This is a genomic window from Ferrovibrio sp. GW821-FHT12E11 (genome assembly GCF_058806975.1).
In genome coordinates this window covers 3,507,837-3,622,384 of record NZ_JBXAQG010000001.1, presented here as the reverse complement: position 1 = coordinate 3,622,384, position 114,548 = coordinate 3,507,837, and the positions used below count along the sequence as shown (strand labels likewise).

99 protein-coding genes, 1 other RNA gene and 1 riboswitch (2 of these 101 cut by a window edge) are annotated in these 114,548 nt (G+C 64.5%); of the genes, 38 read left to right on the top strand and 62 right to left on the bottom strand.

The annotated features are described in order from the left end of the window. The 3 genes from AC1ROT_RS17930 to AC1ROT_RS17920 form a co-directional block, all read right to left on the bottom strand. Window positions 1–839: the 5' portion of an alpha-ketoacid dehydrogenase subunit beta gene (locus AC1ROT_RS17930; protein WP_493000624.1), read on the bottom strand. 121 nt of this gene lie to the left of the window's left edge; only the first 839 of its 960 coding nucleotides appear in the window; the start codon lies at window positions 837–839; its stop codon lies beyond the left edge, outside the window. Further along, on the bottom strand, window positions 830–1,852 hold the full coding sequence (locus AC1ROT_RS17925) for a thiamine pyrophosphate-dependent dehydrogenase E1 component subunit alpha (RefSeq protein WP_493000623.1): 1,023 nt from the start codon (window positions 1,850–1,852) through the stop codon (window positions 830–832). Before AC1ROT_RS17925 ends, AC1ROT_RS17930 begins: the two co-directional genes overlap by 10 nt. 91 nt (window positions 1,853–1,943) lie before the next feature. Next, the gene (locus AC1ROT_RS17920) at window positions 1,944–2,615 is read right to left on the bottom strand and encodes a DUF1194 domain-containing protein (RefSeq protein WP_493000621.1); all 672 of its coding nucleotides are present in this window, start codon (window positions 2,613–2,615) and stop codon (window positions 1,944–1,946) included. A gap of 227 nt (window positions 2,616–2,842) precedes the next feature. Between AC1ROT_RS17920 and AC1ROT_RS17915 the strand changes: the two genes are divergently transcribed. The 4 genes from AC1ROT_RS17915 (at window position 2,843) to AC1ROT_RS17900 (ending at window position 6,379) form a co-directional block, all read left to right on the top strand. After that, window positions 2,843–3,142 carry a hypothetical protein gene (locus AC1ROT_RS17915; protein WP_492971190.1) on the top strand — a complete coding sequence of 100 codons (300 nt, stop codon included), beginning with the start codon at window positions 2,843–2,845 and terminating at the stop codon, window positions 3,140–3,142. 85 nt (window positions 3,143–3,227) lie between these two features. After that, window positions 3,228–4,172: a glycosyltransferase family 2 protein gene (locus AC1ROT_RS17910; protein ID WP_493000620.1), complete on the top strand. Its 945-nt coding sequence runs from the start codon at window positions 3,228–3,230 to the stop codon at window positions 4,170–4,172. Further along, window positions 4,169–5,452: an O-antigen ligase family protein gene (locus AC1ROT_RS17905; RefSeq protein WP_493000618.1), complete on the top strand. Its 1,284-nt coding sequence runs from the start codon at window positions 4,169–4,171 to the stop codon at window positions 5,450–5,452. Before AC1ROT_RS17910 ends, AC1ROT_RS17905 begins: the two co-directional genes overlap by 4 nt. Before the next feature lie 6 nt (window positions 5,453–5,458). Further along, window positions 5,459–6,379, top strand: a complete 921-nt coding sequence (locus AC1ROT_RS17900; RefSeq protein ID WP_493000616.1) for a glycosyltransferase family 9 protein — start codon at window positions 5,459–5,461, stop codon at window positions 6,377–6,379. A 12-nt stretch (window positions 6,380–6,391) separates the two neighbouring features. On the opposite strand, the gene AC1ROT_RS17895 is transcribed toward AC1ROT_RS17900, so the two are convergent. The 4 genes from AC1ROT_RS17895 to AC1ROT_RS17880 all read right to left on the bottom strand — a co-directional run bounded on the left by AC1ROT_RS17895 (window position 6,392) and on the right by AC1ROT_RS17880 (window position 10,239). Then, window positions 6,392–6,856 carry an HPP family protein gene (locus AC1ROT_RS17895; RefSeq protein WP_492971194.1) on the bottom strand — a complete coding sequence of 155 codons (465 nt, stop codon included), beginning with the start codon at window positions 6,854–6,856 and terminating at the stop codon, window positions 6,392–6,394. Beyond that, on the bottom strand, window positions 6,849–7,886 hold the full coding sequence (locus AC1ROT_RS17890) for an alpha/beta hydrolase (RefSeq protein ID WP_493000614.1): 1,038 nt from the start codon (window positions 7,884–7,886) through the stop codon (window positions 6,849–6,851). Before AC1ROT_RS17890 ends, AC1ROT_RS17895 begins: the two co-directional genes overlap by 8 nt. After that, the gene (locus AC1ROT_RS17885; RefSeq protein WP_492971196.1) at window positions 7,886–9,328 is read right to left on the bottom strand and encodes a sensor histidine kinase; all 1,443 of its coding nucleotides are present in this window, start codon (window positions 9,326–9,328) and stop codon (window positions 7,886–7,888) included. The genes AC1ROT_RS17890 and AC1ROT_RS17885 overlap by 1 nt, the downstream gene beginning before the upstream one ends. A 137-nt stretch (window positions 9,329–9,465) precedes the next feature. After that, a complete protein-coding gene (locus AC1ROT_RS17880; protein WP_493000613.1) occupies window positions 9,466–10,239 on the bottom strand; it encodes an SDR family oxidoreductase in 774 nt (257 codons plus the stop codon). A gap of 72 nt (window positions 10,240–10,311) precedes the next feature. On the opposite strand from AC1ROT_RS17880, the gene AC1ROT_RS17875 reads away from it, so the two are divergent. The 4 genes from AC1ROT_RS17875 to AC1ROT_RS17860 all read left to right on the top strand — a co-directional run bounded on the left by AC1ROT_RS17875 (window position 10,312) and on the right by AC1ROT_RS17860 (window position 15,451). After that, the gene (locus tag AC1ROT_RS17875) at window positions 10,312–11,190 is read left to right on the top strand and encodes an SDR family oxidoreductase (RefSeq protein WP_493000611.1); all 879 of its coding nucleotides are present in this window, start codon (window positions 10,312–10,314) and stop codon (window positions 11,188–11,190) included. Window positions 11,191–11,338: 148 nt separating this feature from the next. Continuing rightward, window positions 11,339–12,775 (top strand): aspartate ammonia-lyase, encoded by a 1,437-nt coding sequence (locus tag AC1ROT_RS17870; RefSeq protein WP_492971199.1) that lies wholly within the window; start codon window positions 11,339–11,341, stop codon window positions 12,773–12,775. Between the two features lie 63 nt (window positions 12,776–12,838). Continuing rightward, window positions 12,839–13,642, top strand: a complete 804-nt coding sequence (locus AC1ROT_RS17865; protein ID WP_493000609.1) for a hypothetical protein — start codon at window positions 12,839–12,841, stop codon at window positions 13,640–13,642. Window positions 13,643–13,771: 129 nt separating this feature from the next. Further along, complete coding sequence (locus AC1ROT_RS17860; RefSeq protein ID WP_493000607.1) at window positions 13,772–15,451, top strand: tannase/feruloyl esterase family alpha/beta hydrolase; 1,680 nt, start codon at window positions 13,772–13,774, stop codon at window positions 15,449–15,451. Here AC1ROT_RS17860 and AC1ROT_RS17855 read toward each other — a convergent pair. Next, complete coding sequence (locus AC1ROT_RS17855) at window positions 15,448–16,308, bottom strand: HTD2 family dehydratase (protein WP_493000605.1); 861 nt, start codon at window positions 16,306–16,308, stop codon at window positions 15,448–15,450. The two genes, AC1ROT_RS17860 and AC1ROT_RS17855, sit on opposite strands and share 4 nt — an antisense overlap. Before the next feature lie 15 nt (window positions 16,309–16,323). Beyond that, a complete protein-coding gene (locus tag AC1ROT_RS17850; protein WP_493000603.1) occupies window positions 16,324–19,794 on the bottom strand; it encodes a coiled-coil domain-containing protein in 3,471 nt (1,156 codons plus the stop codon). Between the two features lie 565 nt (window positions 19,795–20,359). Between AC1ROT_RS17850 and AC1ROT_RS17845 the strand changes: the two genes are divergently transcribed. After that, a complete protein-coding gene (locus AC1ROT_RS17845) occupies window positions 20,360–22,285 on the top strand; it encodes a ribonucleoside-diphosphate reductase subunit alpha (RefSeq protein ID WP_492971203.1) in 1,926 nt (641 codons plus the stop codon). A gap of 86 nt (window positions 22,286–22,371) precedes the next feature. Here AC1ROT_RS17845 and AC1ROT_RS17840 read toward each other — a convergent pair whose 3' ends face one another. The 3 genes from AC1ROT_RS17840 to AC1ROT_RS17830 all read right to left on the bottom strand — a co-directional run bounded on the left by AC1ROT_RS17840 (window position 22,372) and on the right by AC1ROT_RS17830 (window position 24,507). Beyond that, a complete protein-coding gene (locus tag AC1ROT_RS17840) occupies window positions 22,372–22,737 on the bottom strand; it encodes an SPW repeat protein (RefSeq protein ID WP_493000602.1) in 366 nt (121 codons plus the stop codon). A 166-nt stretch (window positions 22,738–22,903) separates the two neighbouring features. After that, complete coding sequence (locus AC1ROT_RS17835; RefSeq protein ID WP_492971208.1) at window positions 22,904–23,875, bottom strand: acetamidase/formamidase family protein; 972 nt, start codon at window positions 23,873–23,875, stop codon at window positions 22,904–22,906. Between the two features lie 74 nt (window positions 23,876–23,949). Then, window positions 23,950–24,507, bottom strand: a complete 558-nt coding sequence (locus tag AC1ROT_RS17830) for a PAS domain-containing protein (protein WP_493000600.1) — start codon at window positions 24,505–24,507, stop codon at window positions 23,950–23,952. A 162-nt stretch (window positions 24,508–24,669) separates the two neighbouring features. Here AC1ROT_RS17830 and AC1ROT_RS17825 point away from each other — a divergent pair, with 162 nt between their 5' ends. The 4 genes from AC1ROT_RS17825 to AC1ROT_RS17810 all read left to right on the top strand — a co-directional run bounded on the left by AC1ROT_RS17825 (window position 24,670) and on the right by AC1ROT_RS17810 (window position 29,181). Then, entirely contained in the window at window positions 24,670–25,218 is a 549-nt protein-coding gene (locus tag AC1ROT_RS17825) for a thioesterase family protein (protein ID WP_493000598.1), read from the top strand. A gap of 69 nt (window positions 25,219–25,287) precedes the next feature. Then, on the top strand, window positions 25,288–26,526 hold the full coding sequence (locus AC1ROT_RS17820) for an MFS transporter (RefSeq protein WP_492971211.1): 1,239 nt from the start codon (window positions 25,288–25,290) through the stop codon (window positions 26,524–26,526). Window positions 26,527–26,703: 177 nt separating this feature from the next. Next, complete coding sequence (locus AC1ROT_RS17815; RefSeq protein WP_492971212.1) at window positions 26,704–27,678, top strand: Bug family tripartite tricarboxylate transporter substrate binding protein; 975 nt, start codon at window positions 26,704–26,706, stop codon at window positions 27,676–27,678. Between the two features lie 54 nt (window positions 27,679–27,732). Beyond that, window positions 27,733–29,181: a CoA transferase gene (locus AC1ROT_RS17810; protein ID WP_493000597.1), complete on the top strand. Its 1,449-nt coding sequence runs from the start codon at window positions 27,733–27,735 to the stop codon at window positions 29,179–29,181. Here AC1ROT_RS17810 and AC1ROT_RS17805 read toward each other — a convergent pair. Beyond that, window positions 29,178–29,426, bottom strand: a complete 249-nt coding sequence (locus tag AC1ROT_RS17805; RefSeq protein ID WP_492971214.1) for a DUF6356 family protein — start codon at window positions 29,424–29,426, stop codon at window positions 29,178–29,180. The two genes, AC1ROT_RS17810 and AC1ROT_RS17805, sit on opposite strands and share 4 nt — an antisense overlap. 109 nt (window positions 29,427–29,535) lie before the next feature. Between AC1ROT_RS17805 and AC1ROT_RS17800 the strand changes: the two genes are divergently transcribed. From AC1ROT_RS17800 to AC1ROT_RS17780, 5 genes are all read left to right on the top strand, one after another. Continuing rightward, a complete protein-coding gene (locus AC1ROT_RS17800) occupies window positions 29,536–30,018 on the top strand; it encodes an Lrp/AsnC family transcriptional regulator (protein WP_492971215.1) in 483 nt (160 codons plus the stop codon). 119 nt (window positions 30,019–30,137) lie between these two features. Next, window positions 30,138–30,560: an Ohr family peroxiredoxin gene (locus AC1ROT_RS17795; RefSeq protein ID WP_492971216.1), complete on the top strand. Its 423-nt coding sequence runs from the start codon at window positions 30,138–30,140 to the stop codon at window positions 30,558–30,560. Window positions 30,561–30,618: 58 nt separating this feature from the next. Continuing rightward, window positions 30,619–31,062: a MarR family winged helix-turn-helix transcriptional regulator gene (locus AC1ROT_RS17790; RefSeq protein ID WP_492971217.1), complete on the top strand. Its 444-nt coding sequence runs from the start codon at window positions 30,619–30,621 to the stop codon at window positions 31,060–31,062. A gap of 147 nt (window positions 31,063–31,209) precedes the next feature. Then, entirely contained in the window at window positions 31,210–32,169 is a 960-nt protein-coding gene (locus AC1ROT_RS17785; protein WP_493000595.1) for a ribonucleotide-diphosphate reductase subunit beta, read from the top strand. A gap of 67 nt (window positions 32,170–32,236) precedes the next feature. Further along, entirely contained in the window at window positions 32,237–32,758 is a 522-nt protein-coding gene (locus AC1ROT_RS17780) for a GNAT family N-acetyltransferase (protein ID WP_493000593.1), read from the top strand. Here AC1ROT_RS17780 and AC1ROT_RS17775 read toward each other — a convergent pair. The 3 genes from AC1ROT_RS17775 to AC1ROT_RS17765 form a co-directional block, all read right to left on the bottom strand. Then, window positions 32,755–33,933, bottom strand: coding sequence for a DUF1501 domain-containing protein (locus tag AC1ROT_RS17775; RefSeq protein ID WP_493000591.1), 1,179 nt, complete (start codon window positions 33,931–33,933; stop codon window positions 32,755–32,757). The two genes, AC1ROT_RS17780 and AC1ROT_RS17775, sit on opposite strands and share 4 nt — an antisense overlap. A gap of 2 nt (window positions 33,934–33,935) precedes the next feature. Then, window positions 33,936–35,288: a DUF1800 domain-containing protein gene (locus tag AC1ROT_RS17770; RefSeq protein ID WP_493000590.1), complete on the bottom strand. Its 1,353-nt coding sequence runs from the start codon at window positions 35,286–35,288 to the stop codon at window positions 33,936–33,938. An 84-nt stretch (window positions 35,289–35,372) separates the two neighbouring features. Continuing rightward, window positions 35,373–35,606 carry a hypothetical protein gene (locus AC1ROT_RS17765; protein WP_493000588.1) on the bottom strand — a complete coding sequence of 78 codons (234 nt, stop codon included), beginning with the start codon at window positions 35,604–35,606 and terminating at the stop codon, window positions 35,373–35,375. 146 nt (window positions 35,607–35,752) lie between these two features. Between AC1ROT_RS17765 and AC1ROT_RS17760 the strand changes: the two genes are divergently transcribed. Both AC1ROT_RS17760 and AC1ROT_RS17755 read left to right on the top strand, forming a co-directional pair. Then, window positions 35,753–36,709 carry a M14 family metallopeptidase gene (locus tag AC1ROT_RS17760; protein WP_493000586.1) on the top strand — a complete coding sequence of 319 codons (957 nt, stop codon included), beginning with the start codon at window positions 35,753–35,755 and terminating at the stop codon, window positions 36,707–36,709. Then, window positions 36,710–37,771 (top strand): AbrB family transcriptional regulator, encoded by a 1,062-nt coding sequence (locus AC1ROT_RS17755; RefSeq protein WP_493000584.1) that lies wholly within the window; start codon window positions 36,710–36,712, stop codon window positions 37,769–37,771. Between the two features lie 675 nt (window positions 37,772–38,446). Here the strand turns inward: AC1ROT_RS17755 and AC1ROT_RS17750 are convergent. Beyond that, window positions 38,447–40,195 (bottom strand): IlvD/Edd family dehydratase, encoded by a 1,749-nt coding sequence (locus AC1ROT_RS17750; RefSeq protein ID WP_493000582.1) that lies wholly within the window; start codon window positions 40,193–40,195, stop codon window positions 38,447–38,449. 221 nt (window positions 40,196–40,416) lie between these two features. On the opposite strand from AC1ROT_RS17750, the gene AC1ROT_RS17745 reads away from it, so the two are divergent. Then, the gene (locus AC1ROT_RS17745; protein ID WP_493000580.1) at window positions 40,417–41,106 is read left to right on the top strand and encodes an FkbM family methyltransferase; all 690 of its coding nucleotides are present in this window, start codon (window positions 40,417–40,419) and stop codon (window positions 41,104–41,106) included. 10 nt (window positions 41,107–41,116) lie between these two features. Here AC1ROT_RS17745 and tam read toward each other — a convergent pair whose 3' ends face one another. Further along, window positions 41,117–41,887 carry a trans-aconitate 2-methyltransferase gene (tam, locus tag AC1ROT_RS17740; RefSeq protein WP_493000579.1) on the bottom strand — a complete coding sequence of 257 codons (771 nt, stop codon included), beginning with the start codon at window positions 41,885–41,887 and terminating at the stop codon, window positions 41,117–41,119. A 47-nt stretch (window positions 41,888–41,934) separates the two neighbouring features. On the opposite strand from tam, the gene AC1ROT_RS17735 reads away from it, so the two are divergent. After that, a complete protein-coding gene (locus AC1ROT_RS17735; RefSeq protein ID WP_493000578.1) occupies window positions 41,935–42,456 on the top strand; it encodes a thioesterase family protein in 522 nt (173 codons plus the stop codon). Between the two features lie 64 nt (window positions 42,457–42,520). Here AC1ROT_RS17735 and AC1ROT_RS17730 read toward each other — a convergent pair whose 3' ends face one another. From AC1ROT_RS17730 to AC1ROT_RS17710, 5 genes are all read right to left on the bottom strand, one after another. Next, entirely contained in the window at window positions 42,521–42,817 is a 297-nt protein-coding gene (locus AC1ROT_RS17730) for a cupin domain-containing protein (protein ID WP_493000577.1), read from the bottom strand. A 144-nt stretch (window positions 42,818–42,961) separates the two neighbouring features. Continuing rightward, window positions 42,962–43,774, bottom strand: coding sequence for an RNA methyltransferase (locus AC1ROT_RS17725; RefSeq protein ID WP_492971230.1), 813 nt, complete (start codon window positions 43,772–43,774; stop codon window positions 42,962–42,964). Continuing rightward, window positions 43,774–45,381, bottom strand: coding sequence for a citramalate synthase (cimA, locus tag AC1ROT_RS17720; RefSeq protein WP_493000575.1), 1,608 nt, complete (start codon window positions 45,379–45,381; stop codon window positions 43,774–43,776). The genes AC1ROT_RS17725 and cimA overlap by 1 nt, the downstream gene beginning before the upstream one ends. A 1-nt stretch (window position 45,382) precedes the next feature. Beyond that, window positions 45,383–46,708, bottom strand: a complete 1,326-nt coding sequence (gene gltX, locus AC1ROT_RS17715; protein ID WP_493000574.1) for a glutamate--tRNA ligase — start codon at window positions 46,706–46,708, stop codon at window positions 45,383–45,385. Next, the gene (locus AC1ROT_RS17710; RefSeq protein ID WP_493000573.1) at window positions 46,705–48,381 is read right to left on the bottom strand and encodes an NAD+ synthase; all 1,677 of its coding nucleotides are present in this window, start codon (window positions 48,379–48,381) and stop codon (window positions 46,705–46,707) included. Before AC1ROT_RS17710 ends, gltX begins: the two co-directional genes overlap by 4 nt. 120 nt (window positions 48,382–48,501) lie before the next feature. Between AC1ROT_RS17710 and curA the strand changes: the two genes are divergently transcribed. From curA to AC1ROT_RS17690, 4 genes are all read left to right on the top strand, one after another. Further along, a complete protein-coding gene (gene curA, locus AC1ROT_RS17705; RefSeq protein ID WP_493000571.1) occupies window positions 48,502–49,512 on the top strand; it encodes an NADPH-dependent curcumin/dihydrocurcumin reductase in 1,011 nt (336 codons plus the stop codon). Window positions 49,513–49,561: 49 nt separating this feature from the next. Beyond that, window positions 49,562–50,548 (top strand): Bug family tripartite tricarboxylate transporter substrate binding protein, encoded by a 987-nt coding sequence (locus AC1ROT_RS17700; protein WP_493000569.1) that lies wholly within the window; start codon window positions 49,562–49,564, stop codon window positions 50,546–50,548. Window positions 50,549–50,666: 118 nt separating this feature from the next. Next, complete coding sequence (locus tag AC1ROT_RS17695) at window positions 50,667–51,740, top strand: NAD(P)H-dependent flavin oxidoreductase (protein ID WP_493000568.1); 1,074 nt, start codon at window positions 50,667–50,669, stop codon at window positions 51,738–51,740. Window positions 51,741–51,823: 83 nt separating this feature from the next. Further along, window positions 51,824–54,220: an SIR2 family protein gene (locus AC1ROT_RS17690; protein WP_493000567.1), complete on the top strand. Its 2,397-nt coding sequence runs from the start codon at window positions 51,824–51,826 to the stop codon at window positions 54,218–54,220. Window positions 54,221–54,262: 42 nt separating this feature from the next. Here the strand turns inward: AC1ROT_RS17690 and AC1ROT_RS17685 are convergent, their stop codons facing one another. From AC1ROT_RS17685 to AC1ROT_RS17660, 6 genes are all read right to left on the bottom strand, one after another. Next, window positions 54,263–55,441: a nicotinate phosphoribosyltransferase gene (locus tag AC1ROT_RS17685; protein WP_492971238.1), complete on the bottom strand. Its 1,179-nt coding sequence runs from the start codon at window positions 55,439–55,441 to the stop codon at window positions 54,263–54,265. After that, window positions 55,425–56,813, bottom strand: a complete 1,389-nt coding sequence (locus tag AC1ROT_RS17680; RefSeq protein ID WP_492971239.1) for a class II 3-deoxy-7-phosphoheptulonate synthase — start codon at window positions 56,811–56,813, stop codon at window positions 55,425–55,427. The genes AC1ROT_RS17685 and AC1ROT_RS17680 overlap by 17 nt, the downstream gene beginning before the upstream one ends. 184 nt (window positions 56,814–56,997) lie before the next feature. Beyond that, window positions 56,998–57,675 (bottom strand): acetyltransferase, encoded by a 678-nt coding sequence (locus AC1ROT_RS17675; RefSeq protein WP_492971240.1) that lies wholly within the window; start codon window positions 57,673–57,675, stop codon window positions 56,998–57,000. Next, a complete protein-coding gene (locus AC1ROT_RS17670) occupies window positions 57,672–59,186 on the bottom strand; it encodes a glycosyltransferase (RefSeq protein WP_493000565.1) in 1,515 nt (504 codons plus the stop codon). Before AC1ROT_RS17670 ends, AC1ROT_RS17675 begins: the two co-directional genes overlap by 4 nt. Before the next feature lie 66 nt (window positions 59,187–59,252). Beyond that, window positions 59,253–60,017 (bottom strand): hypothetical protein, encoded by a 765-nt coding sequence (locus tag AC1ROT_RS17665; protein ID WP_493000563.1) that lies wholly within the window; start codon window positions 60,015–60,017, stop codon window positions 59,253–59,255. Window positions 60,018–60,029: 12 nt separating this feature from the next. Further along, window positions 60,030–61,439: an FAD-binding oxidoreductase gene (locus AC1ROT_RS17660; protein ID WP_492971243.1), complete on the bottom strand. Its 1,410-nt coding sequence runs from the start codon at window positions 61,437–61,439 to the stop codon at window positions 60,030–60,032. 156 nt (window positions 61,440–61,595) lie between these two features. Between AC1ROT_RS17660 and AC1ROT_RS17655 the strand changes: the two genes are divergently transcribed. Together AC1ROT_RS17655 and AC1ROT_RS17650 are read left to right on the top strand one after the other, a co-directional pair. Beyond that, window positions 61,596–63,941, top strand: coding sequence for an ATP-dependent helicase (locus AC1ROT_RS17655; protein WP_493000561.1), 2,346 nt, complete (start codon window positions 61,596–61,598; stop codon window positions 63,939–63,941). Window positions 63,942–63,949: 8 nt separating this feature from the next. After that, window positions 63,950–64,846: a 50S ribosomal protein L11 methyltransferase gene (locus tag AC1ROT_RS17650; RefSeq protein ID WP_493000559.1), complete on the top strand. Its 897-nt coding sequence runs from the start codon at window positions 63,950–63,952 to the stop codon at window positions 64,844–64,846. A 58-nt stretch (window positions 64,847–64,904) separates the two neighbouring features. Here AC1ROT_RS17650 and AC1ROT_RS17645 read toward each other — a convergent pair whose 3' ends face one another. Both AC1ROT_RS17645 and AC1ROT_RS17640 read right to left on the bottom strand, forming a co-directional pair. After that, window positions 64,905–65,405: a DUF1127 domain-containing protein gene (locus tag AC1ROT_RS17645; protein ID WP_493000557.1), complete on the bottom strand. Its 501-nt coding sequence runs from the start codon at window positions 65,403–65,405 to the stop codon at window positions 64,905–64,907. Window positions 65,406–65,786: 381 nt separating this feature from the next. After that, window positions 65,787–66,140 carry a DUF1127 domain-containing protein gene (locus AC1ROT_RS17640; RefSeq protein ID WP_492971247.1) on the bottom strand — a complete coding sequence of 118 codons (354 nt, stop codon included), beginning with the start codon at window positions 66,138–66,140 and terminating at the stop codon, window positions 65,787–65,789. 197 nt (window positions 66,141–66,337) lie between these two features. On the opposite strand from AC1ROT_RS17640, the gene AC1ROT_RS17635 reads away from it, so the two are divergent. Further along, window positions 66,338–68,341 carry a M24 family metallopeptidase gene (locus tag AC1ROT_RS17635; RefSeq protein ID WP_493000555.1) on the top strand — a complete coding sequence of 668 codons (2,004 nt, stop codon included), beginning with the start codon at window positions 66,338–66,340 and terminating at the stop codon, window positions 68,339–68,341. Window positions 68,342–68,378: 37 nt separating this feature from the next. Next, entirely contained in the window at window positions 68,379–69,080 is a 702-nt protein-coding gene (locus AC1ROT_RS17630; protein ID WP_493000553.1) for a ribonuclease activity regulator RraA, read from the top strand. Here AC1ROT_RS17630 and AC1ROT_RS17625 read toward each other — a convergent pair. From AC1ROT_RS17625 to AC1ROT_RS17610, 4 genes are read right to left on the bottom strand one after another with little or no spacing between them, the layout of a single operon-like run. Further along, window positions 69,077–69,763 (bottom strand): 3'-5' exonuclease, encoded by a 687-nt coding sequence (locus tag AC1ROT_RS17625; RefSeq protein WP_492971250.1) that lies wholly within the window; start codon window positions 69,761–69,763, stop codon window positions 69,077–69,079. The genes AC1ROT_RS17630 and AC1ROT_RS17625 overlap by 4 nt on opposite strands. A 4-nt stretch (window positions 69,764–69,767) precedes the next feature. Further along, window positions 69,768–71,873, bottom strand: coding sequence for an NAD-dependent DNA ligase LigA (gene ligA, locus AC1ROT_RS17620; protein ID WP_493000551.1), 2,106 nt, complete (start codon window positions 71,871–71,873; stop codon window positions 69,768–69,770). Between the two features lie 2 nt (window positions 71,874–71,875). Next, entirely contained in the window at window positions 71,876–73,558 is a 1,683-nt protein-coding gene (gene recN / locus AC1ROT_RS17615) for a DNA repair protein RecN (protein WP_493000549.1), read from the bottom strand. Window positions 73,559–73,577: 19 nt separating this feature from the next. Then, window positions 73,578–74,405 carry an outer membrane protein assembly factor BamD gene (locus AC1ROT_RS17610; protein ID WP_492972205.1) on the bottom strand — a complete coding sequence of 276 codons (828 nt, stop codon included), beginning with the start codon at window positions 74,403–74,405 and terminating at the stop codon, window positions 73,578–73,580. Between the two features lie 456 nt (window positions 74,406–74,861). Here AC1ROT_RS17610 and AC1ROT_RS17605 point away from each other — a divergent pair, with 456 nt between their 5' ends. Next, window positions 74,862–75,257 carry a helix-turn-helix domain-containing protein gene (locus AC1ROT_RS17605; RefSeq protein WP_492971253.1) on the top strand — a complete coding sequence of 132 codons (396 nt, stop codon included), beginning with the start codon at window positions 74,862–74,864 and terminating at the stop codon, window positions 75,255–75,257. A gap of 77 nt (window positions 75,258–75,334) precedes the next feature. Here the strand turns inward: AC1ROT_RS17605 and lpxC are convergent, their stop codons facing one another. The 17 genes from lpxC to AC1ROT_RS17520 all read right to left on the bottom strand — a co-directional run bounded on the left by lpxC (window position 75,335) and on the right by AC1ROT_RS17520 (window position 95,378). Then, window positions 75,335–76,297: a UDP-3-O-acyl-N-acetylglucosamine deacetylase gene (gene lpxC / locus AC1ROT_RS17600; protein ID WP_492971254.1), complete on the bottom strand. Its 963-nt coding sequence runs from the start codon at window positions 76,295–76,297 to the stop codon at window positions 75,335–75,337. 165 nt (window positions 76,298–76,462) lie between these two features. Continuing rightward, window positions 76,463–78,253 (bottom strand): cell division protein FtsZ, encoded by a 1,791-nt coding sequence (gene ftsZ / locus AC1ROT_RS17595; RefSeq protein WP_493000547.1) that lies wholly within the window; start codon window positions 78,251–78,253, stop codon window positions 76,463–76,465. A 121-nt stretch (window positions 78,254–78,374) separates the two neighbouring features. Further along, entirely contained in the window at window positions 78,375–79,616 is a 1,242-nt protein-coding gene (gene ftsA / locus AC1ROT_RS17590; protein WP_492971256.1) for a cell division protein FtsA, read from the bottom strand. 33 nt (window positions 79,617–79,649) lie between these two features. Next, window positions 79,650–80,450 carry a cell division protein FtsQ/DivIB gene (locus tag AC1ROT_RS17585; protein ID WP_493000545.1) on the bottom strand — a complete coding sequence of 267 codons (801 nt, stop codon included), beginning with the start codon at window positions 80,448–80,450 and terminating at the stop codon, window positions 79,650–79,652. Window positions 80,451–80,560: 110 nt separating this feature from the next. Continuing rightward, window positions 80,561–81,475, bottom strand: coding sequence for a D-alanine--D-alanine ligase (locus AC1ROT_RS17580; RefSeq protein WP_493000543.1), 915 nt, complete (start codon window positions 81,473–81,475; stop codon window positions 80,561–80,563). Further along, window positions 81,472–82,398: a UDP-N-acetylmuramate dehydrogenase gene (gene murB, locus AC1ROT_RS17575; RefSeq protein ID WP_493001168.1), complete on the bottom strand. Its 927-nt coding sequence runs from the start codon at window positions 82,396–82,398 to the stop codon at window positions 81,472–81,474. The genes AC1ROT_RS17580 and murB overlap by 4 nt, the downstream gene beginning before the upstream one ends. Continuing rightward, on the bottom strand, window positions 82,398–83,834 hold the full coding sequence (murC, locus tag AC1ROT_RS17570) for a UDP-N-acetylmuramate--L-alanine ligase (protein ID WP_493000541.1): 1,437 nt from the start codon (window positions 83,832–83,834) through the stop codon (window positions 82,398–82,400). The genes murB and murC overlap by 1 nt, the downstream gene beginning before the upstream one ends. Then, complete coding sequence (murG, locus tag AC1ROT_RS17565) at window positions 83,831–84,988, bottom strand: undecaprenyldiphospho-muramoylpentapeptide beta-N-acetylglucosaminyltransferase (protein WP_493000540.1); 1,158 nt, start codon at window positions 84,986–84,988, stop codon at window positions 83,831–83,833. Before murG ends, murC begins: the two co-directional genes overlap by 4 nt. Continuing rightward, window positions 84,985–86,109: a putative lipid II flippase FtsW gene (ftsW, locus tag AC1ROT_RS17560; protein WP_493000538.1), complete on the bottom strand. Its 1,125-nt coding sequence runs from the start codon at window positions 86,107–86,109 to the stop codon at window positions 84,985–84,987. The genes murG and ftsW overlap by 4 nt, the downstream gene beginning before the upstream one ends. Then, window positions 86,106–87,494 (bottom strand): UDP-N-acetylmuramoyl-L-alanine--D-glutamate ligase, encoded by a 1,389-nt coding sequence (gene murD / locus AC1ROT_RS17555; RefSeq protein ID WP_493000537.1) that lies wholly within the window; start codon window positions 87,492–87,494, stop codon window positions 86,106–86,108. Before murD ends, ftsW begins: the two co-directional genes overlap by 4 nt. A gap of 7 nt (window positions 87,495–87,501) precedes the next feature. Beyond that, entirely contained in the window at window positions 87,502–88,587 is a 1,086-nt protein-coding gene (mraY, locus tag AC1ROT_RS17550; RefSeq protein ID WP_493000535.1) for a phospho-N-acetylmuramoyl-pentapeptide-transferase, read from the bottom strand. A gap of 15 nt (window positions 88,588–88,602) precedes the next feature. After that, complete coding sequence (locus AC1ROT_RS17545) at window positions 88,603–90,033, bottom strand: UDP-N-acetylmuramoylalanyl-D-glutamyl-2,6-diaminopimelate--D-alanyl-D-alanine ligase (protein ID WP_493000533.1); 1,431 nt, start codon at window positions 90,031–90,033, stop codon at window positions 88,603–88,605. After that, the gene (locus AC1ROT_RS17540; RefSeq protein ID WP_493000531.1) at window positions 90,033–91,523 is read right to left on the bottom strand and encodes a UDP-N-acetylmuramoyl-L-alanyl-D-glutamate--2,6-diaminopimelate ligase; all 1,491 of its coding nucleotides are present in this window, start codon (window positions 91,521–91,523) and stop codon (window positions 90,033–90,035) included. The genes AC1ROT_RS17545 and AC1ROT_RS17540 overlap by 1 nt, the downstream gene beginning before the upstream one ends. After that, on the bottom strand, window positions 91,510–93,375 hold the full coding sequence (locus tag AC1ROT_RS17535; protein ID WP_493000529.1) for a peptidoglycan D,D-transpeptidase FtsI family protein: 1,866 nt from the start codon (window positions 93,373–93,375) through the stop codon (window positions 91,510–91,512). The genes AC1ROT_RS17540 and AC1ROT_RS17535 overlap by 14 nt, the downstream gene beginning before the upstream one ends. 1 nt (window position 93,376) lies before the next feature. Then, complete coding sequence (ftsL, locus tag AC1ROT_RS17530) at window positions 93,377–93,904, bottom strand: cell division protein FtsL (protein WP_492971268.1); 528 nt, start codon at window positions 93,902–93,904, stop codon at window positions 93,377–93,379. Continuing rightward, window positions 93,901–94,920: a 16S rRNA (cytosine(1402)-N(4))-methyltransferase RsmH gene (rsmH, locus tag AC1ROT_RS17525; RefSeq protein ID WP_493000527.1), complete on the bottom strand. Its 1,020-nt coding sequence runs from the start codon at window positions 94,918–94,920 to the stop codon at window positions 93,901–93,903. Before rsmH ends, ftsL begins: the two co-directional genes overlap by 4 nt. Then, window positions 94,917–95,378, bottom strand: coding sequence for a division/cell wall cluster transcriptional repressor MraZ (locus AC1ROT_RS17520; RefSeq protein WP_493000526.1), 462 nt, complete (start codon window positions 95,376–95,378; stop codon window positions 94,917–94,919). Before AC1ROT_RS17520 ends, rsmH begins: the two co-directional genes overlap by 4 nt. A gap of 306 nt (window positions 95,379–95,684) precedes the next feature. Between AC1ROT_RS17520 and AC1ROT_RS17515 the strand changes: the two genes are divergently transcribed. After that, the gene (locus AC1ROT_RS17515; RefSeq protein ID WP_493000524.1) at window positions 95,685–96,233 is read left to right on the top strand and encodes a hypothetical protein; all 549 of its coding nucleotides are present in this window, start codon (window positions 95,685–95,687) and stop codon (window positions 96,231–96,233) included. Window positions 96,234–96,248: 15 nt separating this feature from the next. On the opposite strand, the gene AC1ROT_RS17510 is transcribed toward AC1ROT_RS17515, so the two are convergent. The 5 genes from AC1ROT_RS17510 to AC1ROT_RS17490 all read right to left on the bottom strand — a co-directional run bounded on the left by AC1ROT_RS17510 (window position 96,249) and on the right by AC1ROT_RS17490 (window position 102,301). Further along, the gene (locus AC1ROT_RS17510) at window positions 96,249–97,679 is read right to left on the bottom strand and encodes a PepSY domain-containing protein (protein ID WP_493000522.1); all 1,431 of its coding nucleotides are present in this window, start codon (window positions 97,677–97,679) and stop codon (window positions 96,249–96,251) included. A 4-nt stretch (window positions 97,680–97,683) separates the two neighbouring features. Then, complete coding sequence (locus tag AC1ROT_RS17505; protein WP_493000520.1) at window positions 97,684–99,807, bottom strand: TonB-dependent receptor; 2,124 nt, start codon at window positions 99,805–99,807, stop codon at window positions 97,684–97,686. Window positions 99,808–99,930: 123 nt separating this feature from the next. Continuing rightward, window positions 99,931–100,116, bottom strand: a riboswitch (cobalamin riboswitch). A gap of 31 nt (window positions 100,117–100,147) precedes the next feature. Further along, window positions 100,148–100,546: RNase P RNA component class A (gene rnpB / locus AC1ROT_RS17500), an RNA gene on the bottom strand. A 70-nt stretch (window positions 100,547–100,616) separates the two neighbouring features. Then, entirely contained in the window at window positions 100,617–101,390 is a 774-nt protein-coding gene (locus AC1ROT_RS17495) for a peptidoglycan recognition protein family protein (protein WP_493000519.1), read from the bottom strand. Next, the gene (locus AC1ROT_RS17490) at window positions 101,387–102,301 is read right to left on the bottom strand and encodes a DMT family transporter (RefSeq protein WP_492971275.1); all 915 of its coding nucleotides are present in this window, start codon (window positions 102,299–102,301) and stop codon (window positions 101,387–101,389) included. The genes AC1ROT_RS17495 and AC1ROT_RS17490 overlap by 4 nt, the downstream gene beginning before the upstream one ends. Window positions 102,302–102,445: 144 nt before the next feature. Here AC1ROT_RS17490 and AC1ROT_RS17485 point away from each other — a divergent pair, with 144 nt between their 5' ends. Both AC1ROT_RS17485 and AC1ROT_RS17480 read left to right on the top strand, forming a co-directional pair. Next, window positions 102,446–103,003 carry a winged helix DNA-binding protein gene (locus AC1ROT_RS17485; RefSeq protein WP_492971277.1) on the top strand — a complete coding sequence of 186 codons (558 nt, stop codon included), beginning with the start codon at window positions 102,446–102,448 and terminating at the stop codon, window positions 103,001–103,003. A gap of 76 nt (window positions 103,004–103,079) precedes the next feature. Continuing rightward, window positions 103,080–106,748 (top strand): hydantoinase B/oxoprolinase family protein, encoded by a 3,669-nt coding sequence (locus AC1ROT_RS17480; protein WP_493000517.1) that lies wholly within the window; start codon window positions 103,080–103,082, stop codon window positions 106,746–106,748. Window positions 106,749–106,761: 13 nt separating this feature from the next. On the opposite strand, the gene AC1ROT_RS17475 is transcribed toward AC1ROT_RS17480, so the two are convergent. Next, window positions 106,762–107,301, bottom strand: coding sequence for an AAA family ATPase (locus AC1ROT_RS17475; RefSeq protein ID WP_493000515.1), 540 nt, complete (start codon window positions 107,299–107,301; stop codon window positions 106,762–106,764). A 175-nt stretch (window positions 107,302–107,476) separates the two neighbouring features. On the opposite strand from AC1ROT_RS17475, the gene AC1ROT_RS17470 reads away from it, so the two are divergent. Continuing rightward, window positions 107,477–108,556, top strand: a complete 1,080-nt coding sequence (locus AC1ROT_RS17470) for a hypothetical protein (protein WP_493000514.1) — start codon at window positions 107,477–107,479, stop codon at window positions 108,554–108,556. A gap of 75 nt (window positions 108,557–108,631) precedes the next feature. Further along, window positions 108,632–110,293 carry an isovaleryl-CoA dehydrogenase gene (locus tag AC1ROT_RS17465; RefSeq protein WP_493000512.1) on the top strand — a complete coding sequence of 554 codons (1,662 nt, stop codon included), beginning with the start codon at window positions 108,632–108,634 and terminating at the stop codon, window positions 110,291–110,293. Here AC1ROT_RS17465 and AC1ROT_RS17460 read toward each other — a convergent pair. The 4 genes from AC1ROT_RS17460 to AC1ROT_RS17445 all read right to left on the bottom strand — a co-directional run bounded on the left by AC1ROT_RS17460 (window position 110,290) and on the right by AC1ROT_RS17445 (window position 113,350). Continuing rightward, complete coding sequence (locus tag AC1ROT_RS17460; protein ID WP_492971282.1) at window positions 110,290–111,201, bottom strand: diacylglycerol/lipid kinase family protein; 912 nt, start codon at window positions 111,199–111,201, stop codon at window positions 110,290–110,292. The genes AC1ROT_RS17465 and AC1ROT_RS17460 overlap by 4 nt on opposite strands. Before the next feature lie 192 nt (window positions 111,202–111,393). Further along, window positions 111,394–112,191 carry a TerC family protein gene (locus tag AC1ROT_RS17455; protein ID WP_492971283.1) on the bottom strand — a complete coding sequence of 266 codons (798 nt, stop codon included), beginning with the start codon at window positions 112,189–112,191 and terminating at the stop codon, window positions 111,394–111,396. A 130-nt stretch (window positions 112,192–112,321) separates the two neighbouring features. Then, window positions 112,322–113,020: a cation efflux transmembrane domain-containing protein gene (locus AC1ROT_RS17450; RefSeq protein WP_493000510.1), complete on the bottom strand. Its 699-nt coding sequence runs from the start codon at window positions 113,018–113,020 to the stop codon at window positions 112,322–112,324. Between the two features lie 3 nt (window positions 113,021–113,023). Then, entirely contained in the window at window positions 113,024–113,350 is a 327-nt protein-coding gene (locus tag AC1ROT_RS17445; protein WP_492971285.1) for an ArsR/SmtB family transcription factor, read from the bottom strand. A 207-nt stretch (window positions 113,351–113,557) separates the two neighbouring features. Between AC1ROT_RS17445 and AC1ROT_RS17440 the strand changes: the two genes are divergently transcribed. After that, window positions 113,558–114,517 (top strand): hypothetical protein, encoded by a 960-nt coding sequence (locus AC1ROT_RS17440; RefSeq protein WP_493000508.1) that lies wholly within the window; start codon window positions 113,558–113,560, stop codon window positions 114,515–114,517. Window positions 114,518–114,530: 13 nt separating this feature from the next. Further along, window positions 114,531–114,548: the beginning of an SDR family oxidoreductase gene (locus tag AC1ROT_RS17435; protein WP_493000507.1), read on the top strand. The gene runs 663 nt beyond the window's last position; the window shows 18 of its 681 coding nt (coding positions 1–18); its start codon is at window positions 114,531–114,533; its stop codon lies beyond the right edge, outside the window.

Sequence of the window (114,548 nt, the reverse complement as noted above, 5' to 3'; positions counted from 1 at the left end):
GCCACCCCTTCTTCGGCCAGCGATGCCACAATTTCCGCGCCAAAGCCCGCCACCTGCACGGCTTCGTGCACAACAAGCACGCGGCCCGTTTTTGCGGCAGAGGCGAAAACCGCCTCGCGATCCCAGGGCCAGAGCGTCCGCAGGTCGATCACCTCGGTCTCGACGCCCTCCCCCGCCAGCGCCGTTGCGGCCTCCAGCGACCAATGCACAGCCTTGCTCCAGCTCACGATGGTCAGGTCGCGTCCCGGGCGTGCGATCCGCGCCTTGCCAAGTTCAGCTCTGGCAGCGGGATCAACCCCGCCTTCGCTGGCCCACAGCTCCTTGTGCTCGAAATAGGCAACCGGGTCACCACAGCCGATGGCAGCCTGCAGCAGGGCGTAATTGTCCTGCGGCGTCGCTGGCGCCAGCACCACAAGGCCGGGAATATGGGTGAACCAGCCTTCCAGCGACTGCGAATGCTGGGCTGCCGACGAACTCCAGATGCCGATGGGCATACGGATCACCGCCGGCACACGGCCCTGCCCACCGAACATGAAGCGGTTCTTCGCAGCCTGGTTGATGATCTCATCCATGGCGCAGAGCGCGAAATCGATCACCCGCATCTCGACCACCGGCTTCAGGCCGGTCAGCGCCATACCAACGGCGGCGCCGACAATCGTGGCTTCCGAGATCGGCGTGTCGATCACGCGCTCGGGACCGAAGGTATCCTGGAGACCGCGATACTGGCCGAAGATGCCGCCGCGCCCGATATCCTCGCCCAGCGCCACCACGGCCGGATCGGCGCGCATGGCCTCGGCGACGGAAGCAGCCGCAGCCGCGGCATAGGTCATTACCGCCATTGGCCCGCTCCCAGGTCCTGCACTTCGGAATAGGCCGCATCGGCTGCGGGCCAGGGCGCGGCATCAGCCGACCGCACAGCCTCGGTCACTTCATCGCGCGCCGCCTGCATGATGGCTTCGACATCACCGGCACTGACGCCGCCATTGCGCAACTGTTGCGCCGTCACCAACAGCGGATCGTCCTTCTGCGCCGCCGCCAGTTCCGCCGGGTCGCGGTAACTGGCCGGATCGACCGAGACATGGCCACTGAAGCGATAGGTGCGGGCATGCAAAAGACACGGTCCCTTGCCGGCGCGGATATCGGCAATCAATTGCTTCGCCGTCTCACTGACGGCACCAACATCGTTGCCATCCACCATGGCGGCCTCGATGCCGAAGCTGCGCGCCCGCGCTGCTGCGCCCGCACCGGCCGACATGGTGCCGGTCTTGGTGGTCGCCGACCACTGGTTGTCCTCGCAAACGAACAGGATCGGCAGTTGGAAGGCGGCGGCCCAGTTCAGGCTTTCGGCAAACGGCCCGCGGTTGATCGCGCCATCGCCAAAGAAGGTGACGGCAATCGCATCGGCCTTGCGGATCTTGATCGACTGCGCCGCCCCCAGCGCAATCGGGATGCCGGCCGCCACCACGCCATTGGCGCCCAGCATGCCGACCGAGAAATCGGCGATATGCATCGAGCCGCCGCGGCCGCCGCAGAAGCCGGTCGCCTTGCCGAACAGCTCGTGCATCATGCGCGCCAGATCGGCACCCTTGGCCAGCGTGTGGCCATGGCCGCGATGCGTGGAGGTGAGATAGTCGCTGGGCTTCAGATGGACGCAAACACCAGCGGCGACGGCTTCCTGACCGGTGGAGAGATGCAGCGGACCGCGCACCTGCGCCTGGCCGGCGGCCTGCTGGCCGAAAGCGGCGACACCGCCCCGGCTGGCCAGCTCGGCGGCATCTTCAAACGCCCGGATGCGACACATCATCCGGTACAGCGGCAACAACGTGCCGACAGGAATATTGGACTGTTTCACGGGCCTGCTTCTCGGGTGTTTCTTGTTATGAAGCCGACCGTAGCAACGTGTTACCGGTAACGCAACTCAGGCGGCCGGACCGCTTGAAGCGCTAGCCGCGCGGCTGGGGCGGGCGCTGATCGGCGATCTCGAGGATCAGCTTGCGGCGCACGGCCGCTTCGAACGAACTGTAGTCGCGCGCCGGCACAATGAAGGCGCCGGGGCCGCCGATGACATGCTGCTCGTAATAGCTGTCGATATCCGGCTCCATATGCAGGATCGGCAGGCCGTTGATGATAATACCGGCTGCCACGGCGGCTGCGCGCGCCTCTGCAGGGGGCGGACCCGTGTTGTTGCGGCCATCGCCGGAAATATCGATCACCCGCCGGGTGGTTTGCACCGGCGCCTTGTCGAGCAGGCGGTGACCGAATTCGATGGCACCGGTGGGCGAGGTGCCGCCGCCGAAAATGGTGCGCTCGGCTTTTTCCATCGCGGTGGCAAATCCTGCGATGTCGGTATCGCTGCGCAAAACCGTCCAGGGCACGACCAGAGTCTGCAGCGAATAACCCGACCACTGAAAATAACTGATCGCGATGGCGCCGTGGATGCCGGACCGGATGGCCTGGATCACCTGACGGTTGCGGAAGGCTTCGGCATAGCCTCGCTGCTGCAGGGCATAATGCTCGGCATGGACGCTGCCCGAGCAATCGGCTGCCAGGACCAGCGCCAGATCGACCGATCGTGACTGGCTGTACAGGGGCCATGGCAGAGCCGCTGCAGCCACTGCGCTGCCCGCACCGAGCAGGAGTTTTCTCCGGTCGGGTTGGTGGTGCGAGGCAAGATGGTTCTGCCGGGGCAGCATGCCGGGAAACGATAGCAAGAAAAGCGGCACTGCGGCGAAACCTGTCGTTTCACCCGGCCACAATCCGCGATTTTCCTGCAAGCAACTGAATAATAACGAGAAAAATCAACATCTTCCCTGTGGATAAACCATTTGGTAACCTTATCGCCATGAGCGTGATCGACGTCATTCCCAAACTGGCAGTCCAGCAGAGCAAGATCTCGCTGGGCGGCGCCGGCAATCTGAAGTCGCTCGCCGAGGTCATCTCGACGGCAACCGGCTCCCTGCCCGGTGCCGAAGCCATGTTTCAGAAGCTGCTGGAAGTTCGCGCCGAGCTGGGCGGCCCGGATCAGGCCAGGGCCGAACGCGACGCGCCGTTGCGCGAGTTTCACTCGCCGCCGATCACCTATAACGGATTCGGGCAGACCTCCCGCAAGCCGCCATCCATGACCGTCTTTATCCTGGCCTGACGCCAGCGGCAGCGCAGGCTTGTACAGCCTGCCGAAAGCCGGTATTCGGCGCATGTCCGTTTCCGCTTCAACCTGCGGCTTTCCGATGCCTTCCCCGTCCGATGCCGGTCCCGAAATCAGTTTCGTCATCCCGGTCTATAACAAAGCCGGCATCTTGCCCCGGGTGATAGAGGCCCTGGCAGCGCAGACCCTGCCCGTGCCGGCAGAGTATGTCTTCGTCGATGACGCCTCGACGGACGGTTCTGCTGTCGTGCTGGAGCAGCATGGCCAGGCGCTGAACGGCCTGACCATTCTGCGCAATGACCGCAACGCCGGCCCCAGCATCCGGCTCAACCAGGGGGCTGCGCGGGCGCAGGGGCGCCTCCTGTGTCTGCTCGATGCCGATGAACTGATCGTGCCCGATGCCGTGACGCTGATGTATCGCGTCATGCAGGACGGGCAGGCCGACATGGTGCATGGCAAGGTGATCCGGTCCGATCTTGATGCGCAGGCGATCAAGCCGGAACCACTGGGCGCCGCACCGCCCAGCGAAACCAGCGACCGGCCGCTGCACACCGTCACCCATGGCCGCGGGTTCGTGCGCATGGCCTGGCTGGTGGAAACAGCCCTGTTCCGCCGGGCCGGCGGCTGCGATGAGCGGCTGTTCATCCAGGATGAATCCCTGCCGCTCCGCCTCGCCCTGCATGCCAGACGCCTGATCGATTTCCGCGGCGGAGTGACCCATGCGCCGCGTGGTGGTTCGCATCTGTCCGCCGACAAGCGGCAACAGCATCACGACCGTTTTTTCGCCTATTACAATCTGCTGCGCGAAACGCCGGCGCTGCCTGCCGAGATTCGAAACCGAATGGCAGCGATCTGTGTTTCGATTGCCTGGAAAGCACAGCAGCGCAGCGGCCTGCCCCTTGCGGCACTTGTCGTCTTCCGGGCATATCTGGCGGCGAAACTCGGTTTCGATATCTCCGACGCCTTCCTCGATCGCAGTGCTGATGCTTTTCGCCGCCTGAGCGGCATCCGGTCGCCCCAACCATGACCCTGTTCTACAAATTCACCGAGCCGTCTTATCTTGCCGCCGACCGCGGCTGGATCGAGACGCTGCGTAAAGCCAATCTCGGCCTGTTCTGCCTGCTGCCACTGCTGCTGCTGTTCTGGCGCGGTGGAGCCGATGCCGCCGCCACGCTGATCGGTATCAGCTTTCTGGCCGTCGTGATTGCACAACGCCAGTGGAGCCTGTGGAAGTGGCCGCCGGTCGCCATCATCCTGATTCTCTGGCTGGTCCTCAACCTGGTCATTTCCCCGCTGGCCCTGCAGCCGGCATTATCTTTCTCGCGCAGCGTGGCCTGGCTGCGTCTGCCGCTGCTGCTGCTGGCCGCCTGCCTGTGGCTGATCCAGTCGCGCCGCGACCTCAAACTGATCCTGCAGGTCTGGAGCGCGACACTGGCCCTCACCGTCATCGACGGCATCGTGCAGTTGTTGTCCGGCGTTTCGCTGAGCGGCCAGCCGATCTGGGACGATCGCCTCACCGGCCCGCTCGATCGCCCCAATATCGGCATGTTCGTTGCCCGTATCGGTTTCCCGCTGCTGCCGCTGGCTGCTCTGCTGCTTTCGGGACGCGAGCATCACCGGCTGGCATGGCCTGCCGTGGTGCTGGCCGGCCTTGTGGGACTGGCGTTCATCTTCCTCACCGGTGAACGCGCTGCCAGCATCCTGAGCCTGCTGTCCATCGCTACCGTGGTCGGGGTGATCATCCTGACGATTCCGCGCTATCGCATCTATGGAATCATCGCCACCCTGGTCAGCATCGCCATTCTGGTCGCCATCGTACTGACCAGCGAACGGATTTTTGCGCGTGTCCTGGCCCTGATCGAGGTGCTTCAGGATATCGGCGCCTCGCATTACGGCGAGATATTCCGCGCGGCCCTGGTGATCTGGCAGGATCATCCGGTCACCGGGATCGGCATGAAGAATTTCCAGAGCGTCTGCGAAGTCGTCACCCAGGCCCAGATGAAGCACCCCTGTCCGCAGCATCCCCATAACACCTATCTCGAATGGCTGGTCGAGACCGGCGTGGTCGGAACAGCGGGATATTGCCTGCTGCTGGCTGTGCTGATCGCCGCACTGTTGCCCATGTTTAACCGGCGCTCGCATCTGCAGATCGTCGGGGCTGCGGCTGCGGGTGTCATGGTCCTGCTGCACTTCCCGCTGACGGCCAGCCAGAGCAACTTCAGCAACTGGCCGGCACTGCTGTTCTGGAGCAGCCTGGCCCTGACCATGGCGGTCATGCGCCTGGGCCAGCGCGACGAGATGCACTGAACTGCCATGGCCATCCTGGTGATCAAGCATTCGGCGCTCGGCGACATGATCCTCGCCCTGCCGTTGTTAAGCGCGATCCGCCGCCACCATCCCGGCGAACATATTGTGCTGCTGACCACGGCGCCCTATGTCGACCTGACCCGGCGCTCGGGTTCGGTCGACGAAATCTGGACCGATCCCCGGCCGAAATTCTGGCAGCCGCTCGCGCTCTGGCGCCTACTGCGCCGCATCCGTAAGGCCGGCTTCAGCCGCATCTACGACCTGCAGGGCAGCCAGCGCACCAAGGGCTATTATCGCCTGCTGGGCAGCCCGCGCGACCTCTGGGTCGGCAATGCGCCCGGCTGCCGCTATCACATCCCCGATCCAACCGCGCCGATCCATATCGCCGAATTGCGCGCCAGCCAGCTGGCCCTCGTCGGCATTCCCGATCCCGGCCTGCCGGATCTGACATTCCTGCAATCGGACATCACGCGCTTCGGCCTGCCCGCGCGGTTCGCCCTGCTGGTGCCGGGCGGCGCACCGCACCGGCCGGCCAAACGCTGGCCGGCACAGCAGTTCGCGGCCCTGGCACAGCATCTGCTGCAACAGGATGTGACGCCGGTGCTGATCGGCCGCAGCGCCGAACGCGCCGAGATCGATTCCATCATCGCGGCCGTGCCAGCCGCGCGCAGCCTGTGCGAACAGACCGCCATCGACGATCTCGCCACCCTGGGGCGGCAGGCCGTACTGGCCGTGGGCAACGACACCGGGCCGATGCATATCATCGCGGCCAGCGGCTGTCCGTCGGTGGTGCTGTATTCCGCCGAGTCCGATCCGCGCAAGGTATCGCCGCGCGGCGACTGGGTGGTGAAACTGCAGCGGCCGAGCCTGCAGGATTTGCCAACTGCCGATGTCATTGCGGTGCTGCCGAAAGTTAGTCCGGCTTAAAACCAGCCCGGCTTAAAACCAACGCAGTGGCCAGCGCGGCCCCGGCCGCAGACGGCTCCACAGGAAGGCTGCCGCCAGCAGGATCAACAGCGCCGGCAGCAGCGGATAGCCCAGGAACAGCCAGCCGCTTTTCAGATTCAGCACGATCAGCGGATTGGCTCCGGCCGGCGGATGCATGATGTTGAGTGCCTTCATCGCCACCGCGATCAAGGCCACGCCCAGTCCCATGGTCCAGAGATTGCTGCCGATCAGCTGCAGAAGCGCGATGCCGATGGCGGCACCGAGTAGGTGCGAAACCAGCACGGCGACCGGCCGTGAGCCTTCATGTGTGGGGAAGCAGAACAGCAGGATGGCGGTGCTGCCCAGCGAGGTCAGCGCCAGGCCATGCTCGGCGTCGATGATCCACAGCACCAGGCCCAGGCTCGGCAGGATGCCGCAGAGAATCCACAGGGCGTCGAGCAGGCCGGTCCTAGTCATCGCGCTCTGTCTTTTCGCTGTCGCTGAACAGGGGCAGTGTGTTGCGTTCGGCGCCTGAGGCCAGCGTCGCGCGCGGGTCGGCGATCCAGCCAGCCACATCGCGCCATACCGTTTCCGCCTGTAAATCCCGCAGCAGCATATGCCAGCCCTGGGCATAGATGGCGATTCGCAGATCGATGCCGGTCGTGGCCTGCATCTGCGCGACATAGGCCTCAACCGGCTTCTTCGGGATGACCTCATCCTTCACGCCATAGAGCAACAGGATTGGCAGGCCGGTCGGCTTCGCCACGGCCGCATCATCCATCAGGTTGACCAGGCCATGAATCGCATCGACGCGGGTCGCCTTGATGAACAGCGGGTCCCGCGACAGGCGGCGCAGCATCTCGATATTGTCCGACGCCTGTATCTTCAGACCACTGCCGGTGAAGGTTTTCCATGGGATCGTGTAGCTGGTCAGCCACAGCGCCACCCGGTAATGCACCGGCATGGTGGCGCGCCCCCAGACCGCCGGCGCCACCAGCACCACGCCCTGCGGCCGCTCTGCCGTTGCGCTGCGCGTCAGGGCATGCAGCACTACGGCGCCGCCCATGCTTTCACCCAGCCAGTAAGAAGGCACACCGGGATGCAGTTGCCGCAGCACGGCGCTCAATTCCCGCACGTCATCGGCCATGCGGTCTTCGCCGGCCCATAACCCCACATAGGGTGCACGGCCGAAGCCGCGCTGATCCGGTGCGTAGGTCGCGACGCCGCGCGCCGCCCACCATTCCGCCGCTTCGGTGAAGGCATTGCTGTAATCGTTGAAGCCGTGGATGGCGAGGATCACGGCCTTTGGCGGCTCCCCGCCCTCGGGCAGCCAGCGCCGCAGCGGCAACACCCGACCGTCATTCGCCTGCCAGTGATATGTCGGGCCTGCTATCGTCGTGGGCGTGACAATCTCGCCACCCGGCGGCTGCAGACGTGGCGCGCAGGCCGCCATCAGCAGAAGGCCGGGCAGCAGCAGGATGCCAAGGCGGTGTCGCAGGCCGCGCATTACATTGCCTCGGCGATGGTGCGGACGCGGGCCGCGGGAAAGATCAGTGTCGCAGTGGTGCCCGCGCTTTTGCGGCTGGACAGGTGAATCGTGCCGTCATGCAGCTCGATCAGCCGCCGCGTGATCGGCAGGCCCAGGCCGCTGCCGCCGGTTTCGCGCGCACGCAGGGAATCGCCACCCTGCGAAAACGGCTCGAACACCTGCTTGAGCTGGTAATCGCTCATGCCTACGCCGGTATCGCGCACCCGGATTGCCAGTTCACCATCCGTCAGCCGCGCCGCAGTGATCTCGACACTGCCGCCTTCGGGGGTGAACTTGATCGCGTTGCTGAGCAGGTTGAGCAGCATCTGGCGCAGGATACGTTCGTCGGCCTGCAGGCGCGGCAGGATTGCCGGCAGACGGCATTCCAGTGCAATGCCCTTGCCGTCGGCGGTGATACCGACCAGCGTGAGTGCCTGATCCACCGCCAGCGCCACATTGATCTCGCTCTCGCTCAGTTCCAGCCGGCCGGCCTCGATGCGCGACATGTCCAGCACATCGTTGATCAGCGACAGCAGATGCTGGCCGCTTTTCTGGATGCCGTCCAGGTAGTCGACATAGCGTGGATTGCCGACCGGCCCGAACAGGCCCTGACGCATGATATCGGCAAAGCCGAGGATGGCATTGAGCGGCGTGCGCAGCTCATGGCTCATGGTGGCGAGGAAATTCGACTTGGTGTGGCTGGCTTCTACCGCCTGCCGACGGGCTTGTTCCAGATCGCCAGTCATCGTCCGCATCTCAGCATGGGCCGTTTCGGTGGCTCGCAGCTGACGCATCAGCGCATAGGCAAAACCCAGAACCAGCAGCCAGGTCATCACCGCAGCCCCGATCAGGATCGTATAGAGCCGAGACAGGCGCTCGCGCGTCTCTTCAATGCGCTTGATACCAATGGCATTGATCCCACTGGCAAACAGATTGAAATCCGCGCTCAGCGCTTGCGCAGCCTTGGCGATGCGGCGGCCGGCCTCGGCATCGCCGGCCTGAAAGGCCGCCACTTCCGGAGCCCAGCCGTGGATCACGGGAGCGATCCGCAGCAGTAGCGGAGCAAGATCGCGATCGGTGCGATACACCGTCGTCTCGTCGGCTTCCAGGAGCCGCAGTCGACCAAACAATGCGTCGTAGCGCCGTTTCATCTCTTCTGTATCGGTGCCCGGGATGCCTGCCAGTCTTTCTAGCACGCTGGCGCGGAAAGCCTGATGCTCGCTGCGTAACTGCACACCGTCCCAGACCACCGTCTGGAAAGAAAAGCGGCTGTACTCGGTCTGCTGAATATACAGATAGCTTGCCAGTGCGACCGACAGCGCCACCAGCGTCGCCACCAGCACCAGCACGAAGCGCCGGCCCGCACCGGCCAGCGCGTTCGGATGAGCCTGCACCGTCTTTGGCAGGAAACGCCGCGGCATCAGCCGTGCTCCCGATATCCGGATCGCGGCCGATACCCGCAGGATGAGAATTCCCCAAGAGCTGTCTGTACACGCCTCATTCATCCGGAGTGACATTGCGGCGCAAAAAAATCAATAGCAGTCGCGCTTTTCCGCCCTTACAGGGTGCGAGTCACGCCGCCATCCACATCGATGATCGCCCCCTGCAGGTAGCCCGCCTGCGGGGAGGCGAGGAAAGCAACGGCCCGGGCAATTTCTGCGGGTTCACCGAATCGCGCCACGCCCATGCTGCGCGGCAGGGTCTGCGCGGCTTCGGCATCGCTGATGCCCTGCTCCTTGGCGAAGCTGCGGATTCGCACCTGCAGGCGTTCGGTGGCAATGGCGCCTGGGTTGATCGCATTCACCCGCACGCCGTCCTGAATCCCGCGATCGGCCAGCACCTTGGTCAGGTTCATGCCAGCGGCATTGACCGACCCGCCGATGGCGAATTCCGCCGTGCCGGTGCGGCCGCCGACGCCGATGATATTGACGATACAGCCATCGCGGCCGCGCAGGTGGGGCCAGGCGGCACGGCTGAGCCGCATGCCGCCGAAGAACTTCAGCGCGAAACCGTCGGCCCAGTCCTCATCGGTCAGCGTGAGGAAATCGCCGCGCTTGGTCGCGCCGGCATTGTTGACCACCAGATCGATGCCGCCAAATTTCTGCACCGCCGCGGCAACCACCTGGGCCGGCACGGCCGGATCGCGCAGATCGACGGCCTGCACGAGGCTCTCGGTCTGCAGGCCGCCGGCAACCGTCTGCAACAGGTCGGCAGACCGTGCGGCCAGTACCAGCTTCATGCCTTCCGCGGCGAGCGTTTCGGCAATGGCCTGCCCGATGCCCTTGCTGGCGCCAGTGACAATGGCAACCTTGCCGGCGAGTTTGAGATCCATGCCGTTTCCTCCTGATGGCGCGCGCAACGCACTCTGGGTTAGTCTGGGACCATAAGAAAACAGGGAGGCAGCATGTTTCGCAACGATCTGTTCCAGGGAAAGCGCATCCTGATCACCGGCGGCGGCACCGGCCTGGGCAAGGCGATGGCGCAGCGCCTGATGGAACTGGGGGCCGAGCTGCATATCTGCGGCCGGCGCGACAGTGTATTACAGGAAACCGCTGCGGAACTCTCCGCCGCCACCGGTGGTCGCATCCTCACCTATCCTTGCGACATCCGCGTGGCGCAGGCGGTGGACGAGATGGTGGAATTGATCTGGCAGACGCATGGCCCGCTGGACGGCCTGGTCAACAATGCTGCCGGCAACTTCATCGCCAAGACCGAAGACCTGAGCCCGCGCGGTTTCGATGCCATCGCCAATATCGTGCTGCATGGCAGCTTCTATATGACACAGGCGGTAGGCAAACGCTGGATCGCCGCCAAACGTGGCGGCAGCATCCTGTCCATCGTCACCACCTGGGTCTGGACCGGTTCGGCCTTCGTGATTCCCTCCGCAATGTCGAAAGCCGGCATCGCCGCGATGACCCAGTCGCTGGCTGTGGAATGGGGACCGAAGGGGATTCGGCTGAATGCGATTGCGCCCGGTCCCTTCCCCACCGAAGGCATGACCAAGCGGCTGGCACCGACGGAAGCGCTGGAAAAGCGCATGATCGGCGCGATCCCGATGCGCCGCGTCGGCAACCTGCCGGAATTGGCCAACCTGGCCGCTTTCCTGCTGGCCGACGATGTGGGCTACCTCACCGGCGAAGTGATCGCCATCGATGGCGGCCAGTGGCTGAATTCGGCCGGCGGCTTCGGCGCACTGACCGATCTCAGCGATGACGAATGGCAGGATATCCGCGCCAGCATCGAAGCCACCAATGCGAAGGACAAGGCGAAACGGACGGTCTAGCGATAAGACCATCTGATCGCACCCGCTGCATTGGTTGCATCGGAAACCATAGGTATTTCAATGAAATAAACCTGCACTGAGGCTTCGCATTGCCGTTGCGTCAGCGCAGAATATGTCTCTGTTTCGAGCAGGCAGAAGAGGCAAGGCCATGAGCAGCGATCCGACCACCCGTCTGGAGCATGACAGCCTGGGCGAGATGGCCATCCCGGCCGCCGCCTATTACGGCATCCAGACCCAGCGTGCGCTCGACAACTTCCACATCTCCGGCATCGGCATCAACCATTACCCGAACCTGATCCGCGCCTTCGGCATGGTGAAGAAGGCCTGCGCCGCCGCCAACAAGAAGCTGGGTTATCTGGAAGCCGATAAATACAAGGGCATTGCCCAGGCCTGCGACGAGCTGATCGCCGGCAAGCTGCATGAGTGGTTCACTATCGACGTATTCCAGGGCGGCGCCGGCACCTCCACCAACATGAATGTCAACGAGGTGGTGGCCAATCGCGGCCTGGAGCTGCTGGGCTTCCACAAGGGCGAATACCAGCATCTGCATCCCAACGACGACGTGAACCTGTCGCAATCGACCAACGACGTCTATCCCACAGCCGTGCGCCTTGGCGTCATGCTCAGTCATGCCGAACTGATGAAGGCGCTGGACGGTCTGGCCTACGAGTTTCGCCAGCGCGGCGTCGAATTCGCCGACATCATCAAGCTGGGCCGCACCCAGCTGCAGGATGCCGTGCCGATGACGCTGGGCCAGGAATTCGAGGCCTTCGCCATCAACATCAAGGAAGATGTGGCACGCGGCGACGAGATCGTGAAGCTGTTCCGCGAGATCAATCTGGGCGGCACGGCAGTCGGTACCGGCATCAATACCGAGCCGGAATATTCCAACCTCGCCATCGAGGAGCTGACGCGGACCTGCGGGTTCGAGATGGTGCGCGCCGCCAACCTGATCGAGGCCAGCTGGGACATGGGCGCCTTCGTGCTCTATTCCGGCATGCTGAAGCGCATCGCCGTGAAGCTGAGCAAGATCGCCAACGACCTGCGGCTGCTGTCGTCGGGCCCGCGTGGCGGCCTCAATGAAATCGCGCTGCCGCCTATGCAGCCGGGCTCATCCATCATGCCGGGCAAGGTCAATCCAGTGATCCCGGAAGTCGTCAACCAGGTCTGCTTCCAGGTGATCGGCAACGATATCACCGTCACCATGGCGGCCGAGGCCGGTCAATTACAGTTGAACGTCATGGAGCCGGTGATCGTCTACAACGTGCTGAATTCGATGCAGCTGCTGTCGCGCGCGGCGCGCACGCTGGCCGAGAAATGCGTCAGTGGCATCCAGGCCAATGTCGAACAGGCGAAGCGTCATGTCGAAGCGAGCGTCGGCATCGTGACCGCGCTCAACCCCTATATCGGCTACGAGAAATCGGCCTGGCTGGCCAAGGAAGCCCTCAAGACCGGCCGCACCGTGCGCGAACTCTGCATCGAGAAGGAATGGCTGACCGAAGCCCAGCTCGATGACATCCTCGATGTCGCCAAGCTGACCGCGCCGCGCCGGCGTGGCCGCAAGATCGTGGCGCCGCCTACATAAGTAGTCAGATTGACTTGCCTCTGTTGTTAGACACACTGCCCCTCCCACAAAAAGGAGGACCAAGTGCTCATCAACCCGCAACCACCAATGGCAGGTCACATTTTCGGCCTTCAGCTATCGAACAACATTTCGACTCCTAATAGCGTGATCGATGTTTCCATCGGCGTTGCAGCTGACAACACGAACACGTATCAAGTTCAATTAGTGTCGACGTTCAGCAAGAGTCTACAATCGACGGGCTCTTGGAGTGCGGGCAGCGGAAATAATGGCCTCGATAGCGGCGCGCGTGCTGCATCCACTTGGTACCATGTCTTTCTTATTCGAGCCGACGCCAATGGCATTGGCGACATCCTTTTCTCGACCAGCTTCTCGAATCCCGCCCTACCATCCGGTTACACGGCAAAACGGCGTATCGGCTCAATACTGACTGATGGTTCTGGAAACATACTTGCTTTCACCCAGACAGGCGACGAGTTCATCTGGTTCAATGCAGCTTATGATGTGCAAGGGATCACCACGCTAGGTAACACCAGTACGCTCTTTGCGTTGTCAGTCCCACCCGATATTAAGGTCCAGGCACGGGTACGAATTTCAATCAGCAATGATGGCGGGACAGCGGCCGGACAGATGCAATGTTCCATTCGTTCACCGGATGAAAACTCCAGCCAGAATACACGGTTTGTAAATGGCAGTGGTCACCAGCTCTGGACCAAGACAACAACCAGCGCCGGCGGCACATCGGCTGCCGAACTATTGGTGCGGACTAACACGGCCAAACAGATTGCAGCCATTACAGACCAAGCCACGGATAATCTGTTTTATGTTCGTACGGTTGGCTGGATGGATGAACGAGGTCGGCTATATTAGTGCATAATACAATTTTGTGCGGTATTCGCATGCTTTTGCGCTGCGGCATGCAATCGTTTTGACTCATAACAGTCAGGCTCCTACCCTCCTGTGCAAGGTTGCGCATAAGCAGCCGCACAGGAGGAAACCATGTCCGCATTGCCGCGCCTGACGGCGTTCTCTGCCTTGTCTGCCACTCTGCTGCTTGCGGCCTGCGCCACGCAGACGCGCGATCCGGCTGCGGCCTGTGCCGCGCTGATCCAGCCGATCGCCGCTAGCGCCATCGGCCTGCCGACCAAAGGCGCCGTCATCGAAGGCGCGGTGCTCACCGCCGCGTCACAGGCTGGCGCGATTCCCAATCCGCCTTTCACGCCGCTGCCGCCGGAGCTGATCGTCGCCGCCCTGCCTGAACATTGCCGTGTCACCGGCGCTATCGCCTCGGTTGATCCGCAGGCGCCGCCGATCAAATTCCAGGTCAACCTGCCGAGCGACTGGAATAGCCGCTCGCTGCAATATGGTGGTGGCGGCTTCAACGGCGTGCTGATCACCGGCATAGGGATGCCGCCCGCCGCACGGCCCGACCGGCCGCATCCACTGGCGCGTGGTTATGTCACCTACGGCACGGATTCCGGCCACCAGAATGCGCCGAATGTGCCGCTGCAGGCCTTTGCGCTCAACGACGAATCCCTGGTGAACTTCTCGCATGCCTCCTACAAGAAGGTGCGCGATGTCGCCGTCGAGCTGATGAAGCGGCGCTACGGCAAGGCGCCGGAGAAGCTCTACTTCTTCGGCAGCTCGGAAGGCGGCCGCGAAGGCCTGACCATGGCGCAGCGCTATCCCAACGACTTCGACGGCATTTTCAGCCGCGTGCCGGTGATCAACTGGACCGGCCTGCAGGCGGCCGGCACTCGCATGGGCATTGCGCTCACGCAGGGCTGGATCAGCCCTGACAAGGTGAAGCTGATTGCCGATGCGGCACTGGCGGCCTGCGACGACCGCGATGGCCTGAAGGACGGCATCATCAGCGACCATGAAGGCTGCAAGCGTGTGTTCGATGTCAGCCGCCTGCGCTGCCCGGCGGCCTCCAATCCGATGTGCCTGACCGACGGCGAAATCCGCGCTGTGCAGACCCTGCATTCGTCCGTGACCTTCAACTTCGATCTCGCCAATGGCGTGCGCAGCTATCCCGGCTTCGGCATCGGCGGCGAAGCGGCCAGCGGCACCGGCCCGGTTGGCGGCTGGGTCAGCTGGCAGACCGGTACCGCGCCACCCACCGTGCCGGCGACCAATGCCAGCAGCCGGGCCTGGCTCTATGGCAGCGGCGCGATCCAGTATTTCCTCGCCCGCGATCCGAACTACGATCCGCGCCAGTATACCGTCGAAAGTTTCCGCGAGCGGGCCCAGGTGATTTCCGGCCTGATGGATTCCACCAATCCCGATCTCTCGGTCTTTGCCGGCCGCGGCGGCAAGCTGGTGGTCGCCGAGCAGATGGCCGATTACGCCCAGAGCCCCTATGCCGGCATCCAGTATTACCAGTCTGTCGTGCAGAAGATGAGCCAGCCGGCCACCGACCGCTTCATGCGGCTCTATGTGACGCCGGGCGCCGATCATGTCGGCGTCGGCGCACCCTCGGCCGTCGACATGCTGGAGGTGGTGAGTGACTGGGTGGAGAAAGGCCGCGCGCCCGGCGATCTGGTGCAGAGCGCCCATCAGGGCACGCCGCCATTTGCCGTCACCGCCTCGCGCCCTATGTGCCGTTATCCGGCCTTCCCGCGTTACAAGTCCGGCGACGTCAGCAGCGCAGCCAGCTTCGAGTGTGCGATGCCTTAAGCGAAGGCGGCCTCCGCCGTCATCGCCAGGGCGTCATCGGCATCGGCGATCCACAGGCTCAAGGAACCGTCATGGGCAGTCTTTGCGCGCAGATGGAACGGCTGGCCGTCGATCACTGGCCGACGGCCGCGGAACTGGAAGCGCTGCAAGGTCTGACCCGGCCGCAGGCTGGTGGCGAAATCCACCAGCAGCGTGGCGAGCAGCGGGCCGTGGACGACCAGACCGCGATAACCTTCGACCTGCCGCGCATAATCGCGGTCGTAATGGATGCGATGGCCGTTATAGGTGAGCGCCGAGTAGCGAAACAGCAAGACCGCATCGGCATTGAAATCCGCGCGCCACTGGTAATCGCCCGAGGCCGTGTCCGGCTCGGGCAGGACGGCATTCGGCAGCTCTTCGCGATAGACGATATCGTGGCGGTCGGTCACCGCGACCGTATCGGCATCGAAGATGTCATGCCGCACGGTAACAAAAACCAGACGGCCGCTGCGGCCGCTTTTCTCTTCCACCGCTTCCACCGTGGAAAGCCGGCGTGTCGGCATACCCAGCATCAGCGGGCGATGGAACTCCAGCCGGCTGCCGGCCCACATGCGCCGCGTCTGGCTGCCCCAGAGCTTGCCGACATCCGGCAGGAAGCCGCCGAGCGCCGGATGACCGTCACGGCCAAGCTGCGCACGCGGCACGGCATTCCAGAAATAGAGCCAGTGCCGCAGCGCCGGCAGCGGCGCACCATCGGCAAGCCCGTCCTCGGGCTGATCGAGCGCGCGCGCCAGGGCCTGGCAGCGTTCGGGTAAAAAAAGATCGGCGGCCTCATCCTGGCCGCCGATCCAATCCTTCAGCGATGTCCTGTCAGCCATGCTGACAGTCTAGCGTCACTGCCGCGACTTGCCCACCGCCTCGCGCAGCAGCAGGTAGACCTTGCCGATATCGGCGGTCACAAAGGCCGAGGTCAGCAGCTCTTCATGCTCCACGCCCTTGGCGCCGGCCAGCACGCGCTCGAATTCGGCGATGTAGCGTTCGGTGAAGTCGCGGAACTCGCCATTCTCCTGATACTTGTCGCGAATCTTGTCGAGGTCGCGCTGGTCGATCAGCTTGCGGGTGAACAGGCCGCGCTCGCCCTTGTAGTAGCGGCGCCACAGATCTTCCGACAGGTCGCGGTTGAGCAGGCGGGTGATGTCGATGGCCATCGAGTTGAGATGGCCAGTGACAAACGCTGCCGTCTTGAGGAACTGCTCGCCGCGCAGCGCCTGGGTGGCCTTGCGCAAGGCTTCCGCCTCGATGCTGGCGGTGCGCGCGGCTTCAGACAGCGCCTTTGAATCGGCCTTGAGGCTGGCTTCGGCCGAAGCCGCCTCGCTGGCAGCACGCGCCGCCGCCGAAGACAACTCCTGCGCCCGCTGGCCCAGAATCTCGGCGGTCTCCACCGCGCGTGCCGAGGCGCGGTCGGTGATGGCGCTGAACTCGTTGCCGGTCCGCGCCATGCGCTCGCCGATCTCGGTGACCTTTTCCGACAGGCGCGAGGAGCGCGTATCCACCTCGTCGGCCTGGCGACGGAAGCCGTCGCTCATCCGGTCGGTTTGCTTCATCGCGTCTTCCACGATATTGGCCAGCTCGCGCGTACGGTTGCGCAGCACTTCGCTGGCATCGTCGATGCGGCCCGAGGCATTGCCGACCGCGAGGTTGATCTCGCGGGCGCGGGCGTCGAAGGTGGCGCCCACCTGCTCGACGCGGTTGACCGCTTCGTCCGACACGCGGGAGACTTCCTGGGCCTGACGGCGGAAGCTGTCGCCGATATTGGCGGTCTTGAGGATCGCCGCATCGGAGGCCTCGGCCAGTTCCTGCACCCGGCCGCGGAAGTTCTCGCGGATGTTTTCGGCCTGACGCGTAAGTTCGCTCGAAAGAGATGTAAGCGCGCCGGCCTGCTCATGGATGGTGCTGCGTAGCTCCAGTGTACGGTCGACCACGCTTTGCGCCGCCTCGCCCAGTTCCACCGAGCGGACGCGTGCGGTATCGCCGGCGGTGTTGATGCTGCCGGTCGCCTTCTCGGCGGCGGCATTCAGCGCCACCACTTCCATCTGCGCCTTGTCGCTCATCGCGACCAGCGCACCGGTCTGGGCCGACGCCTTCTCGGCCAGCGTCGCCATGGCCTCGGCCACGCTGAGCGCCAGATCCTGCAGGTCCTTGGCGCGGGCCTGCGCGGCACTACCGGCCAGCTGCGATTCCATCGCCGCGCGTTCGGCGGCGGCGCTCAGCGCATGGGCCTGCACCTGCGCGGTCTCGCTCACCTGATGCAGGCGCTGCGAGGCGCGTTCAGCGGCAGCCTGCAGCTGAACGGCATCCTGACCGGCGCTTTCGCCGGCCGAGCGCAGGCGCTGGGCCGTGCGGGCGGCAGCCTGGTCGAGGCCGTCGACCTGATCCCGCACCGAAGTGCCGGTTTCGGCAATCCGCTTGGCAACGCCATCGATGGTGACGCCGAACTGTTCGGCATGGCCGCGCAGCAATGTGCCGACGGCGCCCACCTGGTCATCGGTGCGCTGGGTGGCCTGGGCCAGCAGCGCATTCGCCTGCGCCATGGTGTCCTGCACCTGGGCCGCCATGTTGAGCGCCTCACGGCCGGCCGCCGCCAGGCTTTCGATGCGCGCCTTGATGCTGTCGTCGGCGTCGCCGATCTTGCCCAGCGCGCGGCCGGCGGTTTCGTCCAGGGTATCGGCGCGCTGCTTCAGCTCGTCACCGGTGCGCAGCGCCCGGTCGGAGATCTGCTGCAGGGTCGAGGTCATGTTGGCGCCTTCGCGGCGCAGGGCATCGCCGGCCTGGGCCAGACGCTGGTCGGCCTGTTCGGCTGCCGCGGCAAGCTGGTCGGACTGGTGACGCACCAGGTTGCCGGTCAGCTTCAGGCGCTGTTCGGCCTGGGTGGCGGATTCAGCGAAGCTCTCGGCCTGCTGGGTGGCGGCGGCGCCGGCCTGTTCCAGGGCGTTGGTGCGGGTGCGCATGTCGTCGGCCGACAGGCGCAGTTTCTCGGACACGCGGGCGCCCTGTTCGTCGAGCGCACCGACTTCCGAGCGGATCGTCTCGCCGATATCGCGGATGCGGCCGATGGTGGTGCCGGTGGCATGCTCGATCTCGCGCACGCGCTCGCGCAGCACGGTGCCGGCGGCCTCGGCGCTGTCGATCACCTTTTGGCTGGCGCTGCTGAACAGCTGGCTCTCGCGGCCGAAGCTCTCGCTCGCGGCCGTCGCACGCGCCACGGTGACTTCCGCCGCCGTGGTGATGATCTGGGCGGATTCGGCAAAGCCGAGACCGATGCGGCCGGCTTCGCCGCCGGCGCGGGTGACCGCCTGTTCCAGGGTGACGATCTTCTGCTCCAGCTGGGCGGCGATCTGCTGCGCCACTTCGGCGGCGCGGTTCACTGCCTGGTCCATCAGCTCGCCATGGCGGCGCGACAGCTCATCCACGCGCTCGTTCTGGAACTGGATGGCCGAGGTGATGCGCGAAATTTCCGAGGCCTTGTTCTGGAAGATGCCGCGCGCGGTTTCCACTTCGCGCACGATCACATCGGCGGCCTGCAGCAGCACCTGCGCCTGGGTCGAGACGGTCTGGCCGATGCCCGACACCTTGGCGTTCATCTCGGTGCCGACCTTGTCGGCGACATCGACCAGCGCGCGGCTCTGCTCTTCGAAGCGGCCGGCCAGGCCCTTCACGGTATTGTCGAGATCGCGGTTGACCTGATCGGCAGCCGCCAGCAGCGCCTGCGACGACTGGTTCAGCGTGCCGCCGATCTGGCGGGCCTGCAGCGCCACCTGTTCGCCGGCACCGGCAGCGGCGGCCATCAGCGCCTGCTGCTGGCCAGCCATGGTGTCGCCCAGGGTGGCGATCTTGTCGGTGGCGCTTTGCGCCGCCTCTTCCATCTCGCGGGCCTGGCGGCGCAGCGAGCCGGCCAGCGCGGAGACGCGGCGCTCGGCTTCCGGGGTCGGATAGCTCAGGTCGAGCAGGATTTCGTGCAGGGCGGCGGCCTGGCGCTTGATCGCCATGCCGCGCCACATGTTCAGCAGCATCAGCCACAGGAAGGCCAGCGGCGCGGCCACGCCGGCGATGAAGGCGCCCACTTCATGGGGCAGCGCATGCCAGAGATTGGTCCAGCCGATGGAATTGTCGATATAAAGCGTGCAGAGCAGCAGCCAGAGCAGGCTGACACCGGCGCCGATGCTCACCAGGATCAGGCGCTGGCGCTCCAGTCCGGGCTGACCGATCAGTGCGGCGGCGCGGTTGCCCGCCTCTTCCAGCGCGGCTTCATGGGCCGGCTTGTTGGCATTCGCGGCCATATCGGCGCGCGGGTGTTTGATCAGCATCGCAGCCTCCCCCGTCAGGCCCGGAAATGAGTTCCGGCCCGGTCGGATCGCGTCATCTTCCGCATTGAAACACACAAAGGCCGGGGCGAGGCGGAAAACCCGCGCCGGTAGCACACCATATTTAGGGGGCGAATAGTTAACAGCGCCTTGCCCGAAGGCCGGGAAACGGAGTCGAAGAGCACCCTGTGGATAGCGGGGATAACCTTTTTCGCGCCGCCCGAAAAATGCTCGCCGTGCGCGACACGGCATAAAATAAGGGGGTTCACGCTGCGCTGAGTCCGTCAACCGGTTTTTTTACAACTGTGTCACATACACTGTATTGACCCTCTCTTAACTCTGAGTACCATATGTTGTGTTCGTTGGACCTGTTTCGTGACGACGCTGCGCCGCCTTCGAGAGCCCATTCGGGGCTGTTTTTGTGGGGTTTTCGAAGGTGAAAGGGCGGGGTGCGCGGCCGCCGGGACAGAGCAACGGACGGAACCTTGAGATTCACTGATCTACGGCCGGTCCGGCCACTCCCGATTCAGGGGCCGACGGACCGCGATAATTGAGGGGAAGCAAATCCGTGCTGGACACTCTGCAAACCGAACGCGGCATCCGCGTTGACGTCGACCGCAGCCGCGACCGCCTGCTGACCGATTTCGGCAAGGCTACGCTCGACGACCGCTATCTGCTGCCCGGTGAGTCCTACCAGGACCTGTTCGCCCGTGTGGCCGGCCACTATGCCGATGACACCGCCCATGCCCAGCGCATCTACGGCTATATCAGCAAGCTCTGGTTCATGCCGGCCACCCCGGTGCTATCGAATGGCGGCACCAACCGCGGCCTGCCGATCTCCTGCTTCCTGAACGAAGCCAACGACAGCCTCGACGGCATCCTCGGCCTGTGGAACGAGAATGTCTGGCTGGCGGCCCGCGGCGGCGGTATCGGCAGCTACTGGGGCAACCTGCGCTCGATCGGCGAAAAGGTCGGTCAGAACGGCAAGACCTCGGGTATCATCCCCTTCATCCGCGTGATGGACAGCCTGACTCTCGCGATCTCGCAGGGTTCGCTGCGTCGCGGTTCGGCCGCCTGCTACCTGCCGGTCGACCATCCGGAAATCGAGGAATTCATCGAGATCCGCCGCCCGACCGGCGGCGACCCGAACCGCAAGGCGCTCAACCTGCATAACGGCATCCTGATCTCGGACGCCTTCATGCGCGCCGTGGAAGCCGATGAACAGTGGGCGCTGCTGAGCCCGCATGACCAGACCGTGCAGCGCACTGTCTCGGCCCGCGCGCTGTGGATCCGCATCCTCACCGCCCGCATCGAGACCGGCGAGCCCTACCTGGTCTATATCGACCATGTGAACCGCGCCCTGCCGGAACAGCACAAGCTGGCCGGCCTGCGGGTCAAGACCTCGAACCTGTGCAGCGAGATCACGCTGCCGACCGGCATCGACCATCATGGCGTGCAGCGCACGGCCGTGTGCTGCCTGTCGTCGCTCAATCTCGAATATTTCCACGAGTGGAAAGAACATCCGCTGTTCATCGAGGATTGCCTGCGCTTCCTCGACAATGTGCTGAGCGACTTCATCGCCAATGCGCCCGACAGCATGAGCAAGGCGCGCTATGCCGCCGAGCGCGAGCGTTCGGTCGGCTTGGGCGTGATGGGCTTCCACTCCTTCCTGCAGGCCAATGGCGTGCCGTGGGAAAGCGTGATGGCCAAGGTGTGGAACCGCACCATCTTCAAGCATATCAAGGACCAGGCCGATACCGCCTCGCGCAAGCTGGCGGAAGAGCGCGGTCCCTGCATGGACGCGGCCGAGTACAACATCATGGAGCGTTTCTCGCACAAGATCGCGATCGCGCCGACCGCGTCGATCTCGATCATTGCCGGCGGCGCCAGCCCGGGCATCGAGCCGAACGTGGCCAATGCCTTCACCCACAAGACGCTGTCGGGCTCCTTCTCGGTGCGCAACCGCTATCTCGAGAAGACGCTGGAGCAGTATGAGAAGAACGACGACGACACCTGGTCGTCGATCACCACCAACGGCGGTTCGGTGCAGCATCTCGACTTCCTGTCGGATGACGAGAAGGCCGTGTTCCGCACCGCCTTCGAGATCGACCAGCGCTGGCTGATCGATCTGGCTGCCGATCGCACGCCGTTCATCTGCCAGGCCCAGAGCCTGAACATCTTCCTGCCGGCCAACGTGCATAAGCGCGACCTGCACCAGATCCACTTCCAGGCCTGGAAGAAAGGCGTGAAGAGCCTCTACTACTGCCGCTCGCTGTCGATCCAGCGCGCCGAGACGGTGTCGGGCAAGACCGACGCCGCCGCGCCGAACGTGGTTTCGATCCCGCTGGTCGGCAAGGTCAATGAAGGCGAGCGCCCGCAGGGCCCGGGCCATCTCGACATGCCGCAGGTCGAACTGCCGCTGGCCGCCATGGCGGCAGCCGGCGGTGGCCCCCGCGAAGCCGTCGATTACGACGAATGCCTGTCTTGCCAGTAAGATTGGCCTGCCAGTAAGACTGGCGTGAAACCAGAAACGGCCCGGGAGCGATCCCGGGCCGTTTTCATTTGGCCTTGCGGATACCGTCAGACAGCGTCGAGCTTCTCCGACTGCCAGACCTCGTAGGCAGCGATCAGCACGATGGCGAGACCGAGCAGCAGATGGGTCAGCGTCGCCACGTCATAACGGGTGAAGCCGATCAGCCAGGGTGACAGCGCCGCCCAGATGCCGAGCAGGCCGCTGATATAGGCTTCCCAGCGGTCCAGCAGGGTCAAGGCCAGCGCCGAAAGCGCGAAGATCAGCAGGCCGATGATGAGGGCATTGATGGTGGCGCCGTCCAGCCCGGTATAGCCGAGCAGCCAGGGCGAAACCGCCAGCAGCGCACCGAGCGCCATATTGGCCCAGTCCTGCCAGCGACGCGATTGCGGTTCGTGATGCGTGATATGGGCCACGACAACCTCCTGCAGGATGACAGCAAAGGCCGGACATCCGTTGAAAAGGCCGTGCAGCGACAGGTCCCCCCGTGCCTGCGGCACGGCGTCATGATTCAGATAGGGCGCGCCGAGCTGTTTCGCCAGAGGGCATACTGCCCTCCGTCAGTTTCTGGCCGATTTCCGGTCAAAAGCCGGCGATGGCCGCGCGGTCGAGGCGTGGCAGCACATCGAAAGCCAGCATGGCATGCACGCCCTTGTTGCCATCGACCAGCTGGGTGATGTGCAGGTCGCAGGCCAGGCTGCACAGCGCATAGGCGTCGTTCGCCGCCATGCCGGCCGCCGCACCCAGCAGGTCGATCATGTCTTCCAGCGCGCGGGTCGCCGCATCGTCCAGATCGGGATCGAAGGCCATGGTGATGAGATGCGTCGGCGTCACGGCGCGCGGCCGCGGCAGGCTGCGGCCCTTATGCAGCACCAGGGTGAAGTCGCCTTCCAGTGCGGTTTCCAGGGCTGTGAGATTCACCTCGCCATCGCCCTGGCAGGCATGACCATCGCCGGTGGAGAACAGCGCACCCGGCACGAAGACCGGCAGATACAGCACCGTGCCGGCGATCAGTTCGCGATTGTCGATATTGCCGCCATATTCCCGCGGCTCGATGGTGGAGACGCGGCCATAGGACGGCCGCGGCGACACGCCCATCACGCCGAAGAACGGCCGCAGCGGTACAACGGACCCCCAGGGACAGGTGGCGGTCATCGCATTGCGGTTGATCGGGATATGCAGCAGGCGGCCATCGGGAAAGCGATGCGGCAGCGCCCCGCGCAGCGGCCGGTTGACGTTCCAGCCCCAGTCCTGGATCAGCCGCACGTCGTCGATGCGCACCTCCAGCACATCGCCGGGTTCGGCGCCTTCCACCGCCACCGGCCCGGTGAGGATATGGCCCGGCAGCACCGGCTTCAGCGTTTCGACGATGGTGCGATGTTCGGGCAGCACGGCCAGGCTGGCGCTCTGTGGCGGAATCACCTCGGCGCCGCCGGAAACCGTGCGGATGGTGACGCTCTGCCCCGATGCGACGGTGAGCACCGGCTGCAGCGTGGCGTCGAAAAAGCCCCAGTGGACGGTATCGGGAGTAGGATCCAGCCTGTGATCGGTCATCGGCCTGTCTGCTGTCTGGGTTGAATGATCGCAGACTAGCCGATCCATCCGCAGGCCGACTACAGCCGGTGCCGCTAAACGTCCACCGACCGGGACGGATCTCGGGGCGGAAGATCGCTCTCCTGCGACTTGTAGGTGAAGAACGACACGATGTGATCGATGGTCTGCCCGTCATCCGCCAGCGGGCAGTGGGCATATTCGAGGATGGTCATCTTGAAGGTGAAGGGCATGGTCGGCGGCCCCTGCCGCAGATAGGCATGGCCGGTATCGAGGACCGCCTGCCGGCTCTGGATAATGATGGAGGAATTGGGCAGTTCGGCGACGATGTCATCGAGATAGCGGTTCGCGTTGCGGACCGGTGAGGCATCCATCACATCCTGGCCGACGACCTTCATCTTGAACCGCGTCCGGCCGTCTTCGCGATGCACCGTGACCAGGACGATGCCGGACAGCAGCGCGGGAATGCCCAGCGGGTCGAAGTCGCGGCGCGCCGGCAGACGGTCGACGGGATGGATCGTCAGCATGTAACGAATGAACGCGGCCAGCCGCGGCGACTGCACTTTCGGCAAAAAGCTCCGCAACGCTGCGATATTGCGCTGGGACAGGTCGGGCAGCATGGGAACGGCATTCATGAGGCTGGTCTAAAGGATCGATCGACGGTCCGGTAGTTACGTCTTGGTAATCCTGCCCCGGACCAGGCCACCGCCATACTGTTACCGGCCTGCTTCCCTTGCGCAAACTTGCAATCCGGTCGCACTCGCTTCTAATCGCTGCAGCAAGCGGAGGCGACGACGATGAATTTATGGTTCCGGCTGATCTGGATGCTGCTGACCGTGTGGCGGCGCGGACGCGTCAGTCCGCTCGATACCAGCACGATCCGCATGACCGTGCTGCCCAATGATCTCGACTTCAACGGCCATATCAACAACGGCCGCTACCTGACGCTCGCCGATGTGGGGCGCATGGACTATGTGCTGCGCAGCGGCGCGGGCAAAGCGGCCTGGCGGATGCGGGCGCTGCCGATCGTGGGCGATTCCATGGCGAAATTCCGCCGCGACCTGAAGCTGTTCGAGCGCTTCGACCTGACCACCCGGATTCTGGGCTGGGACGAAAAATGGACCTTCATCGAGCACCGCTTCCTGCGTCAGGGCCGGGTGCTGGGCGTGGTCGTCATCCGCGGCCTGTTCAAGGCGCCCGGCGGTCCGGTGAAACCGGGCGACTTTGCCGCCGCCATCGGCATGAGCGCGATCTCGCCGCCCCTGCCGGACTGGCTGCTGGAATGGAACCGCAGCTGCGACAGCCTGAGCCAGACCCTGCGGCAGGAGGAACAGGCGACAGGATGACGGCATCAGGGGCTGTCCGGGTCCCCGGGCACTGGCAGCGGACGGGTCCTCCCCCTAAGGTGTGACGCGATGTTTGTGTCCAGAACCGGCGATCCCGCCGCGCAGGCCTTTGGCCATACCGGCTTCCGTCTCTACTGGTTCGGAACCCTGGCGGTGCGCTTCGCCATACAGATTATTTCCGTTTCCGTCGCCTGGCAGATCTACGACACCACGGGCGAGCCCTTCCTGCTCGGCCTTGTGGGGCTGAGCCTGTTCCTGCCATCGCTGCTGCTGTTCCTGGTGACCGGCCTGATTGCCGACCGCTACAACCGCCGCATCATCATGGGGCTTTGCCTTACCCTGATGCTGGCCTGCGCCATCGGCTTCTTCATCCTGGCGACCGCCCATACCGACAAGGTCTGGATGATCTTTGCCCTGCTGCTGGCTTTCGGCCTGGCGCGTGCCTTCTGGAATCCGGCCTCGCAGTCGCTGCTGCCCAATCTGGTGCCGGCAACCGCACTCGCCAATGCAATAAGCATCAATGCCTCCGGCATCCAGTTCGCCGCGATCCTTGGCCCGGTCATGGGCGGCCTGCTTTATGCGGTCGGCCCGGCCTACACCTTCCTGTCCTCTGCCGCGCTCATCGCGATCGCGCTGGCCTGTATCGCCTGCATCCCGAGGCCGGCGCAGCGCCAGTCCAGCCAGGCCCGCAGCATGGATGACGTTCTGGCCGGCGTGCGCTTCATCTTCGCCAACCGGATCATCCTCGGTGCGATCTCGCTCGATCTTTTCGTCGTCCTGATGGGCGGTGCCGTGGCGCTGCTGCCGGTCTATGCCAAGGATGTCCTGCAGGCCGGGCCGGTCGAACTCGGTCTGCTGCGTTCCGCTCCCGGCGTCGGCGCCATTGCGATGACGCTGGTGCTCGTCGCCTTTCCCATCCGCGACCATGCCGGACGGCTGCTGTTCATCTTCGTCTCGCTGTTCGGACTTTTCACCGTCATCTTCGGCCTCTCCACGTCGATCTGGATTTCGGTGCCGGCACTGGCGCTGGTCGGCGCGGCCGACATGATCAGCGTCACCATCCGCCAGACCATCATGCAGCTCTGGACACCCGATGACGTGCGTGGACGGGTGAATGCGGTGAACTCGGTGTTCATCGGCGCCTCGAACGAAGTCGGCGAATTCCGCGCCGGCACGGTCGCGCATCTGTTCGGCCCGGTGGTGGCGGTGGTGGCCGGCGGCTTCGGCGCCATCGGTGTGGCCATTCTCTGGGCCCGCCTGTTCCCCGACCTGCGCCGGCAGCGCAATCTGGATCGCGCGACCGGCTAGCGATCAATCCGATCTGGATCGGGCTTACAGCTATCTCTCATTCAGATAGCTGGCATCGGATCAAACTATTTCAGCAAGATGCGTGAGCTCTCTAGGCTAACAAACAGCCACAAGCGCGACCTGCATAAATCTTATGCAGATATTCACAAGCGCCTCAGACACCCCAGAGAGGTCTCCATGTTCTCACGTTTCCATTCCGCGCTCTGTGCCGCACTGGCCGTCCTGGCAGTCAGCCCCTCTGCGATGGCGGTCGATTGGCCGCCGGCCGGCACCACCACCATCGTGGTTCCCTACACCGCCGGCAATATTGCCGATATCGCGGCGCGGACGATCGGGCAGAAACTGAACGAACGCACCGGCAAAACCTTCATCATTGAAAACCGGGCCGGCGCCAGCACCCAGATCGGCACCAGCCTGGTCGCCCGCGCGCCGGCCGATGGCCGCACGCTGCTGCTGACCGGCGCCATCTTCGCCACCAACCCGGCCCTCTTCCCCAAGCTGCCCTATGATTCCGAAAAAGATCTCGCGCCTGTGGGCCTGGTGGTCTCCAACCCGCTGGTGCTGACCACGGCCAAGAGCAAGCCCTTCCCCGATTTCGCCAGCATGGCGACCTACGCCAAGGCCAAACCCGGCCAGCTCGCCCTGGCCTCGGGCGGTTCCGGCACGCTCACCCATATCGCGCTGGCGTTGATGGCGATCAACCTCGGCACCGAGATCAACCACGTCCCCTATAAAGGCGGCAGCGCTGCCGCGATGGACACCCTGTCCGGCCAGGTCGATGGATTCTGGGACAATCCCAGCTCGGCCATCCCACAGATCAAGGCCGACCGCATCCGTGCACTGGCGGTCTCAGGTCGCCAGCGCAATCCCGCTTTGCCGAATGTGCCGACCATGGTGGAACTGGGCTACAGCGATTTCGAAGCGATCAACTGGTTTGGCGTCTTCGCCCCGGGCAAGACCGATCCGCAATTGCTCGACGCCATCCACAAGGAAATCCGCACCATCCTGGAACTGCCCGATGTCAGGGAGCGCTTCGCCCAGGAAGGCGTGACGGCCAGCGGGCCGGGCCGCGCCGAATTTGCCGCCTTCGTGGCGAGCGAAATGAAGAAATGGGGCACGCTGATCCGCGAGAAAAACATCCAGGCTGAGTGATCGACGCTCAACCCGTCCGTCGGCCAGAGTAAACAGAAGCCAGAGTCCAAAAAGATGGCATCAGCAGTGCAAGACCCGTCAGGCGCCTTTGCCGAACTGATGGCGATCCGCGCCGGCAGCAGACTCGCGGCCGGCGAAGTCACCATCACCGGTCACGACCCGCTGTTTCGCAGCCCCTTCCGCATCGGTGAAACGCTGGCGATGGCGCTGGCCGCCAGGGGCGTGGCGGCCAACGATCTCTGGGAATTGCGCACCGGCGCGCGGCAGACCCTCAGCGTCGATGCCCGTGCGGCGGCGGCGACATCACATTCCGGCCGCGCGGTGACCCTGATCCGCGACACGGACGGACGCTATCAGCCCATTCCGGTGTCGGCGGCATTGCAGCATATGGTGTCGATGACGCAGCCCTGGGAAACCGCCGATGGGCGATGGGTGCTGCCCCATACCAATCTGCCGCATCTCCAGCGTCGGGTGTTCGATGTGCTCAAATGCGAAGACACTGTGGAATCGATCAGGGCCGCCGTGGCGCGCTGGCCTGCCGACGCACTGGACAGCGCAATCGCTGATGCCAATGCCTGTGCCGCCAGGGTGCTCACGCCGGAGGAATGGCTGGCCCATCCGCAGGGCGCGTATCTGGCATCCCGCCCCGTGGTCGAGATCACCCGGGTTGCCGACAGCGCGCCGGAACCTTTGCCCGCAGGTGGCGATCAACCACTGTCCGGTATCCGTGTCCTCGACCTGACGCGCATTCTCGCCGGCCCGACGGCCGGCCTGGGTCTGGCCGAACATGGCGCCGATGTCCTGATGGTGACGGCGCCCGACCTGCCGCAGGTGCCGTCCTTCGTGCGCGACACCAGCCATGGCAAGCGCAGCTGCTTCCTGGATTTCACCCGCGCCGACGAGGCCGAAAAACTCCGCGCACTGGTGCGCAACGCCGATGTGCTGGTGGAAGGTTATCGCCCCGGCCGGCTGGCGGCGCATGGCTTTGGCGTCGAAGACCTGACGGCGCTGCGGCCGGGGCTGATCTATGTGAGCGTGAACTGCTTCGGCTCCGGCGGGCCGCTCGCCGCTCGCGCCGGCTGGGACCAGATCGCGCAGGCGATCACCGGCATCTGCCATACCCAGGGTGTGGCGACGGCAGCCGGGCAGCCGAAGCTGACGCCTGTCCCGATGTGCGATTTCCTCACGGGCTTCCTCGGCACCTTCGGCGCCATGCTGGCCCTGGCCCGGCGCGCGCGCGACGGCGGCAGCTATCATGTGCAGGTGTCGCTGTGTCAGGCCGCCATGCTGTTCCAGCGCCAGGGACTGATCGACGATTTCAACGATGCGCCGGGCCAGCTCACGCCCGATGAATTCGAAGCGCTGGCGGTCCGCGTCGACAACACCTGCTACGGCGACCTCAAGACGCTCGGCCCGGTGCTGCGGATGTCGCACACGCCCTGCCGCTGGTCCCGCCCCACGCCGGCGCTGGGCAGCGACCGGGCGGAATGGCTGGCGCGCTAGGCTTTCTGGACCTGAACGTCAGACCGTTCTCCGGCGGCCTGCTGGCGATGCCGCTTCTGCACCATCGCCTCATGCAGCATGCGGATCTGGTCGCTGCCGGTCGTGGTGAACAGGAACGGAAAAATGCCGTGCAGAAGGCAGGCGATCCCGCCCCAGACCATGCGCAGGGCGAAGGACGACGCCGACAGCAGATGCTGCGCGTAGGTTTCGCCAACAGAAGCGGGATGTTCGGTAAAGACCTGCACAGGATGCCCCCTCGCATCGAATCACATGCCAGGATGATACCGGGGCCAGGGCAACAGCTTTCCCAAAAACCACTGTTTAATAGCCATAAAATGGGATATTATTCTATTTATGGCGAAAGAAATAAAACTGGATTCCATAGATCGGCGCATCCTCGGCCTGCTGCAGGATGACGCGGCCATGCCCATCCAGCAGATCGCGGACCAGGTCGGACTGTCGGTGAATCCCTGCTGGCGCCGCATCAAGATGCTGGAGGAAGCCGGGGTCATCGAGCGCCGGGTCGCCCTGGTGAATGCCGCGGCGGTGGGCCTGGGCATGACCGCCTTCGTCTCGATCCGGACCAACCAGCATAATAAAACCTGGCTGGAAGCCTTTGCCCGCGGGGTGCAGCGCATTCCCGAAATCGTCGAATGCCACCGCATGAGCGGCGATATCGATTACCTGCTCAAGATCGTCGTCGGCGATATCGCGCATTACGACCGGGTCTACCAGAAACTGATTTCAGAAGTCCCCGGCCTGTCCGACGTCAGCTCCACCTTCTCCATGGAGCGTCTCAAGCACGGGGTGAAGCTGGACCTGCAGTCGCTGTCCTAGGCCCAACGCCACCCCCGTGACGCCTGTCACATTCATTTAACTTGTACACAATCTAATTGCCCGCTATCTTCTGTCCCGTAGCAACGAGCACCCCCGCGCTACCCAACAGGAGACGAACAATGTCCATCACCCCGCTCTACACCACCACTGCCACCGCCACCGGCGGCCGTTCGGGCCAGGTCAAGTCGGCCGACGGCATCATCGACATGACGCTGGCCATGCCCAAGGAACTGGGTGGCCCCGGCAATGCCGCCAACCCGGAAACCTTCTTCGCCAGCGGCTATGCCGCCTGCTTCCAGGGCGCGCTCGGCCTCGTCGCCCGCAACCAGAAGATCACCCTGCCGGCCGGCAACACGGTCACCGTGACCATCGGCATCGGCAAGGACGAGACCAGCTTCGGCCTGAACGCCAAGATCTCGGTCGCCCTGCCCGGCATGGACAAGGCCCAGGCCGAGGCGCTGACCGCCGCCGCCCATCAGGTCTGCCCGTATTCGAAGGCGACCCGTGGCAACATCGAAGCCACGCTCGAGACTGTTGTCTAACATTGTGCCGCGACGCCGGGCTGCAAGGCCCGGCGTCGCCTAACCCCGCGGTTTACGCATGTCCGCCGATACCCAGCTCAAGCTCGACCACCAGCTCTGCTTCGCGCTTTACGCCGCGTCCAATGCGATGACGCGGCTCTATCGCGACCGGCTGGAGCCGCTCGGCCTCACCTATCCGCAGTATCTGGTCATGCTGGTGCTGTGGGAGCAGGACGGGCTGAGCGTCAAAAACCTGGGCGAGCGCCTCTATCTCGATTCCGGCACGCTGACCCCCATGCTCAAGCGCATGGCCGAGGCCGGGCTGCTGACCCGCACCCGCGCCGAGGACGACGAACGCCAGGTGGTGATCCGCCTGACCGACCGGGGCCGGGACCTGAAAGCCGCCGTGGCCGAGATGCATGCCGGCCTGGGCTGCCTGCTGCCGCTCGAACCCCAGGAAATCGGCCGCCTGCGGGCCGAGCTGCGCGGCCTGGCCAGCGGCCTGATCGCGGTGGCGGAATAATCCACAGGCGGTTGCCCGGGCTGTCATAATTCTGACCGTCGAATCCGGCATAATCCACAGGTTCAGCCACTACCCTTGGGGTTTTGGCTTGCCTTGGGCCACCAGATATTGCGATAGTCCCGCACTCAGAATCAGAGTGAGGAACCCATGTCGCTGCTCGACTCCAAGCCCGTCTACAAGCCCTTCAAGTATCCGTGGGCCTACGAAGCCTGGATGACCCAGCAGCGCGTGCACTGGCTGCCCGAGGAAGTGCCGCTCGCCGACGACGTGAAGGATTGGCAGAAGAAGCTGACCCCGGGCGAGAAGAACCTGCTGACCCAGATTTTCCGCTTCTTCGTCCAGGCCGATGTGGAAGTGAACAACTGCTACATGAAGCACTATGCGCGGGTGTTCAAACCCACCGAAGTGCAGATGATGCTGGCCTCCTTCTCCAACATGGAGACGGTGCATATCGCCGCCTACTCGCACCTGCTCGACACCATCGGCATGCCCGAAGAAGAGTATTCGGCCTTCCTCCGCTACAAGGAGATGAAGGACAAGTACGACTACATGCAGCAGTTCGGCGTCGAGACCAAGGCCGATATCGCCAAGACGCTCGCCGTGTTCGGCGCCTTCACCGAAGGCCTGCAGCTCTTCGCCTCCTTTGCGATCCTGCTCAACTTCCCGCGCTTCAACAAGATGAAGGGCATGGGCCAGATCATCTCGTGGTCGGTGCGCGACGAAAGCCTGCACACCAACTCGATCATCAAGCTGTTCCGCACCTTCGTGGATGAGAATCCCGAAGTCTGGAACGAGGACTTCCAGCGCGACCTCTATGTCGCCTGCTCGACCATCGTCGACCATGAAGACGCCTTCATCGATCTCGCCTTCGAGATCGAGGGCGTGCAGGGCCTGACCGCGCAGGAAGTGAAGGACTACATCCGCTGGACCGCCGACCGCCGTCTGCTGCAGCTCGGTCTGCAGCCGATGTACCGGGTGGCCAAGAACCCGCTGCCCTGGCTGGACGCGATCCTCAACGGTGTCGAACACACCAACTTCTTCGAGAACCGCGCGACCGAGTATTCCAAGGCTTCGACCCAGGGCAACTGGGAAGACGCCTTCGCCTGATCGCCTGTCACGCGTTTTGCAGATCATTATGGCCGGGCTTGTCCCGGCCATTTTGTTATGATGGCCGATGACCTATCGCATCCGTCCCGGGCGCCGCGCCGAAGCCGGCCATCTGCGCGACATCGAACGCGCCGCCGCCCAGGCTTTCATCGCCGTCGGCTATCCGGCCATTGCCGGTTATGAACCGACCCATGGCGACGACCTGCGCGAGGCGGTTGAAGACGGCACGCTGTTCGTCGCCGCCGATATTGCCGACCGGCCGGTGGGCTTCCTGCTCTGCAGTGAGCTGGATCACGGCCTCTATGTCCAGGAAATCAACGTCCACCCCGACCATGCCGGCCATCGCCTGGCCGTGCCGCTGCTGACGGCAGCCGAGACGCTGGCGCAGACCCTGGACCTGCGGCTGCTGACCTTGACCACCTTCCGGCATGTGCCGTGGAACGCGCCCTATTATATGAGGCTCGGCTTCGCCGCGATCCCGGACGACATGATCGGGCCGAACCTGCGCATCGTGATTGCGCGCCAGCACAAGGCCGGTCTCGACAGCGCCGACCGCGTGGCCATGCAGCGCGCCGTCCCGGCGCCCTAGCCGCGGATGATATCCGCCGTCGGCACCAGCGCGCTGTCGGGGAACAGCCGCGCCATGGTGGCGGCGCCGTCGAGGCCGAAATGCGCCGCGGCGATACCCTTGTACAGTGCGGTGAGATGCGTGGTCGGCGCGACGTCGCGGCCCTGATAGAGCTGCGGCTGCTTCAGCCCCGGCCAGTCGGCCAGCACGCGACCGCCCTTTACCGCGCCGCCCAACAGGAAACCGGCGCCGCCGGTGCCATGATCGGTGCCGCCGGAGCCATTCGGCATCGCCGTGCGGCCGAATTCGCTGACCGCGAGGATCGCCGTGTCGCGCCAGACCGGACGCAGGCCATCGGAGAGTGCCGCCAGCGCCTGCGACAGCACGGTGAACTGCTGCGCCAACCGATTGGCCTCGGCGCTGTGGGTATCGAAGCCGTTCATCTCGATCACGGCGATGCGTGGACCATCGGGCCGCGCCAGCCGCGCCGCCGCCAGTTGCGCCAGACCGACCACCGCCTGCAGGCTGCCGGGCCTTGTCATCTCGCGCGGCGCGTCGGCTTCCATCTGCGCCGCCGCCATGGCGGGACCGAGCACGGTGTCTTCCGACCACAGCGCCATCATGCGGTCGACAAACACCGCCGGCGCGCCGGGCAGTTTGTCGGGCGCGGCGGAATCGATGCCGACCGGGCCGCGCAATGCAAAGGGCACGGTGGGCCCGACCGCCAGGCCAAGACGTTTGCGGCCCGCGGCCTTTTCATGTTCGGCCAGCAGGCGGTTGAGCCAGCCTGCCGTGCCGGAGGTCGGGCGCTCCAGCCCGGCTTCGAGTTCGTCCTGGGCGGAGAAATGCGAACGGTCGCGATGGCTGCTGGCCACGGCATGGATCGGCAGCAGATCGCCGGCGTCAAAGAAGGATTTCAGCGGCGCCAGATTGGCATGCAGCGCGAAGACATGATCCAGCGGCACCGGCGTCTGCTGGTCGAGGAATTCGCCGCGCAGCCTTGCAAAGCCCGGATCGCCAATCGGCATGATCGCCGCCAGCCCATCCATGCCGCCGCGCAGGATGAAAAACACGAAACGTTTTTCCGTCGCCGCCGACGCAAAGGCGATGCGCGGCATGGCCATGGTGGCCGCGCTGCCGAGCGTGAGCAGGCGGAGGGCATCGCGGCGGGTGGCGGAGGATGCTGTGCGATCCATGCTCACCGCCACTGGAATTCCGGCGCCGCCAGCACGGTGGCGAGCGCGGCGGGGCGGCTTTCGGCCCGCTGCACCGCCTGCCGCGTATCGGGCCGGGCCCGCGCACCGATGGCGAGATCGAGCAGCGCTATCGGCTCGGCGCTGTTGCGCGCGCGCTGGGCCAGTACGAAAGCCAGTTCGATGCGCTGGCGCAGCGCGTCGGGCGCCATCCATTCATTGGCGCGATCGGACCAGCCAGCGGGAGACGGCGGCTGGAACGGTGCCTGGCCGAATTGCCGCAGCAGGCCGATGAAGCGCTGCGGCGGCAGATCGGCATTGCTGAGCCGCACGGCGGCCAGCATGAAGTCGCGCGGATTGCGCAGCTTGCGGTATTGCGGATCCCAGGCTTCGGGCAGGTCGATCAGCGTCAGCGCCAGCTGCCGCAGGTCGCCCTGCGTGTCGCGGAAGGTTTTCGCCAGGGTGGCAACAGCACCCGGCGGCGGATCGTCGGCGATGAAATGACGGGCCAGCTTCAGCGCCAGATGCTGCGCCGTCTCGGGCTGGGCGGCCAGCATCTGCAGGGCGGCGATGCCCTGGTCGGAACTCTGCTGGCTGAAATTGTAGCCCAGCAGCGCCTGCGGGCCGGGCTCGTGGATATTGGGGCGGAAGCAGGCGGCGCCGAGCGTACAGCCCTCCTGCGGATTGCGGCCGACCGACCAGCCGGTGAGGATCTTCGCCAGCGCGATCACATCGGCCTGGGTGTAATGCGCCGCCGGACTGATGGTGTGCAGCTCCAGGATCTCGCGCGCATGATTCTCGTTGAGGCCGACCTGGCGGCGCGCGCCGGCCTTCGACGATGGCCCCAGCGATGAGGCATTGTCGAGATAGAGCAGCATCGCCGGATGGCCGGTGACGGCGAGCAGCATGTCAGAGAAACGGCCGAAGGCATGCGGCCGGATCGCCTCGCGTTCATAGGCGCCGACCAGCGCCATGACGATCTGGTCGCGGCCGGCGACGGTGAAATGATTGGCCCAGAACTGCACCCAGCGTTCGGCAAAGGGCGCGTCGCTCTGCGCCTGCGTCTGGAACAGCGTCGTCACCTCGGTCTGGATATTCTGCTGCAGTACCTGGCGCGCGGCCTTCTCGGCCTCGGCCAGATCCTTCTGCTTCGCCTGGCGATAGGCATAGAAGGCGCTGGCCTGGCTCTGGGCCGAGGGCAGGCTGGCGAGCGCCGCCGGCATGACCGCCGCGCTGCCCTTCGCCGGCACCTGGCCCTTCAGCCAGCCGCGCGGATCGGACTCCAGCGCCGCCGCATCGGCGGGGCGGATGCCGAGGCCGAAGCGGTTGGCGGCGTGGATGGCACTGGCAGACAGCATGGGCACCTGTTCAGGCAAGGATACCGCAGTTCACGCCCCGGCGGCGGCAATCCTGCTCCCGCCCCCTGTGACAAATACCCGGGTTCAGGCCAGCAGGTCGATGAACAGGCCCTGCTGGTCAAGCTGCGCCTTGAGCGCGATGGCCGAGGCGCCCTCCTGGCCCTGCGCGCCCTGCAGCAGGGCGGCGGCCTGGGCCATCACATCGGGACTGAGGCTGCCGCTGCTCACCGCCTTCAGCGCGACAAGCTGCGCCTGTTCGGCCTGGCGCAGGCCCGCCAGGGCAACGGAAATACCGGATGCACCCGTAATCGTCGTCATGCCGCAACCCTAGCGGAGGGTGGAATAATCCTCAACCGGGGACTCAACCCCACCCTGCCGCTGGGCTGGCCCGGACGATGGCGCTACACTGCCTGCTATCGATTCTCATCGCATAATCTCCCCGTAAATCGACATTGAACGGACCGATGACCGCTCTGCCTCCCAATCCCCTGCTGCCCATCCCGATCGCCCAGTACCGCGAGGGCAATACCGGCGTCCCCTATGCGCACCAGTTCGATTCCGGCCTGCCCGGCCCGCATGTGGCGATCACCGCACTGGTGCATGGCAACGAGGTCTGCGGCGCCCATGTGCTGGACCTGCTGCTGCGCGAGAAATTCCGCCCGGCCAAGGGCAAGCTGACGCTGATCTTCTGCAACGTCGCCGCCTATACCCGCTTCGATCCCGACGAGCCGGCCGCCTCGCGTTTCATCGACGAGGACATGAACCGCGTCTGGGGCGCCAATGCGCTGGATGGCGACCGCCGCTCCATCGAGCTGGACCGCGCCCGCGAGATCGAGCCGCTGATTGCCGAGGTCGATCTGCTACTGGACGTGCATTCGATGCAGCAGCCCTCGCCGCCGCTGATGCTGTCGGGTCCGCTGGCCAAGGGCCGCACACTGGCCGCCCAGGTCGGCGTGCCGGCCACCGTGGTGGCCGACCAGGGCCACAAGGCGGGCCTGCGCATGCGCGACTATGGCGGCTTCGGCGATCCGGACAGCGCCAAGAATGCCCTGCTGGTGGAATGCGGCCAGCATTGGGACCAGGCCAGCAAAACCGTCGCCATCGAAACCGTGTTCCGTTTCCTGAAAAGCACCGGCCTGGCCACCGATGCCGACCTGGCGCGCCATGGCGTGACGCCGCGGCCGGCGCAGCCGCAGAAATTCGTCGAAGTGACCGAGGCCGTCACCATCGCCACCGAGAGCTTCGCCTTTGCCGAAGCCTTTACCGGGCTGGAAGCGATTCCCGCCGCTGGTACAGTGATCGCCCATGACGGCACGCAGCCCATCGCCACGCCCTATGACGACTGCGTGCTGATCATGCCGACCAAGCGGCTGAAACCGGGCCAGACCGCCGTGCGGCTCGGCCGCTACATCACCGCGTAAATGTTCAGACAGCTCGGCTTCAGCCTGCCTGCTCTGTGCATCGGCGCAGTGGGCGGCGCGGCCTTTCTGTACCTGCGCATGCCGCTGGCCTGGATGCTGGGCAGCATGTTCCTGGTCGGGCTCTGCGCGCTGGCCGGGCTGGACAAGAAAATCCGCATCACCGTCAACCCGCTGCTGCGCGCCATCATGATCACGGTGATCGGCGTGATGCTGGGCAGCACCTTCAAGCCCGAAATGATCGACCGCGCCCGCGAATGGATCGGGCTGATCGTACTGATGCTGGTCTATATCCCGATCGTCACCGCGATCTGCTACGTGATGTTCCGCCGGCTGGCGCGGCTCGATCCGGTGACCGCCTATTTCTCGGCGGCGCCCGGCGGCCTGCAGGAAATGACCCTGGTGGGCGAGCATTACGGCGGCGACGGCCGCAGCATCATCCTGACCCATGCGCTGCGCGTCTTCATCACCGTGATGACCGTGCCGGTGTATTTCCGCTTCGTGGAAAACCTCAACGTGCCACCGATGGCGCAGGGCCCGCATATGTGGCAGCTGCCATGGCATGAAGGCGCGCTGCTGGTGGCCTGCGGCGTGGTCGGCTGGTATGCGGCGCGCTTCCTGCGCATCCCCGCCGCCCAGTTGGTCGGGCCGATGGTGGTCTCGGCCATCGTGCACCTGTTCGGCTGGTCGCATGCGGCGCCGCCGCCGGAGCTGGTCGCCACCGCCCAGGTGGTGATGGGCGCGGCGCTCGGCTGCCGCTTCGTCGGCACGCCGCTGAAAGAGGTCGGCCGCATTGCCACCTATGCCGTGCTCGCCACCTTTGCCATGCTGGCGGTGGCGGTGGTGATGACGGTGTGGTTCGCCGACTGGGCCGGCATCAAGAGCGAGGCGCTGATGCTGGTGCTGTCGCCCGGCGGCATGGCCGAGATGAGCCTGGTGGCGCTCGGCCTCGGCGTCGAAGTCGCCATCGTGGCGTCGATGCATATTTTCCGCATCGCCGTGGTGGTGATCGCCGTGCCCTTTGCCTTCCGGCTGCTGGGCCTGAAGGCGAAACCGACGGACTGAGGCGGCGGCCATATCCGGGCTTATCTGAGTCTTATTCGACTCTTATTTGCGCTTATTCGATCCTTATTTGCGCTTATTGGAGCCTTATTCCGGCGTATTCGATCCTTATGCCGGCTTATCCGGTCCATATGCCGACGAAACGGACCGCCGCGCGTCCTGCCGCACGGCCATGAGGGTTTTCAGACCTAACCCACTGATCTGTCTGGACCGGCCGACTGCACAGCGCGCCAAACCGAGCCAAACTTTGCCAATCTGAGCCATCCTTGAGCCAAAGTTGGCCAAGCCTGGCCATCTGGAACCATCTGCGGCCTTTACGCGCCAGCCTGAGCCCAGCCTTTTCATACCGGTGTATGGCAATCGCGTGCTGGCGGAGGCTTATCTGAGTCTTATTCCGGCTTATTCGAGTCTTATTCGACTCTATTCGCGCCGCTTCGCTGGCCTTCGTTTGGCTTCGCGCCGCTTCGTTTGCGTTCTCGGGTGTTCGTTTGGCTTCGCTGGCGTTCGTTTGGCTTCCGGCGCGCCATGCCGACCGATCCGCACAGGACCAAGCCATGACGACCCGGTCGCGCGTACCGGGTTATGCGGGAGCAGATTCACGATGGGCAAGAACGGCAGAGTCTGCTGTCAGGTAAGACTCCGCCCTGCGGCGTCAATGAGATTAAAGAGATTTAATCTTCACGGCACCGTCTTCGTGATCGCCGGCAGCGCGAAATCGAAGTCGCAGCCCTGCTCCGCCTGGGTCACCGTATCGAAATAGAGCCGCTCGTAACCGCGGCGGCCTTCGCCTGAGGGCAGCGGCGGCAGCGCGGCGCGGCGCTTTTGCAGCTCGGCCTCGTCCACCAGCAGATCGATGCGGCGGCCTTCGGTATCGAGCCTGATGCGGTCGCCCGTCTTCACCAGCGCCAGCGGACCGCCAGCGGCAGATTCCGGCGCGATATGCAGCACGATGGTGCCGTAAGCCGTGCCGCTCATGCGCGCGTCCGAGATGCGCACCATGTCCTTCACGCCATGCTGCGCCAGCTTTTTCGGGATCGGGATATAGCCGGCCTCCGGCATGCCCGGCGCGCCCTTGGGGCCGGCATTGCGCAGCACCAGGATGTCGTCGGGTTTCACATCGAGATCGGGCGCATCCAGCCGCGCGGCCATGTCGGGCAGGCTGTCGAAGACCACGGCGCGGCCTTCATGCTGCAGCAGGCTTTGCGTGGCGGCGGCCTGCTTGATGATGGCGCCGTCGGGCGCGAGGTTGCCACGCAGCACCGCCATGGCGCCGTTCTTATACACGGGCGCGGCCATCGTCTTGATCACATCCTGTTTCCAGCCCGGCGGCATGGCGTCGATATTCTGGCCCAGCGTCTTGCCGGTGACGGTGAGGCAGTCGCGCTCGATCAATTCGCCCAGCTCGCGCAGGATCGGCGTCAGGCCGCCGGCCTTGTGCAGGTCTTCCATGTAATGCTGGCCGGTCGGTTTCAGATCGACCAGCACCGGGGTCTCGCGGCCCATCCTGTCATAGCCTTCGAGATCGACGGCAATGCCGCTGCGGCCTGCCATGGCCGTGAGGTGAATCAGCGCATTGGTGCTGCCGCCGACGGCAAGCAGCACGCGCAACGCATTGCGATAAGCCGCCGGCGTGAGAATCTTGTCGGGCGTCAGGCCCTCGGCCGCCATCGCAACCGCACGCGTGCCGGTCTGCTCGGCCAGACGCCGACGTTCGGCATGCACCGCCGGCACCGCCGCGCCGCCGGGCAGCATCATGCCGAGCGCTTCCACGGTGAGCGCCATGGTGGATGCCGTGCCCATCACGCCGCAGGTGCCGATGGTGGGCGCGAGTTCGGAATTGACCTCGTTGATCTCCTGGTCGTTGACCTCGCCGGCGCGGTAGCGCGCCCAGAAGCGGCGGCAGTCCGTGCAGGCGCCGAGCTTTTCGCCGCGCCACGATCCGGCCAGCATCGGACCAGTGACCAGCATGATGGCCGGCACATTGGCGCTGGCGGCGCCCATGAGAAGCGCCGGCACGGTCTTGTCGCAGCCGCCCATCAGGATCACGGCGTCCATCGGCTGGGCGCGGATCATCTCTTCCGCATCCATCGCCATCAGGTTGCGCAGATACATGCTGGTCGGGTTGGCGAAGCTTTCCTGGATCGAGATCACCGGAAACGGCACCGGGATGCCGCCGGCCAGCATGACGCCGCGCGAGGCCGCCTCGATCAGGTCGGGCACATTGCGGTGGCAGGCATTGTAGCCGCTGTCGGTATCGACGATGCCGATGATCGGCCGCTCCAGCGCCTCATCCGTATAGCCCAGCGCCTTGATGAAGGCCTTGCGCAGGAAGACGGAGAAGCCGGCATCGCCGTAATTGGCCAGATTGCGCTTCATGCCCCGGGCCTGGGCGGCGGCGGGTTTGGCGGCGGGCTTCTTGTCGGACATAGAGTTCACTCCCAGGGACGAGGCCCTTTTTTAGCGCGTCAGCACGGGGCAGACCAGCATCGCAGCCACCCTCACCCTCCCGTCGCGCACGCGCCGGGTCCCTCCCTCTCCCGCTTGCGGGAGAGGGTTGGGGTGAGGGCCTTCATCGTCAGAGCCGCGGCTGGAGTTGGCGCCCGGCCCTGCCTATACTTGCGCCGCACACAGCGGGGGATACGGGCGTTATGGGAGTTCCGGCGGATGCGTGGCGGGCCAGACCGTCGCTGCGCGAGAAATTACGGCTGCTGCGCAAACGCTGGTGGCGCAAATCCTGGTCGCAGTATGGCGAGGATATCAGCCTGCTGACCCTGTTTGACGGCCGCCGCGACGGCATCTATGTCGATGTCGGCTGTTTCCATCCGCGCCGCTATTCCAATACCCGCGCGCTGTATGAGCGCGGCTGGCACGGCGTCAATATCGACATCTCGCCGCGCAAGATCGCGCTGTTCGATTTCGACCGCCCGCGCGACCGCAATGTCTGCTGCGCCGTGACCAAAGAACCGGGCGAGATCACCGCCTATGTCTTCGGCGACGGCAGCGCGCTCGACACCACCGACAAGGCCGTGGCCGATGAATGGGCCAGGCGGTTCAAGACCAGCTATATCGCCGCCACCGTGCCCTGCCGCCCCTTGAGCGATATCCTGGATGCCGCCGGCATCACCCGCGTCGATTACCTGAACATCGATGTGGAAGGCGCCGAGATGGGCGTGCTGGGCGGGCTGGATTTCGACCGCATCGCGCCGGGCTGCATATCGGTGGAAATCCATGGCGAGATCGCGGCGGCGCTGCAAAGCCCGGTCTATCGCTTCCTCACCGAACGCGGCTACGCGCTGCACTCCTGGGTGCGGCCGACGTTCATTTTCCTGAAGGCGTGAACGCGCCGGCCTAAAGCGGCTTCTGGGCCAGGATGAACAGGCGTCGGAAGGGAAACAGCGTGCGGCCGTCCTCTTCGCGCGGATAGGCCTGGGCAATGCGGGCGCGATAGTCGGCCTCGAAGACGCTGCGCTCGGGCTCCTCCAGACGGTCGAGGAAGGGCTTGAGCGCGCTGCCCTTGGTGAATTCGGCCACCGGATTGGCGCCCGACATCACCTGCAGATATTCGCTCTCCCAGATCTCGAGCGTGGTGCAGTGCTGCTGCAGGATACGCCAGTAGACCGCCGGCTCGGCCACCGGATAACGCCGCAGATGCGGTTCCAGCCGCGAGCGCCAGGGCCCGAGCTCAATCGTGTCGGTGATGCAGGTATGGGATTTGGCGCCGTGGTTGCGCGGCATCTGCACCGCCAGCCAGCCGCCGGGTTTCAGCCCCTGCAGCAGGCCGGGGAACAGCGTCTCGTGATCGCCGAGCCATTGCAGTGCCGCGTTGCTGTAGATCAGGTCGACCGGCGCGTCGGGCTGCCAGGCGGCGATATCGGCCTCAACGAAACGCGCAGTCGGATAATCGGCCTGCGCCTTGGCCAGCATGGTGGCTGAAGCATCGACGCCGGTGAGCTGGGCTTGCGGCCAGCGCTGCCGCAGCAGCGGCGTCAGGTTGCCGGGGCCGCAGCCGAGATCGACGACAGATGCAGGGGAAACCAGCGGCACGCGGGCCAGCAGGTCCACGGCGGGGCGCAGCCGCTCGCCGGCGAATTTCAGGTATTGCGTCGGGTCCCAGGACATGATTACCAAGGCTACCCGAGGAAACGAAACCGGCAAGGCGATTTGTTATGAATTCTTCTCAAGACCGGCGCGATTACGCTCAACAGGCCTTCGACGCGCCGCTGGAGCTGACCGGCATGGCTGTCCAGCCTGAGCACATAGATGCCAACGGCCATATGAATGTCGGCTATTACAACGTGATCTTCGACCAGGCGCTGGACAGGTTCTTCACGCCCTTCGATCTCGACTGGTCCTATGTGCAGCGCACCAATCTCTCCACCTTCGTGCTGGAGACCCATGTCTGTTACCTGCAGGAGGTGCTGGAGGGCGATCGTTTACGCTTCACCTTCCAGCTGCTGGATTTCGACGCCAAGCGCATCCATTACTTCATGCAGATGCATCACGCCGAGAAGGGCTATCTGGCGGCGACGAGCGAGCAGATCCTGGTGCATGTGGATCTGGCGACGCGGCGCTCCAGTCCCTTCCTGCCCGAACACCAGACCCTGTTCGCCAACATGCTGGCCGGCCATGGCAAACTGCCGAAGCCGCGCCAGGCCGGCAAAAGCATCGGCATGACGAAGAAGGGCTGAGAGCCGCGCGCCCGCCACACCTCCACACCCGTCATGCCACGCGAGCGTGGCATGACGATTGGGTTTACAGCTTGATCTCGACTTCCACGAAGGCCATCGCGGCCTTGCCGGCGTTGATGACGTCATGGGCCACGCCCTTGGGGCGCGAATAGCTGCCGCCGGCCTGCATCTCGATCAGGCTTTCGCTGCCATCCTGGGCAATGATCTTCATCATGGCGTCGGTCAGGTAGGTCACCGTGTAGGGATACTGGTGCACATGGAAACCGGTGGCGGCGCCGGGCGCGAAATCCCAGCGCGTGATGCGCACGCGCTCGTCGTCGGCCTGCTGGGTCGGGGTGGCTGATCCGGTCGCCTGGCACATGGGGGCTCTCCTGTTTTCGCTGCGCCGATCCTAGGCCGTGGCGGCAGAACCGGACAAGCGCGGAATTGTCACGCTGCAATCCGCAGCAAACAGAAAAGCCGTCACTCTCGGAATAAACCCAAGGATGACGGTCTATTGTGAGGCCTAGTCCTGCTGTTTCTTGCGCAGGGCCGCGCGCAGCGGCCTTCCCTGCGCGATCGCCTTCAGCATGCCACGGAAGGTATGGACCTCCTGGCTGGCCAGCGGCACGCGCTGCAAGGCCGAGCGCAGGTTGCGCAGGATGGCGCCGCGCTTGGGCTCGACATTGTGGAAGAAGGCGGATTTGTCCAGCTCGTCGGCCAGATGGTCGAACAGGCCCTGCAGCTCCTCCTGGGTGGCGAAGCCACCGCGCACGGTGTCGAGCCGGCTCGGCGCGGTGTCGTCGTTTGCCGTGAACCATTCATAGCCGAGCAGCAGCACGGCCTGGGCGAGGTTCAAGGACGAGAAGCCGGGATTGAGCGGCACGCTGATGCCGACATGAGCCAACGCCACATCCTCGTTATCCAGTCCGGTGCGTTCGCGGCCGAACAGAATCCCGACGCGGAAGCCATCACGCTCCTCGGCGCGCATGCGGGCGGCGGCCTCGCGCGGCGTGACCACCTCTTTCATCATGTCGCGATGGCGCGCCGTGGTGGCATAGATGCGATGAAGATCGGCCACCGCCTCGGCGGTGCTTTTGAACACGCTGACCGCATCCAGCACCGGATCGGCCTTGCTGGCCAGCACATAGGCGGCCGGGTTGGGCCAGCCGTCGCGCGGATTGACCAGGCGCAGTTCGGTGATGCCGCAGTTCAGCATGGCGCGGGCGGCAGCGCCGATATTCTCGCCGAGCTGCGGCTCGACCAGCACCACCACCGGCCCGCGCCGCAGCGGCCCCGGCGGCGCGAATTTCCCGAGCTTGGGACGATTGGTCGGCATTATTTCGAAGGCTGGGCGCCGTCGCGCAGCAGCTTCCACTGGATCGAATCCATCAGCGCCACAAAGGCCGCGTCGATGATGTTGGGCGAGACGCCGACGGTGAACCAGCGGTTGCCCTGGCCATCGGTGCTTTCGATCATCACCCGCGTGGTCGCATCGGTGCCGCCATTGAGGATACGCACCTTGAAATCGGCCAGCCGCAGGTCGTCGATATAGCTCTGGTAGCGGCCAAGGTCCTTGCGCAGCGCCTGGTCGAGCGCATTGACCGGGCCGTTGCCTTCGGCCACCGAGAACAGCGTCTGGCCATCGACATCCAGCTTCACCGTGGCTTCCGAGATGGTCACCAGCTCGGCGCGGGCATTGAAGCGGCGCTCGACCTGGACGCGGAAGCTGCGAATCTTGAAAAAGTCGGGCATCTGTCCGAGCGTGCGGCGCGCCAGGATTTCGAAGCTCGCCTCGGCGCCATCGTAGGAATAGCCCTGGGCCTCGCGCTGCTTCACATCCTCCAGCAGCGCATTCAGCCGGCTGTCATTCGGATCGTAGGCGATGCCGGCCTCGGTCAGTCGCACCAGCAGATTCGAGCGGCCGGCCTGGTCGGAGATCAGGATCTGGCGCTTGTTGCCGACGCTTTCCGGCGGCACATGCTCGTAGGTGCGCGGGTCTTTCATCACCGCCGAGACATGCAGGCCGCCCTTATGCGCGAAGGCCGAGGCGCCCACGTAAGCCGCATGGCGGTTCGGCGCGCGGTTGAGCAACTCGTCCAGCGTGCGCGAGGTGGCGGTCAGATGGGTCAGGTCCTGTTCGCTCAGGCCGATATCGACATGGTCGGCGAACCAGGGCTTGAGCATCAGCGAGGGAATCAGCGCGATGAGGTTGGCATTGCCGCAGCGCTCGCCCAGGCCGTTCAGTGTGCCCTGCACCTGGCGCACGCCGGCTTTCACGGCGGCCAGCGTGTTGGCCACGGCATTTTCGGTGTCGTTATGGGTATGCACGCCAAGGCGCGAGCCGTCGCCGAGTTTCTGCACGACTTCACTGACGATGCGTTCGACTTCCCAGGGCATGGCGCCGCCATTGGTGTCGCAGAGCACGGCCCAGCGTGCGCCGGCATCCAGCGCCGCCTTCAGGCAGTCGAAGGCGAATTTGGGATTGGCCTTGTAGCCATCGAAGAAATGCTCGGCATCGAACATCGCCTCGCCGAATTTCTTATGCGCCGCGGCGATGCTGTCGGAGATCAGCTCGATATTCTCGGAAAGCGGAATGCCGAGCGCCACATCGACCTGGAAATCCCAGCTCTTGCCCACCAGGCAGGCGGAATCGGCGCTGGCATTGAGGATCGCAGCGAGGCCGGGATCGTTGTCGGTCGAGCGGCCCGGCCGCCGGGTCATGCCGAAGGCGACGAATTTGGCGCGCTTCAGCTCGGGCTTGGTGGCGAAGAATTCGGAATCGGTGGGATTGGCGCCGGGCCAGCCGCCCTCGATATAGGCGACGCCGAGCCGGTCCAGCGCCCTGGCGATGACGCGTTTGTCCTCGACCGAGAAGTCGACGCCCTGCGTCTGCGCCCCATCGCGCAGCGTCGTGTCGAAGAGATAAACCCGGTCCTTGCTCACGTCAGACTCCCGTCAGCCGCTTGACGACGCGACCCCATCCGATCAGCGGCAGCAGCGGCGCCATTTCAGGCCCCTTGTCGCGCCCGGTCAAGGCCAGGCGCAGCGGATGGAACAGACCCTTACCCTTGGCGCCGGTCTTGGCAGAAATTGCAGCCGTCCAGGCCTTCCAGGTGGTGGCGTCCCAGGGCTCGGCCGGCAGGGTCTCGACGGCGGCGGCGATCACGGCGGCATCCTCGATCACCGGACTGATCTCGCCAGCGACGACGGGCCACCAGTCGGCGGCCTCGGCCAGCCGGCCGATATTGCCGCGGATGGCGAGCCAGAAGCTTTCCGTGGCGCCAGGCGGCAGGCGGTCGCGCAGGGTGGCGAAATCCGTCGCATGCAGGATTTTCGTGTTCAGCAGGTCGAGTTCATGGGGATCGAGCCGGGCCGGCGCGCGGCTGAAGCGCGTCAGGTCGAAGCCCGCGACCAAGGCCTGGTTGTCGTGCTGCGGCTCCACCGGATCGGCCGAGCCCAGACGGGCCAGCAGGGAATTCAGCGCCATCGGTTCGTAGCCCTGCTCGCGCAGGTCGGCCAGCGACAGCGAACCGATGCGTTTGGACAGGCCGCCGCCTTCGGCATCGAGCAGCAGCGAGAAATGCCCGAAGACCGGCACGGCATAGCCCAGCGCCTCGAACAGCTGGATCTGCGACGCCGAGTTGGTGACATGATCCTCGCCGCGGATGATATGGGTGATGCCAAGGTCGCCGTCATCGACCACCGAGGAGAGCGTGTAGAGCGGATAGCCGTCCGAGCGCACCAGCACCGGATCGCTCAAGCTCGCCGTATCGATCTCGACGCGGCCATGGATCAGGTCGTCCCAGCCGGTGACGCGATGCTCCAGCTTGAAGCGCCAGTGCGGCTTGCGGCCCTCGGCTTCCAGCTTCGCGCGGTCGTCGTCGGTGAGTTTCAATGCGGCGCGGTTATAGACCGGCGGCTTCTTCTGGCTGAGCTGCACCTTGCGGCGCAGGTCGAGTTCTTCGGCCGTCTCATAGCAGGGATAGAGCCGGCCGCTGGCTTTCAGTTTTTCCGTCGCCGCCGTGTAGAGGGCGAAGCGGTCGGACTGTTTGGCGTAACGGTCCCAGTCGAGACCGAGCCAGCGCAGATCGTCCTCGATGCCCCTGGCGAAGTCCTCAGTCGAGCGCGCGGTGTCGGTATCGTCCAGCCGCAGCAGGAAGCTGCCGCCGTGCTTACGCGCGAACAGCCAGTTCAGCAGCGCGCCGCGCGCGTTGCCGACATGCAGCCGGCCCGTGGGGCTCGGCGCGAAACGAACCGCGACGGGACTCATTTTTTCTGGTCCCGGAAGGCGTTGGTAATCGGATAGCGGCGGCCGCGGCCGAAATTGCGCGCGGTCAGGTTGACGCCGGGCGGTGCCTGCCGGCGCTTGTATTCGGCGATATACAGCAGATGCTGGATGCGGCGCACGACGTCTTCGGGCTGGCCTTTGGCGACGATCTCGCGGACCGGCATCTCCTTTTCCACCAGCATTTCCAGGATGGCGTCGAGCTGCTCATACGGCGGCAGGCTGTCCTGGTCGAGCTGGTTGTCGCGCAGTTCCGCCGTCGGCGGCCGCTCGATGATCGCCGGCGGAATCACCACGCCGGCCGGGCCCAGGCTGTTCAGCGGCCGGTTGGCGTTGCGCCAGTGCGACAGCTCGTAGACCGTCATCTTGTAGACGTCTTTCAGCACGCTGTAGCCGCCGCACATGTCACCATAGAGCGTGGCATAGCCGACCGACATCTCGGACTTGTTGCCGGTGGTCAGAACCATATGGCCGAACTTGTTCGACAGCGCCATCAGCGTGACGCCGCGGATGCGCGACTGCAGGTTCTCTTCGGTGATATCGGGCTTGGTGCCCTTGAAGGCCGGGCCGAGCATGCATTCGAAAGCGCCGAAGGCCGGCTCGATCGGGATGGTCTCGTAGGGCACGCCCAAAGCTTTGGCGCAATCGGCGGCATCGTCCAGGCTGCGCTGCGAGGTGTATTTCGACGGCAGCATCACACAGCGCACACGATCCGGCCCCAGCGCATCGACGGCGACGGCGGCCGAGATGGCGGAATCGATGCCGCCCGAGAGGCCGAGCACCACGCCGGGGAAACGGTTGCGGTTCACATAGTCGCGCAGGCCTTCCACCATGGCCTGGTAGATGCTGGGCAGGCGCTCCATCGGCTTTTCGACCCTGCCCGGTTCGCAGACCCAGCCGTCGTTGCCGCGATGCCATTCGCTGACCGTAAAGTCGTCGATGAATTCCGGCTGGCGGATGGGCAGGCTGTGATCGGCATTGACGACAAAGCCGCCGCCATCGAAGACCAGTTCGTCCTGGCCGCCGGTGCGGTTGACATAGAGCAGCGGCAGGCCGGTCTCGACCACGCGCGCCACCACCAGCGGCAGGCGCTGGTTCCATTTGTCGGTCTCAAACGGCGAGCCGTTCGGCACGACGAGAATCTCGGCGCCGGTCTCGGCCAGGCATTCCGACACATCGGGCAGCCACATGTCTTCGCAGATCATCACGCCCAGCCGCACGCCACGGAAGACGATGGGACCCGGCAGAGGCCCGGCGGTGAAATGGCGCTTCTCGTCGAAGACGCCGTAATTGGGCAGTTCGTGCTTGTGCCGCACGGCGGCGATCTGGCCGCCCTCGAGCAACAGGGCGGAATTGTAGAGATTGCCGTTCTCGCGCCAGGGCGAGGTGACCAACACGGCCGGGCCGCCATCGGCGGTCTGGGCCGCCAGCTCGCGCACGGCGGCCTCGCAGGCCTCCTGCACCGAGGGGCGCAGCACCAGGTCTTCCGGCGGATAGCCGATGATCACCAGCTCGGGCAGGACGACCAGATCGGCCCGGGCCTCGGCGGCGCGCGCACGCGCCTGCTCGACCAGCCTGCGGTTGCCGGGAATGTCGCCCACGGCCGGATTGACCTGGGCCATGGCGATGCGGAGACGGTCTAGCGGGGCGGCGGACATGGTGTTTATGGCTTTCAGGACCGATACTTAACCCTACGGCAGGCTTATCTCAAGCCGGGCGCCAGTTTACAGTGGCCGCCAAGGGATTAGATAGCCCGTACAGACGCCAGGGAGGCCTCAATGTCCGCGAAAAATACTCAAGTTCTGATGAAACAGCACCCCAAGGGCGCCGTGACCGAGGCCGATTTCGAGATCGTCCAGCGCGACATCCCGAAACCCGGTCCGGACCAGGTTCTGATCCGCAACGTCTATCTCTCGCTCGACCCCTATATGCGCGGCCGCATGGATGCCGTGCGCAGTTACGCGGCGCATCTCAATCCGGGCGACATGATGGGCGGCGGCACGGTCGGCCAGGTGATCGAGAGCAATGTCGAGAAGCTGCCGGTTGGCACCTATGTGAACGGCATGCTGGGCTGGCAGGGTTATGCGGTGGCCAAGGCCAACGAGCTGCGCGTGCTCGATCCCAAGGTGGCGCCGATCTCGACCGCCTTGGGCGTGCTGGGCATGCCGGGCTGCACGGCGCATTACGGCCTGATGGAAATCGGCGCGCCCAAGGCGGGCGAGACCGTCGTCGTCTCGGCCGCTTCCGGCGCGGTCGGCGCCGTGGTCGGCCAGGTCGCCAAGATCAAGGGCTGCCGCGTGGTCGGCATCGCCGGCGGCAAGGACAAATGCGACTACGTGGTCAACGAGCTCGGCTTCGATGCCTGCATCGACTACAAGGCGCCGGACATGCAGGCGGCCTTCAAGGCGGCGACGCCCGACCGCGTCGATGTGTATTTTGAGAATGTCGGCGGTGAAATCATGGAAATGGTGTTCAACCGGCTGAACGGCTTTGCCCGCGTCGCCATCTGCGGCCTGATCTCGCAGTATAACGGCCAGCCCTATCCCTTCACCGGTATGCGCCACATTCTCGTAAACCGTGCAAAGGTGCAGGGCTTCATCATCTCCGAGCATATGCCCTACTGGCCCGGCGCGATCACGGAGATGGCCGGCTGGATCAAGCAGGGCAAGCTGAAATACAAGGAAGACATCGCCGAAGGGCTGGAGAATGCGCCCAAGGCTTTCATCGGGCTGCTCTCGGGCAAGAATTTCGGCAAGCAGCTGGTGCGCATCGCGCCGGAATCCCTGTAATCTTGCTGCCAAGCGTTTTTGAAAAAAGCCGTTTCGCGGAGGAAAATCCATGTTCAATCGTCGCCAGTTCATCGAACTCGCGGGTAGCGCCGCCGCCGTTGCGCTGCTGCCGCAGTTTGCGTTTGGTCAGGTCTGGAATCCGGGCAAGCCGGTCACCGTCGTCGTGCCCTATCCGGCTGGCGGACCGACCGACAGCCTGGCCCGCCTGGTCAGCCAGGAAATGGCCAAGGAGCTGGGCCAGACCATCGTGGTGGAAAACGTGCCCGGCGGCGCCGGCGCCATCGGATCTTTGCGCGTGGCGCGCGGCCCGGCCGACGGCAGCGTGCTGATCGCCACCACCAACCAGACCCATGCCACCAACATCTCGCTGCTGCCCAATGGCGGCGGCTACGATCCGGTGAAGGACTTCGCGCCGATCGCCCTGCTGGCCGACCTGCAGCATATCCTGGTGGTGAAGAACGACCTGCCGGTGAAGTCCGTGGCCGAGCTGCTGGCGCTGGCGAAGAAAGACCCCGGCAAGATCAACTGCGGCTCGACCGGTCAGGGCTCGGCCTCGCATCTGACGCTCGAGCTGTTCAAGTCCAAGGCCGGCGTCAACATGACCCATGTGCCTTACAAGGGTTCGGCGCCGCTACTGCAGGACCTGCTGGGTGGCCATGTGGATTGCAGCTTCGCGACGACTCCCACGGTGCTGGGCCAGATCCAGGCCGGCAAGCTGCGTGCGATTGCAGTCGCCTCGCCCAAGCGCTCGCCGCATCTTCCTGAATTGCCGACCATTGCAGAAGCCGGTGTGAAGGGCGTGGAGGCCGATGCCTGGCTCGGCTTCTTCGCGCCCGCCGGCGTGCCGGAAGCCGGCCTCGCCCGCTATCGCCAACTGGTGCTCAACGTCATGAAGAGCGATGCCGTGCGCGCCACCTTCATGAGCCAGGGCATGGCGGTGAATGTGAAGGACCACACCGCCTTTGCCGCCTTCCTGCAGGACGACATCAAGCGCTGGGCGGAAGTGATCAAGACCGCCGACGTGAAGCCGGAATAACCGGCTCACCCTGCAGAACCGACAGCGCCGCCGGGAGCAATTCCGGCGGCGTTTTTCATAGGCGGGCCGACCGGCTTGCGCCTAGGATGGCGGCAAGAAACTGCCCCGGAGGAAACCCATGACCGTCTGGCCCGACCGACGCATTCTGGATCTATTCGGCATCGACCTGCCGATCCTGCAGGCGCCGATGGCCGGCGCCAGCACGCCGCAGATGGCGATTGCCGTCTGCGAGGCCGGCGGGCTGGGCGCGATGCCCTGCGCCATGCTGAGCCATGAGCAGGCGCGCACGGCGCTCGACATCATCCGCCAGGCCACGAGCAAACCGCTCAACCTGAATTTCTTCTGCCACAGGCCGGCGGCACCGGACCCGGCGCGGCTGCAGGCCTGGCGCGCCAGGCTGGCGCCCTATTACCGCGAATTCGGTCTGGATACGGAAGCACCGCTGCCGGCGACCGGGCGCGCGCCGTTCGACGATGCCTTCTGCCAGCTGGTCGAACGCTACAGGCCGGAAGTCGTGAGTTTCCATTTCGGCCTGCCGCCGCAGCCGCTGCTGGACCGCGTGAAGGCCACCGGCGCGAAAGTGATCGCCTCGGCGACCACGGTGGAGGAAGCCGTCTGGCTGGAACAGCAGGGCTGCGACGCGATCATCGCCATGGGGCTGGAAGCCGGCGGCCATCGCGGCAATTTCCTCTCCATGGACATGTCGCAGCAGATCGGGCTGTTCGCGCTGCTGCCGCAGGTGGTGGATGCGGTGAAGCTTCCGGTGATCGCCGCCGGCGGCATCAGCGATGCGCGCGGCATCGTCGCCGCCCTGGCACTGGGGGCATCGGCCGTGCAGATCGGCACGGCCTACCTGCTCAGCCCGGAAGCCACCATCGCGCCCTATCACAAGGCCGCGCTGAAGAGCGCGCCGAGCGACGCCACCGCGCTCACCAATCTTTTCACCGGGCGTCCGGCGCGCGGCATCATGAACCGGCTGATGCGCGAGCAGGGTCCGCTGTCGCCAGATGCGCCGGCCTTCCCCACCGCCGGCAGCGCGCTGGCGCCGATCCGGGCCAAGCTGGAGCCGGCCGGCAATGGCGAGTTCAGCAACCAGTGGTCGGGCCAGGCGGCGCGGCTGGCCGTGGAACTGCCGGCCGGCGAGCTGACCCGCAGGCTGGCCTCGGAAGCGCTGGCGAAACTGAAGCGCTAGAAGCATATCTGTATTAAATAGCATTTGCCCAAACAACAACCATAAGTAATCATAATCCTCGGGTAGGGCTCTGGGGGTTACATATGACAATCTCACTGCAAGCTTTGGCCGGATTCATCAATCCAGCCAATACGTCGCTTCTTTTCGGAGCGGGCGCCTCAATGCCTTCCGGAGCACCCTCGGGCGCTGAGCTAGCTACGCTTCTGTGGAAAGAAGTTGCAAAGAGTGAATCACAAAGCAACGACCTTATTGAAACTACATCAATACTTGAACGTCGATATGGCCGTCGCGGTGTTATAGATGTTATCGCCGCAAGACTTGAACAACTTCGACCGACCGGGGGCATACTCACTCTTCCACATTTCCCCTGGCGTGCAATTTATTCGACTAATTTTGATCGACTTATTGAGAAATCATACAAACGCGCAGGCATTGAGTTAGTATCAATTAGGTCGAATTACGACTTCACATATTCAGAAAATGCAATTGGCACTCGTCTATACAAAATACATGGCTGTGTAACTCAAGACACGTCGCTAGGTAATAAAGCAGCGATGATCTTAACGGAGAAAGATTACGCAGAGCATGAGAACTATAGACAAACACTGTTTGCAAGACTCGGAGCGGATTTACTAACTGGCGACGTGCTGGTCGTAGGGCAATCATTAAGAGACAAACATCTCCGCGACTTAGTTCATAAAGCCCTCGATGTAAAAACACACAATGGAGCACCAGGTAGAATCTATGTGTTAGTTTATGACAATGACGATCTTCGAGCGCCCCTACTAGAAGATCGCGGTGCTCGGATTGCATTTGGCGGCATCGACGAACTTATGCACGCCATATCTTCTGGACATACCTCCGCTCCAAAAGGTGAAGCGGACACCTCGGAATTTTTATCGCTCGAACTCCAGCCGATAGTAGTTGATGCGAATGCACATTCCAGCTTCACGCCCAATGTGAAGCGAATGTTCTATGGCGCCTCAGCTTCATACGCAGACATAAAATCTGGAGCTACGTTTGAACGCTCCGCAGAGATAAATGCCTTTAGCTCATTAGTAGCTGGCGTATCGAAAACTATCATTGTTGTAGGATCGGCAGGCGTTGGAAAGACAACATTAGCCCGGCGTTTATTATATAGAGCAAATGAATCCAGCATCCCGGCTTGGGAGCATCGCAATGATTTTAGCTTCCATCATCAACCATGGTTGGCTGTAGAAGCAAAATTACGGTCAGCGGGAAAAACAGGCATCCTCCTGATAGACGAATGCACGCACTTTATGCGCCAAGTCAACAGCTTGGTCGACCAGCTATCCAATATTGAGAAACCTGCGCTTCGTATAGTTTTAACAGCCAACGCTGCTCAATGGGCACCACGCATAAAGAGTGCCGCCCTTTATTCAGATGGCCAGACAATTGAGTTGAGCCGCCTTGATATTCCAGAAATCAACTCGCTAATCAATTTACTAGACCACAATACCGATGTTGCGACGCTGGCAAGCCCAGAATTTCGCAGCCTTAATAGAACTCAGCAGCAAGCAGCTCTGCGGCTGAAATGCAGTTCTGATATGTTTGTTTGTTTAAAAAATATTTTTGGAAACGAAAGTCTAGATACAATTCTTCTTCAGGAATACGACCAATTAGACCCGCAACTTCAAGAATACTATCGTTACGTCGCTGCCCTAGAATCAGTCGGCACTAAAGTTCATAGGCAACTAATTATTAGAATGCTCAATATATCTCCTGCTTTCGTCGGAAAAATTTTGGAAGGCTTATCCGGAATCGTCGATGAATACGATATTTCAGAACAGAATGGCTTGTATGGTTGGTCCACTCGACATTTGGTGATAGCCAGGAAAATCGCTGATTACAAATTCTCAAGCGTTGACGAAATTCTCAAGCTATTTGCAAAAATTGTAGAAAACATTAACCCAGCCGTCCCGTTGGAGCTAAAGAGCATTCGAGACATTTGCGATACTGATTTCGGGATCGGCCGGTTGGCAGATGCAGAGGCGAGAAAAAAATTCTACCGGAGACTTATTGAGATTGCCCCAGCAGAAAGAATTCCGTGGCATCGCTTAATTCGCGAAACTTTGAATGATGGAACAACTGAAGAAGTTGAGCATCTCATAAGGAGTGCCGAGGAGGCTGTAGGACCTGATGCACCCTTGGGAAGATTCAAAGTACGCTTGTTAGTCGCCAGATCCGAACGTACAGAAGGAATTTCGGAAAACGATAGAGTGGCGCTGTTGCGTAAAGCCTATGAACTTGCTCTGTCAAATACCGAGCGCTATAGGATGGACAAATTCAGCTACAATGCTCTTTGCGAAGTCGCCGCAAAGATAGTGAGCAAAGGTGAAAGCTCATATCTTCTTGATGAAGCGATAAATTTAATGCGTGAAGCTTCAGAAAGAATTCTTGATCCAGAAATGACAAGAAAAATCAAAATGTACGAAGACGTCCGCTCTCGTGTCCGGTAGAGTTGACGTTCAGGCAGTCGGGCGGTCTTCTCTACTGAGTCGCTAACGGCGCAGCAGGAACTCGCGGCCGACCTTGACGCTGGGCGCGCCGTCATAGGCGACGATATCGGCGGTGGCATAGGTCTCCACCCAGCTATCGGGCAGATACGAGCCGGTGCCGACAATATCGATCGGCGCCGAGACGCTGGCCATCACCTTGCACTTCGCCGCGTTGAAACCGCTTGAGGCCACGATCTTCACGTTGAAGAAGCCGGCGCGGTCGAGCGTCGAGCGCATGTGATAGATGGCCGCAGCCGAGACGCCGGTGCCGACCAGCCAGCGCAGCTCATGCTCGGTGCGGTACTGGCGGATGGCGTTGGGCACATGGCGTTCCAGCACGGCGTAAGACGCCTGCGGATCGAGGCCTTCGATATAGCGGCCGCCATGGGTATCAAGGCGAACAGCAAGGCGGCCTTCATTGGCAGCCTCGGGGAAGCGGTTGCACACCGCCAGCGCGTCGGTGACTTCCTGGCCGTAATAGTCGACCAGCACGGTCATCTGCTCGCCGGGGAAAGTCTCGGCATAAAGCTCGGCGGCACGCAAGGTCGAGCCGGCATAGCCGATCAGGGCATGCGGCATGGTGCCGAAGCCCTTCTCGTTGCCGAAGTAATGCGCGGTGGCATCGGTGGCATTGCCGATGAAACCGGCCGCGCCGACATCGCGCCGCGCCGCCTTGCCGCCGACCGAGGCGGCATAGGCCATCATCTCGGCCATCTCGGCGCCGGCGCAATGGCGCGCATCCATGGCGAGGAAGCGCACATTGGGCAGATCGCAGCACATGGAATAGGCGTTGTAGGCGGCGACGCAGGTGGCGCCCAGCTTCTGCAGGTAGATGGTTTCCAGATCGACCAGCTGCGCCATCGCACCGGTGAGATACAGCAGCGGCTCGCCGGCGCCGACCCAGGTGCCTTCCTCATGCAGCAGCTCGATGCCGAATTTCACGCCGCGGGCCGCCGCCACCTTCTCAAGCCATTCGACAACCAGTCTTGGGCAGAAGATGACAGGCCTGCGCATGAAGACCGCATAGGTGACGGTCTTGTCGCCGGTCTGCTGGACGATTTCCTTGGTCTTCTTGAAATAGGTGTCGGTATGCGCCGCGATCTGGCGCTCCAGCTCGGCCGCCTGGGCCGGCGGCACGAGCTGGGTCACATCAGAGGCCTTGGTCTCAGGCTTGTGCGGCATGGCGCTGGCTGCCCCGGTTCATGCGTTCGAGCTTCAGCATCTCGGCAATCAGGAAAGCCAGTTCCAGCGACTGCGAGGCATTGAGCCGCGGGTCGCAATGGGTGTGGTAGCGGCTGGACAGGTCGTCGTCGCCGATCGCCTGGGCGCCGCCCATGCATTCGGTGACATCCTGGCCGGTCAGCTCCAGGTGGATACCGCCGGCATGGGTGCCTTCGGCGAGATGGACTTCGAAGAACTGGCGCACTTCCGACAGGATGCGGTCGAACGGCCGCGTCTTGTAGCCCGAGGTGGAGGTGAGCGTGTTGCCGTGCATCGGGTCGCAGGACCAGACCACGCTGCGGCCTTCCTGCGCGACCTTGCGCACCAGCGCCGGCAGATGCTTCTGCACCTTCTCATGGCCCATACGGGCGATGAGGGTGAGACGGCCGGGCCGGTTCTGCGGGTTCAGGATATCGATCAGGCGGATCAGCTCGTCCGGATCGGACGTCGGGCCGCATTTCAGGCCGATGGGATTCAGCACGCCGCGCAGGAATTCCACATGGGCGCCATCGAGCTGGCGGGTGCGGTCGCCGATCCACAGCATATGCGCCGAGGTATCGACCCATTCGCCCGAGGTCGAGTCCACGCGGGTCATCGCCTGCTCGTAGCCGAGCAGCAGGGCCTCGTGGCTGGTGTAGAAATCGACGGTGCGCATTTCCGGCGTGCGCTCCGGCGTGATGCCGCAGGCCTCCATGAAATCCAGCGTCTCGGTGATGCGGGCCGCCACATCCTGCCAGCGTTCGGCTTCCGGGCTTTTCGCCACGAAGCCGAGATTCCAGCCGTGCACGCGATGCAGGTCGGCATAGCCGCCCGAGGCGAAGGCGCGCAGCAGGTTCAGGGTCGCGGCGGCCTGGCTGTAGGCCTGCACCTGACGCATCGGATCCGGCACGCGGTTGGCGGTGTCGAAATCCATGCCGTTGATGATGTCGCCGCGATAGCTCGGCAACTCGACATCGCCGCGCTTCTCGGTATCGGACGAACGCGGCTTGGCGAACTGGCCGGCCAGACGGCCGACCTTTACCACCGGCAGCGCCGCGCCGAAGGTGAGGACGACGGCCATCTGCAACAGGACGCGGAAGGTGTCGCGGATATTGTTGGCGCTGAATTCGGCAAAGCTCTCGGCGCAGTCGCCGCCCTGCAGCAGGAAGGCGCGGCCCTCGGCCACCTTGGCCAGGCCGGCGGTCAGATTGCGTGCCTCGCCGGCGAAGACCAGCGGCGGATATTTCGACAGCTTCTCCTCGGCAGCGGCCAAGGCGGCTGCATCGGGGTAATCCGGCACCTGCCGGATCGGTTTGCTGCGCCAGCTATCCGGCGACCATTTCCGCGCACTCATGGGGTCCTCAGGGGCTAACTGCTTCGTAGGCTTACAAGTTTTGGATCAGGCTAGAATAGAGCCCGGGGCGACGCTTTTCCAGCCGCCCGCGCGAAGACCGGGTATTTCACAGCCAAAGCAAGGCCATCCGGGCGGAAAGCCCAGATGCGGCAAGCCTTTGCCGGGCCGGATTCAGGCCAGGAGATCAGGCCGGCTGCGGGTCCCTGGGCTTGAGCGGCCTGGCCGGATTGCCGGCCACGGTGCTGTGGGCGGCCACATCCTTGACCACCACGGAGGCCATGCCGACCAGGGCGCTTTCACCGATCTTGATATAGGGCCGGATCGCCGCGGCGCCGCCGATGAAGGCGTTGCGGCCGATCTTCACGAAGCCCAGCACGGTGATGCCCGACGACAGCGTGGCGAAATCGCCCACCGAGGAGTGATGGTTGATGACGGTGTTCTGCAGGATGATGACGTGATCGCCGATGGTGGCCTCGGCGCAGATCACGCTGTTGGCCATGATCGCAGTGCCGGCGCCGACCTTGCAGTTCGGCGAGACGGTGGCGGTCGGGTGGATGATGGTCTCGTATTTCGCCGCCGGAATCTTGGCGCGCTTGTTCACATCGGGCTTCTTGGTGTAGCTCGCGGCGCTGGCGATGCCGTTGATGAACTGGCAGTCGCCGAACTTGTGCGCATCGGCGATCTTGCCCAGCACCGGATAACCCAGCACCTTCTTGCCCTTGTTGGCCGGAATGTCGTCGAGGAAACCGCGCAGGTCGTAGACCTGGCCGCGAAGCGAACGACGGTTGATCTCGTCGACGGCGTCGAGGATCGACAGCGAATTGCCGCCGGCGCCGAGGATGACTAACGGAATCGGTTTCATGCTGCACCCGCCTCGGGTTTTTTCAGGTCTGTCAGAATCTGCATGAAGCGCCGCCCCATGCCATCGGAATCGGTGAGGTAGCGGCGATAATACGCATTGCCCGCCGCCCCCACCGCCTTGCGGAAATCAGGCTCGCGCGCCAGCCGGCCGGCGGTGGCGACATAGTCGTCGGCATCCTGCGCATAAAGCAAGGGCGCGCGGCCGTCATCGCCTGGTGACAGCAGCCGGCGAATCTCGTCGGCCGCCGCGCCGCCCTGCTGCAGGGGCCGCAGGAAATGCATGCCATACTGGGTTTCCGGCGCGGCATAGGACAGGAAGGCCGTCCCCGCCTCCAGCGCCTGGATGCCGGTGAGGCCGCAGCCGAAGGGAAAGCTTTCGAGAAAGACATCGAGCACGCGGGCGTACATGGGTGTATCGACCCAGCCGACGAAATGGCAGCGGTCGGCCACGCCACCCTGATCGAAATGACCCTGGATGGCCTGCAGCCGCTCGCGCCCGGTCCACAGGAAGCCGGCCTGCGGATTCTCACGCAGGATGCGCACCACCGCATCGAGGAAGGGCACGGCATTCATCTTCTCGGTGCGCGCCAGGGTGCCGAACAGCACATCATGCTGGGCGAAGCGCGCCCGTGTCGCCGCCACCTTGGCCGGATCGACCGCGCCCGACGGCTTCGACATCATGAAGGGCACCACCTGCCAGCTTTCGCCGTGCAGCACGCGCGTTTGTTCCGACCAGGCGCCATAGGTGATGAAGCCGTCGATTTCGGGAATCTGGAAGGGATGGAATTTCAGCGTCCAGAACACCTGCACCGGCGCCAGCTTCATCGCCATCGCATAGGGCGCCGTGGCCGGCGCCGAGACCCAGACGAAATGGCTGACGCCTTCGGCATCCATATGCCGCCGCAACCACTGCATTTTGGCGGCAAAGCCTTTCGGTGCATCCGGCTGGCGGTCGATATTGACGATCTGCGCGCCGGTCTGCTGCACCAGCGCATCCAGTTTATCGGCACCGCCTTCGAGGACATAGACGATGGGCGCGTCATGCCAGGGCAGGCCCTGGGGGCGATGCTTCAGCAGTTCGAGCATCGCCTCGGTATGACCCAGCACATGTTCGGCATAAAGCAGGAAGACAGTGCGCCAGGGCTTTGCCGCGCTCGGCGGCCAGAGCGGACGCGGCAGGGCAGCATCCTGCTGGCGACGACCGAAAGCTACCGTCGGACCGAGCCAGGACTGGAAGCAGGCCCGCGCATGGGTCTCGGTCTCGATCTTCTTGACGAAGCGGTTGTAGAGCATGAGCTGCAGGCTGGCGACCAGATCGGGCGTGGCACGGCCGAGCTGGATTCCCTGCGCCATCAGCTGCACCAGATGGTCGCGCACCTTGGCCGCCTGCTCATGTTCGCCGTAATCATGCGCCAGCCCGCCGAGCGTGAGCAGCGCATCCAGATTGCCCGGCTGCCGGTTCACGGCCTCGACGGCGGCAGCCAGATCGGGTGGCAGGTTTGCCTGGGTCATCGGCGGCAGACGGAATCAGGGGACACTATCATCCGGCGACCATGCCCGGACGGCCTAAAAAAAGCCTTAACCCTGCGCCGGCTCTGCCGGTTTTGCGCTCATGATGCCGCGATACTTGCGCTGCACCGGCCAGACATGCGGCACCAGCTTCTGCCGCTCGGCCAGCAGCAGGATGGCGCTGTCGGGTGGCGGCGTGAAGCGGTTCACCGGTTCGAGCTTGGTGGTCTTGTAGCCGATGCGCGGATTGCCGGTCACGCCCAGCAAGGTGTCGATACGGAAGCCGTTGTCGCCCAGATAATCGGGATAGACGGTGGGCGAGAAATTCCAGAAGCCGTGATTGGTGCGGGTCAGCGGTGCCGAATGCACCAGATAGCCGCCCGTGGCCACCGCATCGCAGACATTGCGGAAAGCCTGTCCGACATTGAAGCAATGCTCGCAGGTGCCCGGATCGATCACGATATCGAACCGGCCGCGCATGTCTTCGGGCAGCGGTTCGTTCAGGTCGACGATGCGTTCCATGCCGCGATGCACAGCCACATCGGAAACCACCACATCGACGCCGAGCGCGTTGAACAAACTGATCGAGTCATAGAATGGCCCGGTCCAGACATCTGACAGGCCGTGCCATTTGAGAATCCTGGCCGCATCGGTGCGCACGCCAAGGCCGGCCACCAGCACCGGATCGAACATCTTCTGCAGGATGTCCTGCGGCACCAGCAGGTCGGGATAGCCGAAGGTCAGCGCCTGCAGCCTTGCCTCCGCGCCAAGCCGGGCGCGGCGATGCTGCATGGCCTGGGTCGCCAGGGCGAGCGAGAGATAGGTCAGCGCCATGGTCGCAGCGGATCAGATGCTGAAGATCTTGCCCGGATTCATCAGGTTGTCGGGATCGAGCGCCTTCTTGATGGCGCGCATCACCGCCACCGCCTCGCCATGCTCGGCGGTCAGATACTTCATCTTGCCGCGCCCGATGCCGTGCTCGCCGGTGCAGGTGCCTTCCATGCGGAGTGCGCGATGCACCAGGCGCTCGCTGAAGGCTTCGACGGTCTCGACTTCCTTGGCATTGCTGCGGTCGACCACCACCGAGAGATGGAAGTTGCCGTCGCCGACATGGCCGACCAGCGGCGCCGTCAGCCCGGTCTTCACCACGTCTTCCTTGGTTTCCAGAATGCATTCGGTCAGGCGCGAAATCGGCACGCAGACATCGGTGGCCATGATCTCGCAGCCCTTGCGCAGCGCCTTGCAGGCATAGGCCGCATTGTGGCGTGCCTCCCACATCTTGGCGCGCTCTTCCGCCTTGGTCGCCCACCGGAAGCCTTCGCCGCCATGTTCGGAGGCAATGCCCTGCACCATCTCGGCCTGCTCGGCCACGCCGGCCTCGGAGCCGTGGAATTCCAGCATCAGCATATTCTGCACCGGCAGGTCGAGCTTGGAATACTTGTTGATCGCATCGGCCTGCACGTCATCCAGCAGTTCGATGCGGGCGACCGGAATGCCGGCCTGGATGGTCTGGATCACGCTGTTGACTGCGCCTTCCAGGGTGGCGAACGAACAGGTGGCCGCCGCCATCGCCTCAGGGATACCGTACAGCTTCACGGTGATTTCGGTGATGATGCCGAGCGTGCCTTCCGAGCCGACATACAGCCGCGTCAGGTCGTAGCCGGCGGCCGACTTCTTGGCGCGCTTCGATGTGCGGATGATGCGGCCATCGGCGGTCACCACCGTCAACGCCAGCACATTCTCGCGCATGGTGCCGTAGCGCACGGCATTGGTGCCGCTGGCGCGGGTGGAGACCATGCCGCCGATCGAGGCATCGGCGCCCGGATCGATCGGGAAGAACAGGCCGGTGTCGCGCAGGTATTCGTTGAGCTGCTTCCGGCGCACGCCAGGCTGCACGACAACGTCCAGGTCTTCGGCATTGACCTTCAGCACCTGGTTCATCTGCATGAGGTCGACGGTCACGCCACCCTGCACAGCGGTGACATGGCCTTCCAGCGAGGTGCCGGCGCCATAGGGAATAATCGGCAGGCCATGGGCGGCGCAGATCTTCACGACCTCGGCCACCTCTTCGGTGTTGCGCGGGAACACCACCGCGTCGGGCGGCAGCGGCGTCGCCCAGGACTCGTCGCGGCCATGCTGGTCGCGCACCGCCTGCGCCGTGCTGAACCGGTCGCCCAGAAGCTGCTTCAGTGCGGCAAGCGCCGCTTCAGTGGCGGCGGGGGTCAGACGAGGCTGGGCGGCAGCAACGGGGGCCATGGCGTATTCTCCTTGGAATACCAATAGAGGTAGCGCTTTGTCGCACCCATAGCAATTGGCGGACCATGACCGGCGGGCAGCGAAATACGCAGGCTTATGCTGCACTGCATGGGCGGCGGGGTGGTCAGCCCTGCCCGCTTACGCTATGTAGGCGACATGTCCGCCGACCCCTTCGATCTCTCCGGATTCGAGCCGGAAAATAGTCCTGAACCGAATGACCCGGTGACCGCCGCAGCGATGCCGGCGCCCGACTGGCTGACCAAGCTGAACGAGGCCCAGAGCGAGGCGGCCAATCATCTGGATGGGCCGTTACTGGTGCTGGCTGGCGCCGGCACCGGCAAGACCCGCGTGCTGGTCTCGCGGCTGGCGCATATCCTGTATCGCCGGCTGGCCTGGCCGAGCCAGATCCTGGCCGTCACCTTCACCAACAAGGCCGCCCGCGAAATGCGCGAGCGCGTGGAAAAGCTGGTCGGCAATGCGGTCGAGGGCCTGTGGCTCGGCACCTTCCACGGCATCTGCAACCGCATCCTGCGCCGCCATGCCGAACTGGTGGGCCTGAAGCCGAATTTCACCATCCTGGACGACGACGACCAGCTGCGGCTGCTCAAGCAGCTGATCGAGGCGGAAGGCCTGGACGACAAGCAGCTGCCGCCGCGCATGCTGAAAGGCCAGTTCGACCGCTGGAAGGATCGCGGCTATGTGCCGGGCAAGATTCCCGAGAGCGAGACCGGCTTCGCCGAAGGCCGCGGTGCCAAGCTTTACGCCTTCTACTGCCAGCGCCTGCTGCAGCTCAATGCCTGCGACTTCGGCGACCTGCTGCTGCATAACCTGACGCTGTTCCGCGAGCATGCCGAGGTGCTGCAGAAATACCAGCACCAGTTCCGCTACATCCTGGTCGACGAATACCAGGACACCAACGTGGCGCAGTATCTGTGGCTGCGGCTGCTGGCGCAGACGCACAAGAATATCTGCTGCGTCGGCGATGACGACCAGTCGATCTATGGCTGGCGCGGCGCCGAGGTCGGCAACATCTTGCGTTTCGAGCAGGATTTCCCCGGCGCAAAAATCGTGCGGCTGGAACGCAACTACCGCTCGACGCCGCATATTCTCGGCGCCGCATCTGGCCTGATCGCCCATAACGAAAGCCGGCTGGGCAAGACGCTGTGGACCGACCTGAACGAGGGCGATAAGGTCGTCGTGCAGGGCGTGTGGGATGGCGACGAGGAAGCCCGGCTGGTGGGCGAGGAAATCGAAACGCTGGAACGCGCCAAGGTGTCGCTGAACCAGATGGCGATCCTGGTGCGCGCCGGCCACCAGACCCGCGCGTTTGAGGAACGCTTCCTCACCATCGGCGTGAAATACCGTGTCGTCGGCGGCCTGCGCTTCTACGAACGCCGCGAAATCCGCGATGCCATCGCCTATCTGCGCGTGCTGATGCAGCCCGATGACGATCTGGCCTTCGAGCGCATCGTCAACCTGCCCAAGCGCGGCCTGGGCGAAAGCACCATGCAGACCCTGCACAAGCTGGCGCGCGCGGCGCAGAAATCCCTGACCGCCACGCTGCAGGACCTGCTGCAGACCGACGAGATCAAGCCCAAGCAGCGCAACACCCTGCGCAAGCTGCTGGAGGATTTCGAACGCTGGCGCCGGCAGGCCGCCGAGCTGCCCCATACGGAAGTGGCGCAGATCGTGCTGGAAGAATCCGGCTATATCCAGATGTGGCAGGACGACAAGTCGCCCGAGGCACCCGGCCGGCTGGAAAACCTGAAAGAGCTGATCGGCGCGCTCGGCGAATTCGAGAATTTTGCCGGCTTCCTCGATCACGTTGCGCTGGTGATGGACACCGAGAATAACGAAGACGCCGAGATGGTCAGTCTGATGACCCTGCATGCGGCGAAGGGCCTGGAATTCGACCATGTCTTCCTGCCCGGCTGGGAGGAAGAGCTGTTTCCCAGCCGCCGCTCGCTGGAAAACAACGGCGTCGCCGGCCTGGAGGAAGAACGTCGCCTCGCCTATGTCGGCCTGACCCGCGCCCGCAAGCGCGCGCAGATCACCTTTGCCGCCAACCGCCGCATCTACAATCAATGGACCAGTGCGATCCCGTCGCGCTTCCTGGATGAGCTGCCGCGCGAGCATGTCGATCAGCGCGCCCAGCCCGGCCTGTATCGCGGCGCCCAGGGCATTGGCTATATCGGCGGCGGCTTCAGCGAAGAGGCCGCGGCCACGCGCAGCAGCTACCAGGGCACCAGCTGGGATTTCTCGCGCAAGAAGACGCCCAACATGATCAAGGGTGGTGTGATCGAAGGCCGGGCCCGCCGCATCAGTGACGACGACGTGGTGCAGCGCAGCCCCGATGACACCGGCTTCAATGTGGGCGACCGCGTCTTCCATCTGAAATTCGGCTACGGCAAGATCCGCAGCATGGATGGCAACAAGCTGGTGGTCGGCTTTGAAAAGGCCGGTGAGAAGCGCGTCATCTCCTCCTTCGTCGAGAAAGCCTGACCGCCTGCATGCCTGTCTCTCCTGAATTCTGGTCGGCCGAACTGGACGTGCCAGTCGATCTGGTCGCCGCCGCCGAAGAGTTGCTGGGCGAGGCCGGCCTGGCCGTGTCGTCCTATGAAGTGCCCAGGCCCGGCCTGGCGATGAGCCCGGACTGGCGCGTGCAGGTGCTGTTCGACGCACCGCCGGATCAGAAAGACTGGCGCCGCCGCCTGAAGGAGATCGCCGCCGGGCTCGGAATCGCAGCCACCATCCGCTTCGGGCATCTGCCGGCCAATGACTGGGTGCGCCATACCAACAAGCTGAACGCGCCGATCCATGCCGGGCGGTTCTTCCTCTATGGCGCCCATGACGCGGATGCGATTCCGCCGGGCAGTCTCAGCATCCTGCTGGATGCCGGGCTGGCCTTTGGCACCGGGCGCGCGCCCTCCACCTTCGGCTGCCTGCTGGCCATCGCCGATCTCTGCCGCGTGCAGCCGCCGGCGCGCATGCTGGACATGGGCACCGGATCGGGCGTGCTGGCGATGGCTGCGGCGAAAGCCGGCGCCAAGCAGATCGTCGCCGCCGATATCGATCCGGTGGCGGTGGATGTGACGCGCGACAATGTGAAGCTGAACGGACTGAGCGCCCGTATCGCGGCGCTGACGGCGAGCCGTCCGGAGGATCCCCGGCTGACGGCGCGCGGGCCTTACGATCTGGTGGTGGCGAATATCCTGGCCGAGCCGCTGTGCCATATGGCGACGGGCCTGAGCCGGCTGGTGGCCGCAGGCGGCCATCTGGTGCTCTCCGGCCTGCTGGCCAGGGAAGAGCGCCTGATCGTCGCCCGTTACCGGGCGACGGGTCTCACCCTTGCGCGGCGAATCCCGCGCGAAGGCTGGCACACACTCGTCTTCAAGCGCCGCGCTTAACACGCGGGCGGTGCCTTCAAGCGCCGCGCCTGATCGCGCGGCGCCGCATCGTCGCCGCTTAAGCGGCGACGACCTGCTTCTGCTTCAGCACCTGGACCTTGGCTTCGCCGGCATTCTCGTTCGACGGCTCGCCACGATACATCTCGCCGGCAACCGCCGCCGGAATATCCGAACGGCTCAGACCCATGTCATGCAAGGTGCGATCGTCCAGGCCGCGCAGTTCGGCTTCGGCGGCAGCACGCTGCCACAGGGCCGAAATCTGCTCCGAGACCGAAGCGATCAGATTGCCGAGCGACTGGCCGACCAGCGCGAGGCGAACGTCTTTCGCCGGCACGCCAAGCGCCAGCAGGTCGGCGCGGCTGAAATCGGACAGGGTGCTGACCGGCTTGGACGGACCGAACACGGCCTTCCAGGCCCGCGTCAGGCCAAGCGCAATGATACGGGCGCGGGCGCGACGGGCCTCACGCTCGAGCTGCACATAGTCCGTCAGGCCGAGATACAGATGCGGCAGGCTGTTGATGGTGGTGGGGGTAATCTGTGTAGCGCGCGGGGTTTGCATGGCTATCTCCTTCACGTTGGAAAAGCCGCCCCGGGTGTTCCTCAGCCAGACCTTGCATTCTTAAAGTACGTCAGTGTGGCTGACCCAAATATTGCACTGCGTCATTTACTTTGCAAGTGCAATATTGTTAAATTTTTGAACAAAATCAATTATGTATATTTTTTGATCCGCTGCCTAATATTTCCGCCTGCTGATTAATCAGTCCGAAAAACCAGATTCTGTTGCAGCTATGCATCAGTGGAATGACGGCAGACAATAAAAAAAGGCGCGGCCGAAGCCGCGCCTTTTGCCTGATCGATACCGGGTCGCGTCATCCCCACGGGGGGAGGAGGACTTCGGGGACGGACTGCGCCCCGGCTCGATCAGAAAACGTTAAAAACCTTAGGCGGCTTCGCGCGGCACCAAGCGGGTCACGGTCGCGGTGTTTTCGTTCACCGCGGCGACCAGCGGGCGCTCGATCAGGCCGGCCACGGCGGCCGGGATCTGCGAGCGGTTGAGGCCAATGTCACGCAACATGGCGTCGTCGAGGCCGTTCAGCTCGTGCATCGCGCGCTGCTGGGCCAGATGGGCCTTCACGCGGCTGCTGGTGCCCTTCAGGGCGGTCCAGGCACGATAGACGAGGTCGGCAATGGCTTCGGCGCGAATACGACGCGCGTAAGCTTCAACCTCGGCCTGAGTCAGCGGGCTCAGGTTAGCGGGATAGCCGAAAGCGGTCTGGTTGCGCAGGGTGGTCATGGTAGTCTCTCCGTTCTGGTGGTCCGGGCAGTCATTGCATCGCGGCCACGTCGAGAATATTGCACTGCATCCTTTAAAAATCAATGACTTAGCTATGTATTGTTTGCCTACGCAGTATTGCAGAAAACGCATAGCTCGATCTGGACTCCGGGCCCGGAGGGCTCCATAATTCCAATGACACAGCAACGGGTTAGACCATGACGCTGCACCACCCTGCCCCGCTTTCCACCCTCCTCGCGGGCCTGCCCGAATCACTGGCCGGCTGGCTGCGCGGCATCGCCGCCGCCCCTGTGGTCTTCGGCGGATTCCCCGGCCTAACCCTGCTGCCGGCCGATACCGCCCTGCCCCGCGACAAGGCCGCCGGCCTCGTGGCCGAACTGGCCGCGCGCTATGCCGCCGCCATCGAGGACCGCGCCGCCGTGGCCCCACGCCTGGCCAGCTTACGCGCCGAACTGGCCCACCGAGGCCTCGCCGGCCTGATCGTGCCGCTGACCGACGAATACCAGAGCGAATATGTGCCGCTGCGCGCCCGGCGCCTGAGCTGGCTCAGCGGCTTCACCGGTTCGGCCGGTCTGGCCATCGTGCTGACCGACAAGGCCGCCGTCTGGAGCGATGGTCGCTACACCCTGCAGCTGGCCGCCCAGGTGGATGGTGCGCTGTTCGAGCGCCTGCATGTCACCGACGAACCCGCCAGCGCCTGGCTGAAGGCCAACCTGAAGGCCGGCGACAAGCTGGCCTATGATCCCTGGCTGCATACCGAAGGCAGCGTGAAGGGCTTTGCCGCCGCCTGCGAGGCCATTGGCGCCGCACTGGTGCCGGCCGAGAGCAATCCCATCGATACGGTCTGGACCGACCAGCCGCCGCCGCCGCTGGGTCCCGTCCGCGTGCAGGACCTGACGCTGGCCGGCCGCAGCCCGCAAGACAAGCGCAGCGAGATCGCCGCCGGCGTGAAACAGCGCAAGGCCGATGCCGTGGTGCTGACCCTGCCGGAATCGATTGCCTGGCTGCTCAATATCCGTGGCAGCGATGTGCCGCATACGCCCCTTCCACTTTCCATGGCGATCCTTCACAACGATGGCGCCGTCGATCTTTATATCGACAGCCGCAAGCTGGATGTCGAAGTGCGCAAACACCTTGGCGATGTGCGGCTGCACGATGCCTCGGCCTTTGCGCCGGCGCTGACCGCGCTGGGCGAAGCCCGCAAGACCGTGCAGGTCGATCCGGCCACCAGTGGCAGTTATGTGCTACAGCGCCTGGAAGCCGCCGGCGCGACGCTGCTGCGTGCCGACGATCCCTGCCTGCTGCCGAAAGCCTGCAAGACCGACGCCGAGCTGGAGGGCACCCGCGCCGCCCATCGCCGCGACGGCGCCGCGGTGAGCAAGTTCCTCGCCTGGCTGGATGCAGAATCGATGAAGGGCGAGCTCGATGAACTGAAGGCTGCCGACAAGCTGCAGAGCTTCCGCCGCCTGTCGAACGAGCTGCGCGACCTCTCCTTCTCCACCATTTCGGGCGCTGGCCCGAATGGCGCCATCGTGCATTACCGGGTGACGGCGGCGACCAACAAGCCGTTCGTGCGCAACAGCCTCTACCTGGTCGATTCCGGCGGCCAGTATCCCGACGGCACCACCGACATCACCCGCACGGTGGCGGTGGGCGAACCGACCGAAGAGATGCGCGACCGCTTCACCCGCGTGCTGCGCGGTCATATCGCCCTGGCGACCGCGAAATTCCCCGATGGCACTTCGGGCCAGCAACTGGATGCGCTGGCGCGCAAGCCGCTGTGGGAGATCGGGCTGGATTACGACCATGGCACCGGCCATGGCGTCGGCAGCTATCTCTCGGTGCATGAAGGTCCGCAGCGCATCGCCAAGCTTGGCACTGCCGTGCCTCTCCAACCAGGGATGATCGTCTCCAACGAGCCGGGCTATTACAAGACCGGCGCCTATGGCATCCGCATCGAGAATCTGGTCGCTGTGCGCGTGGAAACCGAGAAGGCCGAGAACGGCAAGCGCTGGCTCGGCTTCGAGACCCTGACGCGCGCGCCGCTGGACCGCCGCCTGATCCTGCTCGACCTGCTGACGCCGGCCGAGGTCGGCTGGATCGATGCCTATCACGCCCTGGTCTGGCAGGAGATCGCACCGCTGGTGGACGATGCCACGCGCGCCTGGATGAAGCAGGCGACGGCCCCTCTGGGGGCATAAACGCTGGGCGCGTAAAAATAACCGGGAGAGAAACACGATGCTGGATGCACGGATCAAGGCGGCGCTGGAACTGGTGACCACCGCAACGCTCACCACGGTTCTGCTGAAAAAGGGCCTGCGCAATGTCTGGCTGCGTGGCGCCAAGCCGCTCACGCCGCAAAGCAAGCGCATTGTCGGCGAGGCCTTTACGCTGCGCTTCGTGCCGGCGCGCGAGGATCTGGCGACGCCGGCCAGCTGGGCCTCGCCGCGCTCGACCCGCGGCGCCATCGAGGACATGCCGGAGGGCTGCATTGCTGTGGTGGATGCCATGGGCATCACCGATGCCGGCATCTTCGGCGACATCCTCTGCGCCAGAATGCAGAAGCGTGGTGTGGCTGCATTGGTGACCGACGGCGTGGTGCGCGATGCCGCCGGCGTGATCGGCACCGGCCTGCCTGTCTGGTGCGACGGTGTCGCCGCACCGCCGTCCGTGGCCGGCCTGACCTTTGTGAACTGGCAGGAACCGATCGGCTGCGGCGGCGTTGCCGTCTATCCCGGCGATGTGATCGTGCTGGATGCCGATGGCGCCGTGCTGATCCCGCAGGCGCTGGTCATCGAGGTGGCGGCGGAATCGGTGGAGCAAGAGAAACTTGAGACATGGATCATGGGCGAAGTCGACAAGGGCCTCGCCCTGCCCGGCCTCTATCCGCCCAATGCCGAAACCAAGGCGCGCTACGAAGCCGACATGAAGAAGGGCTAGAGCCGCCGCAGCCAGGCCGGCCCGCGCTGGCGCCGGAAACCGGCACGGTCGCTCAGCGTCGAGCAGGCTTCGTGATAGCCCGGCTCAAGCCGGCCGGCGCGGATGCTCCAGCGCGACAGCGCATCGGTCAGGCTGGGAGCTTCGGCTTCTGCTGTGGCGCGGATGGCGATGCCGGCGCAGGCGGCGGCGTCGCTGTCGGCGGCATGATGGACCAGCTCCAGCCCCAGATGCCCGGCCACGGTCGGCAGCTTGTGATTCTCCAGCTGCGGCCAGGCGGCGCGCGCGATCTTCACCGTGCAGAGATAGGACAGCGTCGGCTGCGCCAGGCCGTAATGCCGGAGCGCGCCGCGCAGCACGCCGATATCGAAGGGCGCGTTATGGGCCAGCAGCAGCGGCGTGGCTTCCAGATGCGGCAGCAGTTCGTCCCAGATGGCGGGGAATTCCGGCTCGTCTTCCACCTGATGCGGCTCGATGCCATGGATGGCGACATGCCAGGGATTGAAGCGCATGTCATGGGGCCGCACCAGGCGATGCGCCGTATGGCTCACCTGCCCTTCGCTGATCCAGGCCAGGCCGATGGAACAGATGCTGCCGGCCGATGCGTTGGCCGTCTCGAAATCCAGCGCGATAGCACTGGCGCCTGCGGTGTCGGCAAGCGGTGGAATCTGCCGCTGTTGCAGCATCGGCTCAGCCGCCGATCAGGTTGAGCCAGTCGTCTTCGCTCAAGACGGCGACGCCATGCTTCTGCGCCTCGGCCAGCTTGCTGCCGGCGCCCGGCCCGGCCACCAGATAGTCGGTCTTCTTCGAGACCGAGCCGGCCACCTTGGCGCCGAGCGCCAGCGCCCGCGCCTTGGCCTCGTCGCGGGTGAATTTTTCGAGCGAGCCGGTAAACACCACCGTCTTGCCGGCCACAGCGGAATCCGTCGCCGGTTTCTCGGGCGGCACCACCTCGGTCAGTTCCTGCAGCAGATGCTCGATCACCTGCCGGCTCTGCTTGCGGGTGGCAAAGGCAAGGATGGCCTCGGCCACCACATCGCCCATCTTGTCGATGCTGTTGAGGTCACCCCAGGCTTCGCCATGGCGATCCTGCGCGGCGTCCATAGCCTCCAGCCATTTCTGCGGTGTTTCGTAATGCATGGCCACCAGACGGGCGCGTTCCTGACCGACATGACGGATGCCGAGCGCAAACAGGAAACGGTCAAACCCGATGATGCGGCGCTGGTCGATCGACCGGATCAGGTTATCGACCGAGGTATCGCCATAGCCTTCCTTCTTGCGCAACTCGGCGGCGTGCTTCTTCGGCAACCTGAAAATATCGGACGGTTCCTTGACCCAGCCCCATTCGTAGAAAGCGGCGATCTGCTTCTCGCCGATACCTTCGATATCGAAGGCATTGCGCGAGACGAAATGGCGCAGCCCTTCTGTCGCCTGGGCCGGGCAGCTGATGCCGCCGGTGCAGCGGCGGCGCACATCCGCCTCGCCGGCGGCATCCACCTCGCGTTCGGCCGGCTGGCCGCAGACCGGACATCTGGTCGGGAATTCGAAGGCCGCCGCGCCCTTCGGGCGTTTTTCCAGCACAACGCCGACCACCTGCGGGATGACGTCGCCGGCACGCTGGATGATCACCGTGTCGCCGATGCGCACATCCTTGCGCTGGATTTCGTCCTCGTTATGCAGCGTGGCATTCGAGACCAGAACGCCGCCGACATTCACCGGCTTCAGCTTGGCCACCGGGGTGAGCGTGCCGGTGCGGCCGACCTGGATGTCGATATTTTCCAGAATCGTCTGCGCCTGCTCGGCGGGGAATTTATGGGCGATGGCCCAACGCGGGCTACGGCTGACAAAGCCGAGCCGCTCCTGCCAGTCGAGGCGGTCGACCTTGTAGACCACGCCATCGATATCGAAGGCGAGTTTGGCACGCCTCGCCGCGATGTCGTTGTAATAGGCCATCAGGTCGGCAACGCTGTGGCAGGCCACGACGTCGGGATTGAGCGTGAAGCCCCAGCCGTCGAGCTTCTTGCGCACATCGCCGAGCGTCCCCGTGAAGGGCTCGGAGACCTCGCCCCAGGAATAGCCGAAGAAACGCAGCGGGCGTTTTTCCGTGATTTTCGGATCGAGCTGGCGCAGGGAGCCGGCGGCGGCATTGCGCGGATTGGCGAAGATCTTCTGGCCCGCCGCTTCCTGAGCTTCGTTCAGCTTCAGGAAATCGGCGCGCGTCATATAGACCTCGCCGCGCACTTCCAGCACATCAGGCCAGCCCTTGCCGCTTAACCGATGCGGCACGTCCTGCTTCAGGGTGCGGATATTGGCAGTGATATCCTCGCCTTCCTGGCCGTCGCCGCGGGTGGCGGCACGCACCAGTTCGCCACCCTCGTAACGCAGGGACGCGGAAAGGCCGTCGATCTTGGGTTCGGCGATCAGGGTGAGATCGTCGCCCTCTTTCAGGTTGAGGAAGCGGCGGATACGGCCGAGGAAATCGGCGACATCCTCTTCGGCAAAGGCATTGTCGAGCGACAGCATCGGTTTGCTGTGCCGCACCTTGGCAAACCCTGCCGCCGGTGCCGCGCCGACGCGACTGGAGACGCCCAGCATGGTCTTCAGATCGGGGAACTGCGCCTCGATCTCCAGCAGGCGCTTTTTCAGCGCGTCGTATTCGGCATCGGTGATGCTGGGCGCATCCTGCTGGTGGTAGCGCGTGTCATGGGCGGCGATCTCTTCTTCCAGCCGGGCATGTTCCAGCTTGGCCTGACGCGGGCTGAGGTCCGTCACAGGCTTTTCGCGCTGGCGACTCATGCTCAGGCGTCCTGGCCGGCCAGCAGACTGTCGGCGGCGGCGCGGGCCGCATCGGTGATGGTGGCGCCGGCGAGCATGCGGGCGATTTCCTCGCGGCGGTCGCCGGCATTGAGCGGCGCCACTTCGGTGAGCGTGGTGCGGTTCTTGGCATTGCCGGCCTCGCGCTTGGCGATACGCCAGTGCTGGTCGCCCCGCGCCGCCACCTGCGGCGAGTGGGTGACGACGAGCACCTGCACCTTTTCCGCCAGCATGGCCAGCCGCTGGCCCACGGCGGCAGCCGTGGCGCCGCCGACACCGCGATCCACCTCGTCGAAGATCAGCGTGCCGGCCGAGCCGCGACCGGCAAGCACTACGCGCAACGCCAGCATGAAGCGGCTGAGTTCGCCGCCCGATGCGATCTTGGCCAGCGAGCCCGGCGCGGTGCCGGGATTGGTGGAGGCCAGGAACTGCACGCGGTCGGCGCCCTCCGGGCTCCAGTGTTCAGGCGGCAGGGCTTCGACCGCGATGGAGAATTTCGCCGCGCCGAGTTTGAGCGGGCTGAGTTCCGCCGCCACGGCCTTGTCGAGTTTGGTGGCCGCCTTGCGCCGCGCCGCCGAGATCGCCTCGGCTTTCGCCTGGTAGGCAGCCTTCGCCGCCGTGGCGGCTTTTTCCAGCTTGCCCAGCGAGGCGGCGGTATTGTCGATCAGGTTCAACCGCTCGACATACTGTTCGGTCAGCGCCGGCAGCGCATCGACGGCGACATTATGCTTGCGCGCGGCAGCGCGCAGCGCGAACAGCCGCTCTTCCACGCGCTCCAGCTTCTGCGGATCGAGATCGAGGTCGCGCGCGGTCTGGTCCAGCAGCGCCGCCAACTCGCCGGCCTGCACCAGAACCTGGTCGGCCAGCGTCACCACCGGATCGAGCTTGCCCGCCGCCTTGTCGGCCACGCGCTCCAGCGCACGCAGGCAGGCGCGCAGGCGGGCATCGACGCCGCCGCCCTGTTCTAATGCGCTTTGCGCTTCCTGCATTGCTACCGCGAGCTTCTCGCCCGACTGCATCAGGCTGCGCTGGGCCGCCAGTTCGGCATCCTCGCCCGGCTGCGGCTTCAGGCCTTCCAGCTCGGCCACCACATGACGCAGGAAATCTTCCTCGCGGCGTGCCTGCTCGGCGGTCTGGCGCGCCGTCACCAGCGCGGTCTCGGCCTCGCGCATGGCCTGATGCGCCTCGCGCAGGCCGGCCACGTCCTTTTCCAGCCCGGCATAATCATCGAGCAGGGCGCGATGGATGGTGACATCGGTCAGGCCCTGCTCGTCATTCTGGCCGTGGATTTCCACCAGCGTGTCGCCGATGCGGCGCAGCAACGCGACGCTGACCGCCTGGTCGTTGACGAAGGCGCGGCTCTTGCCGTCCTGGCCGACCACGCGGCGCAGCACCAGCTCCTCGGCGCCTTCCAGCGCCTGTTCCGAGAGGATGCCATGCACAGGATGTTTCGCCGGCAGGTCGAAGCTGGCCGTTACCACGCCCTGCGCAGCGCCGCTGCGCACCAGTGCCGCATCGGCGCGACGGCCGAGCACCAGACCCAGCGCATCGAGCAGGATCGACTTGCCGGCACCGGTTTCGCCGGTGAGCACGCCAAGTCCGGACTCGCAGGCGAGATCAAGTTTCTCGATCAGGACAATGTCGCGGACGCCGAGACTGGTCAGCATGAATGAGCCCGCGGTTAAGTCAGAAAATATTCCACCAGGACTTCTTGTCCGCGGTCTTGGTGGTGCCCGGGACAGCCTCGCCGGTCACCAGCGTATAGGTGTCGACATACCATTCGCTGCCCGGATAGTTGTAGCCGAGCACGGCGGCGACATTCTGCGCTTCCTCGACGATGCCGAGCGACATATAGGCCTCGGCCAGGCGATGCAGCGCTTCCGGCACATGGCTGGTGGTCTGGAATTTCTCGATCACCACCTTGAAGCGGTTGATCGCGGCAATCTGCTGCTTCTGCCGCAGGTAATAGCGGCCGATGGTCATTTCCTTGCCGGCGAGATGGTCGCGGGTCAGATCGATCTTCAGGCGCGCGTCACGGGCGTATTCGCTGGTCGGATAGCGGCGCACCACTTCCTCAAGCGAGGACAAGGCCTGCTGGGTGATCTTCTGGTCACGGCCCACATCGGTGATCTGCTCGTAATAGCTGATGGCCACCAGATAATAGGCGTAGGGCGTCTCGCGGCTGCCCGGATGCAGCTGGATGAACCGCTCGGCCGACGAGATCGCTTCGGAATAGTTGTTCTGCTGATAGTAGGCATAGGCCGCCATCAGCTGAGCCTTGTTGGCCCAGACCGAATAGGGATGCTGACGCTCGACCTCGTCAAAACCCTTGGCCGCCGCTTCCCATTCCTGGTTGGCGGTCGCATCCATGGCGATGTTGTAGAGGTCCTCCACCGGCCGCTCGACATAGGGCTTTTCCTTGGCGCCACAGGCGGCAAGGCCCAGCAATAGCAGGGCGGCAGCGGCGTGGCGCGCGACGGCAAACAGCCGCGACGAATCCGGGCGTGGATACATAGGCATGGCGGGATTCTGTCGCATGGCCCCCGGCCAAAATCAAGAACGCCGCCAGCCCCGGCATAGCCCTGATTCGGCCCCCATACCCCGGATGGGGGCCCGGCTGTCGCCGCAACTGACCGGGAGGCCTACGCCTTTCGTACAGCCCTTGCGAGTGGAAATGCCTATGTATTCATTATTGCTGCGCTTTTTCCGATTACACACAACCTATACTTCTGAACGATTTCCACCCGGGCCAAATTCGCCTATTACATGTATCGTTACTCGGTTTCGGACGGTTTCCGCTTGGGTTCAATCCCGCGTCACGAGTAAGTGGCGGTTTTGAGCGGTCAGAATGGTCCTCCGATGGCTGATCCGCAGGCTGACTGGCTGATGCCGGAATTGCCTGCGCTGACCCGCCCGGGTTGAACAGTGAGATGGCCGGGATGATCCGGCCGCGCCATGAGGTGACATCAGATGGGTAAAATCGCAACGCGCGTCGACGAGTATGTGGGTGAACGCATCCGGGCTCGCCGTACCGAACTCGGGCTGACCCAGGAAGAACTGGCAAACTCGCTGAAGATTTCCTACCAGCAGGTCCAGAAATACGAGACGGGCGCCAATCGCGTCAGCGCCGGCCGCCTGTTCGAGGTGGCCCAGCGCCTGCAGGTCGACATGTCCTTCTTCTTCGATGGCCTGGAAGCCCGCCTGGAAAGCAAGCCGATGGAACATGGCGGCAAGAACCGCTCCACCATCGAGCTGGTCCGCAATTTCAGCGATATCGAAGACACCACCATCCGCTCCGCGGTGGCCGGCCTGATCAAGAGCATCGCCAGCCGTTACAAGGATGAGGAAGTCGGCACCGCCGACTGATCCCGCCCGGATCCGGAATTAAAAAAGCCCCGCAGTGAAAGCTGCGGGGCTTTTTCTTTGTCTGAAGCGCAGGCGGCTTAGAGCGCAGCCTCGGCGGCGATGGCCGGACGCTGGCGCGCGCCGCCCATCTCGGCAGCCGGCATGAGACGGGCGGTCTCACGGGCCTTGGTATGGGTGGTCCAGGCATAGGCGCTCTGGTCGGCGAACAGCGTCTTGAGCAGCTTGTTGTTCAGGGCATGGCCCGAACGGCGGCCTTCGTAGCGGCCGATGATCGGCGCAGCGGCCAGATACAGGTCGCCCAGGGCGTCGAGAATCTTGTGGCGGACGAACTCGTCGTCGTAGCGCAGGCCGTCGTCGTTGAGGATGCGGTCATGGCCGAGCACCACGGCATTCTCCAGCGAACCACCACGGGCCAGGCCCATGGCGCGCAGCTGTTCCACTTCCTGCACGAAGCCGAAGGTGCGGGCGCGCGCGATATCGGCCTTGAAGCGGCCCGGTTCCAGCTGGAACTCGGCGCTCTGGCGGCCGATCATCTTGTTGGCGAACTCGATCTCGAAATCGATGCTGAAGCCTTCGGCCGGCACCAGCGAGGCGCTGGCGGCGCCATCGCGCACTTCCACGGCCTTGAGAACCTTGAGATAGCGGCGCGGGGCGACCTGCTCGATCACATCGGCGCATTCGATCAGGAAGACGAAGGGCGCACTTGAGCCGTCCATCACCGGCACTTCCGGACCATCGATGTCGATCAGGACATTGTCGACGCCCAGGCCGGCCAGCGCGGCCATCAGATGCTCGACCGTACCGATCGAGACGCCTTCACCGGCAGCAACCGTGGTGCACATGCGCAGATCGGTGACCTGGTCGAAGCGGGCGCTCACCAGCGGACGGCCCGGCAGATCGACTCGGCGGAACACCACACCCGTGTCGGGCGCAGCCGGATTCAGCACCATATGGACCTTGGCACCGCTGTGCAGGCCGATGCCCGAGCACTTGATGCGGTTCTTCAGCGTCTTCTGGGCAATCTTACCGGTGTTCAGCACACGGGAACTCCTTGAACCAGATCGCGAATCGGACAGATGCGCGCACAAACGAAACCGGGGATGGTTGTAACAACCACCCCCGGGAACAACAAATCACTCTATGTAACCAGATGTAACGCTGCCGGACCTAGTCAAACCATTGATCCGGCAGTGTTTTTCGGCCGCCTAATTGGCCTGTCGGCGCAGGAAGGCGGGGATGTCCAGCAGGTCGTCCTGCTGGCGAGTCGGGGCCGGCCGTTCCGTGGTCGTCAGACCCAGATCGGCCTGCCGCGGCGCCGGCTGAACCGGGGCCTGCGCGACGGCATCCTGCTGCGGCTGCGGCTGCGGCATCGGCGCCACGGGCGCAGCCGGACGGCTGAACTGCGGCTCGGCCTGACGCATGACCGTCTGCGGTTCGGCCTCGGCGCGGCGCGCCGCACCGGTGATGCGATCGAACAGGCTGGCCTTCTTCTTCGGCTCGGCCGGCTTGTTGACCATGTCGGCTTCGGCGAAGGGATCGGGCTGGCGCAGCATCTCCGGCGCACGCGCCGGCATCTGCTGGGCAGCCGGTGGCACGAAGGCCTGGGCTGCCTGGGTTTCTGCCAACTGCGCCGCGAAGGGACGCGCCTGCTGCAACTCCATCGCCGGCGCAGCGGCGACGGCGACAGAGGCATCGGCCAGCGGATGAGCCAGCGGTGCAATCGCCGCGTCCGGCAGCGGCGCCGGCGGCGGCAGTTCGAAGTTCACTTCCGGCCGCACGGCGGGCGCAAGCTCAGGCTCCGGCATCGCCAGGGCGGTGGCACCGGCCGTCATCGGCTGGGGCGCCGCCATGACCGGGGCCTGCATGACGGCAGCCTGCTGGGCCACGACCGGCTGGGTCTGCGGCATTGCAGGCTGCGGCATCACAGGCTGGGCCGGGCGCGGCATGCCGCCGAAGGCGATCGGCTTGGCCTGCGGCGGCGTCACCAGACGCAGGCTCGGCGAGGTCTGCGGCTGACCGGCCTGCTGGGCCACGACATCGATGCCGGTGGCGACCACGGAAACCCGCATGCGGCCTTCCATATGAGCGTCCAGCGTCGAACCGACGATGATATTGGCTTCCGGATCCACTTCCTCGCGGATGCGGTTGGCGGCTTCGTCAACTTCGAAGAGCGTCAGGTCCGGACCGCCGGTGATATTGATGAGCACGCCGCGGGCGCCCTTCATCGAGATATCGTCCAGCAGCGGGTTGGCGATGGCGCGCTCGGCGGCCTCGATGGCGCGATGCTCGCCCTCGGCCTCGCCGGTGCCCATCATGGCCTTGCCCATCTCGCTCATCACCGAACGGACGTCGGCGAAGTCGAGGTTGATCAGGCCGGGCATCACCATCAGGTCGGTGATGCCACGCACGCCCGACTGCAGGACGTTGTCGGCCATCTTGAAGGCGTCGGCGAAGGTGGTCTTCTCGTTCGCCACCCGGAACAGGTTCTGGTTCGGGATGATGATGAGCGTGTCGACATACTGCTGCAGCTCGCGGATACCGGCCTCGGCCAGCTTCATGCGCTGGCTGCCTTCAAACGAGAACGGCTTGGTGACCACGCCCACGGTCAGGATGCCCATTTCCTTGGCAGCCCGGGCGATGACCGGGGCGGCGCCGGTGCCGGTGCCGCCGCCCATGCCCGCGGCCACGAAGGCCATGTGGCTGCCCTGCATATGCTCGAGGATCTGTTCGATCGATTCTTCCGCCGAGCCGCGGCCGACCTCCGGCCGGGCGCCGCAGCCCAGACCCTGGGTCAGGGCGGTGCCCAGCTGGATGCGCCGATCGGTGAGCGACATGTTCAGCGACTGGGCGTCGGTATTGGCAGCCACGAACTCGACGCCCTCAAGCTGGGCGGCGATCATGTTGTTCACTGCATTGCCGCCGGCACCGCCGACGCCAAAGACGACGATGCGGGGCTTCAGCTCTCGCGTAGTCGGCATGGTCAGATTAATACCCATGTTCTCCTCCAAGGGTTCAACTGTTGCAATTACCAATGTCACCGCGCGATGCAAGTGACATCGTAAAAACCGCGTGGATGCTGAGTATTTTGATCATCATCTTGGCCACGCGATTCACGGCTCAGAAATTTGTACGCAACCAGCGGCCGATTCGTGACATCGCGCCGTTGGGTGCAGGTTCAGGTTCGGGCAGGCGAATGACTCGTTCAGCCGTCTGCTGCTGTGCGTACGAAAGGAGTCCGGCGCAGGCCGAGAAGGCCGGGCCGCCGGTCGCTTCAGCCAGGCCGCCGACCCGGATTGGGCGGCCCAGACGCACCTGTTTGTCGAGCGTGCGGGCGGCGAGCTCGCGCACGCCCTGCAACTGGCTGGCCCCGCCGGTGAGCACCACACGGCGGCCGGCCAGCTTCTCGAATCCGGACTGCACGAGTCGCTCGCGCACCTGTTCCAGAGTCTCTTCGAGTCGGGGTTTGATGATGCCGGTCAGAATCGAGCGCGGCACCTGGTTATGGGCATGGTCGTCGGTCTCGCCCACCTGGGGGACATCGATGGTCTCAGTGTCATCCGACGGGCTCGGCAGGACCGTGCCATAGAGGGTCTTGAGGCGTTCGGCATGGGCCAGCGGGGTCGACAGGCCGCGGGCGATATCGTTGGTCACGTGATGGCCGCCCAGCGGCACGACATCCACATGCACCAGCTGGCCGTCGTAGAAGACCGCCAGGCTGGTGGTGCCACCGCCCATGTCGAGCAGGGTGACGCCGAGGTCCATCTCGTCCTCGACCAGGCAGGCCAGGCCGGCCGCAAAGGGCGAGACGATCCGCCCGGCGATGCGCAGATGGCCGCGGGCGACGCAGGTGGACAGGTTGCGCAACGGGCCGGAGCCGGCCGTGATCACATGCATGTTCACGCCGAGCCGTTCGCAGGCCATGCCGCGCGGGTCCTTGATGCCGCGCGAACCGTCGATGGTGTAGCCGACCGGGATCGAATGGACGATCTCGCGGTCGCCGGCATGTTCGTGGCGGCGGCCCTGGTCCAGCACCAAGCCGACATCATGGTCGGTGACCTCATGGCCGTCGATGGCGACTTCGACGCCGACGCTGTGCGACTGCGGATTGCCGGCATTGACGCTTACAAAGACGTCGCGGATGGTTTCGCCGCACATGCGCTCGGCGGTCTCCACCGCGGCGCGGATCGACTGTTCGGCGCCGTCCATATCGATCACATTGCCGTTGCGCAGGCCGCGCGACAGCTGATGCCCGATCCCGATGACCCGCAATGCGCCACCATCGGACCGGGCGATGAAGCAGCAGACCTTGGACGAGCCAATGTCAAGAGCAGCAATCAATCCATTGCGCGATACAGCCATGGTCCTACTTCCCCTCGCATCCAATGCGGTTGGTCATGTGCGCTTTCCGGTCTTCTTCTGAGTCGTCACCGGTACCGGCGCATCGGCTTCCGGGTTCATCTGTACGATCAGACGATCATCGAGACGCAGATCGACCACCTTGATGTCGCGGCGCAACAGCCCATGGCTGCGCTCCAGATCGATCAGTCGTGCCCATGCAGCGGCAGGGTTGTCTTCCGGCAGCCGCGCGACAACACCGTTGTCGAATTCGATATCCCAGCGGCGATTGCGTACGCGGATGGCGTTCACCACGCGGCTGGCCAGCACCGGCTCGCTCTGCAGCATTTCCAGCAGGTCATGCGCCTTGTCGGAAGCGCCGGCCCCGACCAGCAGGAACAGGTGATGGAAATCGGGCCGGTCGCCCTCCTCCAGCACCTTGCCATCGGTGTCGATCAGGTAGACGCGGCCATCGATCTGCCAGCGGGCAAAGGCCTCGCGCTCGACGATCTCGATATGCAGCGTATCCGGCAGCTGGCGCCAGACGGTGGCCTGCTTCACCCAGCCGAGGTTCTCGACGCGGCGGCGCACGGCGTCCAGATCGAGGCTGAGGATCGGCTCGTCGCGCTCGACGCCAACCGCTTCGGCCAGCGCATCGATCGGCGTGTGCACGCGGCCCTGCAGATTGACCTCGCCCAGCCGCATGTCGACGGTGGCGCCGGCTTCTCCAATGATGTCCTGAGCAGCAAGACGCGCCTGTGCCGGCAGATCGGTCCTGAACCAGACATAACTGCCGCCACCGACCAGGCCAGTCAGCAGCAGAACCGCCAGAGTTTGTTTGATGCGACGCCACAGCACCGACTTAGGCCTGCGCCGTGCCGGCGGCAGCGGCCGGCAATAACCCTTCGGGCGCGCCGGCGGCAGCGTCGGCGCACAAGGGGCGCAGGGGCGATCTTCGGGGAGGACGACTAGCGATCGCATGAGGCGTCCTCCACCATCCAGCGCACCAGCTTGCCAAACGTGATCCCGGTATGGGCAGCGATTTCCGGCACCAGCGACAGCGGTGTCATGCCCGGCTGGGTGTTGATTTCCAGCAGGTAGAACTTGCCAGTGCCGCCATCGGTATCGTCGTAACGCCAGTCGGAGCGCGTCACGCCGCGGCAGCCCAGCGTCTGGTGCGCCTTCAGCGCCAGCGCGCAGATATAGTCGTAGGTGTCCTGGGGCAGCGGCGCCGGCATCAGATGCGTCGCCTTGCCATCGGTGTATTTCGCTTCGTAATCGTAGAAACGGCCATGGGCCTTGATCTCGATGGCGCCGAGCACGCGGTCGCCCATCACCGCGATCTGGATTTCGCGGCCGGGAATATACTGTTCGACCAGCACATGCTCGCCGAAATGCCAGGTGGCATCGTCCTGCGGCTGGTAGTTGTCGCCGTTGAAGACGATATGCACGCCGACCGACGAGCCCTCGTTCAGCGGCTTGATCACATAGGGGAACGGCATGACCGGTCCGGCCGTGAAGGCCGAGCGGTGCACCACCTTGCCATCGGCCATCGGCAGGCCGTGATTGCGCCAGACGTCTTTCGCCATCGGCTTGTTCATCGCCAGAGCCGAAGCCAGCACGCCGGAATGGGTATAGGGAATGGCCAGCAGTTCCAGCAGGCCCTGCACGGTGCCGTCCTCGCCGTAAGGGCCGTGCAGCGCGTTGAAGGCCACATCGGGCTTCAACGCCGCCAGCCTGGTGGCCACATCGCGGTCGACATCGACTTCGCTGACCTTGAAGCCCTCTTCATGCAGGGCTTTCGCGACAGCGCGACCAGACGTGAGCGACACTTCGCGCTCCGACGACCAGCCACCCATCAGGACCGCCACATGGTTTTTCATGCGCGGGACTCCTTGCCGATACGCTTGATTTCCCAGCGCAGCTCGATGCCGCTCTGCGCTTTCACTTTTTCCCGCACGGTCTCGCCCAGGGTTTCCAGATCGGCGGCCGTGGCATTGCCGCGGTTGATCAGGAAGTTGCAATGCTGCTCGGAGACCTGCGCATCGCCCACCACCAGGCCACGGCCGCCGGCGGCGTCGATCAGTTGCCAGGCCTTGTGTCCTTCCGGATTGGCAAAGGTGCTGCCGCCGGTGCGCGAACGGATCGGCTGGCTGCCTTCGCGGGCGGCCTGAATCTCGTCCATGCGGGCCTGGATTTCGGCCTTGTCGCCGGCACGGCCTTTCAGACGGGCGGCGGTGAATATCCAGTCGTCCGGCACATCGCAATGGCGATAACTGAACCCCATCTCGGCGGCCGAAAGGCGATGCAGGTTGCCGTGATCGTCGATGGCCTCGGCCCAGAGCAGCACATCCTTGAACTCTGTGCCGTAGGCGCCGGCATTCATGCGCAGGCCACCGCCGACCGTACCGGGGATACCCCGCAGGAATTCCAGGCCGGCGATACCATGCATCTGCGCCGTCTGCGCCACATTGACATCCAGCGCACCGGCACCGGCGGTGATCTCATCGCCTTCGGCTTCGATCTCGACGAAGCCGCGGCCGAGCCGTATCACCACGCCATCGATGCCGCCATCGCGCACCAGCGTGTTGGAACCGACGCCCAGCACGGTGACGGCCACATCCTGCGGCCGGTTCTTCAGGAAGCCGATCAGATCGTCGCGGTCGGCGGGACGGAACATCACTTCCGCCGGGCCGCCGACGCGGAACCAGGTGATATCGGCCAGCAACGCAGCCGCCGACAGCCGACCGCGCACGGCCGGCAGCCGGGCGATCAGGTCGTCGTGACGGATCTGCGCTGCAGCCATCATGCCGCCCCCTTGTCGTAGAGGGCCTGCAGCTCGCTGGGCAGCGCATTGGCCCAGCTGGTAATATTGCCCGCACCCAGGCAGACCACGAGGTCGCCGGCGGAAGCCTCCTGCTTCGCCAGTTCGGCCAGCTGCTCGGGCGACTGCAGCGCCAGCACGCGGCGATGGCCACGGTTGCGCAGGCCTTCGACCAGTGCGTCACGGCTGACGCCGTCGATCGGCGCCTCGCCGGCGGCATAGACATCGGCAACGATCACCGTATCAGCGTCGTTGAAGCAGCTGCAGAAATCCTCGAACAGGTCGCGCAGGCGGGTGTAGCGATGCGGCTGCACGACGGCGACCACCTTGGCCTCGGGGCGTTCGCCGATGGCCAGGCGCGCGGCGGAAAGGACCGCGGAAATTTCCACCGGATGATGGCCGTAATCGTCCACCACGGTGATGCCGCCGGCCTCGCCGGTGATGGTGAAGCGACGCTTGACACCGCCGAAGCTGCCCAGCGCCTTTTTCACCACCTCGCCATCGAAGCCCATCTCGCGGGCGATGGCCACCACGACCAGAGAATTCTGGACGTTATGACGGCCGAACATGGGGAGACGGATATCCGAAATGGTGCTGGGATCGCCGCCGCGGTTACGGTCGGTGATCTGCACATCAAAAATGGCACCGCGTGCATCGAAGCGCACATTCACCGCACGCACATCGGCCTGCGGCGAGAAACCGTAGGTCACCACGCGGCGGTCGGTGATGCGGCCGATCATCGCCTGCACTTCCGGATGGTCTATGCAGAGCGTGGCGAAGCCATAGAAGGGAATGCTCTCGACGAACTGTTTGAAGCCATCGCGCACCTTGTCGAAGGTGCCGTAGTGGTCGAGATGCTCGGGGTCGATATTGGTGACCACAGCAATCGTCGCCGGCAGCTTGAGGAAGGTGCCATCGCTCTCGTCGGCTTCCACCACCATCCACTCGCCGGCGCCCAGGCGGGCGTTGGTGCCATAGGCATTGATGATGCCGCCGTTGATGACGGTGGGATCCATGCCGGCGGCTTCCAGCAGGGCAGCGACCAGCGAGGTGGTGGTGGTCTTGCCATGGGTGCCGGCGATGGCGATGGCCCATTTGAGCCGCATCAGTTCGCCCAACATCTCGGCGCGACGCACCACCGGGATCAGGCGCGCGCGGGCCGCCTTCACTTCCGGATTGTCGGCCTTCACGGCGGATGAAATCACCAGCACTTCGGCGGCGGCGACATTCTCTTCGCGATGGCCTTCGAAGACGGTGATACCGAGATCGCGCAGGCGCTTGACGTTATAGTTCGCCGAGATATCCGAGCCCTGCACCTGGTAACCCAGATTGTGCATGACCTCGGCAATGCCCGACATGCCGATGCCGCCAATGCCGACGAAATGGATGATCCCGATATCGAGCGGCAACGCTCTCATGCCGCGGTCCTCTTCATGCTGTGATCTTTACTGGCGTCGGCGGCCTTGACGGCCTGCTGGCGCTGCTCGGTAACAGTGCGCTCGACCAGATCGGCCAGCGCCTGGGCGGCCAGCGGCCGGCCGACGCTGCGCGAGGCCGACGCCATTGCGACCAGCGTTGCCGGATCGCCAAACAGCTCGACAAAGGCGGCAGCGGCGCGCTCGGCGGTGAATTTGTCCTGCGCGATCACCATGGCACCGCCGGCCTGGGCCAACGCCTGGGCATTGGCGGTCTGGTGGTCGTCCATAGCATGGGCATACGGCACCAGCAGCGCCGGACGACCGACCACGGCGATCTCGGCGGTGCTGCCGGCGCCCGAGCGGCTGACCACCAGGTGCGCTGTGGCAAGGCGCTTGTCGATATCGGCGAAGAAAGCCGCGGTCTCGGCGGCGATGCCGGCAGCGTCATACGCTGCGCGCACGCCTGCCAGATCTTCCGGCCGGCATTGCTGCTGCAGCTTCAGGCGGCGGCGCAGATCGGCCGGCAGGCTGGCCAAGGCGGCCGGCACCACATCGGACAGCACGCGCGCGCCCTGGCTGCCGCCCATCACCAGGATGCGGATATTCTGCTCTGGCGCATGATAGGGAATATCGGCGGCTGCCAGGATGGCCGGCCGCACCGGATTGCCGGTGACAGTCGCGGCCGCATCTGCGGGCAGGAAATGCGTGGCCGGGAAGGACGTGGCGATGCGGGCGGCAAAGCGCGCCACCAGCCGGTTGACGCGGCCGAGCACGGCATTCTGCTCGTGGATCAGAATGGGAATTTTCTTCAGCTTGGCGGCGAGCAGCAGCGGCAGCGCCGGATAACCGCCGAAGCCGACCACGGCGACCGGCCGCGTCAGCGCCAACAGGCTGAAGGCGGCGATGACGCCGCGTGCGATCTCGACCACGCTGAGCAGCTTGCCGATCATGGAGCGACCGCTCGGCGTGCCGGCGGGAATGCGATAGAGCGGCAGTTCGGGCAGGGTCTTGCCAAAGCCGGTGCCGCGCGTATCCGTCACCAGGCCCACGCGATGGCCGCGGCGCAGCAATTCGGCGGCCAGCGCCTCGGCCGGGAAGACATGGCCGCCGGTACCGCCGGCCGCAAGCAGGATCGGATTTTCGGCAGCGCTCATCGCACCACCCCGTTATCCGGGCGCCAGCGCGTCAGCGCCAGCAGCATGCCCATCGCAAAAGCGAGCGCCAGCAATGACGAACCGCCATAAGAAATGAATGGCAGGGTCATGCCCTTGGTCGGCAGCAGATGCAGGTTCACGCCGATATTGATCACGGCTTGTAAGCCAAACTGCGTTGTGAGACCCGCAGCCGCCAGCAGCACGAACAGGTTATTCTCGGTCATCAGGCGCGAGAAGCAGCGCAGCACGATGAAGGCGAAGACGCCGACGATGAACAGGCAGGCCAGCAGGCCGAATTCCTCGCCGGCAACGGCGAAGATGAAATCAGTATGGGCGTCGGGCAGCACGCTCTTCACTGCCCCCTCACCCGGGCCGCGGCCCCAGATGCCGCCGCTGGAAAAGGCCTCCATGGCGCGTTCGATCTGGTAATTCTCCTTGCCGGCCGGATCGAGGAAGCGATCGATGCGGCTCGCCACATGCGGGAAGATCAGGTAGGCGCCGAAGATGCCGGCCAGACCCATGGCACCGAGGCCGAGCACCAGCACAATCGGAAGTCCGGCGATGAAGAACTGCGCCATCCATACGGCGCAGACCACCACGGCCATGCCGAGATCGGGCTGCAGCAGCAGCACGCCGACGACCATGCCGCAGAGCGCGGTCGAGATCGCCCAGCCGGGGAAGCCCGTGCCCTTGCGCCATTCGGCGAACAGCCAGGCCGCAACCACGGCGAAAGCCGGCTTGACGAATTCCGACGGCTGGATCGACAGGCCGCCGAAGGAAATCCAGCGATGTGCGCCCTTGACCTCGATACCCATGACAAAGGTCAGGCACATGCCGACCAGCGCGCCGAGGAAGACCACCATGGCGACACGACGGATGCCGACCGGATCGAGCAGCGACGTGCCGATCATGATCAGCATGGCCGGCACCAGGAAGACCAGCTGACGCTGCACGAAATGGAAGTTGGTCAGGCCGATGCGATTGGCCACCGCCGGCGAAGCCGCAAGCGTGAGCACCGTGCCGATGGCAATCAGCACGGCGATGGCGATCAGCAGCCAGCGGTCGACGGTCCACCACCAGCGGCCGAGAATGGAGGTATCGGTGCGCGAAAAGGTCATCATGCCGCGGCCCCCTGTTCGAAACCGCTGCGGGCCTGCACCAGGCGGATGAATTCGTCGCCGCGATGCTCGAAACTCTTGAACTGGTCATAGGATGCACAGGCCGGCGACAGCAGCACCACGGCATCCGTCGCCTTGTCGCGCTTCGCCGCAGCCAGCGCGTCGTCGAGCGCCTTGTCGAGCGTACCGCAGAGCGCATGCGGCACCGCAGATCCCAGCGTGGCGGCAAAGGCCGGCGCCGCCTCGCCGATCAGGCTGGCATGACGGATGCGCGGGAACAGCGGCTTCAGGCCGGTGATGCCGCCTTCCTTGGCCTTGCCGCCGGCGATCCAGTAGATCGCGGCAAAGGAAGACAGCGCCTTCTCGGTGGAATCCGCATTCGTAGCTTTAGAATCGTTGATGCAGGGAATGCCATCGATGCTGCCGACGCGCTGCAGTCGATGCTTCAGGCCGGGGAAGCTGGCGATACCGGCGCGGATGGCATCGGCATCGAGGCCGGCAGCGCGGGCCGCGGCATAGGCGCAGGCGATGTTCTGGCCGTTATGGGCACCGGGCAGGTTCACGAAGTCGAGGGCAAAGACCGGCTTGCCGTTATCGTAGAGATGCCCGTTCACGGCGCTGACGCCATCGTCCAGCACGCGCTGAATCGAGACCGGCACGATCCGGCGGTCGGACTGCTCGGCAATAAGGCTGGCGTGAATCGCGCGGCAATGCGCGTCATCGATGCCGATCACGGCGGTGTCGCCGGCTTTCTGACCCGCGAAGACGCGCGCCTTGATGGCCGCGTAACACTCCATGCTGCCATGACGGTCGAGATGGTCGGGCGTGATGTTGAGCAGGATGGCGATCTGCGCCTGCCAACCGGGCGTCAGGTCCATCTGGAAGGACGACATTTCCACCACATAGACGCCGTCCTGGGCCGTCTCGAAGCGCGGCAGATCCAGCACCGGCAGGCCGATATTGCCGCCCATCGCGATGCTGCGGCCAGCCGTCTTCAGCACATGTGCCAGCAAGGCCGTGGTGGTCGATTTGCCATTGGTGCCGGTGACGCCATAAACCACCGGATGCAGTTCGCGCAGCAGCAGCTCGATATCGCCGATGACGGCCAGACCGGCGCGCTGCGCTGCGGCGGCCACCTGGTTGGGCACCGGATGGGTCAGCGGCACGCCCGGCGCCAGCGCCAGACCGGCGCAGCCGACCAGCGCGCCTTCATGCAGCTGCATCGGCTGGAAACCGGCGGCGGCGGCGGCGGCCCGCGAGGCTTCGTTGTCGTCCCACAGGCGCACCTCCGCACCGCCGGCAATCAGCGCCCGCGCCGTGGCCAGCCCGCTGCGCGCGAGGCCGAACACTGCCCAGGTCTGCTTTGCCGTATGGGTGAGCGCGATCATATGTGGCTTACCGCAGCTTCAGGGTAGAGAGGCCGGCCAGCGCCAGGATCACCGCGACGATCCAGAACCGGATCACGATGGTCGGCTCTTTCCAGCCCTTCTTTTCGTAGTGGTGATGCAGCGGCGCCATGCGGAAGACGCGCTTGCCCGTCAATTTGAAAGATGCGACCTGCACCATCACCGACACGGTTTCCAGCACGAAGAGCCCGCCGATGATGGCCAGCACCAGTTCGTGCTTGACGATGACGCTGACCGTGCCGAGCGCACCGCCCAGGCTCAGCGAACCGGTATCGCCCATGAAGACCATGGCCGGCGGCGCGTTGAACCAGAGGAAGCCGATACCGGCGCCGACCAGGGCGCCACAGAAGACCGCCAGTTCACCGGCGCCGGCGACATTGTGGATCTGCAGGTAATTGGCGAAGACGGTATTGCCGACCAGGTAGCAGATCAGACCGAAGCTGGCAGCCGCGATCATCACCGGCACGATGGCCAGGCCATCCAGACCGTCGGTCAGGTTCACGGCATTCGATGCACCGATCATCACGAAGGCGGCGAAGGGAATCATGAACCAGCCCAAGTTCAGCAGCACATCCTTCAGGAACGGCACGGCCAGGCTGGTGTTGAGCGGCGCGGCGGCGATCTGGTTGATCCAGACGGCGGCGATGCCGGCAATAACGACCTGCAGGGCCAGTTTCAGCTTGCCCGGCACGCCCTTGGGGTTCTGCTTGGAGACCTTCAGGTAATCGTCATAGAAACCGATCAGGCCGAAGCCAAACGTGACCAGCAGTACGACCCAGACATAGCGGTTGGTGAGATCGGCCCAGAGCAGCGTGCCGACGCCGATGCCCAGCAGCATCAGGAAGCCACCCATGGTGGGCGTGCCGCGCTTCTCCAGATGGCCCTGCGGACCGTCCTCGCGGATCGGCTGGCCCTTGCCCTGCTTGGCGCGCAGCCAGTCGATCAGCGGCTGGCCGATCACGAAGGACAGCACCATGGCAGTGAGGATCGCGCCGCCGGTGCGGAAGGTGATGTACCGGAACAGGTTGAGGATGTTGAAGTCCTCGGCCAGCGGATACAGCAGGTGATACAGCATACGTACAGACTTTCCTTACCAGCCGTTAGCGGCGCGCGGCTGCGGCGCCGGATTCAACAGGTCTTCAACAATCTTGCCCATGCGGCTGCCGAGCGAGCCCTTCACCAGCAGCACGTCGCCGCTGCGGATAGCGCGGCGCAGCGGCTGGATCAGTTCGATGGAATTGGCGGCATGATGGCCACGCATCGTCGCCGGCAGCCGGTCGTACAACGCGCGCATCAGCGGGCCGGAAGCAAAAACCAGGTCAATCTGTTCGCGCACCAGATCGTCGGCCAGCGCGGCATGGGCGGCTTCGGCATCGGGGCCAAGCTCCAGCATGTCGCCCAGCACGGCGATACGGCGACCGCGCGTGTTGCTCGGCTTGGCCATGGCGAGGACGGCATAGGCCGCACGCATGCTCGGCGGGCTGGCGTTATAGCTGTCATCGATCAGTTCGATGCTGCCGCCGTCGCGCCAGTCCAGCATATGGCGCTCGCCGCGCCCCTTCGGTGCGGTAACGCCGGCCAGCGCAATGCCGGCCTCGGCCAGATCGGCGCCGGCCAGATGGGCCGCCGCCAGCACACCGAGCGCGTTTAGCACCCAGTGCCGGCCCGGCGCACCGATCTTGAAGGTCATCTGATGGCCGAGGATATCGGCGGCAACGCAGGAGCAGGCGCTGTTGGGGGCATATTTCACCAGGCGCGCCTGCGCTTCGGGATGTTCGCCAAAACCGATGACCTCGGCGGCGCCGGCGGCACGGGCCGCGGCAGCCACGCGTTCATACTGGGCATTGTCGCGATTGATGATGGCGATGCCGCCCGGCTCCAGGCCGGCGAAGATTTCCGACTTGGCGTCGGCAATGCCTTCGATGCTGTCGAAATTCTCCAGATGAACCGCTTCGACGGCCGTGATGATGGCGATATGCGGCCGCGTCAGCTTCGACAGCGGCGCGATCTCGCCGGCATGGTTCATGCCCAGTTCGATGACGGCAAAGCGACTGTCGATGGGCATGCGGGCCAGCGTGAGCGGCGCGCCCCAATGATTGTTCAGGTTGCCCAGCGTGGCATGGGTGGCGCCCTGCTCGGCCAGCACGTGACGCAGCATTTCCTTGGTCGAGGTCTTGCCGACGCTGCCGGTGATCGCAATCACCTTGGCACCGCTGCGCTGACGCGCGGCCGCCGCCAGTTCGTTCAGCCCCTGCAGCGTGTCTTTCACTTTCAGCAGATTGGCGCCTGGCAGCAGCGTTTCCGGCCCCTTGTCGACCATCGCGGCAGCGGCACCTTTCGCCAGCGCATCGGCAACGAAGACATGTCCATCGAAATTCGGACCACGGATCGCGACGAAGAGATCGCCGAAGGCCACCGTGCGGCTGTCGATGGACACGCCGGTGGCCGTCCAGAAGCCGTCGCTGTTGCCCTGCGTGGCAGACGCTGCTTCGGCGGAGGTCCAGAGCGCGAAAGCTTCCATTAATCTTTACCCCCGTATGGTGCGCTGCCCGAACCAGACCCTGCATCGATTGCAGACACGGCTTCGCGGGCAACCAGCAGGTCGTCGAAGGGACGGATTTCCGCACCAACGATCTGGCCCTGTTCATGGCCCTTGCCGGCCAGCAGCAGCAGATCGCCCGGCTGCAGATCCTTCACTGCAGTGAAGATCGCGTTGCGGCGGTCGCCGATCTCGATGGCGCGCGGCGCGGCGGCCATGATCGCGGCGCGAATGCCGGCGGCATCCTCGCTGCGCGGATTGTCGTCGGTGACATAAACCCGGTCGGCGAATTTCGTGGCCACTTCACCCATCAGCGGGCGCTTGCCACGATCGCGGTCGCCGCCGCAACCGAAGACAACGACCAGACGCTGCATGGTGTGCGGACGCGCCGCCTTCAGTACGGTTTCTAGCGCATCGGGCGTATGGGCGTAATCGACAAAGACGCTGGCACCATTCCTGCGCTGCGCCGCCTTCTGCATCCGGCCCGGCACGCCGTCGAGCTTTGCGAGCACGTCCCAGGTCTCGGCGCTATGACCGCCGCAACCGATCACGAGGCCGAGCGCCGCCAGCACATTGCCGGCCTGGAAACTGCCGACCAGCGGCAGATCGACCGTGCGGCGCACGCCGAAAGCCTCGACTTCCATATCCAGGCCACCGGCATGGGGCACGGCGGCCAGCAATTTCAGTTCCGTCCCGAGCTGGCCATAGCGGATCAGGCGCTGGCCACGGCGGCGGCACAGGTTTTCCACCTGCACGCCCAGGGCGGAATCCATATTGATCACCGCCGTGCCCTTGGGCGGCAGCAGCGTGTCGAACAGCCGCAGTTTGGCAGCGAAATAGGCCTCGACCGTCGGATGGTAATCCATATGGTCGCGGGTCAGGTTGGTGAATGCGGCGGCCTGCGGCTGGATGCCGTCGAGACGATACTGGTCGAGGCCGTGACTGGAGGCTTCGAGGGCCAGATGCTCGATGCCGGCGGTCTTGGCAAGATTCAGCAACTCGTGCAGGCGCACCGGATCTGGTGTGGTATGCGCCACCGGCTCGTCGATGCCGGCGCCATGCAGACCCAGTGTGCCGAGGCTGGCGCTCTTGATGCCAAGATGCCGCCAGAGCTGCGCGGTGAAATGCGCCACCGAGGTTTTGCCATTGGTGCCGGTGACGGCGGCGATATGCTTCGGCTGCGCATTGAAGAAGGCGGCTGCCATCAGCGCCAGGCGCCGGCGCGGATTGCTGTCGGTCACGAAGGCGATCTGATCGGCAAAAGCCGGATCGACATGATCGCTCAGCACCGCCACGGCGCCCTTGGCGCGCGCATCGGGGATGAAGCGATGGCCATCGGCCTGGGCGCCCTTCAGCGCCGCGAAGACATAGCCCGGGCGTACGGCACGACTGTCGGCCGTCAGGCCGGCAATATCCAGCCCGGCAGTACGGGGATCGAGCGACAGATCGGCGCAGAGATCACTGAGACGCAAGTTTCTTCTCCTGCGTCTTCGGCGTCACGGCTGTCGCGGGTACGGCAGCGGGCGCGGCGTTGAAATTCGGCACCGGATGACCCGGGATCGGCACATACATGGCCTGCTTCAGCGCCGGTGAATTCTCGTCCACCGGCGGCACGCCCAGCATCGGCGCGATGCGGTTTATAATGCGGCCGGCGGCCGGCGCGGCGGTCCAGCCGGCGGTGGCGAAACCGAAGCTGCTCTTGTTGCCCTTCGGCTCATCGACCATGACCTGTACGATGTAGCGCGGGTTATGCATCGGGAAGCCGGCGACGAAGGTGTTGAAGTTCGCTTTCTTGTTATAGCCGCCGCGCGCGTTGACCTTTTCCGACGAGCCGGTCTTGCCGCCGACCAGATAGCCATTCACGGCCGCCTTGCTGCCGGTGCCTTCGTCCACCACCAGCAGCATAAGCTTGCGCATGGTGTCGCTGACATCGCGGCGGATCACCTGGCGGCCGGGCGCCGGCAGGCCCGGCGGGCGCTTGATGAGGGTCGGCGGATGCAGCACGCCCCCATTGACGATGGCCGCCGTGGCGGTTGCCAGCTGCAACGGCGTCACCGACATGCCATGGCCGAAGGCAATCGTCATGGTCTCGACGGTCTTCCAGTTGCGCGGCACCAGCGGCGCACCGACTTCCGGCAGCTCGATGGCCGGCTTATTCAGCATGCCGAAGCGGGTCATGAATTCGCGCTGGCGATCCGGACCGACATCGACGGCCATCTTGGCCGAGCCGATGTTGGACGAGTACATGAAGATTTCCGGTACGCTGAGCCAGCGGTTCTTGGCGTGATCGTCCTTGATGGTGAAGCGCGAAATCTGGATCGGCCGGCTGGCATCGTAGCCGCCGTTCAGCTTGACCGTGCCGAAATCCAGCGCCATCGCCGTATTCAGCGTCTTCATGGTCGAGCCCATTTCATAGACGCCGAGCGTGATGCGGTTGAACCGCGACTCCGTGCTGGCCGTGCCGGGCTCGGCCGGATCGAAATCCGGCAGGCTGACCATGGCGATCACTTCGCCGGTATGGATATCCAGGACGATGCCGCCGCCGCCGATGGCATTGAACTGCTCGACGACCTTGGCCACCTCGTCGCGCACCACATGCTGCACGCGGACATCGATGCTGAGCTCCAGCGGATCGCCGGTGCGCGAGGGATCTTTCAGCTGCTCATCGAAATACTGCTCGATGCCGGAGATGCCCTTGCCGTCGATATCGGTGTAGCCGAGCACATGCACGGCCAGCGAACCCTGAGGATAGACGCGGCGCTGTTCGTTGTGGAAATACAGGCCCGGCAGACCCAGACGGTTGACCTCATACTGCTCGCGCGGCGTGAGGCCGCGCTTGAGCCAGACGAAGCTCTTGCCCGACGCCAGCTTGTTGGCCATATCGCCGGCCGACAACTCGGGCAGCACCTGGGCCAGCCGCAACGCGGCCTGCTGCGGATTCTGCACCTTGCGCGGATCGGCATAAAGCGAAGCGATCTTCAGGTTGGTCGCCAGCATATTGCCGCTGCGGTCGACAATCGGCTGGCGCTCCATCAGCGCCGTCCTGGCGATCAGTTCCGGATTGACGCCGCGCGCCACAGCCGGCTCGGTCGCACCACGGATGACAGTCAGTTCGACCAGACGACCGGCCAGCAGCACGAAGGCCAGCGAGAACAGGCCGATGCCGATCACCAGACGGCCGCGGCTGGAATCCAGCGCCTGCTTGGCGGCGCCATCCAGGCGCACCAGCGCCGGATTGCCCGGCATGTCGGCGGGCGTACAGGGCGAGCGCATGGGACGCTGCGGCGGCTTGGCATTTTTCGGCGAACGACGGAACAGCGCCATGTTACTGGGCCCTCCGCGTATCTTTGCCGGTGCCGCGCTGCATCGCGCCGAGCACGGCCGCCACTTCGGAATCGAAACCGACCGCAGCTTCGGCAGCAGGCCTGGCGACAACCTGCACAGGCGGGGCGGGCTGAAGGCCGGCCTGCGCGGCGGCCGGCTGGGCAGGCGGCCCGACCGGCAGGGCCGCCATCGGCGGCAGAGCCGGCGGTTTTGCCGGCGCCGGCTGGCCGCCGGTCATTGGCTGGCCACGATCCTGGCGCCAGGGCAGTGCCTCGAGGCCGACAATGTCTTTGGCGGTGGCCGAGCGCATATCGAGCAGGCGCTGCGCCTTGCTCTGCAGATATTCCGGGCGGCTGAGATAGCTCCACTCGGCCTGCAGCACGCCAATGGTCTCGCGCTCCTGGCTGAGCGCACGATTCATCTCGATCAGTTCGTCTTCCAGACGCTGCACTTCATAGGATAGCTGGTAGAGGCCGAACGACACCACGGCCAGCAGCAACAGGGCTATCAGGGACAGGCCGCGGCTCATGCAGCCTCCCGCAGATCGTCGTCGGGCCAGGCCGGCGCGGCCGTGCGCCGGGCGGCGCGCAGCTTGGCCGAGCGGGCCCGCGGATTGGCGGCAACTTCAGCCTCGCCCGGCGCCATGGCGCCTTTGTGGATGGCGACGAAAGATGGCGCACGCTCGATGGCGGCCGCCTGCGGCAGATGGCGCGAGGCGCCGACAGTCTTGCCGCTGCGGCGATCCAGAAAACGCTTCACCACCCGGTCTTCCAGCGAATGGAAGGATACGACTGCCAGCCGGCCTTCCGGCTTGAGCAGTTTTTCGGCGGCAGCCAGGCCGCGCTTCAGTTCGCCCAGTTCATCATTCACCACAATGCGCAGCGCCTGGAAGGTACGGGTCGCCGGATTGATGCCGGGCGTGGCGCGCACGACACGGGCGACGACCTCGACCAGCTGCTTGGTGCGGGTGATCGGCTGCTCCGCACGGGCGGCGACGATGGCGCGGGCCACCGCACGGGCGCGGCGCTCCTCGCCATAGAGATAGATGATATCGGCCAGCTCGGCTTCGTCGCGGGTGTTGACGATATCGGCCGCTGTCTCGCCGCGATCCGACATCCGCATGTCGAGCGGGCCGTCATGCTGGAAGGAAAAGCCGCGCTCGGCCTGGTCGAGCTGCATGGAGGACACGCCGATATCCAGCGCCACGCCGTCTACGGCCTCAATGCCGATCGCCGACAGCAATGCGGCCATGTCGCCGAAGCGGCCTTCGAGCAGACGGAAACGGTTGGGGAAAGCGGCATCGATGCGGTCGGCATGGACGCGCACGGTGGGATCGCGGTCGATGCCGATCACCTGGCACTCCGCCGCAGCCAGCAAGGCCGAACTGTAACCACCCGCACCAAAAGTACCATCCACAAGCACGTCGCCGGCGCGCGGGCCAAGCGCCGAAACCACTTCCGCCCGCATCACCGAGAGATGAACCTGTCCTGCGGCTTTTTCATGGCCGTTTTTGCTGTCGGGGCGAAAACGGTCCGCCGGGCTCACGATGTCGCCCCCGCTCCGCCGCGCAGGTAAGCCGCGGCCTGGGCGCGCGCCTCGGCGGCGCGGGCCTCCCAGGCTTTCGGCTCCCAGATCTGGAAGCTGTGGCGGCGGCCGACAAAGACCGCCTCACCCGGCGCAGCAAGGCCGGCATGATCCAGGAACTGCGGCGCGAGCTGGACGCGGCCTTCCTGGTCGAGATTCAGCTCGTTCAGAAACGGCAGCAGACCGTCGATCAGCATCTCGCGCTCGGGATGCAGGTCGGGCAGCTCGTCGATGCGGCGGTTGACGCCATCGAGATAGTCGCGCCCGCCGGCAACCAGCGCCGGGGCAGCGATATCGGGGCCCAGAATCAGGCCACCATCTGGATGTTTGCGGGTCAGCAGGGCGCGATACGGCGCCGGTACGGAAACCCGTCCCTTAGCGTCAATCCGGTTTCGAAAGGTTGAGAGGAAGAATTCCACTCAGCCGCCCCTGCTGGTCAATCCCGGACGAAACACCCCCCTTGGGTGGCCATAACCTGGGATGAGATGGGGTAGCATGGGATAATATGGGCGTCAATGGAAATTAACGGTCTGTTATGGTGAGTCGGGCCAATGTTCTCCGCAACTTGCGCCATGATCGATCCTATTATTTTCGCTTAATGTTCTCTTTTGTTCTCCAGAGATCTCTTGTCTCTTGCTGCGTCGCGCATTACACCGGACGGCGTTACGGGGATGGCATGAGAGCGTGTGACAATGGTCAAAACAGGCCGCAACCTTACGGATAGGTTGGCTTCGGCGTTCCTTGCCGCACTGGTAGCGCTGCTGGTTCCACTGGCGGCGATCGCCGCCGTCAACGAATTCCTGCCGCGCGATGCGCCGCAGCTGAAGCGGTTCGCCGTCGTCGCCAGCACCGCCAACAACCAGTGCATCACCGCCCAGCTGATGAACAACGATGTGCGCCGCTTGCGCGCCACCGCCCTGCTGTCGCCCTGCGAATTCAATATCGACAACCTGACGCAGGGCTTTTTCATCAGCCGGCCGCTGCAGCCCGACGGCTACCAGATCTTTTTCGCCGCCAATCCGTCCTACTGCCTGGCGATGGAGCCGCGCGCCAAGCTGCTGGTGATCTCCGCCTGTGCACTCAACAACGAGATGCTGGAACAGCTGCCGCAGCTCTGGGACATCAAGAACGGCGGCCTGGCGCTGAAAAGCGAAGGCAAGAAATTCTGCCTCGATACCCGCGCGAAGCAGGGGTTCTCGGCGATCTTCGAGCCGCATTTCAGCGAATGCCCGGAACAGGTGCCGGATGCCTTCCTGCTGCGGGTGAGCCGCTGACCTGACGGCGTTTGCCTAGTGGCGTCTGGCCGCTTTGCGACGGAGATGCCGCCAGCCAATGACAATACCGGTCACTGACATCGCCAGCCCGACCAGCGACGTGATCCATATCACCAGCTTCCAGGCCGGCGGCACATGCCGCAGCCCTGCGAAATCGAAACTGTGCAGCGCGTTGAACAGCCAGCGGTAGCTGCGTCGACTGTCGTCCACCCGCGTCAGGATATCGCCGGTCAGCGGATCGATATGGAACCAGGTGCTGTCAGGATCGTCGAAGCCGATCCGCAGCACGGGCAGCAGGCGCCGTGTGTGATGCGAATACCAGTATTCGTCCTCCTGGGTGAGCACCGCCTGCAGCACGGGCTTTGACTGCGGCATCAACTGCGCCGCGGCTGCGAAAACCTCCCCGGTCGCAAATGCTGTGCCGATGGCCTTGCCGTCGCCGCGATACTGCACGACCAATGACCGGCCGCCGATCCAGAGAAACCGCATCTCGACGACACCCTCAGCCGGCACCACGGCCAGCGGGAAATCCGTCGCTCCATGACCGGCATAGCGCTGCAGTGCGGCAACATCCGTATTGCGCCCGGAGAACCAGTAGTTCGGATTCATCGAAATCCAGCCACTGACGATCCAGGCCAGCAGAAACAGGCTGCCGATCACGCCGGCCCAGTGGTGCCACAGCATCCAGCCACGATAGGGCGACATGGCACCGTTTTTGTAACGACGCTGGGGCCGCAGACGCTGGATGCCGATCCAGATTCCCGTCACCGCCACGACAATGCTGATGCCGGAAATCCACAGCACGACATCGCGCCACAGCGGCGCATCGGCGCGCAGCACGGTGGGATAGATCCAGTGCGGCACACTGCCGAGCCAGTTCCAGAAGCGCTCGCCGCGCCGGGTATCCAGCGCGATCTCGCCATTGCGCGCCGAAACGTAAAGCTGTGTGCCGGCAGCATCGTTGAGCGAGACCAGATGGAACGGTCGCAGCGGATCGTAGCGCGCCGTGACGCTCCACTGGTCGCGATCCTCCAGCTCGACCGTGGCCTGCGGCGCCGGTCTTACACTCTGCACGATTGCAAGGGCGGCAACCGCGTCGATGCCCTCGATGCGCCGTCCGTCGCGCGCCGATACGGTCAGCCGTGCATTGTCCCAGGCAGTGACCCGGTAAACCGGCTCATCCCCCAGCATTTCCAGCCGCAGCACGCGTGGCCAGCCGCCCTGCCCGGCCGCGGCGAGCGCCGCGCTGGGCGAGAGGCGAACCTGCTGCCCGTCGAGTACGGGCAGCAGAGCGCGACGTTCGGTCTCCGTCAGGGCCGGGAATCCGACATAGATCATCACCACGCCGGAAAAGAACCACATGGCGAAGAGCAGGCAGGTGGCAATCCCGATCCAGCGATGGATCAGATACAGCCAGCGCTGCGCCTGACGGAGGATGCGCTTCATGGCATCAGAACTTCACACTGGTGGTCAGGTAGGCGGTGCGCGGCGCACCGAGCACCCATTGCGTGCCGCCATTATAGCCAGCGACCGGATAGACCTCATCAAAGAGGTTCATGATTCGCAGTGCTACTGTCAGCCGCTCGACCGGCGACCATGACACGCCGATGTCCGTGACCGTATAGTCCGGCCGCTTCAGCGTGTTGGCATCGTTACTGAAAGTGTTGCCAACGTAGCGCAGGCCGCCCTGGGCTTTCCAGGATGGCGCGAAGCCCCAGGTGAGCCAGAGATTACCGAGCTGCTCGGGCACGTTCGCCGGGCGATTGCCCGCATAGTTCGCGCCACCGGTGGTGATGAAGTCGCCATATTTCGAATCCAGCAGCGCACCATTGGCTTCCAGACGCAGGTCCTTCATCAGGTCGAAGGCAATGGTGACCTCGACGCCTTTGGCGGTCTGCTGTCCCACCTGCTCCGCGATAGTGGTGTTCAGTGGATTCACCGTCTGCAGCTTGTTCTTCACGATATGATAGCCCGCGAAAGTCCACTCCCCGCGACCTTCCATGACGCTCTGTTTGATACCGACTTCATTCTGCTTGGCGGTCGAAAGCTCAAGAGCAGCCTGGGCCGCGCTCTGTCCCAGCAGCGCGGAGCTGACTGGCGAGGTTGCTGTTGCATGCTGCGCATACAGTGCCGTGGATGGTGTGATGGCATAGACCACGCCGCCACGCCAGCTAAGATCGGCGAAGCCCTTCTCGGCCCGCGAATTCGTCACGAAATCATCGCGCGTGAAAGCGAGCCAGTCATGGCGCAGGCCGCCGACAACCGACCATTGGTCATCCAGCACCAGTCGATCCTCCATGAACACCGACTTCTGCACGATACTGGCTTCCTGCCGGGGGATCGTGGAGCGATTACTGTTGAAGAATCCCGGATCGAAGTTGTAGGGGGCGACCACCGAGTTACCGGTGGCGCCTGAATTGCTGGCATTGCCAAACTGGATATGGTTGGCGTCGAATCCCACTACCGTCTGGTTCTTGAGACCGAACAGCGTGTTCTCGATCGTCAGGTCATTCCGGGTTCCATACTGCTCCTGATCGTGGAAGACCTCGAAGAAACTGCTGCGGGTTACCAGATTGGTCGAGGCGTTGAGAATGTAATTCTCAAGATTGGTCCAGCGGCGGTTGCTTTCCAGCTGATAGATCACGCTGCGCAAACTCACATCGTCGGTCGCCTGCCATTCCGTTTTAAGCTGAGTCCAGCGGTCATCGAATTCAATCCGGGCATTCCTCACGTTGTAATTCTTGCCCACCAGGGATTCGTCCAGTCGTCCGTTACGCAGTGGCGTGCCCCAGTATTCCATCGGCTTCTGGTAGCCTTGGTCATGCGACAGCGTGAATGCCAACCGCTCGGTGGCGTCGACACGGACGGCGCCCGAGAAAGACTGGCTGGAATTTTCGCCGCGATCCACATAGCCGTCCGACTCACGGCGGTTGGCGCTGAGCATGAATGACGCCTTGCCGTTCAACGGGCCGCTGCTTGCAGCGGCGACGCGACGCGTCATGTCGGTGCCGAACTCAACCAACCCCTCGTTGCGGAAACTCGCCGTTGGCCGGCGCGGCACGACGTTGATGGCACCGCCGATGGCGCCCTCGCCGTACATAACCGAGGCCGGGCCACGCAGAATCTCGATACGCTCGGCCTGCCAGGGGTCGAACGGGAAGGAAACTGTGCCCGAAGCCACATAAAGCCTGGTGCCGTCATATAGCTGCATCACCGCGTTGTGGCCGGCGAAGCCGCGTGCCGCCAGCACGGAATTGCCATTACCTGGTGTCGCCGCCGAACTCATGCCGGTCGAACGCGAAACGGCATCGTTGATCGTGAGGGCGCCACGGTCCCGCACGGTTTCGCCCGGCAGGACCTCGACGCTGGCTGGCGTTTCCATTGGCGTCAGATGCAGACGGCTGCCGGTTTCCGTGGGTGCCGTGAGTTGCAGGCCGGCAAGATCGTCAACCAAATGGCCGCCGACGCTGATGGTCGGCAATCGGGCATCCTGAGCCCAGGCAGCGGAAGACAGGAGAAAGATGGGAAGCGAGAAGCGGACGGATTGCGTCCGGCGGGACAGGGAACGGACCATGGAAAAACCTCATGCGGTCGGCCTTGTGGCACGTCACCGCGAACGAGGTTTTCCGCCGATGCCCTGAGGATAAACAGGCGACCGATGGATTACCCACCGGAACACCCTGCCCGATGTGATCGCGTGTGACCACGGATGACGGCAGGTCTCCTGGCTCGCGGGTCGCTGTCTTTCGCCGCCTTCCCAGGACCGTGCGGCCCCAGTGGCTCTGTGACGAAAGACTCTCCGCTTACAGTTGCAGGGGCAGCCACGGCATTAAACCGCGTTCCCAGTTAGGCCCTTGCGGGCACCGTCGCCGGGCAACCTGCACGGCGATACTTTGCTTGTCAATTGGATGAATGGTGCCAGACGGCCTGTAAGCCGGGTTCTGTCCCCCCACTTTCGTGGGATGGACGGCCATTCCTCTGGGATGCCCGTTACCGGACACCTCGCGCGACCGACCCGGATAGCGGACCGAAAACAGTCCTGCAGACTTGCGCCTGCCGCCATCCCTATTTGGTCTTGCTCCCGGTGGGGTTTGCCGTGCCGCTTCCGTTACCGGTCGCGCGGTGCGCTCTTACCGCACCCTTTCACCCTTACCATCAGGCTCCAACCCGAAAAGATTGGCGCGTGATGGCGGTCTGCTCTCTGTGGCACTGTCCCTGGGGTCGCCCCCGCCGGGCGTTACCCGGCACCGTGTTTCCGTGGAGCCCGGACTTTCCTCGACGCTTTGACACGCCGCGGCCGTCCAGCCGTCTGGCACCGGGCGCAGAGGTAGGCCCAGACGGAGACGGCGTCAAGCAAAAGGGCGGATCAGCGTGCTGCGCGCCCTAACTGGCCGCACGGTCGGCGCTGGCGCGCCGCATGGTGACCTGTTCCGAGATATGGTGGATCAGGCTGGTGGTTTCTGCGTCGCTGACGCCATCGACTTTGTCCTGGCGCCAGTGCCGCTGGAAAGCCCGCACGGCGGCTTCGGTGAGCGGATCGTAGATGCCGCTGCCCTCGATGGCATAGCCGATGCGGTCGAGCGCCACCTGCAGTTCCAGCACCGCGCCGTTGCGCTCGCCCGGGCCCATGACCGGTGCATTCGCCGCAACCCGGAAATCGCCGCTCCACCAACGGCCAAAGCCGGCCGCCGCCAGGCGGTGCCAGGGGAACAACTCACCCGGATCTTCCTTGCGGCTGGGCGCGATATCGGAATGGGCGACATAATTGCCCGGCATCACATGATGCCGCGTGGCGATATCGGCCAGCAGAGCCAGCAGGGCGTCGATCTGTTCCACCGGGAACTGGCGATAGCCGAATTCGTGACCGGGATTGACCAGCTCGATGCCGATGGAACGCGCATTGACGTCGCGCACGCCGCGCCAGAAGGCCACGCCGGCATGCCAGGCACGCTTGTCCTCCGGCACCAGGCGATAAATCGTGCCGTCTTCATCGATCATGTAATGGGCGCTGACCTTGGCATCCGGGTCGGCGAGGCGCTGCAACGCCGCAGCCGCAGTCTGCATGCCGGTATAATGCAGCACGACCATGTCGACCGGGCGGCGGCCGCTGCGGTCGTCAAAATTCGGCGAGGGATGGTCGATCAACGGAAGCGTCATTCGCCAGCCGCCTTGGTTTCCAGTGCCACCTTTTCCGGTGTCACGCCCCGCGCATCCGCCGCTTTGCTCTCGCGCATGGCGACAATCAGAACACCCAGAAGGGTAATAACCGAACCGATAATCACACGACCACTCAGTTGCTCGTTGAGGAAAAACACGCCGGCCAGCACGCCGAAGATCGGCGACAGCGTGAAGCCCGGATTGACGATGCTGACCGGATAGCGCCGCAACAGATAGTAGGCGCCGCCATGCCCGATCAGGGATACCAGTGTCGCGGCATAGACAATCGCGCTCCAGTGCCAGACGCTGGCCGACACAACCTGTTCAACATGGCCATCTTCCAGCGCCAGGGAAATCAGCAGCAGGCTGGGCGCGCTCAGGATGCCAACCCAGGCCTGCATGGTGAAAGTATGCACGTCGTGTATGCGGCGCACCATGATCTGGCCGACCGAGAAGATGATCACGGCCACCAGGATCAGGCCGATGGCGACCTGGTAGTTCATCACTTTCGGGTCGAAACTGATGACAACTGCACCAATGAAGGCCAGAGCGATGCCGAGACTGCGTTTCCAGCGCACCCGCTCGCCGAGGAACAGGATCGCCATGAGGGTCGAAATCGGCACGCCCAACTGGGTCACTACCGCCACCACCGAGACGTCGTCCGCCTTGGCAATGCCGATGATGATCAGCACGAAATGCAGGGTTCCCATGCACAGGGCGGCAATCACAACATTGCGCATCTGGCCGGGACACCAGCGCAGCCAGGGCAGCATCAGGACAGCGACCAGGCCAAAGCGCAGGGCGGTGAAAAGGACCGGCGGGAAGTGGTTGACCGCGAGTTTGGTGACGACAAAATTGCCGCCCCAGATGGCGCAGATCAGCAACATCAGGGCAAGGTGCTGGGGCTTCATGGGCGGGGACCCTAGCAAAGCCGGCCGGTCGCGGGCTACGGTTCTTTCTGTCCCGGCCATGCACTGCCTGCATGGGCGGTATGCGGGGGTTTGCGGAACCATATCCCTGCCCGCTTTCGAGGCATCCCAGACAGGCAACCGGCCATGGCAAAAGCAAAGATACCCGCATCGAAAAAGCCGGCCAAAGCAAAGCCGGCGGCACGGCGGCCGATTGTGTCCTCGGCGCATCTGGCCAGCGAAAAGCTGGAAGGCCTGAGCGAGTTCGAATTCGCCCTGATGATGACCGGCAATGCCTTCAGCCGCTGGATCGTGCGCTGCATGACAGCGGCTGGTCAGGGCGACCTGGCGGCCCTGGACGTGATGGTGCTGCATGGCGTCAATCACCGCGAGCGGCCCAAACGTCTGGCCGACCTCTGTCTGGTGCTGAATGTGGAAGATTCTCACACCGTCAATTACGGCCTGAAGAAGATGGTGCGGCTGGGCCTGATCGCCGGCACCCGGCGCGGCAAGGAAATCTTCTACAGCACCACGCCCAAAGGCCGCGCGCTCTGCCTGGAATACCGTAAAATCCGCGAACAGCTGCTGGGCCAGGCCTTTGCCCTGATCGGGCAGCCGCAAGGTGATCTGTCCCGCGTGGCCGACCTGATGCGGGCGTTGTCGGGCAGCTACGACCAGGCTGCCCGCGCCGCCGCCTCCCTGTAGCCGTCTTCCGACGTTGACAAATTGTCAACGTTTCGTCACCGTCAGCGCCGCCTTCCCTTGAGCTTCCGGAGCCGCCATGACCCAGTCCCAGACCTCTGCCTCCCTGACCGGCCAGTGGGAATTCTGGATCGACCGCGGCGGCACCTTCACCGACATCGTCGGGCGCCAGCCGGATGGCGGCATCGTCACCCATAAGCTGCTGTCGGAAAACCCCGAGCGCTACAAGGATGCCGCCGTGCAGGGCATCCGCGACCTGCTCGGCCTGAAGGCCGGCGACGCCCTGCCCAAGGGCAAGATCGCCGCCGTGAAGATGGGCACAACCGTTGCCACCAACGCGCTGCTCGAGCGCAAGGGCGACCGCGTACTGCTGCTGGTCTCGGAAGGCTTCGGCGACCAGCTCCGCATCGGCTACCAGACCCGTCCGAATCTTTTCGCCCTGCATATCCAGCTTCCCGAGATGCTGTATGAGCGCGTGGTGGAAATCCCCGAGCGCGTGCGCAACGACGGCAGCATCGAGACACCGCTGGATCTCGCCGCCGCAGAAACAGCCCTGAAGGCCGCCCATGCCGACGGCATCCGCAGCGTCGCGATCCTGTTCATGCACGGCTACCGCTATACCGAACACGAGGCCAAGATCGCCGCGCTGGCGAAAAAACTGGGCTTTACTCAGGTCTCGGCCAGCCATCAGGTCTCGCCGCTGATCAAATTCGTCAGCCGCGGCGACACAACTGTCGTCGATGCCTACGTCTCCCCCATCCTGCGACGGTACGTGGATCAGGTCGGCAGCGAACTGGATGCCGCCAACACCGCTTTGCGCCTGATGTTCATGCAGTCCAACGGCGGCCTGGCCGATGCCAACTTCTTCCAGGGTAAGGACAGCATCCTGTCCGGCCCGGCCGGCGGCGTCGTCGGCCTGGTCGAGACCTCGACCCGCGCCGGCTTCACCAAGGTGATCGGCTTCGACATGGGCGGCACGTCGACCGACGTCAGCCACTATGCCGGCGAATACGAGCGTGCCTTCGAGACCATGGTGGCCGGCGTGCGCATGCGTGCGCCGATGATGATGATCAACACCGTGGCGGCCGGTGGCGGTTCGATCCTGCATTTCGACGGCGCCCGCTATCGCGTCGGGCCGGATTCCGCCGGTGCCAATCCCGGTCCGGCCTGCTATCGCCGCGGCGGGCCTCTCGCCGTCACCGACTGCAACGTGGTGCTGGGCAAGCTGCAGCCCGATTTCTTCCCCGCCGTCTTCGGCCCCAATGGCGACCAACCGCTGGACGATGCCGTGGTGAAGACCAAGTTCGCCGCGCTGCAGGCGCAGGTGAAGGCCGAGAGCGGCGACACCCGCAGCATCGAGGAGATGGCGGAAGGGTTTCTCGCCATCGCGGTCGAGAACATGGCCAATGCGATCAAGAAGATCTCGGTGGCGCGCGGCTATGACGTGACCAAATACGTGCTGTCCAGCTTCGGCGGCGCCGGTGGCCAGCATGCCTGCCTGGTGGCCGATGCGCTCGGCATGACCGAGGTGCTGCTGCATCCGCTCGCCGGCGTGCTCTCGGCCTATGGCATGGGTCTGGCCGACCAGCGCGTGCTGAAGGAAAAGTCGGCCGAAGTGACCCTGCAGGAGTCCGCCCTGCCCGGCCTGTCGCAGGAACTCGATACACTCAGCGAAGATTCGCGCGCCGAAATGCTGAAGCAGGGCGTGGCGCCCGAGAAGATCACGGTGATCCGCAAGCTGCATGTGCGCTATGGCGGCTCGGACTCGGCTTTGGAAGTCGAGTTCGGCTCTCTGACGGAGATTAAAACTGCGTTTGAAACCGCGCATCGGCAGCGCTTCGGCTTCATCAGCCCTGAAAAAACACTGATCGCCGGCAGTGTCGCCGTCGAAGTGGTCGGCCAGGGCGAACGCGCGCCGGATGCGGTGGAACAGATCGTCGATCCCCGCAGCCAGGATGCCATCCCGGTGCTGGCCAAGCGCAAGGCCTATATGGCCAGCGGCTGGCGCGACACGCCGGTCTACGACCGCGCCACCCTGCGGCCGGGCGAAACCATCAAGGGCCCCGCCATCGTGATCGAGCCGACCAGCACCATCGTGCTGGAGCCCGGCTGGCAAGCCAGACTGACCGAGCGCCGCGACCTGGTGCTCAAACGCGTCGAGGCCCTGCCCGAGCGCAAGGCGATCGGCACCTCGGTCGATCCGGTGATGCTGGAAATCTTCAACAACCTGTTCATGTCGATCGCCGAGCAGATGGGCAGCGTGCTGGAGAAGACCGCCTATTCGGTCAATATCAAGGAGCGCCTCGATTTCTCCTGCGCCATCTTCGACCTGGATGGCGAGCTCATCGCCAATGCGCCGCATATGCCGGTGCATCTGGGCTCGATGTCGGAAAGCATCAAGACCGTGATGCGCCGGCGTGCCGGCCAGATGAAGCCCGGCGATGTCTATGTGCTGAACGCGCCCTATGCCGGCGGCACCCATCTGCCCGACGTCACCGTGATCACGCCGGTGTTCGACAGGGCCGGCCAGGAGGTGCTGTTCTATCTGGGCAGCCGCGGCCACCATGCCGATATCGGCGGCACCACGCCGGGCTCAATGCCGCCGGATTCCCGCACCGTCGAAGATGAAGGCGTTCTGCTCGACAACGTGCTGCTGGTCGATGGCGGCCGCATGCTGGAAGACGAGATGGTGGCGCTGCTCAAGGGCGGCAAGTATCCCTCGCGCAATCCGGCGCAGAATATCGCCGACCTGAAGGCGCAGATCGCCTCCTGCGAGAAGGGCGCGCAGGAGCTGCGCAAGATGGTCGACCAGTTCGGCCTCGACGTCGTGCGTGCCTATATGAACCACGTGCAGGACAATGCCGAGGAATCCGTGCGCCGGGTGATCAGTCGCCTCAAGGACGGCGAATTCACCTATCCGATGGATGACGGCTACGAGATCAAGGTGAAGGTGACGGTCAACCACAAGGACCGCACCGCCAAGATCGACTTCACCGGCACATCCGGCGTGCACCCGACCAACTACAACGCGCCGACCGCCGTCTGCGTCGCTGCCGTGCTCTATGCCTTCCGCTGCCTGGTGGACAGCGACATCCCGTTGAACGGCGGCTGCCTGAAACCGCTGGAGATCATCATCCCGAAGAACTCGATGCTGGATCCGGTCTATCCGGCTGCCACGGTGGCCGGCAATGTCGAGACCAGCCAGTGCATCACCGACACCATCTTCGGTGCGCTCGGCGTGATGTCGGCGGCCCAGGGCACGATGAACAATTTCACCTTCGGCAATAACGAATACCAGTATTACGAGACGATCTGCGGCGGCAGCGGCGCCGGTGCGGATTTCGACGGCTGCGACGCCGTGCATACCCATATGACCAATGCCCGCCTCACCGACCCCGAGGTGCTGGAATTCCGCTTCCCCGTGCTGCTGGAGAGCTTCCGCATCCGGCGCGGCTCGGGCGGCAAGGGCCGGCACAAGGGCGGCGACGGCACTATTCGCCGCATGCGCTTCCTCACGCCGATGACCGCGACGCTGCTGTCCTCGCACCGCACCGTGCCGCCCTTCGGTCTTGAAGGCGGCGCGAATGGCGAGACAGGCCACCAGTGGGTGGAGCGCACGTCGGGCGAGAAGACCGAACTGGAAGGCCGCTGCTCGACACCGATGCAGCCGGGCGACGTCTTCGTCATCTCCACACCCTCGGCCGGCGGCTTCGGCAAGGCGGCGGACCTGAAGCAGGCGGCGGAATGATCCGCCGCCACCTTCAAAGCCGTTTCAGCCCCAGCGCCTTCACAATCAGCGCCGCCGCCTCCGACGGTGTATGCCTGCCTGTATCCACGCTGACAGCCGCCTTCGGCATATGCGAGGTGGCAAAGACATGGGCCGCGTCGAGCTTCTCATACACTTCGTGCGAGGTCAGTTTGCCGGTCTGGCGGCGCGACTGGCTGTCGATGCGGCGGTAGATCTCCTCCGTCGGGCAGGTCAACTCAATGAACTGCACCCGGCCGCCGCCGGCCTGCACCGTGGCCACAGCCTTTTCGATGAAATCCGGCTGCACCGTGGTTTCCGGCGCGAAGGTGAAGATCATGCCCGGCAGTTTCTCCACGCCGGCGCGGGCGAAAACCGAGAGCCAGATCTCTTCGCGCAGGGCCACGAACGGCGCGCTGCCGAATTCGAACACCGACAGCAGCAGATCGACGGTCAGGTGGTTGTGGAACAGCCGGTAGCCGGTGAGTGCCGCCAGCTCGCGCGCCACCGTGAGCTTGCCGACCGCCGGTTTGCCATAGAGAAACAGCAGATGCATGGCGGCAGCTTAAGGCCAAGCTGCGCGGCATGAAACCGCATCTGCGCTGTTTGCTGCAAAAAACGGCCCCGCATTGCCTCAATTCGGCCACACCCTCTGCGGTAAAGATGCAGTAAGGACTCTGTGGCAGTCTGGTCCTGCCACTGGTCCGACCATGCCGGGGGAAGCCAATATCGTGTTTCGCCGCGCCCGATCCCGCGCCGCCCTGTTCGCAGTCCTCGCCGGACTCGCGACAGCCCTGCCGGCTGCCGCCCAGGATGCACCACCGCTCTGCCCGGTTTTCGTCAGCGCTGCCGATCCCGCCTATTGCCACGCCGCTGTTTCACTGCCGTCTGCGGCCGCTGACGGGGAACCGGAAATCGTGCCGCTGGCCTACGACCCCGAGACCGGCATGCGTATGCTCAGTCGCCGGCCCTTGTTCGGACCGAACGAGATCAGCCTGCTGACCCGCAGCCGCGAGGCCAGTTCCGACTATGCCGGCGACAGCGACAAGATCGGTATCGCCAGCGATGCTGCCGCGCTGCAGCCACGCACGGTCAATGCGGCCTATGACCTGCCCTTCTTCGATGGGCTGGCGCTGGACAACACCAGCGGCGTGAGTCAGCGCGAAGGCGAAGCCGGCGCCGATGACCCGGCAAAATCGGTCAACAGCAAGTTCGGCCTAGCCTACGAGGAATATGGCGTCACCTTCCGGGTCAATCCGGATGCGGCGATCAACTGGGGCGATCTGGCCGGCAGCGGCAACCGGCGCCTTGGCATCGACAACCAGATTTCCACCACGCTGGCGCGCGACCTGACGCTGACACTGTCGTCGGGTTACGATTCGATGGCCTATGCCGGCAATGCCCTGGCCAACACCGATACCCAGCGCCACCGGATTGCACTGGCGCAGCATTTCCAGAGCGGCTACAGGCTTGGTGTCTCGGGCCAGCGCCGCAACGAAACCACCTCCCTGCAGGAACGCGATCTCAATATCCTCGGCCTGATGATCGGCGTGCCGCTGGGCCAGAGCCTGAACCTGACCGCCAACCACGAATTTGGCCTGACACAGAAATACGACCTGCAGCGCGGCAATACCGTGCCACTACCCGGCAGCCAGCAGATGCTGGACCTGCAGATGCACTGGACGCCGATGGCCCTGGCCAGCCGGGCGATGACGCTGATGGCCGGCTATACGGTGAACCAGCAGAGCGAGGCCGGCATCGCCGACCCCTATACCAGCCAGGCCCGGCTCAACCTGGCGATGCGCTTCTGAGAACGGCCCTGCCGCAACGGCAGACTTCCCAAACCGCCGCAGCTTGCTAGACTCCTCTGCAAAGGGAGACATGCCATGAGCGCGCAGCCAGCCGATGCCGCCGAGACCCATGAGGTCCTGAACCAGCCGCCGGCGCTGGAGGATTACAACCTCTTCACCACCGACAAGGCGCTGCTGAATGCCGCCGAGGTGCATGGCGCCGGCTGGGCCCATGACCGCCTCACCGTCTATGGCAGCCGCCTGGGCGATGCCGCCACCATCGAGATGGGCCGGCAGGCGCATAAATTCCCGCCCCAGGCCAAGCTGTTCGACCGCTTTGGCCATCGCGTCGACGATGTGGAATTCCATCCGGCCTGGCATGGCATCATGGACCTGATCATCGGCGAGGGCCTGCATAGCGCGCCCTGGGCCGAACCCAAGCCCGGCGCCCATGTCGCCCGCGCCGCTGCCTATATCATGCATGCGCAGATCGAGCCGGGCAGCCAATGCCCGACCACCATGACCTATGGCAGCGTGCCGGCGATCAAGCGCGATGCAGCCCTGGCCGAGACCTGGCTGCCGAAAATCTATTCGCGCCAGTATGACGGCAGCAACAAACCGATCGCGCAGAAGACCGGTGCCCTGATCGGCATGGGCATGACCGAGAAGCAGGGCGGCTCGGACGTACGCACCAATTCCACGGTGGCGCAGTCCGTCAATGGGGGCGGTTCGGGCGGCGAATATGTCATCACGGGCCACAAATGGTTTTTCTCCTGCCCGCAGAATGACGCGCATCTGGTGCTGGCCCAGGCGCCGGGGGGCTTAAGCTGCTTCTTCGTGCCGCGCTGGCTGCCCGACGGAACCAAGAACCCGGTGCTGATCCAGCGCCTGAAGGACAAGGTCGGCAACAAGTCGAATGCCTCGTCGGAAGTGGAATTCCGCAATGCCCATGGCTGGCTGCTGGGCGAGGAAGGCCGCGGCGTGCCGACCATCATCGAGATGGGCACCTATACGCGACTGGATTGCGCGCTGGGCTCGACCGGGCTCTTACGCGGCGCTGTCGCGCAAGCCTTGCACCATGTGGCGCATCGGCGCGCTTTCCAACGCCACCTGATCGACCAGCCGCTGATGGCCAATGTGGTGGCCGACCTCGCCATTGAATCCGAGGCTGCGACGCAGCTCGCCTTGAGACTGGCCCACGCCTTCGACCGTGCCGACAGCGATCCGGCCGAAGCCGCCTTCCGTCGGCTCTGCACCCCGGCGGTGAAATACTGGATCTGCAAACGCGCGCCCAATGCCGTGGTGGAAGCCATGGAGGTGCATGGCGGCAACGGCTATGTCGACGAGGGCCCGCTCGGCATGCTGTACAAGGAAATCCCGCTCAATTCGATCTGGGAAGGTTCAGGCAATGTGATGTGCCTGGACGTGCTGCGCGCCCTGCAGAAAAGCCCGGATGGGCTGGAGGCCTATTTTGCCGAGCTGAAGCCGGCGCGCGGCAGCGACAAGCATCTGGATGCGGCAATCAGCGATCTGAAAACCGAATTCGCCGACCAGACCGAGATCGAACATCGCGCACGCCGCGTGGTGGAAAAGATGATGGCGGTTCTGCAGGGCGCACTGCTCGTGCGCCACTCTACGCCTGTCGTCGCCGATGCCTTCTGCGCCTCGCGGCTGGGCGGCGACTGGGGCCATGCCTTCGGCACGCTGCCCAAGGGCGTCGACACCCATGCCATCGCCCTGCGGGCACAGCCAGCCTAGACGGAGTCAGCCTTCTCTTCCACCGGCACCCGCACCTTGAGCGCCTGTGGCGCGACCGCATAGCGGATCGGGCCTTTCAGCATGTCGATCTCGCCGTCATTGGCCACCGGCTTGGTGCGGCTGAAATCGATCTTCAGGTGATGCGCCTTGATCACTTCCAAAGCCGGATCGTTTTCCAGAGTGCCGAGAAACAGCTTGGCCAGCTGACTGGCCGAGCCGAGCCAGGTCTTCTCGTGGCTGACATAGACGGTGAGTTCGCCGCTCTGCAGATCGGCGCGGCTGAACAGACGGCCGGCATTGAATTCATAGGCCCCGACCGCGACCACGATGGCAGGTGAGAGAATCTCGCGACGCTGGCCTTGGTGTTCGATGGTGATTTCCATCATCCGGTGCCGCTTCACCGCGCGCCAGGCCGAACGGATCATCGCCGGCCATTTGTTAAGACCGAACAGGCGACGACGCCGTTCACGGTCGACCACCATTTCGGGATAGAGCCCGAGCGCCGATTTGTTGAGGAAGAGGCTCTGGTTGACCCGACCGACATCGATGGCGGCAACCTTCGCACCGCATATGGCCGCAACTGCCTGCTCGATCTGTAGCGGAATATTGAGGTCGCGCGCCAGCAGGTTCATGGTGCCAAGCGGCAGAACACCCAGAACGATGTCGCGCTTCATGGCCAGTTCGGCGGCCGAACGCAACGTGCCGTCGCCGCCGCCGACCCAGACTTCGGCGCTGCCCTGGGCGGCGCTGATCAAGGCCTTGGGCAGCTGTTGCGGCGCCACCACCTGCACATCGACATCCGGATGGCCGGCCGCCGTGACGCTCTTGTGGATCAGGTCACGCAGGGCCGCCGCACCATACTGGCGCGCAGTGCCGGATTCGGCATTGATCACAACGGTAACGGACATCGGAGCTTACCAGGGCAGGAAGAGGCCAGATCTGCGCCGGCCCGAATCAGGCCGAGGCCAAGCATAACGATCACACCCGTGCTAACGATCCCGACAATATGCCCTAACAAACAGGGTGGCCTCGGTTGAGAGGCCACCCTGCCCGGCGAATGCGGCGGAATGGCGGTGCGAAACGGCGCCGCCGGGTGGCGATTACTCGCCGGCCGCCTTGTCGTTATTGCGGATATCGCGGAAGGGCTGGCTCAGCTTGGCCCGACGCGAGGCCATATTGAGCAGCTCGACCGTCACCGAGAAGGCCATGGCGCCGTAGATCATGATCTTCGGGATCTCGACATCGAAGCCCTCGGCCACCAGGGCCATGCCGATCATGACAAGGAACGACAGCGCCAGCATGACGATGTTGGGGTTCTTCTTCACGAAACGGGCCAGCGGTTCGGCCAGCGCCACCATGATGGCAACCGAGATCAGGACGGCGGCCACCATGATTTCGATCTGGCGGGCCAGGCCGATGGCGGTGATCACGCTGTCGAGCGAGAAGACGATGTCCAGCACGGCGATCTGGCCGATGATGGCCCAGAAGGCCGGGTACTTTTTCTGCACCGGCTTGCCGTCGCTCGCGGGTCCCGCCTCGCCCAGTTCGTCGCTCTCCTTCGGCGTGACGCGCTCATGAATTTCCATGGTCGCCTTCCAGATCAGGAACAGACCGCCGAGGATCAGCACCAGATCGCGGCCGGAGATTTCCTGCTCGAAGACCGTGAACCACGGCGCGGTGAGCGTGATCAGCCAGGCGGCCGAGAGCAGCAGCATGACGCGGGTGATGACGGCGCCGAGCAGGCCGAGCTTGCGGCCCAGCGGCTGCTGCGCTTCCGGCAGGCGGCTGGTGAGAATGGTGATGAAAATCAGGTTGTCGACGGCAAGAACGAGTTCGAGCGCGATGAGGCCGACCAGCGCGAGCAGGGCAGCGGGATCGAGAAAGACAGAGAGGTCCATGGAATGGTCATCCTGGGCTGGGGCTTTTGCGAAAAGCCGTCCGACATCGCTGCCATCCCGTATATGGCAACCAGAGGGGCCCGGACGTGGGTGGGAATGTACGGTGAATTACGGCAATTTCAAGGCCACATCAGTCGGCATGGCCGATTTCTGCCGTGGCGGACCGGGTTTCACGCAATTCCTGCCGGGCATGGGCGATTACCTGGGCCGACCCCCAGAGCGCCAGGCCAGCCATCAGCGCGGCCACGGCCAGATCGGGCCAGGCACTGCCGGTGGCAAAGACGCCGCTGGCCGCGAGCAGCACGGCGACATTGCCCAGGGCATCGTTACGGCTGCAGATCCACACCGCGCGCATATTGCTGTCGCCCTTACGGAAGCGGAACAGCAGCACGGTGACCAGCACATTGACCGCCAGTGCGGCAACGCCGACCACGCCCATGGTGGCGGGTTCAGGCACCGTGCCATCGATCAGATGACGGATCGTCATCGCGGCAACCCAGAGACCGAACAGCCCCATGGTGACGCCCTTCAGCAATGCGGCGCGGGCGCGCCAGACCAGCGCCATGGACAGCACTGCCAGCGCCAGGCCGTAATTGGCGGCGTCACCCAGGAAATCGGCGGAGTCAGCCAGCAGCGAGGTGGAATTCGCACTCAGACCGGCGCCCAGTTCCACGATAAACATGCCGGCATTCAGCAGCAGCGCGATCCACAGCACAGGACGCGCGGCGCCGGCACTGTGATCGTGACCGCCCGGGCCGTGATGATGATCCTGGTCATGGCCGTGATCGTGATCGTGATCGTGGCTGGGACCGCAGCAGCTCGCACCCATGTCTCACTCCTTCTCCGCCGGATGACCATGGGGTTCGGTCACATGGGCGATCATGTCGTCGAGCATGTGCCGCACATGGTCGTCGGCCAGCTCATAATGAATCTCGCGGCCCTTGCGCACGGCCTGCACCAACCGCGCCGCCTTCAGCAATCGCAGGTGATGGCTGGCAAGTTGCGGCGACAGGCCGGCGGCGGCGGCGGCCATGCTGGCCGGGGTGCCGCCCTTCTGCAGCATCAACACCAGCTTCAGACGGCTGTGGTCGCCCAGCAGCCGGAACATGTCGGCGAGCTGAACCGTGTGATGATCTTCGATGGCGCGAGCATTAAACATTTAAACAGGTATTTAACTGTTTTATCGATGAGTGTCAAGCAGGACAATTGCGGCCTCGCCAGGGTCCCGGCAACGGGTCTATGCTACTCTGACAAAACAATAAAACCACAGCCGTCGCGTGATGATCCGTATGCCTCGCCCCCTCAGCCGCACCGCCTCATGTTCCGGGTATGTTTCACCTGAAACACCCCCCCAGGAGCCCAGCCGATGATCCGGACCCTCGTCTGGTGGCCGCTGGACTACATGGGCCGCCATGCCACCAAGTTCCTGTTCGGTGGCGTACTGGTCGGCCTGCTGATCCCGCCGCTGGCCAGCCTGCTGCGCCCGGGCCTCGTGATCTTCCTGCTGCTGCCACTGACCCTGGCACTGATGCGGCTCGACTGGAGCGCCTTCCAGGCCTATGCCCGGCGCCCCTGGCTGTTCCTGCCGGTGATCGTCTTCCTGCTGCTGGTCTGCCCGCTGCTGATGTTCGCGGTGCTGACGCCGCTGGGTCTGCCGCGGCCGCTGATGGAGGCCATCGTGCTGATGTCGGCGGCGCCGCCGATCACCGGCACAGTCGCCATCGCCCTGATCCTTGGCCTTGATGCCGCCTTTGCCGTGATCGCCATGGTGATCGCCACCGCCCTGGTGCCCTTCACCCTGCCACCGCTGGCCTTGCTGCTGCTCAATATCGAGGTGCAGATGTCACTCGTGGAATTCATGGGACGCCTGGCCGTGATGGTGGGTGTTGCCTTCGGTGCAGCGCTGCTCGCGCACTGGAAACTGCCGCCGGGCTGGCTGCAGAAGAACAAGCAGCTGATGGATGGCAGCTCCGTGCTGGCCCTGGTGCTGTTCGCCATCGCCATCATGGATGGCGTCCTGGTCAAACTGATGGCACAGCCGGGTTATGTGCTGCTGGCCACAGCCTCAGCCTTTATCGCCAATCTGACGCTGCAGGCGCTGGGCTATGCGGTCGGCCGCACCGTGTTTCGCCTCGGCCAGCCGGCAGCGTTGACGCTCGGCATCCTCACCGGCAACTGCAACATGGGACTGGTGATGGTGTCGCTGGCCGACCGCGCCGTCTTTGACATGGTGGTCTTCTTCGCCATGGGGCAGTTGCCCATGTATATGCTGCCCGGCCTGCTGCAGCCGCTGTATCGTCGCGTCGCCGCACGCGCGTCCTCATAAGGAGAGAAAGCCAATGCCCACACTGCTGATC

Bases quoted from the DNA above. Each gene is read 5' to 3' on its own strand.
- AC1ROT_RS17915 (WP_492971190.1), top strand. From the start codon at position 2,843: ATGAGCGTGATCGACGTCATTCCCAAACTGGCAGTCCAGCAGAGCAAG.
- AC1ROT_RS17910 (WP_493000620.1), top strand. From the start codon at position 3,228: ATGCCTTCCCCGTCCGATGCCGGTCCCGAAATCAGTTTCGTCATCCCG.
- AC1ROT_RS17905 (WP_493000618.1), top strand. From the start codon at position 4,169: ATGACCCTGTTCTACAAATTCACCGAGCCGTCTTATCTTGCCGCCGAC.
- AC1ROT_RS17900 (WP_493000616.1), top strand. From the start codon at position 5,459: ATGGCCATCCTGGTGATCAAGCATTCGGCGCTCGGCGACATGATCCTC.
- AC1ROT_RS17895 (WP_492971194.1), bottom strand. From the start codon at position 6,856: ATGACTAGGACCGGCCTGCTCGACGCCCTGTGGATTCTCTGCGGCATC.
- AC1ROT_RS17890 (WP_493000614.1), bottom strand. From the start codon at position 7,886: ATGCGCGGCCTGCGACACCGCCTTGGCATCCTGCTGCTGCCCGGCCTT.
- AC1ROT_RS17885 (WP_492971196.1), bottom strand. From the start codon at position 9,328: ATGCCGCGGCGTTTCCTGCCAAAGACGGTGCAGGCTCATCCGAACGCG.
- AC1ROT_RS17880 (WP_493000613.1), bottom strand. From the start codon at position 10,239: ATGGATCTCAAACTCGCCGGCAAGGTTGCCATTGTCACTGGCGCCAGC.
- AC1ROT_RS17875 (WP_493000611.1), top strand. From the start codon at position 10,312: ATGTTTCGCAACGATCTGTTCCAGGGAAAGCGCATCCTGATCACCGGC.
- AC1ROT_RS17870 (WP_492971199.1), top strand. From the start codon at position 11,339: ATGAGCAGCGATCCGACCACCCGTCTGGAGCATGACAGCCTGGGCGAG.
- AC1ROT_RS17860 (WP_493000607.1), top strand. From the start codon at position 13,772: ATGTCCGCATTGCCGCGCCTGACGGCGTTCTCTGCCTTGTCTGCCACT.
- AC1ROT_RS17855 (WP_493000605.1), bottom strand. From the start codon at position 16,308: ATGGCTGACAGGACATCGCTGAAGGATTGGATCGGCGGCCAGGATGAG.
- AC1ROT_RS17850 (WP_493000603.1), bottom strand. From the start codon at position 19,794: ATGCTGATCAAACACCCGCGCGCCGATATGGCCGCGAATGCCAACAAG.
- AC1ROT_RS17835 (WP_492971208.1), bottom strand. From the start codon at position 23,875: ATGACCGATCACAGGCTGGATCCTACTCCCGATACCGTCCACTGGGGC.
- AC1ROT_RS17830 (WP_493000600.1), bottom strand. From the start codon at position 24,507: ATGAATGCCGTTCCCATGCTGCCCGACCTGTCCCAGCGCAATATCGCA.
- AC1ROT_RS17825 (WP_493000598.1), top strand. From the start codon at position 24,670: ATGAATTTATGGTTCCGGCTGATCTGGATGCTGCTGACCGTGTGGCGG.
- AC1ROT_RS17820 (WP_492971211.1), top strand. From the start codon at position 25,288: ATGTTTGTGTCCAGAACCGGCGATCCCGCCGCGCAGGCCTTTGGCCAT.
- AC1ROT_RS17815 (WP_492971212.1), top strand. From the start codon at position 26,704: ATGTTCTCACGTTTCCATTCCGCGCTCTGTGCCGCACTGGCCGTCCTG.
- AC1ROT_RS17810 (WP_493000597.1), top strand. From the start codon at position 27,733: ATGGCATCAGCAGTGCAAGACCCGTCAGGCGCCTTTGCCGAACTGATG.
- AC1ROT_RS17800 (WP_492971215.1), top strand. From the start codon at position 29,536: ATGGCGAAAGAAATAAAACTGGATTCCATAGATCGGCGCATCCTCGGC.
- AC1ROT_RS17795 (WP_492971216.1), top strand. From the start codon at position 30,138: ATGTCCATCACCCCGCTCTACACCACCACTGCCACCGCCACCGGCGGC.
- AC1ROT_RS17790 (WP_492971217.1), top strand. From the start codon at position 30,619: ATGTCCGCCGATACCCAGCTCAAGCTCGACCACCAGCTCTGCTTCGCG.
- AC1ROT_RS17785 (WP_493000595.1), top strand. From the start codon at position 31,210: ATGTCGCTGCTCGACTCCAAGCCCGTCTACAAGCCCTTCAAGTATCCG.
- AC1ROT_RS17780 (WP_493000593.1), top strand. From the start codon at position 32,237: ATGACCTATCGCATCCGTCCCGGGCGCCGCGCCGAAGCCGGCCATCTG.
- AC1ROT_RS17775 (WP_493000591.1), bottom strand. From the start codon at position 33,933: ATGGATCGCACAGCATCCTCCGCCACCCGCCGCGATGCCCTCCGCCTG.
- AC1ROT_RS17770 (WP_493000590.1), bottom strand. From the start codon at position 35,288: ATGCTGTCTGCCAGTGCCATCCACGCCGCCAACCGCTTCGGCCTCGGC.
- AC1ROT_RS17765 (WP_493000588.1), bottom strand. From the start codon at position 35,606: ATGACGACGATTACGGGTGCATCCGGTATTTCCGTTGCCCTGGCGGGC.
- AC1ROT_RS17760 (WP_493000586.1), top strand. From the start codon at position 35,753: ATGACCGCTCTGCCTCCCAATCCCCTGCTGCCCATCCCGATCGCCCAG.
- AC1ROT_RS17755 (WP_493000584.1), top strand. From the start codon at position 36,710: ATGTTCAGACAGCTCGGCTTCAGCCTGCCTGCTCTGTGCATCGGCGCA.
- AC1ROT_RS17750 (WP_493000582.1), bottom strand. From the start codon at position 40,195: ATGTCCGACAAGAAGCCCGCCGCCAAACCCGCCGCCGCCCAGGCCCGG.
- AC1ROT_RS17745 (WP_493000580.1), top strand. From the start codon at position 40,417: ATGGGAGTTCCGGCGGATGCGTGGCGGGCCAGACCGTCGCTGCGCGAG.
- tam (WP_493000579.1), bottom strand. From the start codon at position 41,887: ATGTCCTGGGACCCGACGCAATACCTGAAATTCGCCGGCGAGCGGCTG.
- AC1ROT_RS17735 (WP_493000578.1), top strand. From the start codon at position 41,935: ATGAATTCTTCTCAAGACCGGCGCGATTACGCTCAACAGGCCTTCGAC.
- AC1ROT_RS17730 (WP_493000577.1), bottom strand. From the start codon at position 42,817: ATGTGCCAGGCGACCGGATCAGCCACCCCGACCCAGCAGGCCGACGAC.
- AC1ROT_RS17725 (WP_492971230.1), bottom strand. From the start codon at position 43,774: ATGCCGACCAATCGTCCCAAGCTCGGGAAATTCGCGCCGCCGGGGCCG.
- gltX (WP_493000574.1), bottom strand. From the start codon at position 46,708: ATGAGTCCCGTCGCGGTTCGTTTCGCGCCGAGCCCCACGGGCCGGCTG.
- AC1ROT_RS17710 (WP_493000573.1), bottom strand. From the start codon at position 48,381: ATGTCCGCCGCCCCGCTAGACCGTCTCCGCATCGCCATGGCCCAGGTC.
- curA (WP_493000571.1), top strand. From the start codon at position 48,502: ATGTCCGCGAAAAATACTCAAGTTCTGATGAAACAGCACCCCAAGGGC.
- AC1ROT_RS17700 (WP_493000569.1), top strand. From the start codon at position 49,562: ATGTTCAATCGTCGCCAGTTCATCGAACTCGCGGGTAGCGCCGCCGCC.
- AC1ROT_RS17695 (WP_493000568.1), top strand. From the start codon at position 50,667: ATGACCGTCTGGCCCGACCGACGCATTCTGGATCTATTCGGCATCGAC.
- AC1ROT_RS17690 (WP_493000567.1), top strand. From the start codon at position 51,824: ATGACAATCTCACTGCAAGCTTTGGCCGGATTCATCAATCCAGCCAAT.
- AC1ROT_RS17685 (WP_492971238.1), bottom strand. From the start codon at position 55,441: ATGCCGCACAAGCCTGAGACCAAGGCCTCTGATGTGACCCAGCTCGTG.
- AC1ROT_RS17680 (WP_492971239.1), bottom strand. From the start codon at position 56,813: ATGAGTGCGCGGAAATGGTCGCCGGATAGCTGGCGCAGCAAACCGATC.
- AC1ROT_RS17675 (WP_492971240.1), bottom strand. From the start codon at position 57,675: ATGAAACCGATTCCGTTAGTCATCCTCGGCGCCGGCGGCAATTCGCTG.
- AC1ROT_RS17670 (WP_493000565.1), bottom strand. From the start codon at position 59,186: ATGACCCAGGCAAACCTGCCACCCGATCTGGCTGCCGCCGTCGAGGCC.
- AC1ROT_RS17665 (WP_493000563.1), bottom strand. From the start codon at position 60,017: ATGGCGCTGACCTATCTCTCGCTCGCCCTGGCGACCCAGGCCATGCAG.
- AC1ROT_RS17660 (WP_492971243.1), bottom strand. From the start codon at position 61,439: ATGGCCCCCGTTGCTGCCGCCCAGCCTCGTCTGACCCCCGCCGCCACT.
- AC1ROT_RS17655 (WP_493000561.1), top strand. From the start codon at position 61,596: ATGTCCGCCGACCCCTTCGATCTCTCCGGATTCGAGCCGGAAAATAGT.
- AC1ROT_RS17650 (WP_493000559.1), top strand. From the start codon at position 63,950: ATGCCTGTCTCTCCTGAATTCTGGTCGGCCGAACTGGACGTGCCAGTC.
- AC1ROT_RS17645 (WP_493000557.1), bottom strand. From the start codon at position 65,405: ATGCAAACCCCGCGCGCTACACAGATTACCCCCACCACCATCAACAGC.
- AC1ROT_RS17640 (WP_492971247.1), bottom strand. From the start codon at position 66,140: ATGACCACCCTGCGCAACCAGACCGCTTTCGGCTATCCCGCTAACCTG.
- AC1ROT_RS17635 (WP_493000555.1), top strand. From the start codon at position 66,338: ATGACGCTGCACCACCCTGCCCCGCTTTCCACCCTCCTCGCGGGCCTG.
- AC1ROT_RS17630 (WP_493000553.1), top strand. From the start codon at position 68,379: ATGCTGGATGCACGGATCAAGGCGGCGCTGGAACTGGTGACCACCGCA.
- AC1ROT_RS17625 (WP_492971250.1), bottom strand. From the start codon at position 69,763: ATGCTGCAACAGCGGCAGATTCCACCGCTTGCCGACACCGCAGGCGCC.
- ligA (WP_493000551.1), bottom strand. From the start codon at position 71,873: ATGAGTCGCCAGCGCGAAAAGCCTGTGACGGACCTCAGCCCGCGTCAG.
- recN (WP_493000549.1), bottom strand. From the start codon at position 73,558: ATGCTGACCAGTCTCGGCGTCCGCGACATTGTCCTGATCGAGAAACTT.
- AC1ROT_RS17610 (WP_492972205.1), bottom strand. From the start codon at position 74,405: ATGTATCCACGCCCGGATTCGTCGCGGCTGTTTGCCGTCGCGCGCCAC.
- AC1ROT_RS17605 (WP_492971253.1), top strand. From the start codon at position 74,862: ATGGGTAAAATCGCAACGCGCGTCGACGAGTATGTGGGTGAACGCATC.
- ftsZ (WP_493000547.1), bottom strand. From the start codon at position 78,253: ATGGGTATTAATCTGACCATGCCGACTACGCGAGAGCTGAAGCCCCGC.
- ftsA (WP_492971256.1), bottom strand. From the start codon at position 79,616: ATGGCTGTATCGCGCAATGGATTGATTGCTGCTCTTGACATTGGCTCG.
- AC1ROT_RS17580 (WP_493000543.1), bottom strand. From the start codon at position 81,475: ATGAAAAACCATGTGGCGGTCCTGATGGGTGGCTGGTCGTCGGAGCGC.
- murB (WP_493001168.1), bottom strand. From the start codon at position 82,398: ATGGCTGCAGCGCAGATCCGTCACGACGACCTGATCGCCCGGCTGCCG.
- murC (WP_493000541.1), bottom strand. From the start codon at position 83,834: ATGAGAGCGTTGCCGCTCGATATCGGGATCATCCATTTCGTCGGCATT.
- murG (WP_493000540.1), bottom strand. From the start codon at position 84,988: ATGAGCGCTGCCGAAAATCCGATCCTGCTTGCGGCCGGCGGTACCGGC.
- ftsW (WP_493000538.1), bottom strand. From the start codon at position 86,109: ATGATGACCTTTTCGCGCACCGATACCTCCATTCTCGGCCGCTGGTGG.
- murD (WP_493000537.1), bottom strand. From the start codon at position 87,494: ATGATCGCGCTCACCCATACGGCAAAGCAGACCTGGGCAGTGTTCGGC.
- mraY (WP_493000535.1), bottom strand. From the start codon at position 88,587: ATGCTGTATCACCTGCTGTATCCGCTGGCCGAGGACTTCAACATCCTC.
- AC1ROT_RS17545 (WP_493000533.1), bottom strand. From the start codon at position 90,033: ATGGAAGCTTTCGCGCTCTGGACCTCCGCCGAAGCAGCGTCTGCCACG.
- AC1ROT_RS17535 (WP_493000529.1), bottom strand. From the start codon at position 93,375: ATGGCGCTGTTCCGTCGTTCGCCGAAAAATGCCAAGCCGCCGCAGCGT.
- ftsL (WP_492971268.1), bottom strand. From the start codon at position 93,904: ATGAGCCGCGGCCTGTCCCTGATAGCCCTGTTGCTGCTGGCCGTGGTG.
- AC1ROT_RS17510 (WP_493000522.1), bottom strand. From the start codon at position 97,679: ATGAAGCGCATCCTCCGTCAGGCGCAGCGCTGGCTGTATCTGATCCAT.
- AC1ROT_RS17505 (WP_493000520.1), bottom strand. From the start codon at position 99,807: ATGGTCCGTTCCCTGTCCCGCCGGACGCAATCCGTCCGCTTCTCGCTT.
- AC1ROT_RS17495 (WP_493000519.1), bottom strand. From the start codon at position 101,390: ATGACGCTTCCGTTGATCGACCATCCCTCGCCGAATTTTGACGACCGC.
- AC1ROT_RS17490 (WP_492971275.1), bottom strand. From the start codon at position 102,301: ATGAAGCCCCAGCACCTTGCCCTGATGTTGCTGATCTGCGCCATCTGG.
- AC1ROT_RS17485 (WP_492971277.1), top strand. From the start codon at position 102,446: ATGGCAAAAGCAAAGATACCCGCATCGAAAAAGCCGGCCAAAGCAAAG.
- AC1ROT_RS17480 (WP_493000517.1), top strand. From the start codon at position 103,080: ATGACCCAGTCCCAGACCTCTGCCTCCCTGACCGGCCAGTGGGAATTC.
- AC1ROT_RS17475 (WP_493000515.1), bottom strand. From the start codon at position 107,301: ATGCATCTGCTGTTTCTCTATGGCAAACCGGCGGTCGGCAAGCTCACG.
- AC1ROT_RS17465 (WP_493000512.1), top strand. From the start codon at position 108,632: ATGAGCGCGCAGCCAGCCGATGCCGCCGAGACCCATGAGGTCCTGAAC.
- AC1ROT_RS17460 (WP_492971282.1), bottom strand. From the start codon at position 111,201: ATGTCCGTTACCGTTGTGATCAATGCCGAATCCGGCACTGCGCGCCAG.
- AC1ROT_RS17455 (WP_492971283.1), bottom strand. From the start codon at position 112,191: ATGGACCTCTCTGTCTTTCTCGATCCCGCTGCCCTGCTCGCGCTGGTC.
- AC1ROT_RS17450 (WP_493000510.1), bottom strand. From the start codon at position 113,020: ATGGGTGCGAGCTGCTGCGGTCCCAGCCACGATCACGATCACGATCAC.
- AC1ROT_RS17445 (WP_492971285.1), bottom strand. From the start codon at position 113,350: ATGTTTAATGCTCGCGCCATCGAAGATCATCACACGGTTCAGCTCGCC.
- AC1ROT_RS17440 (WP_493000508.1), top strand. From the start codon at position 113,558: ATGATCCGGACCCTCGTCTGGTGGCCGCTGGACTACATGGGCCGCCAT.